Annotated in this window: 98 protein-coding genes and 3 pseudogenes (1 of these 101 only partly in view); 58 read left to right on the forward strand and 43 right to left on the reverse strand. The window is 72.8% G+C overall.

Features of this window, described 5'->3' with window-relative positions; genetic code table 11:
- The 10 genes from ABEA87_RS29575 to galE form a co-directional block, all read left to right on the forward strand.
- On the forward strand, positions 1-393 hold a 393-nt coding region (locus ABEA87_RS29575; RefSeq protein ID WP_345635160.1), incomplete at its 5' end, for a methyltransferase domain-containing protein.
- On the forward strand, positions 390-1265 hold the full coding sequence (locus ABEA87_RS29580; protein ID WP_345635162.1) for a class I SAM-dependent methyltransferase: 876 nt from the start codon (positions 390-392) through the stop codon (positions 1263-1265). The genes ABEA87_RS29575 and ABEA87_RS29580, both read left to right, overlap by 4 nt.
- Positions 1262-2572: a glycosyltransferase family 2 protein gene (locus ABEA87_RS29585; protein ID WP_345635164.1), complete on the forward strand. Its 1311-nt coding sequence runs from the start codon at positions 1262-1264 to the stop codon at positions 2570-2572. Before ABEA87_RS29580 ends, ABEA87_RS29585 begins: the two co-directional genes overlap by 4 nt.
- Positions 2573-2681: 109 nt before the next feature.
- On the forward strand, positions 2682-4037 hold the full coding sequence (locus ABEA87_RS29590; RefSeq protein WP_345635166.1) for a glycosyltransferase: 1356 nt from the start codon (positions 2682-2684) through the stop codon (positions 4035-4037).
- The gene (locus ABEA87_RS29595; RefSeq protein WP_345635167.1) at positions 4034-5410 is read left to right on the forward strand and encodes an O-antigen ligase family protein; all 1377 of its coding nucleotides are present in this window, start codon (positions 4034-4036) and stop codon (positions 5408-5410) included. The genes ABEA87_RS29590 and ABEA87_RS29595 overlap by 4 nt, the downstream gene beginning before the upstream one ends.
- Positions 5407-6366 carry a glycosyltransferase family 2 protein gene (locus tag ABEA87_RS29600; protein ID WP_345635169.1) on the forward strand — a complete coding sequence of 320 codons (960 nt, stop codon included), beginning with the start codon at positions 5407-5409 and terminating at the stop codon, positions 6364-6366. Before ABEA87_RS29595 ends, ABEA87_RS29600 begins: the two co-directional genes overlap by 4 nt.
- Positions 6357-7670, forward strand: coding sequence for a glycosyltransferase family 4 protein (locus tag ABEA87_RS29605; protein WP_345635170.1), 1314 nt, complete (start codon positions 6357-6359; stop codon positions 7668-7670). The genes ABEA87_RS29600 and ABEA87_RS29605 overlap by 10 nt, the downstream gene beginning before the upstream one ends.
- Positions 7671-7674: 4 nt before the next feature.
- Positions 7675-9687, forward strand: coding sequence for a hypothetical protein (locus ABEA87_RS29610; RefSeq protein ID WP_345635172.1), 2013 nt, complete (start codon positions 7675-7677; stop codon positions 9685-9687).
- On the forward strand, positions 9684-10547 hold the full coding sequence (locus ABEA87_RS29615; RefSeq protein ID WP_345635174.1) for a TylF/MycF family methyltransferase: 864 nt from the start codon (positions 9684-9686) through the stop codon (positions 10545-10547). Before ABEA87_RS29610 ends, ABEA87_RS29615 begins: the two co-directional genes overlap by 4 nt.
- Before the next feature lie 10 nt (positions 10548-10557).
- On the forward strand, positions 10558-11712 hold the full coding sequence (gene galE / locus ABEA87_RS29620) for a UDP-glucose 4-epimerase GalE (RefSeq protein ID WP_345635175.1): 1155 nt from the start codon (positions 10558-10560) through the stop codon (positions 11710-11712).
- 6 nt (positions 11713-11718) lie between these two features.
- On the opposite strand, the gene ABEA87_RS29625 is transcribed toward galE, so the two are convergent.
- Positions 11719-12807, reverse strand: a complete 1089-nt coding sequence (locus ABEA87_RS29625) for an LCP family protein (RefSeq protein ID WP_345635177.1) — start codon at positions 12805-12807, stop codon at positions 11719-11721.
- 688 nt (positions 12808-13495) lie between these two features.
- Between ABEA87_RS29625 and ABEA87_RS29630 the strand changes: the two genes are divergently transcribed.
- Positions 13496-13939 carry a phage holin family protein gene (locus tag ABEA87_RS29630; protein ID WP_345635179.1) on the forward strand — a complete coding sequence of 148 codons (444 nt, stop codon included), beginning with the start codon at positions 13496-13498 and terminating at the stop codon, positions 13937-13939.
- A complete protein-coding gene (locus ABEA87_RS29635) occupies positions 13936-14235 on the forward strand; it encodes a DUF3618 domain-containing protein (RefSeq protein WP_345635181.1) in 300 nt (99 codons plus the stop codon). The genes ABEA87_RS29630 and ABEA87_RS29635 overlap by 4 nt, the downstream gene beginning before the upstream one ends.
- 18 nt (positions 14236-14253) lie before the next feature.
- Here the strand turns inward: ABEA87_RS29635 and ABEA87_RS29640 are convergent, their stop codons facing one another.
- Entirely contained in the window at positions 14254-14619 is a 366-nt protein-coding gene (locus ABEA87_RS29640; protein WP_345635358.1) for an ATP-binding protein, read from the reverse strand.
- 228 nt (positions 14620-14847) lie between these two features.
- Between ABEA87_RS29640 and ABEA87_RS29645 the strand changes: the two genes are divergently transcribed.
- Both ABEA87_RS29645 and ABEA87_RS29650 read left to right on the forward strand, forming a co-directional pair.
- Positions 14848-15162, forward strand: coding sequence for an STAS domain-containing protein (locus tag ABEA87_RS29645; RefSeq protein WP_345635182.1), 315 nt, complete (start codon positions 14848-14850; stop codon positions 15160-15162).
- A 67-nt stretch (positions 15163-15229) separates the two neighbouring features.
- Positions 15230-16444, forward strand: coding sequence for a PP2C family protein-serine/threonine phosphatase (locus ABEA87_RS29650; protein WP_345635184.1), 1215 nt, complete (start codon positions 15230-15232; stop codon positions 16442-16444).
- Between the two features lie 24 nt (positions 16445-16468).
- On the opposite strand, the gene ABEA87_RS29655 is transcribed toward ABEA87_RS29650, so the two are convergent.
- The 7 genes from ABEA87_RS29655 to ABEA87_RS29685 form a co-directional block, all read right to left on the reverse strand.
- Positions 16469-17224, reverse strand: coding sequence for an ABC transporter ATP-binding protein (locus tag ABEA87_RS29655; protein ID WP_345635186.1), 756 nt, complete (start codon positions 17222-17224; stop codon positions 16469-16471).
- Positions 17221-17745, reverse strand: coding sequence for a PadR family transcriptional regulator (locus ABEA87_RS29660; RefSeq protein ID WP_345635188.1), 525 nt, complete (start codon positions 17743-17745; stop codon positions 17221-17223). The genes ABEA87_RS29655 and ABEA87_RS29660 overlap by 4 nt, the downstream gene beginning before the upstream one ends.
- Before the next feature lie 130 nt (positions 17746-17875).
- Entirely contained in the window at positions 17876-19393 is a 1518-nt protein-coding gene (gene araA / locus ABEA87_RS29665) for an L-arabinose isomerase (protein ID WP_345635190.1), read from the reverse strand.
- 13 nt (positions 19394-19406) lie between these two features.
- The gene (locus ABEA87_RS29670; protein WP_345635192.1) at positions 19407-20093 is read right to left on the reverse strand and encodes an L-ribulose-5-phosphate 4-epimerase; all 687 of its coding nucleotides are present in this window, start codon (positions 20091-20093) and stop codon (positions 19407-19409) included.
- Positions 20090-21751, reverse strand: coding sequence for a ribulokinase (gene araB / locus ABEA87_RS29675; RefSeq protein ID WP_345635194.1), 1662 nt, complete (start codon positions 21749-21751; stop codon positions 20090-20092). Before araB ends, ABEA87_RS29670 begins: the two co-directional genes overlap by 4 nt.
- A gap of 349 nt (positions 21752-22100) precedes the next feature.
- On the reverse strand, positions 22101-23087 hold the full coding sequence (locus tag ABEA87_RS29680) for a LacI family DNA-binding transcriptional regulator (RefSeq protein ID WP_345635359.1): 987 nt from the start codon (positions 23085-23087) through the stop codon (positions 22101-22103).
- Between the two features lie 158 nt (positions 23088-23245).
- Complete coding sequence (locus ABEA87_RS29685; protein WP_345635195.1) at positions 23246-24097, reverse strand: class I SAM-dependent methyltransferase; 852 nt, start codon at positions 24095-24097, stop codon at positions 23246-23248.
- Between the two features lie 37 nt (positions 24098-24134).
- On the opposite strand from ABEA87_RS29685, the gene ABEA87_RS29690 reads away from it, so the two are divergent.
- Both ABEA87_RS29690 and gndA read left to right on the forward strand, forming a co-directional pair.
- Positions 24135-24752: a hypothetical protein gene (locus ABEA87_RS29690; RefSeq protein ID WP_345635196.1), complete on the forward strand. Its 618-nt coding sequence runs from the start codon at positions 24135-24137 to the stop codon at positions 24750-24752.
- A 517-nt stretch (positions 24753-25269) separates the two neighbouring features.
- Complete coding sequence (gndA, locus tag ABEA87_RS29695) at positions 25270-26751, forward strand: NADP-dependent phosphogluconate dehydrogenase (RefSeq protein WP_345635198.1); 1482 nt, start codon at positions 25270-25272, stop codon at positions 26749-26751.
- Positions 26752-26890: 139 nt separating this feature from the next.
- Here gndA and ABEA87_RS29700 read toward each other — a convergent pair whose 3' ends face one another.
- A complete protein-coding gene (locus tag ABEA87_RS29700; protein ID WP_345635200.1) occupies positions 26891-27334 on the reverse strand; it encodes a helix-turn-helix domain-containing protein in 444 nt (147 codons plus the stop codon).
- A gap of 39 nt (positions 27335-27373) precedes the next feature.
- On the opposite strand from ABEA87_RS29700, the gene ABEA87_RS29705 reads away from it, so the two are divergent.
- On the forward strand, positions 27374-28021 hold the full coding sequence (locus ABEA87_RS29705; protein WP_345635202.1) for a class I SAM-dependent methyltransferase: 648 nt from the start codon (positions 27374-27376) through the stop codon (positions 28019-28021).
- A gap of 24 nt (positions 28022-28045) precedes the next feature.
- Here ABEA87_RS29705 and ABEA87_RS29710 read toward each other — a convergent pair whose 3' ends face one another.
- Positions 28046-28846: a DUF2470 domain-containing protein gene (locus tag ABEA87_RS29710; RefSeq protein ID WP_345635203.1), complete on the reverse strand. Its 801-nt coding sequence runs from the start codon at positions 28844-28846 to the stop codon at positions 28046-28048.
- A gap of 9 nt (positions 28847-28855) precedes the next feature.
- Positions 28856-29671 (reverse strand): flagellar biosynthesis protein FlhF, encoded by an 816-nt coding sequence (locus ABEA87_RS29715; protein ID WP_345635205.1) that lies wholly within the window; start codon positions 29669-29671, stop codon positions 28856-28858.
- Positions 29672-29940: 269 nt separating this feature from the next.
- On the opposite strand from ABEA87_RS29715, the gene ABEA87_RS29720 reads away from it, so the two are divergent.
- The gene (locus ABEA87_RS29720; protein ID WP_345635207.1) at positions 29941-30663 is read left to right on the forward strand and encodes a TIGR03089 family protein; all 723 of its coding nucleotides are present in this window, start codon (positions 29941-29943) and stop codon (positions 30661-30663) included.
- Between the two features lie 81 nt (positions 30664-30744).
- Here the strand turns inward: ABEA87_RS29720 and ABEA87_RS29725 are convergent, their stop codons facing one another.
- The 4 genes from ABEA87_RS29725 to ABEA87_RS29740 all read right to left on the reverse strand — a co-directional run bounded on the left by ABEA87_RS29725 (position 30745) and on the right by ABEA87_RS29740 (position 35622).
- A complete protein-coding gene (locus tag ABEA87_RS29725; RefSeq protein WP_345635208.1) occupies positions 30745-32163 on the reverse strand; it encodes a family 43 glycosylhydrolase in 1419 nt (472 codons plus the stop codon).
- 195 nt (positions 32164-32358) lie between these two features.
- A complete protein-coding gene (locus ABEA87_RS29730) occupies positions 32359-34479 on the reverse strand; it encodes an amylo-alpha-1,6-glucosidase (RefSeq protein ID WP_345635210.1) in 2121 nt (706 codons plus the stop codon).
- Complete coding sequence (locus ABEA87_RS29735) at positions 34476-34862, reverse strand: SCP2 sterol-binding domain-containing protein (RefSeq protein ID WP_345635212.1); 387 nt, start codon at positions 34860-34862, stop codon at positions 34476-34478. Before ABEA87_RS29735 ends, ABEA87_RS29730 begins: the two co-directional genes overlap by 4 nt.
- Positions 34863-35022: 160 nt before the next feature.
- Complete coding sequence (locus ABEA87_RS29740) at positions 35023-35622, reverse strand: hypothetical protein (RefSeq protein ID WP_345635213.1); 600 nt, start codon at positions 35620-35622, stop codon at positions 35023-35025.
- A 177-nt stretch (positions 35623-35799) separates the two neighbouring features.
- Between ABEA87_RS29740 and ABEA87_RS29745 the strand changes: the two genes are divergently transcribed.
- Positions 35800-36372 (forward strand): GNAT family N-acetyltransferase, encoded by a 573-nt coding sequence (locus ABEA87_RS29745; protein ID WP_345635215.1) that lies wholly within the window; start codon positions 35800-35802, stop codon positions 36370-36372.
- Positions 36373-36388: 16 nt separating this feature from the next.
- Here ABEA87_RS29745 and ABEA87_RS29750 read toward each other — a convergent pair whose 3' ends face one another.
- Together ABEA87_RS29750 and ABEA87_RS29755 are read right to left on the reverse strand one after the other, a co-directional pair.
- Positions 36389-37594, reverse strand: coding sequence for a 4-hydroxybenzoate 3-monooxygenase (locus tag ABEA87_RS29750; protein WP_345635217.1), 1206 nt, complete (start codon positions 37592-37594; stop codon positions 36389-36391).
- Between the two features lie 52 nt (positions 37595-37646).
- Positions 37647-39107 (reverse strand): benzaldehyde dehydrogenase, encoded by a 1461-nt coding sequence (locus tag ABEA87_RS29755; protein WP_345635219.1) that lies wholly within the window; start codon positions 39105-39107, stop codon positions 37647-37649.
- Positions 39108-39388: 281 nt separating this feature from the next.
- On the opposite strand from ABEA87_RS29755, the gene ABEA87_RS29760 reads away from it, so the two are divergent.
- On the forward strand, positions 39389-40180 hold the full coding sequence (locus ABEA87_RS29760) for an IclR family transcriptional regulator domain-containing protein (RefSeq protein ID WP_345635221.1): 792 nt from the start codon (positions 39389-39391) through the stop codon (positions 40178-40180).
- A 20-nt stretch (positions 40181-40200) separates the two neighbouring features.
- On the opposite strand, the gene ABEA87_RS29765 is transcribed toward ABEA87_RS29760, so the two are convergent.
- A complete protein-coding gene (locus tag ABEA87_RS29765; RefSeq protein ID WP_345635223.1) occupies positions 40201-41055 on the reverse strand; it encodes an alpha/beta fold hydrolase in 855 nt (284 codons plus the stop codon).
- A gap of 381 nt (positions 41056-41436) precedes the next feature.
- On the opposite strand from ABEA87_RS29765, the gene ABEA87_RS29770 reads away from it, so the two are divergent.
- The 3 genes from ABEA87_RS29770 (at position 41437) to ABEA87_RS29780 (ending at position 45180) form a co-directional block, all read left to right on the forward strand.
- Complete coding sequence (locus ABEA87_RS29770) at positions 41437-41934, forward strand: SigE family RNA polymerase sigma factor (RefSeq protein ID WP_345635225.1); 498 nt, start codon at positions 41437-41439, stop codon at positions 41932-41934.
- On the forward strand, positions 41918-43270 hold the full coding sequence (locus ABEA87_RS29775) for a WD40/YVTN/BNR-like repeat-containing protein (protein ID WP_345635226.1): 1353 nt from the start codon (positions 41918-41920) through the stop codon (positions 43268-43270). Before ABEA87_RS29770 ends, ABEA87_RS29775 begins: the two co-directional genes overlap by 17 nt.
- A gap of 440 nt (positions 43271-43710) precedes the next feature.
- Entirely contained in the window at positions 43711-45180 is a 1470-nt protein-coding gene (locus ABEA87_RS29780; RefSeq protein ID WP_345635228.1) for a glycoside hydrolase domain-containing protein, read from the forward strand.
- A 40-nt stretch (positions 45181-45220) separates the two neighbouring features.
- On the opposite strand, the gene ABEA87_RS29785 is transcribed toward ABEA87_RS29780, so the two are convergent.
- From ABEA87_RS29785 to ABEA87_RS29795, 3 genes are all read right to left on the reverse strand, one after another.
- Positions 45221-45601: a GntR family transcriptional regulator gene (locus ABEA87_RS29785; protein WP_345635230.1), complete on the reverse strand. Its 381-nt coding sequence runs from the start codon at positions 45599-45601 to the stop codon at positions 45221-45223.
- Complete coding sequence (locus tag ABEA87_RS29790; protein WP_345635231.1) at positions 45598-46437, reverse strand: alpha/beta fold hydrolase; 840 nt, start codon at positions 46435-46437, stop codon at positions 45598-45600. Before ABEA87_RS29790 ends, ABEA87_RS29785 begins: the two co-directional genes overlap by 4 nt.
- Positions 46438-46665: 228 nt before the next feature.
- Positions 46666-48783 carry a hypothetical protein gene (locus ABEA87_RS29795; RefSeq protein WP_345635233.1) on the reverse strand — a complete coding sequence of 706 codons (2118 nt, stop codon included), beginning with the start codon at positions 48781-48783 and terminating at the stop codon, positions 46666-46668.
- 402 nt (positions 48784-49185) lie between these two features.
- On the opposite strand from ABEA87_RS29795, the gene ABEA87_RS29800 reads away from it, so the two are divergent.
- From ABEA87_RS29800 to ABEA87_RS29820, 5 genes are all read left to right on the forward strand, one after another.
- The gene (locus ABEA87_RS29800) at positions 49186-50073 is read left to right on the forward strand and encodes a metallophosphoesterase family protein (protein WP_345635235.1); all 888 of its coding nucleotides are present in this window, start codon (positions 49186-49188) and stop codon (positions 50071-50073) included.
- Positions 50070-50729, forward strand: coding sequence for a 4'-phosphopantetheinyl transferase family protein (locus ABEA87_RS29805; protein ID WP_345635236.1), 660 nt, complete (start codon positions 50070-50072; stop codon positions 50727-50729). The genes ABEA87_RS29800 and ABEA87_RS29805 overlap by 4 nt, the downstream gene beginning before the upstream one ends.
- 200 nt (positions 50730-50929) lie before the next feature.
- On the forward strand, positions 50930-51439 hold the full coding sequence (locus tag ABEA87_RS29810) for an RNA polymerase sigma factor (protein WP_345635238.1): 510 nt from the start codon (positions 50930-50932) through the stop codon (positions 51437-51439).
- The gene (locus tag ABEA87_RS29815) at positions 51432-52703 is read left to right on the forward strand and encodes a sialidase family protein (protein ID WP_345635240.1); all 1272 of its coding nucleotides are present in this window, start codon (positions 51432-51434) and stop codon (positions 52701-52703) included. Before ABEA87_RS29810 ends, ABEA87_RS29815 begins: the two co-directional genes overlap by 8 nt.
- Positions 52704-52929: 226 nt before the next feature.
- Positions 52930-54750, forward strand: coding sequence for a glycoside hydrolase family 6 protein (locus ABEA87_RS29820; protein ID WP_345635242.1), 1821 nt, complete (start codon positions 52930-52932; stop codon positions 54748-54750).
- A 68-nt stretch (positions 54751-54818) separates the two neighbouring features.
- Here ABEA87_RS29820 and ABEA87_RS29825 read toward each other — a convergent pair whose 3' ends face one another.
- A complete protein-coding gene (locus ABEA87_RS29825) occupies positions 54819-56222 on the reverse strand; it encodes an acyl-CoA synthetase (RefSeq protein WP_345635243.1) in 1404 nt (467 codons plus the stop codon).
- 65 nt (positions 56223-56287) lie between these two features.
- Between ABEA87_RS29825 and ABEA87_RS29830 the strand changes: the two genes are divergently transcribed.
- From ABEA87_RS29830 to ABEA87_RS29845, 4 genes are all read left to right on the forward strand, one after another.
- Entirely contained in the window at positions 56288-57310 is a 1023-nt protein-coding gene (locus tag ABEA87_RS29830; protein ID WP_345635245.1) for an ROK family protein, read from the forward strand.
- A 149-nt stretch (positions 57311-57459) separates the two neighbouring features.
- The gene (locus ABEA87_RS29835) at positions 57460-58362 is read left to right on the forward strand and encodes an LLM class F420-dependent oxidoreductase (RefSeq protein WP_345635247.1); all 903 of its coding nucleotides are present in this window, start codon (positions 57460-57462) and stop codon (positions 58360-58362) included.
- Positions 58363-58594: 232 nt separating this feature from the next.
- Positions 58595-61267: an ATP-dependent Clp protease ATP-binding subunit gene (locus tag ABEA87_RS29840; RefSeq protein ID WP_345635249.1), complete on the forward strand. Its 2673-nt coding sequence runs from the start codon at positions 58595-58597 to the stop codon at positions 61265-61267.
- A 146-nt stretch (positions 61268-61413) separates the two neighbouring features.
- On the forward strand, positions 61414-61614 hold the full coding sequence (locus tag ABEA87_RS29845; protein ID WP_345635251.1) for a hypothetical protein: 201 nt from the start codon (positions 61414-61416) through the stop codon (positions 61612-61614).
- Between the two features lie 158 nt (positions 61615-61772).
- Here ABEA87_RS29845 and ABEA87_RS29850 read toward each other — a convergent pair whose 3' ends face one another.
- The gene (locus tag ABEA87_RS29850; protein WP_345635252.1) at positions 61773-62462 is read right to left on the reverse strand and encodes a GNAT family N-acetyltransferase; all 690 of its coding nucleotides are present in this window, start codon (positions 62460-62462) and stop codon (positions 61773-61775) included.
- Positions 62463-62513: 51 nt separating this feature from the next.
- Positions 62514-63467, reverse strand: coding sequence for a PrsW family intramembrane metalloprotease (locus ABEA87_RS29855; RefSeq protein WP_345635253.1), 954 nt, complete (start codon positions 63465-63467; stop codon positions 62514-62516).
- 183 nt (positions 63468-63650) lie between these two features.
- Between ABEA87_RS29855 and ABEA87_RS29860 the strand changes: the two genes are divergently transcribed.
- The 4 genes from ABEA87_RS29860 (at position 63651) to ABEA87_RS29875 (ending at position 68523) form a co-directional block, all read left to right on the forward strand.
- Positions 63651-64412: an SDR family NAD(P)-dependent oxidoreductase gene (locus ABEA87_RS29860; protein WP_345635255.1), complete on the forward strand. Its 762-nt coding sequence runs from the start codon at positions 63651-63653 to the stop codon at positions 64410-64412.
- A gap of 258 nt (positions 64413-64670) precedes the next feature.
- Positions 64671-65621 carry a DMT family transporter gene (locus ABEA87_RS29865; protein ID WP_345635257.1) on the forward strand — a complete coding sequence of 317 codons (951 nt, stop codon included), beginning with the start codon at positions 64671-64673 and terminating at the stop codon, positions 65619-65621.
- A 31-nt stretch (positions 65622-65652) separates the two neighbouring features.
- Positions 65653-66348: a DUF3159 domain-containing protein gene (locus tag ABEA87_RS29870; RefSeq protein WP_345635259.1), complete on the forward strand. Its 696-nt coding sequence runs from the start codon at positions 65653-65655 to the stop codon at positions 66346-66348.
- A gap of 75 nt (positions 66349-66423) precedes the next feature.
- Positions 66424-68523 (forward strand): bifunctional phosphatase PAP2/O-acyltransferase family protein, encoded by a 2100-nt coding sequence (locus ABEA87_RS29875; RefSeq protein ID WP_345635261.1) that lies wholly within the window; start codon positions 66424-66426, stop codon positions 68521-68523.
- On the opposite strand, the gene ABEA87_RS29880 is transcribed toward ABEA87_RS29875, so the two are convergent.
- Positions 68476-69822, reverse strand: a complete 1347-nt coding sequence (locus ABEA87_RS29880) for a PucR family transcriptional regulator (RefSeq protein WP_345635263.1) — start codon at positions 69820-69822, stop codon at positions 68476-68478. The genes ABEA87_RS29875 and ABEA87_RS29880 overlap by 48 nt on opposite strands.
- A gap of 158 nt (positions 69823-69980) precedes the next feature.
- Here ABEA87_RS29880 and hpnC point away from each other — a divergent pair, with 158 nt between their 5' ends.
- From hpnC to ABEA87_RS29920, 9 genes and pseudogenes are all read left to right on the forward strand, one after another.
- Complete coding sequence (hpnC, locus tag ABEA87_RS29885) at positions 69981-70883, forward strand: squalene synthase HpnC (protein ID WP_345635265.1); 903 nt, start codon at positions 69981-69983, stop codon at positions 70881-70883.
- Positions 70880-71740 carry a presqualene diphosphate synthase HpnD gene (gene hpnD / locus ABEA87_RS29890; RefSeq protein WP_345635267.1) on the forward strand — a complete coding sequence of 287 codons (861 nt, stop codon included), beginning with the start codon at positions 70880-70882 and terminating at the stop codon, positions 71738-71740. Before hpnC ends, hpnD begins: the two co-directional genes overlap by 4 nt.
- 160 nt (positions 71741-71900) lie before the next feature.
- Positions 71901-73256, forward strand: coding sequence for a hydroxysqualene dehydroxylase HpnE (gene hpnE, locus ABEA87_RS29895; protein ID WP_345635360.1), 1356 nt, complete (start codon positions 71901-71903; stop codon positions 73254-73256).
- 5 nt (positions 73257-73261) lie between these two features.
- Positions 73262-74254 (forward strand): polyprenyl synthetase family protein, encoded by a 993-nt coding sequence (locus ABEA87_RS29900; RefSeq protein WP_345635361.1) that lies wholly within the window; start codon positions 73262-73264, stop codon positions 74252-74254.
- A 10-nt stretch (positions 74255-74264) separates the two neighbouring features.
- Positions 74265-76253, forward strand: a complete 1989-nt coding sequence (gene shc, locus ABEA87_RS29905) for a squalene--hopene cyclase (RefSeq protein WP_345635269.1) — start codon at positions 74265-74267, stop codon at positions 76251-76253.
- Positions 76254-76327: 74 nt separating this feature from the next.
- Positions 76328-76735: pseudogene (locus ABEA87_RS42750) on the forward strand (phosphorylase family protein); the annotation flags it as partial.
- 90 nt (positions 76736-76825) lie between these two features.
- Positions 76826-77776 (forward strand): 4-hydroxy-3-methylbut-2-enyl diphosphate reductase, encoded by a 951-nt coding sequence (gene ispH, locus ABEA87_RS42755; RefSeq protein WP_425570977.1) that lies wholly within the window; start codon positions 76826-76828, stop codon positions 77774-77776.
- A gap of 48 nt (positions 77777-77824) precedes the next feature.
- Entirely contained in the window at positions 77825-78784 is a 960-nt protein-coding gene (gene hpnH, locus ABEA87_RS29915) for an adenosyl-hopene transferase HpnH (RefSeq protein ID WP_425570976.1), read from the forward strand.
- 4 nt (positions 78785-78788) lie between these two features.
- The gene (locus ABEA87_RS29920; RefSeq protein WP_345635272.1) at positions 78789-80600 is read left to right on the forward strand and encodes a 1-deoxy-D-xylulose-5-phosphate synthase; all 1812 of its coding nucleotides are present in this window, start codon (positions 78789-78791) and stop codon (positions 80598-80600) included.
- A gap of 114 nt (positions 80601-80714) precedes the next feature.
- Here ABEA87_RS29920 and ABEA87_RS29925 read toward each other — a convergent pair whose 3' ends face one another.
- Positions 80715-81377 carry a GNAT family N-acetyltransferase gene (locus tag ABEA87_RS29925; RefSeq protein WP_345635274.1) on the reverse strand — a complete coding sequence of 221 codons (663 nt, stop codon included), beginning with the start codon at positions 81375-81377 and terminating at the stop codon, positions 80715-80717.
- A gap of 59 nt (positions 81378-81436) precedes the next feature.
- Complete coding sequence (locus tag ABEA87_RS29930; protein ID WP_345635275.1) at positions 81437-81901, reverse strand: DUF6232 family protein; 465 nt, start codon at positions 81899-81901, stop codon at positions 81437-81439.
- A gap of 437 nt (positions 81902-82338) precedes the next feature.
- Here ABEA87_RS29930 and ABEA87_RS29935 point away from each other — a divergent pair, with 437 nt between their 5' ends.
- The 3 genes from ABEA87_RS29935 to ABEA87_RS29945 all read left to right on the forward strand — a co-directional run bounded on the left by ABEA87_RS29935 (position 82339) and on the right by ABEA87_RS29945 (position 86678).
- Positions 82339-83196: a helix-turn-helix domain-containing protein gene (locus ABEA87_RS29935; RefSeq protein WP_345635277.1), complete on the forward strand. Its 858-nt coding sequence runs from the start codon at positions 82339-82341 to the stop codon at positions 83194-83196.
- A 30-nt stretch (positions 83197-83226) separates the two neighbouring features.
- Positions 83227-83442 carry a DUF397 domain-containing protein gene (locus ABEA87_RS29940; protein ID WP_345635279.1) on the forward strand — a complete coding sequence of 72 codons (216 nt, stop codon included), beginning with the start codon at positions 83227-83229 and terminating at the stop codon, positions 83440-83442.
- 134 nt (positions 83443-83576) lie between these two features.
- The gene (locus tag ABEA87_RS29945; RefSeq protein ID WP_345635280.1) at positions 83577-86678 is read left to right on the forward strand and encodes a BTAD domain-containing putative transcriptional regulator; all 3102 of its coding nucleotides are present in this window, start codon (positions 83577-83579) and stop codon (positions 86676-86678) included.
- A 14-nt stretch (positions 86679-86692) separates the two neighbouring features.
- On the opposite strand, the gene ABEA87_RS29950 is transcribed toward ABEA87_RS29945, so the two are convergent.
- Positions 86693-87985: a cupin domain-containing protein gene (locus tag ABEA87_RS29950; protein ID WP_425570978.1), complete on the reverse strand. Its 1293-nt coding sequence runs from the start codon at positions 87983-87985 to the stop codon at positions 86693-86695.
- A gap of 30 nt (positions 87986-88015) precedes the next feature.
- Positions 88016-88294: pseudogene (locus ABEA87_RS29955) on the reverse strand (hypothetical protein); the annotation flags it as partial.
- 212 nt (positions 88295-88506) lie between these two features.
- On the opposite strand from ABEA87_RS29955, the gene ABEA87_RS29960 reads away from it, so the two are divergent.
- The gene (locus ABEA87_RS29960; RefSeq protein ID WP_345635282.1) at positions 88507-88914 is read left to right on the forward strand and encodes a Fur family transcriptional regulator; all 408 of its coding nucleotides are present in this window, start codon (positions 88507-88509) and stop codon (positions 88912-88914) included.
- Between the two features lie 90 nt (positions 88915-89004).
- Here ABEA87_RS29960 and ABEA87_RS29965 read toward each other — a convergent pair whose 3' ends face one another.
- Positions 89005-89322 (reverse strand): hypothetical protein, encoded by a 318-nt coding sequence (locus ABEA87_RS29965; protein ID WP_345635283.1) that lies wholly within the window; start codon positions 89320-89322, stop codon positions 89005-89007.
- Positions 89323-89542: 220 nt separating this feature from the next.
- Here ABEA87_RS29965 and ABEA87_RS29970 point away from each other — a divergent pair, with 220 nt between their 5' ends.
- Positions 89543-90511 (forward strand): NADP-dependent oxidoreductase, encoded by a 969-nt coding sequence (locus tag ABEA87_RS29970; RefSeq protein ID WP_345635284.1) that lies wholly within the window; start codon positions 89543-89545, stop codon positions 90509-90511.
- 443 nt (positions 90512-90954) lie between these two features.
- Positions 90955-93831 carry a cellulose binding domain-containing protein gene (locus ABEA87_RS29975; RefSeq protein ID WP_345635286.1) on the forward strand — a complete coding sequence of 959 codons (2877 nt, stop codon included), beginning with the start codon at positions 90955-90957 and terminating at the stop codon, positions 93829-93831.
- 100 nt (positions 93832-93931) lie between these two features.
- Here ABEA87_RS29975 and ABEA87_RS29980 read toward each other — a convergent pair whose 3' ends face one another.
- Positions 93932-94765 (reverse strand): alpha/beta fold hydrolase, encoded by an 834-nt coding sequence (locus tag ABEA87_RS29980; protein WP_345635287.1) that lies wholly within the window; start codon positions 94763-94765, stop codon positions 93932-93934.
- A 277-nt stretch (positions 94766-95042) separates the two neighbouring features.
- Between ABEA87_RS29980 and ABEA87_RS29985 the strand changes: the two genes are divergently transcribed.
- Genes ABEA87_RS29985 through ABEA87_RS29995 form a run of 3 tightly spaced genes read left to right on the forward strand, consistent with a single transcriptional unit; the run spans position 95043 to position 97722 of the window.
- A complete protein-coding gene (locus ABEA87_RS29985) occupies positions 95043-95969 on the forward strand; it encodes a metal ABC transporter ATP-binding protein (protein WP_345635288.1) in 927 nt (308 codons plus the stop codon).
- Positions 95969-96871, forward strand: coding sequence for a metal ABC transporter permease (locus ABEA87_RS29990; protein WP_345635289.1), 903 nt, complete (start codon positions 95969-95971; stop codon positions 96869-96871). The genes ABEA87_RS29985 and ABEA87_RS29990 overlap by 1 nt, the downstream gene beginning before the upstream one ends.
- A gap of 5 nt (positions 96872-96876) precedes the next feature.
- On the forward strand, positions 96877-97722 hold the full coding sequence (locus tag ABEA87_RS29995; RefSeq protein WP_345635364.1) for a metal ABC transporter permease: 846 nt from the start codon (positions 96877-96879) through the stop codon (positions 97720-97722).
- Positions 97723-97936: 214 nt separating this feature from the next.
- Here ABEA87_RS29995 and ABEA87_RS30000 read toward each other — a convergent pair.
- From ABEA87_RS30000 to ABEA87_RS30025, 6 genes and pseudogenes are all read right to left on the reverse strand, one after another.
- A pseudogene (locus ABEA87_RS30000) lies at positions 97937-98845 on the reverse strand (proteasome assembly chaperone family protein); the annotation flags it as partial.
- A 63-nt stretch (positions 98846-98908) separates the two neighbouring features.
- Positions 98909-99523: a Clp protease N-terminal domain-containing protein gene (locus ABEA87_RS30005; protein ID WP_345635291.1), complete on the reverse strand. Its 615-nt coding sequence runs from the start codon at positions 99521-99523 to the stop codon at positions 98909-98911.
- The gene (locus ABEA87_RS30010; RefSeq protein WP_345635293.1) at positions 99523-99759 is read right to left on the reverse strand and encodes a helix-turn-helix domain-containing protein; all 237 of its coding nucleotides are present in this window, start codon (positions 99757-99759) and stop codon (positions 99523-99525) included. Before ABEA87_RS30010 ends, ABEA87_RS30005 begins: the two co-directional genes overlap by 1 nt.
- 201 nt (positions 99760-99960) lie before the next feature.
- On the reverse strand, positions 99961-100404 hold the full coding sequence (locus tag ABEA87_RS30015; protein ID WP_345635295.1) for an ATP-binding protein: 444 nt from the start codon (positions 100402-100404) through the stop codon (positions 99961-99963).
- Entirely contained in the window at positions 100394-101212 is an 819-nt protein-coding gene (locus ABEA87_RS30020; RefSeq protein ID WP_345635297.1) for an MEDS domain-containing protein, read from the reverse strand. Before ABEA87_RS30020 ends, ABEA87_RS30015 begins: the two co-directional genes overlap by 11 nt.
- Positions 101213-101440: 228 nt before the next feature.
- Positions 101441-102295 carry an NAD(+)/NADH kinase gene (locus tag ABEA87_RS30025; RefSeq protein WP_345635366.1) on the reverse strand — a complete coding sequence of 285 codons (855 nt, stop codon included), beginning with the start codon at positions 102293-102295 and terminating at the stop codon, positions 101441-101443.
- Positions 102296-102470: 175 nt separating this feature from the next.
- Between ABEA87_RS30025 and ABEA87_RS30030 the strand changes: the two genes are divergently transcribed.
- The 3 genes from ABEA87_RS30030 to ABEA87_RS30040 all read left to right on the forward strand — a co-directional run bounded on the left by ABEA87_RS30030 (position 102471) and on the right by ABEA87_RS30040 (position 105850).
- On the forward strand, positions 102471-103523 hold the full coding sequence (locus ABEA87_RS30030; RefSeq protein WP_345635299.1) for a glucose 1-dehydrogenase: 1053 nt from the start codon (positions 102471-102473) through the stop codon (positions 103521-103523).
- The gene (locus tag ABEA87_RS30035; protein ID WP_345635301.1) at positions 103520-105319 is read left to right on the forward strand and encodes a glycoside hydrolase family 15 protein; all 1800 of its coding nucleotides are present in this window, start codon (positions 103520-103522) and stop codon (positions 105317-105319) included. The genes ABEA87_RS30030 and ABEA87_RS30035 overlap by 4 nt, the downstream gene beginning before the upstream one ends.
- Before the next feature lie 150 nt (positions 105320-105469).
- A complete protein-coding gene (locus tag ABEA87_RS30040; protein WP_345635303.1) occupies positions 105470-105850 on the forward strand; it encodes a hypothetical protein in 381 nt (126 codons plus the stop codon).
- A gap of 121 nt (positions 105851-105971) precedes the next feature.
- On the opposite strand, the gene ABEA87_RS30045 is transcribed toward ABEA87_RS30040, so the two are convergent.
- From ABEA87_RS30045 to ABEA87_RS30065, 5 genes are all read right to left on the reverse strand, one after another.
- On the reverse strand, positions 105972-109790 hold the full coding sequence (locus ABEA87_RS30045) for an ABC transporter ATP-binding protein (RefSeq protein WP_345635305.1): 3819 nt from the start codon (positions 109788-109790) through the stop codon (positions 105972-105974).
- Positions 109787-110242 carry a MarR family winged helix-turn-helix transcriptional regulator gene (locus ABEA87_RS30050; RefSeq protein WP_345635306.1) on the reverse strand — a complete coding sequence of 152 codons (456 nt, stop codon included), beginning with the start codon at positions 110240-110242 and terminating at the stop codon, positions 109787-109789. Before ABEA87_RS30050 ends, ABEA87_RS30045 begins: the two co-directional genes overlap by 4 nt.
- Before the next feature lie 213 nt (positions 110243-110455).
- Positions 110456-112147 carry a serine/threonine-protein kinase gene (locus ABEA87_RS30055; protein ID WP_345635308.1) on the reverse strand — a complete coding sequence of 564 codons (1692 nt, stop codon included), beginning with the start codon at positions 112145-112147 and terminating at the stop codon, positions 110456-110458.
- Positions 112148-112167: 20 nt separating this feature from the next.
- The gene (locus tag ABEA87_RS30060) at positions 112168-112938 is read right to left on the reverse strand and encodes a class F sortase (protein WP_345635310.1); all 771 of its coding nucleotides are present in this window, start codon (positions 112936-112938) and stop codon (positions 112168-112170) included.
- 5 nt (positions 112939-112943) lie between these two features.
- Positions 112944-113795: a DUF4397 domain-containing protein gene (locus ABEA87_RS30065; protein WP_345635311.1), complete on the reverse strand. Its 852-nt coding sequence runs from the start codon at positions 113793-113795 to the stop codon at positions 112944-112946.
- A gap of 229 nt (positions 113796-114024) precedes the next feature.
- Between ABEA87_RS30065 and ABEA87_RS30070 the strand changes: the two genes are divergently transcribed.
- Positions 114025-114588, forward strand: partial view of a TrmH family RNA methyltransferase gene (locus ABEA87_RS30070; protein ID WP_345635313.1) — the 5' portion only. 264 nt of this gene lie beyond the right edge of the window; 564 of the gene's 828 nt are visible here — the first part of the coding sequence; it begins with the start codon at positions 114025-114027; the stop codon falls past the right edge of the window.

The following is a 114588-nucleotide window of genomic DNA, read 5'->3' on the forward strand; positions in this document are numbered from 1 at the left end:
GAGCATGTGGAGGATCCGCGGGCGTTTCTGGGTGCGGCGCGGGAGGCGTTGGTTCCGGGTGGGTGGTTGGCGCTGGAGGTGCCGAACATCGCCTCGGCCGGCGCCCGGCGGCTGGGCACGGCGTGGCAGGGGCTGCAGCCGGAGCACCACCGTTGGCACTTCACTCCGGAGTCGCTGATCCGGCTGGCGATGCAGTGCGGCTTCCACATCGTGCGGCACGACACCACGTTCTTCCGTTACTACATGCCGGCCCGGTACCGGCTGCGCCATGTGCACCGGCTGCTGCCCGCCGACTGGACGGGCACCGGCTGCCTCCGGCTGACCCACCCGAGCCTCGGCGACCTCTTGCGGGTCGTGGCGCGGCTGCCTCGAACCGATCGGCGGATGCGATGACGATTGACCAGGAGACGATCCGCCAGGGCGAGATCGTGCGCTGTGTGGTGTGCGGGGCGGACAAGGAGCCCGAGCCCGCGCTGGACGGCCTGCTGTCCGGCTGTGTGTCGTGCGGGTTCCTGTGGACGGCCGACCGCCTGCCGCCGCCCGAGCAACTGTATGACGAGGCGTACTACCAGACCGACGGGTACCGCGCCTACTTCGACGAGGCCCGGCAGCGGCGCTTCGAGTCGGCGCGACGGCTGCGCTGGCTGATGTCCCGGGTGCGGCCGGCCTCGCTGGTCGAGGCGGGTTCGGCGGGTGGGTTCTTTGTGGAGGCTGCGCGTCGGGCGGGTGTCGACGCGTCGGGGGTTGAGGTGTCGGAGGTGGCGTCGCGGTTCGCGCGTGAGCGGTTGGGTGTGCCGGTGGTGCGGGGGTGTTTCGAGTCGTTCGTGGCTGCGCGGCCGGTGGATGTGGTGTGTGCGTTTCATGTGTTGGAGCATGTGGAGGATCCGCGGGCGTTTCTGGGTGCGGCGCGGGAGGCGTTGGTTCCGGGTGGGTGGTTGGCGCTGGAGGTGCCGAACATCGCCTCGGCCGGCGCCCGGCGGCTGGGCACGGCGTGGCCGGCCATCGCGCCCGCGTACCACCGTTGGCACTTCTCGCCGGTGACGCTGCGCCAGATCCTGGAGGACTGCGGCTTCCGGATGTGCGGCCACGACACCGTGTTCTCCCGGTTCTACTGGCGCGCGCTGCCCCGATGGGCACACGCGCGCGAACTGTTCATCGCGGACACCGCGGCCAGCCGGTCGCCCAGCGTGCGCCACCCCTGGCTCGGCGACCTGCTGCGGGTGTTCGCCCGGCGGGACGACGACGCGAAGGGCGGGGCGCGATGAGCCGGGCGGACGTGTCGGTGCTGCTGATCAGCTGGAACACCCGCGAGGAGACTCGGCGCTGCCTGGACTCGCTCGCCGAAGGCGTGACCGACGGGCTGCGCTGCGAGGTCATCGCCGTGGACAACGGATCGCGGGACGGCTCGGCGGACATGCTCGCCGGGTACCCGGGGGTGCGGCTGGTGCGCAACGAGCGCAACGTGGGCTTCGCCGAGGCGGTCAACCAGGCGTACCGGCGGGCGACCGGCCGACTCATCCTGCTGCTCAACAGCGACGTCAGGTTCCACAAGGGCGCGCTGACCACGATGGTGGCCTTCCTGCGCGACCGGCCCGGCGCGGCCGGCGTCAGCCCGCTGTACCTGAACCCCGACGGCACGTTCCAGCAGCACTACGTCGCGCTGCCCAGCTTCGCCGCGTCGCTGGCGCTGCTGACCGTGCTGCGGCACGTACCCGGGTTCCGCCGGGCACTGCACACGTTCCAGATGCGTGGCCAGGACTTCTCCCGGCCCCGGTTGCTGGCCTCGGGCAGCTGCATGCTGCTGCGCCGCAACGCGCTCGCCGCGGATCACGTCTTCGACGAGCGGTTCCCGGTGTACTGGAACGACGCGATCCTGGCCCGGCAGCTCGCCGCCGCCGGGCGCAAGTTGTGGATGATCCCGGACGCGGTGGTCACCCACGAGCGGGGCGCCTCCTGCCGCCTGCTCGGCCCGACCATCCGGTCCCGGCAGCTGCTCGGCGGCCTGGTCCGCTACCTGGAGGCGACCGAGCCCCGGTACCGGCTGACCGTGTTCCGGCTGGTGCTGCTCGCCGACTACGTGGTCAAGCGGGTGGCCGGCCGCCCGGTGCAGCTCGGCCTCGGCGACCTGCGCGCGGCCCTGCGCGGCGACGTCGGGCCGTTGCCCGACGGGGACGTGCGGGACTGGCTCGTGCTGTTCGCCGACGCCAGCCCCCGCGACGTGCGCCGGCACCCGGCGGTGGCGGCCGCGACCGCCGAGAACCACCGGGTGCTGTTCGTCGACCCGGCCGGTCCGCGCACCCGCTGGCGGACCGAGATCCGGCCCGCGGGCCCGTCGGTGTGGCACGCCGCGCCGCCGGTCGCGCTGCCGCTCGGCCACCTGCTCCCGCCGGTGAACCGGCTCAACCAGCGGATCGCCGCCGCCGCGCTGCGCCGCTTCCTCGACCGTCACGCCGGGGCCCGGACCCTGCGCGTCGACGACCGCCGGGCCATCGCGGTCATCGACCGCCTCGGCGAGGACGTCGTACTGGCCGCCGGCGCACCCGACTCCGCACCGGGACGATCCGATGACTAACGACCTCGACCGCGCCGCCACCGCGGCATCCGCGCCAACGGCACCCGCGTCAGCGATGCCGGCCGCGCCGACGATGCCTGTCACGCCGGCGATGCTGCCCGCACCGACGATGCCTGTCACGCCGGCGATGCCGCCCGCGCCCGCAATGCAGCCCGCGCCGGCGATGCCGCCCGCGCATACCGCCCAGCCGGCGCCCCGGTTCGCGCCCGGCCGGGCAGCGGTACTCGGGCGGGCAGCGCTGCCCGGGGCTCCCGTACTCGGGCGGGCACCCGTACTCGGGCGGGCACCCGTACTCGGGCGGGCACCGGTGCCCGCGACCCGGCCGGTGCCCGCGACCCGCCCCGCGCCCGTGGAACCGGCCGGCGGCTGGGTGGTCATCTTCAGCGGGACCCCGTGGCGGGTCGGCGCGCACCGCCAGCACGCGCTGGCCCGGCAGCTGGCCGGCGACCGCCGGGTGCTGTTCGTGGACCCACCGGGGCTCGGCGCGAATTGGCGCACCACTGTGCGGCAGGCCGCCGACCGCATCTGGTACGTCACCCCGCCCGCGGTGCTGCCCGCCGGCCGGTGGCTGCCGCCGGTCAACCGGCTCAACCGGTGGGTCGCCGCGGCCGTGCTGCGCCGGTGGCTCGACCGGCGGCCCGGAACCCGGCTGCTGTGGATCGACGAGGACCTCGCCGCACCGGCGATCGGGCATCTCGACGAGGCCGCGGTCGTGTACGACGCCACCGACCTGGACTGGACGTTCTCGCGCCGGTGCAACCGGTGGCACCTGCGGGCCGGGCTGCGCGCCGCGGTAAGGGCCGCCGACCTGGTACTCGCCTCGTCCTCCGCGCTACCCGAGCGGCTGCCCACCGCGAGCCGGCCGGCGGTGGTGCTGGCCAACGGCTGCGATCCGACCCGGTTCACGCTCCAGGGCCCGACGACGCCGTGGCTGCGTCACCTTCCCCGTCCCGTGCTGGGCTACCTCGGCGCCGTGGACACCCGGGCGTTCGACGCCGACCTGGTCGCGGCGGTGGCCCGGCTGCGTCCGGAGTGGACGTTTCTGCTCGTCGGCCCGTCGACCCGGGCCGGCCGGGCACCGCTTGCCGGCCTGCCCAACGTGCGGCTGTACGACCCCGTACCGTTCGACGACGCGCCCGCGATCCTGCGCGGCTGCGACGTCGGGGTGATCCCGTACCGGGTGGGCGGGCTCGTGGACTACGTCCACCCGAAGAAGTGCTACGAGTACCTCGCGATGGGCAAGCCCGTCGTCGCCACCCCGATCCCGGCGCTGGCGGCCCTGGACGCCCCGATCCTGCTCGCCGCCACGGCACCGGAATTCGTCGCCGCCGTCGAGCGGGCGCTGGTTTCGGCCGGCCGCCCGGAGGAGGTGGCGCGCCGGCGCGCGGTGGCCGAGCGCAACAGCTGGTCGGTGCGTGGCGAGCAGCTGCGCGGCCTGCTGGATGGGCTGGGGGCGGCACGGTGAGGGCGCGCGGACTGGTCATGGTGGCGGTCGCCGCCGTACTGCTCGAACTGGCCATGGCCGCCCTGCGGCTGTCGATCCCAGGGACCATCGGGGCGCTGGGCGCGGGCATCGTCCTGTGCTGGGTGGGCTTCACGCTGTGGCCGGCGGCCATCCTGCCGGCCGGCATCATCGGCGGGACCGTGGCCGGCTACAGCCTCGGCGGTCTCTCGGTGCGCTGGAACGTGGCGATGCACCTGGTGATCGTCGGTGCCGGTGGCGCCGCCGTGCTCGCCCGCCGGCTGCTGTACCCGCAGGAACAGCGTCCCCAGCGCACCAGCGCGGACGCCGCCATGGTGACGCTGGGCCTGCTCACCGCGCTCGGCGCGGTCTACGGGCTGTCCGTCGGGAACAGCCCGTGGCACGTGGCCGTGGCCACCTACCAGATCGGCATCATCCCGTTCTACTTCTTCCTCGCCACCTACACCCTGACCACGCCCGCCCGGCTGCGCGCGGCGGCGATCCTGTACGCCTCGGCGGCCGGGGTCATCACCGTGCTCAGCTTCACCAGCCCCGGGCGGCACGGCGGGTTGGTGTCCCTGATCGCGGTGCCCCCGCTGATCGTGGTGGCCGGCCAGACCCGCGGCTGGCGTCGCGCCGCCGCCCTGGGGGTTGCGGCCCTGTTCCTGTCCGACGTGGTGCTGGCCTCGTTCCGGGGCATGTGGCTGGCGGGCGGGCTGACTCTGCTGGTGATGCTGCTGAGGTGGGGCCCGGTGATCCGGCGCGGGCTGGTGAGCGTGGCGGTGACCTCCATGGTGCTGCTGCTGGGTGCGCTGGCGGTGTCGTCCGCGCTGCGCGGCCGGTCGGCGGCCATCGCTCCGGAACTGCACGCCTCCTCCGGGTACCGGTTGCCGGAGTCGTCCGTCGGGCTCGGGGTGTTCGCCGGCCGGCCGTTCTTCGGTGCCGGGCTGGGACAGTCCACACCGGACACCTACCTCGACGGGTTCAGCATCGTGCACGTCGGGCCGGTCTATCACGCGTACTACGTGACCATCCTGGCCAACGCCGGGCTGGTGGGGCTGGTCGCCGTGGTGTGGCCGGTGCTGCGCACGATACCGGCCGGGCTGGCCCGGCGGGACGGCATGGCGCTCGCCTTCGCGGCGTTGACCTGCGGGTTCCTCGCGGCGGCGCTGTTCTCCGCGCCGACCGACGGGCACTGGGAGCTCGGCCTGCTGCCCGCCCTGACGCTGCTGACGGCTGGATCACGCGTCCCGCAGGGGCAGCCGGTGCGACCCGAGCGGGCGGGGCCTCACCGCGAGCCGCGGCACGCCTGGACGCCGCCGGGGTCGCCCGGGGCGGGATCGCTTCCCGCACCCGGAGCGGGGGTGATCATGTGAACCGGCCGGACGCCGCCGCGATAGTGGTCACCCACAACTCCGAGGCGCACCTGTTCACCTCGCTGACCGCGCTGTGCCAGGCGGAGTTGGACGTGCGGGTCGTCGACAACGCGTCGACCGACGGGACGCTGGGGCTGCTGGACCGCGAGTTCCCCGACGTCAAGGTGATCGCCAATCCGGTCAACACCGGCTTCGCGGTCGCGGTCAACCAGGCACTGTCCACCGTGGACTCCGACGTGGTCCTGCTGGTCAATCCCGACTGCGTACTGCCGCCGGCCACGGCCCGCGAACTGGTCGGGGCCGTGGCCGCCGACCCCGGGGTGGGCATCGCCGGGCCCCGGCTGATCGGGCCGGACGGACGGGTGGCGATCAGCGCGCACCCGTTCGAGTCGCTGGCCAGCGTGCTGGCGTCCCGCTTCGGCGGCAGCCTGATGCCGGTGGCGCTGCGGCGGATGCTCTGCGGCGTGAACCGCCGCCGCGCCTACGACGCCTGCCGACGCGACGGCGGCCCGGTCCGGGTCGACTGGCTGTCGGGCGCCTGCCTCGCCGTGCGCACCGAACTGCTGAGGGCGATCGGCGGCCTCGACGAGCGTTACTTCCTGTACTACGAGGACGAGGAGCTGTGCCTGCGGGCCGGACAGCGCGGTGCCGACGTGGTCTACCTGCCCGCGGTGTCCGCCTTCCACGTGGGCGGCGCCAGCAGCCCCGATCCCACCCGCACCTGGCCGCACCTGTACCGCAGCATGCTGTTGTACTTCGCCCGCCACCGCGGCCGGGAATTCCGGGCCGTCCGGGCCGCCGTCATCGTCCGGGCGCTGATCGGCATGGCGATCGGTGGAGCCCGCCTGCCGCTGGCGCCCCGCAGCGCCACGGCACGGGTACGGGCCTGGAGCCAGATCACCCGGCTGGCCGTCGCCGCCACGCCCGAGCCGCAGGAGGTGCCGCCATGCACGTAGTCATCACCGCCGCGGGCAAGCGCACCGAGCACTGGACCTCGCTGTTCGCCGCGCTGTGCCGGCGCCCCGACATCACGCTGACCGTGCTCGCCGCCGACATCTCGGAGCTGACCGACCGCGACCTGAGCCGGCACGCGGGGCGCTGCGAACGGCTGCGCTACCACCGGGTACGCCACCTGCTGGGCGAGGAGCGCACCGGGCACATGGCCTCGGTGCTGCTGGGCCCGGGCTCCGGGCGGCTGCTCGCGTCCCGGCGCCCCGACGTGGTGCACGTCATCGGTGAGGCCGCGTATCTGAGCACCTGGCAGGTCATCCGGCTGCTGCGCCGGCACTGGCCGGGTACGCCCGTCACGCTGTACGCCGCGCAGAACATCGTGATGCGGTTCCCCGTCCCGTTCTCGTTGCTCGAACAGCGCGCGTACGGCGCCGTCGACCACACCTTCCCGGTGACCCCGTCCGCGCTGAAAGTGTTGCGGGCCAAGGGTTACCGGGGTGCCGCCACGATCGTTCCGCTTGGCGTGGACACCGACGTCTTCAGCCCGTGCCGCCCGGCGCCCCGCCCCGCGCGGTCGCGGCGTTTCACCGCCGGATTCGTCGGGCGGCTGGAGCCGCACAAGGGGATCCGGGACCTGCTGGACGCGACCGAGCTGCTCGACTGCGACCTGCTGGTGATCGGTGACGGCAGCCTGGCCGGCGACGTCGGCCGCGCCGCGGCCCGGCGTGGCCGGGGCCGTGTCACGCTGCGGTCCTGGGTGGACCACGCCGAGCTGCCCGGCCTGCTGGCCCGGATGGACGCGCTGGCCCTGCCCTCCGTCGAGGTGGTGCAGCGCAACGTCGTGCCGTGGATAGGCATCCCGTTGCGTGAGCAGTTCGGCCGCGTGCTGGTCGAGGCGATGGCCTGCGGGGTGCCGGTGGTGGGCAGCGATGTCGGCGAGATCCCGTACGTGATGGGGGACGCCGGGCTGTCCTTCCCCGCCGGCGACCCGGCCGCGCTGGCCGACCGGCTGGCCCGGTTGCGCGACGATCGCGACCTGGCCCAACGGCTGTCGTCCCGCGGCGTCGCCCGAGCGGCCGGGTACAGCTGGGATCGCATAGCGGACCGGCTGTGCCACGTCTGGCGGGGCCTGGCGTTTCCGGCGCACCTGCCCGAGAAAGGCCCGGGACCCGAAACGAGACCGGGACCCGAAGTGCAACCGAGACCCGAAGCCGACCTGGCGCACCGCGTCGACCCGGCACACCAAGAACCGAAAACACAGCAACAGCCGGCACCGCGTCCGCGGGGTCGGCGGACCGAACGGTTATGACCTCATGAGCAGATCTTTCAATGTCAAGGCGACCCTGCGCGCGGCCCGGCGCCGCGCCGTGGTGCCGGCACTCGGCCTGATCATCGGGCTGGCCGCCGCGCAACTGGTAACCAACTACATGCCGGCGACGTACGAGGCGAGCGCCTCGATGGTCATCACCGCCAGCGGTTTCGATCCGACCACCAAGGCCAAGATTCCCGACCTGGCCCTCGCCCAGAACCTCGCGCCCACGGTCGCGCAGCTCGCCCAGTCGCGCGAGGTGGCCCTGGACACCGCCCGCGCCCTGAGGCTGGCACCCGGCGCCGTCGTGGGGCACCTCACCGGCACGTACCAGCAGGGCATGCAGATCATCACGGTGAAGGCCACCGCCGTCGACGGCGGGACCGCCGCGGCCATCGCGAACGCCGCGACCGAGGCCGCCGGGGAGCGCTTCAGCGTGCTGCAGATCGGCGATGGGGGCAACGTCACCACGAAGTTCATCGACCGGGCGAGCCCGCCGCAGCGGCCGACGTCGCCGAACCCCCAGCTCAATGACGCGCTGGGCGCGTTCGCCGGGCTGCTGGCCGGGCTCGGCCTGGCCAGGCTCAGCGGCCGGGTCGACGACCGGATGCGCAGACCGGCGCGGATCGGGGCGGAACTGGGGCTGCCGTTGCTGGGCGTGCTGCCGCGCCTGCCCCGCCGGTACGCCCGGCACAACGCCAGCGTGCTGTACACCCGCAGCAGCGTGGCCGACGCGGTCAGCGCGACGGTGGCGGCGATCAGCGTGCTCACCTCGCCCCTGCCACGCCGGCGGCTGCTGGTGACCAGCGTGCACGACGACGACGGCAAGGGGCTGGTGTCCGCGCTGCTGGCGCTGTCCCTGGCACAGGACCACGACCGGGTCACCCTGATCGAGGGCCAGCCGCGCCGGCCCGGCATCGGCGGGCACTTCCCCGAGGCGGCCCCGTGCACGCTGCAGGGCGTGCTGGCCGGCGAGACCGCGCCGCGGCTGCTGCCCGGCTCGAGCGCGCTGTCCGTCATCGTCGCCGGCCCGAAGCAGAAGCGCCCGGAGGAGGAGCCGGTCACCGGCCGGCAGGTAGGCGTGCTCATGGACGCGGTCGCCCAGGACGAGGCAGTCACCATCGTGCATGCCCCGCCGGTGCTGGCCGGGGCCGAACTGGCCACGCTGGCCCGGCACGCCGACGGGGTGCTGCTGGTCGTGCAGACCGGCGTGACCCGCCGCGCCGACGCGCTGCGCGCCGCCATGCTCGTGCGGCGGCTGAACGTGCCGGTCGCCGGGGTGGTGGTTGTCGACCTGGCCAGTGACGGGATCGGCGAGCAGTACTCCGAGGACGGCCTGGCCACGCCGGTACCGGCGCAACTGGTGCCCGTACCGCCGCAGTCCGTGCCCCCGCAGTTCCTGCCCGTGCCGGCGCAGCACACCGCCGCGCCCGCTCCTGTGGCGGCGCCCTCGGGCGGGCGCCGGCGCGCGTCGGCCGGGCACCGGGCGACGAACGCCGAGCCGGCAGCGCCGACCGATCCTTCGGTGGCCGCCCAACCGACTCCGGTCGCGCCGCCGGCCCCGACCGCCCGTCCGCGGCGACGCGCCCCCGCGGCGCCCGCGCCGGCTCCGGTCGCCGCACCGCCAGCGATGGCACTGCCGCCCGTGGCGCCGATGGCACCGTCAGCCGGCGGCCCGATGGCCGTGCCGCCACCCGCCGCGTGGCCGACGGCCGTGCCGCCGATTTCGGTGCCGCCGGTCGGCGCGGGTACCGGCGACTGGGATGACCCGGCGCGGGCCGCCAAGCACCGGCGCAGGGACCGGGTGGACGCCCTGTCCGCCCCGTTCGAGGCGTTGCTGAGCGAGACCGTGGAGTTCACCTCCCCGGCCGGGCCCGCGCCCGCGGCAGCGTCCGGCGATGACCAGTCGTACGCCGGCGGCTGGACGGCCGCCGATCAGCCGTGGCAGTACACCGCGAACCGATCGGTGCCGGACGCGCGCCGCTCGGAGCCGTATCAGCCGAAGGAGTTCGCATGAGCGAGGCACTGTCCCAGGTACGCGTGACCGGGATCGAGCGCGACGATCCGCGCGAGCTGTACTGCGACCTGTTGAAGAAGACGCTCACCCGGTACCTGTTCGGGGAGACGTGGATGCCGTACCACCCGCGCAGCGGGACCGTGCACGCGGCGATCTACCGGCGCGGCAAGCGCCTGCTGCACCAGCGTGGCTTCGAGCTCGTGTTGCGGTACCCGTTCGAGCCCGAGGCGCGCGCCCAGGGCCGGGACTGGCCGCCCCAGGCGGAGACGATGGTTGGGCTGCGCCGGCTGGACAACCTGCAGCAGTGCGTCGTGGACGTGCTCGAGCGCGGCGTGCCCGGCGACGTCATCGAGACGGGCGTGTGGCGCGGCGGTTCGGTCATCTTCATGCGCGCCGTGCTGAGGGCCTACGGGGCGGCCGACCGGACCGTGTGGGTCGCCGACTCCTTCCGGGGCCTGCCCGAGCCGGACCCGTCGAGGACCGCCGACGTCGAGGACGCGCTGTGGAGGGAGCGGTTCCTCGCGGTGTCGCTGGACGAGGTCAAGCGCAACTTCCGGCGGTACGGGATGCTCGACGACGGGGTGCGGTTCCTGCAGGGCTGGTTCGCCGACACGCTGCCGGCGGCGCCCGTCGAGAAGCTCGCGGTGATCCGGCTGGACGGGGACCTCTACGACTCCACCATGGTCGCGCTGCGCTCGCTGTACCCGAAGCTGTCCGTCGGCGGGTACGTCATCGTGGACGACTACCACGCGGTGCGCGGATGCAAGGAGGCCGTGGACGACTTCCGGGCCGAGCACGGCATCACCGACGAACTGCACCAGGTGGACTGGACCTGCCGCTACTGGCAGCGCACCGGCTGACCGGGCCATCATGACAGCAGAACTGGCGCCCGCGGTCCCGGCCCGCGCCGGGCGGCGCATGACGGTCCTGGTGACCGGCGGGGCCGGCTTCGTCGGCAGCCACGTGTGCGTGGCGCTGCTGGAGCGTGGCCACGAGGTCGTGGTCGTCGACAACTACACCAACAGCTCGCCGCTGGCGCTGACCCGGGTGGAGAAGCTCGCCGGGCGCCCGCTCGTCGCGGCGCACGGGGTCGACCTGCGCGACCGGCCCGCGCTGTCCGCGGTGTTCCGGCGGTACCCGATCGACGCCGTCATGCACCTGGCCGCGCGCAAGGCCGTCGCGGAGTCCTGGGAGATGCCGACGGAGTACCTCGACAACAACATCGGCGGGATCACCGGCCTGCTGCGGGCGATGAGCGAGCGCGGCGTGCCGCGCCTGGTCTTCTCCTCGTCCTGCTCGATCTACGGCGACGTCGACGCGGTACCCGTGGCGGAGGACTGCGCGGCCCGCCCGGCCAACCCGTACGCCGTCTCGAAGTGGATGTGTGAGCAGATCCTCGTGGAGGCGTGCCGCAGCAGTGCCGGGCTGACGGTCAGCGCGTTGCGGTACTTCAACCCCATCGGCGCGCACGAGAGCGGGCTGCTGGGTGAGGCGCCGCGCGGCGTGGCCGGCAACGTCATGCCCAACCTGATGCGGGTGGCGGTCGGTCGGGCCGACCGGGTCAGCGTGTACGGCGCGGACTACCCGACGGTGGACGGCACCCCGGTGCGGGACTACATCCACGTCATGGACGTGGCCGAAGCGCACTGCGTGGCGCTGGAGCACCTCGACCGGACGGGCGGGGGAGTGCGGGTGGTCAATCTGGGCACGGGGGTGGGCACCTCGGTACTGGAGCTGATCGACGCCTTCGGCGTCGCGTGCGGCCGACCCATCCCGTACACCATCGGGTCGCGGCGCAACGGCGACGTGACGGCGCTGGTGGCCGACCCGCGCCGGGCGGCCCGGGAGTGGAACTGGCGCACCACCCGCGACCTGGCGGCCATGTGCCGCGACGCGTGGCGGTTTCAGCGGCTGCACCCCACCGGCTACGGCGCCGGCACCGTCCCGGCCGCCTCGGCAGTTCCCGCGGCCCCGGCAGTCCCCGCCGCGTCGTCCGTCCCCGCCGGTCCGGCCGAACCGCGCTGATCGGCGCTACGGGTTGGTCGACAGCATCCCCGTCACGGTGTCATCACGGACGGCGGCGAACAGCGCCTTGGACTTCGCCTCGTCCAACTCGACCGCCGAGCCCTGCGGGGTCTGCAGGTCCAGGTTCGAATAGGGCACGGTCGCGTACCGCACGTTCGCCGGCTTGATCTTGCGAAGCGCGAGGGCGAGCTTCGTCAGGTCGAGGTCCTTGTCGACCACCAGCGCGCCGGCCGCCGTGGAGACCAGCTTGCTCAGCTGCAACGGGTTGGTCAGCAGCTTGCCGGTGGTGACCTTTCTGGCGATCGCCTGGATGATCAGCTGCTGGTCGTGGATCCGGGACAGGTCCGCGTCCGGCAGGTCGTGGCGCTGGCGGGCGAGGTCGTCCGCCTCGTCGCCGTTGAGGTGGTGGCAGCCCTCGGGCCACACCCGTTTGGTGTCGGTGGACGTGACCGTGTACGGCAGGCACACGTCCACGCCGCCGACGGCGTCGACCATCTCCCGGGTCGCGGAGAAGGTGGCGATGAGCGCGCCATTGAGCTGCACCCCGGTGAGCCTCGTGACCGTCTGCGCGGCGAGCGGCGCGCCGCCCAGCGCGAGCGCGGCGTTGAGCTTGTTCATCCCGCCCGACCAGTCGCTGCCCGACGCCGGCACGTAGACGTAGCTGTCGCGGGGGATGGAGATCACCGCCGCCTCGTCGCGGTCCCGGTTGACGTGGATGAGCATGACCGCGTCGGATCGCTGGCCGGGGTACTCGTCCTGGTCCGGCTCGCCGGCCCGTGAGTCCGAGCCGAGCAGGAGCAGGTTGAGCGGCCCGGAGTCGGGCTGACCGTCGGTGCCGGGGCGCCGCGCGGGGCCCAGCAGATCCTCGCGGGACACGCGTCCCTCGTAGTGGTGCATCAGCAGGTACCCCGTGGTCGCCAGCCCGCCGCAGAACAACAGGAGCAGGGATAGGAGGACGACGAGCGCCCGTTTCCAGTGTCCGACCGGTTCCGGAAGGTTCGCGCGGGTCTCGCGGGTCACGCGATGCCGGCCCTGGTGATGCCGGCCCTGGTGATGCCGGCCCCGGTCCTGCCATGCGGGGGAGGTGTCATCCACGGCCGTGTCTCTCATCCCGCCCCTTCGGAATCACTTCGCCATCTCGGCAATGGTACGAAGAAATACCGCCAAAACGGGCCATAATCGACATATGGCCAGACTGGCCGTCGATACGTGGGGCCTTCTCGGGTACGGGGTCGGAAGGGTCGCGGCATCGCCCGCCACGCGTGGAAACCGCCGCGAGAACTGTCGAATGTGGACCCGGTGGGCCGCGCCCCGCGCCGGTCCCGGCCGGCCCCCGCCCCGGTCCCGGCCCCGACTTCGGAGCCGGCCCTGGCCGAGCCCGCCCTGGCGGAGCCCGCCTCGGCCCTGGCGGAGCCCGCCTCGGGCCTGGAGCGTGCGGGGGTCGGCGCGGGCGCCCAGCGGACCGGAACGGCGCCGGTTTACCCGGGTCGACACGCGGGCAGTCAGAGGCATGGACAGGGCTCCTGACTCGCTGGGATCGAACGATTCTCACGAGGCGCCAGATGCCGGTGGGGCCAATGGTTCCGCCGGCGCCGGCGATTCCCGAGGGAACGCCGGGTCACCGACCGGCGGCCCCCGAGAAACCGGCGGCCCCCGAGAAACCGGCGGCCCCCGAGAAACCGGCGGCCCCCGAGAAACCGGCGGCCCCCGAGAAACCGGCGGGTCGCGGGAGGCCGGCGGGTCGCGGGGGGCGGGGATCCGGCGCCTCGAGGTCATCACCACCATGACGCCGCTGTCGCACAGCGGGTCGCCCCGCGAGCAACGGACCGAGTCGCTGTCAACGGCGGAGCTGGTCCGGCGGGCGTCCGGGCAGCTGTCCAGCCTGGTGCGTGACGAGATGGCGCTGGCGCGCGCCGAGCTGACCGTGAAGGCCAAGCACGCCGGCATCGGCGCCGGGCTGTTCGGCACCGCCGGCGTGATCGGGCTCTACGGCCTGTTCGGGGTGCTGGCCGGGGTCGTCCTGCTGATCGCGCGGGTGATTCCGGACTGGGGTGCGGCGCTGGCGTTCGGTGGGCTGCTGGTGCTGTTGGCCGGGATGCTCGGGCTCGCGGGCCGGCGCCAGCTGCGGCGGGTACCCCCACCGGTACCGGAGGCCGCCACCTCGTCGCTGCGCGCCGACGCCGAAGCGTTACGGTCGGCCGCCGCTCATCAGGGGGAGCCGCGGTGAGCGACCTCGTACGCACCGGGAAGCTCGTCGGCGGGGCGGCGGACAACGAGGCGCTGCGCAGGAGGATCGAGCAGACCCGGCAGGAACTCGCCGAGACGGTCGGCGCGCTGGCCGCGAAGGCGGACATCAAGGCCCGGCTCACGACCCGGATGCACCGCGCCGGCGTGCGGATCGACCGCCGGTCGCGCCGCCTGGCGCTGGTCCTGGCCGGCGGGGCGGTGCTGCTGATCGGGATCAGCGTCGCCGTCAGCCGCGGCCGGGCGCCCGCGGCGCCGGCCCGCCGACGGCGCCGGTGAGCGTCCCGGGGGCGGGCCTCAGCGGATCCTCATGACGAGGCAGATGCGGGTGCCGGTCGGGCCGGTGCGCACCTGCATCTCGTCGCACAGCTGATCGGCCAGCCACAGGCCCCGGCCGCCGGTGGCCTCCGGCTCCGGCCGGGTGGCCGTCACACCGGGCGGGATGCCCGGCCCGCTGTCCTCGATCTCGACCTCGATTCGGCCGTCCGTCGCGCGGATGACGATGCCGGCCGAGCCGCCGCCGTGCCGGATGGCGTTGGTGGCGATCTCATTGACCGCCAGGGTCAGCCGGGTCGCCCGGTCGCCGTCCAGTCCGGCGTGGCGCGTGGCGCTGGTTACCGCCTGACGTACCCGATCGAGATCGGTTGCGGTCAGGAGGCGCATCGCCACGGGCGGCTGTCGTCTGCTCGCATTTTCCGTTGCCACGCTGACCCCGACCCCCCTTCCGCTCTACCCTCAACCCCCCGCCCGTGATGGCGCAACTCGAGACGCGGGTTCGCGGTGGGGGTTGCGGCCGCCGGATGCGCCGCGGGGGTATCTAAAATGACCCCGACCGCGACTCGCGCCAGTGGCCCACCCGGGGCCCGGGCCGCCGTGACCACAGGAGGGGCGATGGATCTGTCCGTTTCCGCAAGCCGGTCTGGCGATACGACACGCCTGTCGCTGACCGGCGAGGTCGACCTGAGCACGGTCGACGCGCTGCAGGAGGAGATTGCCGCCTCGGTCGAGGCGGAGGACGTGGCGTCCTTGATCATCGATCTCTCCGGGGTGACCTTTTTGGACTCCAGCGGGATCAGCGCACTGCTCAAGGGCCGAAGGCTGGCCGATGACCGCCAGAAGACCTTCCGGGTGGAGGCTGCTCGTGACATGGTACGCGAGGTGCTGAACATCACCGGCGTGTGGGAGCACCTGGCCGGCCGACCCTGACCGTGCGCCCGACCGCCGGCTCGGCGCGGCAGCGCCCTGCGCGTTCCGGCCGGTTAACATTCGGGTCGTGACGGTGGGCCTGGAGACCTCGGACCGCGACGAGAGACTTCGTCGCCTGGAGTCCGTCACCGACGCCGGCCTGTCCCACCTGGACGTCGAGCATCTGCTCGTCGAGTTGCTGGAGCGGGTCCGCGAGATCCTGGAGGTGGACACCGCCGCCGTCCTGCTGCTGGACGACTCCGGCCAGTACCTGGTCGCTACGGCGGCCCGGGGCATCGAGGCGGAGGTCCGCCAGGGCGTACGCCTGCCGGTGGGCCAGGGTTTCGCCGGGCAGATCGCCTCACTGGGCCGGCCCGTGCGCATCGAGCGCGTCGACCAGACCAAGGTCGTCAATCCGCTGCTGCTGGAGAAGGGGATCACCTCGCTCCTCGGCGTCCCGATGATCACCTCCGGGCGGGTGGTCGGCGTCCTGCACGTCGGCACGCTGACTCCCCGGGCGTTCACCGACGACGACGTCGACCTGCTGCAGCGGGTCGCGGACCGGGCCAGCCTGGCCACCCAGGCCCGGGTCGCCAGCATCGACCGTGCCGCCACGGTCGCCCTGCAACGCAGCCTGGTTCCGGCCGCGCTGCCGGTCCTCGCCGGTCTGGAGGTCGCGGCCCGGTACGTTCCGGGCGCCCAGGTCGGAGTGGGCGGTGACTGGTACGACCTGTTCGCCCTGCCCTCCGGCCACGTCGGCGTCGTGATCGGCGACGTCGCCGGGCACGGGCTGCGCGCCGCCGTCGTGATGGGGCGCATCCGCAGCGCGCTGCGCGCGTACGCCCTGGAGTCCGACGACCCGGCCGACGTGCTGACCCGCCTCGACCGCAAGATCCAGCTCTTCGAGCCCGACGCCGTGGCTACCGTGGCCTACGCCGTGATCGACCCGTCGTTGCGGCGGCTGACCCTGTCGGTCGCCGGGCACCCGCCACCCGTGCTCGCCGAGCCCGACCGGCCCGCGCGGTCGATCGAGGTGCGGGCCGACCCGCCGCTGGGCGCCTACCCCGACGCGTGCCGGCACAACGTCACGGTGCCGCTGAGTCCGGGCGAGGTCATCTTCCTCTACACCGACGGGCTCGTGGAACGCCGCACCCGCCCGTTCCACGAGGGCGTCGCCGCCCTGCTGCCCGCGGTGACGCCGGAGCCCGTCGATCAGGTGTGCGGCCGCGTGATGAACGCTCTCATCGGCGACGAGTCCCCGGCGGACGACGTCGCTGTGCTCGCCATCCGCCTCGACGGATAGGCCGCCCGGGGCTCTCGGCACGGATCAGGGGCCGACCTGACCCGGCACCAGCGAGGTCACCCTCCCGTCCCGGACGACGACCTCACGGTCGGCGCACGCGGCGACCCGGGGCTCGTGGGTGACCAGGACGACCGTGGTGCCCTCCTGCCGGGCGGTGCCGACCAGCAGGTCCATGACCTGCTCGCCGGTCAGCGAGTCGAGCGAGCCGGTCGGCTCGTCGGCGAACAGCACCTCGGGCCGGGCGACCAGGGCGCGGGCCAGCGCGACCCGCTGGGCCTGCCCGCCGGACAGTTCCCCGGACCTGCGCCGCTCCAACCCCGACAGGTCCAGCCGCTCGAACCAGGTACGGGCCCGGGCCACCGCCTCGGCCCGGCGGACCCCGCCCAGCAGCAGCGGGAGGGCGACGTTCTCCTCCACGGTCAGCTCGGGGACCAACTGGCCGAACTGGAACACGAACCCGAAGCGTTCCCGGCGCAGGGTGCTGCGCTGCGTCTCGCCCATCGTGTCGACGCGGGCGCCGTCGAACCAGACCTCGCCGGAGCCGGGCACCAGGATCCCGGCCAGGCAGTGCAGCAGAGTCGACTTGCCCGACCCGCTCGGGCCCATGATGGCGAGGATCTCTCCGGCCGCCACCGACACGTTCGCCCCGCGCAGCGCCGGGGTCTGGCCGAAGGACAGCACGACGTCGCGCGCCTCGACGATGGGGCGCGGGCCGGACCGGCCGGTGCCGTTGCTCGCGCCGCCGTCGCGGCCCGTGCGGGGATTGCCGGTGCCCGTCATCGGCGCACCACCCGCGCCAGGGCGTCGAGCCGCGCCGCGGTCATGTCGATCCACCGCAGGTCGGCCTCCAGGTGGAACAGCCCGTGGTCGGCCAGCATCGAGTCGACCAGGTCGTCGCCGCGCCTGACCTCGGTCAGCTCACGCATCCGCCGCAGGTGGGCGCCGCGCTGGGCGTCGAGGTACTTCCCCGCGGGCCGGCCCAGCATCAGCGCCAGGGTCACCTTGGCGAACAGCACGGTCTGCAGGTGCGGCTCCGGCTCCACCGGCTCGGCCAGCCAGGTCTGCACCTCGGTCGCGCCGAGTTCGGTGATGACGTAGCGCTTGCGGTCGGGGCCCTCGCCGGGCTGGACCTCGCCCACCACGACCTTGCCGTCCCGGCTCAGGCGACCCAGGGTGGCGTAGACCTGGCCGAAGGGCAGCGGCTTGCCCCGGCCGAAGAAGGTGTCGTAGTCGCGCTTGAGGTCGTATCCGTGGCTCGGTTCGCGTTCGAGCAGCCCAAGCAGGGTCAGTGGAACACTCATGGCGAAAGCATACGCTGAGGGTATACCTCGCGTACATAGCTCGGGGAACGGGTGAGCCCGGCGCGTGCCGGCGGTACGGGACCGGGCCGTGGCCACCGCGCGACGGCGGCCACGGCCCGGGCGAGCAGCCCTAGCCGCGGCCGGGCAGGCCCTGGGCGAGGCGGTAGTAGGCCTGGTTCCACCGGATCCGGTCGGCGAAGTCGGCCGTGGTGGTGTTCGCGTCGATCAGCAGCATCTCGGTGTGCACCATGTCGGCGAAGTCCCGCAGGGTCTCGGCCCCCACCGACTGGGTGAGCACCGTGTGGTGCGGGCCGCCGGCGGTCAGCCAGGACTCGGTCGAGGTGGACAGCGACGGCGCCGGCTTCCACACCGCGCGGGCGACCGGCAGGTTGGGCAGGTCCTCGTCCGGCGGTACCACCTCGATCTGGTTGGCCACCATCCGGAACCGGTCGCCGAGGTCGGCCAGGCCGATGACGACGGCGGGGCCGGACGCTGCGTTGAACACCAGCCGTACCGGGTCCTCCCGGCCGCCGATGCCCAGCGGGTGGATCTCGCAGCTCGGCCGGCTCTCGGCGATGCTCGGGCACACCTCCAGCATGTGCGCGCCGAGGATCTTCGGCTCGCCCGGGCCGAAGTGGTACGTGTAGTCCTCCATGAACGAGGTCCCGCCCGGCAGCCCGGCGCCCATCGCCTTGATCGTGGCCAGCAGCGCCGAGGTCTTCCAGTCGCCCTCGCCGCCGAAGCCGTACCCGTCGGCCATCAGCCGCTGCACGGCGATGCCCGGCAGCTGGCGCAGGCCGCCCAGGTCCTCGAAGTTGGTGGTGAAGGCGCCGAACCCGCCGGCGTCCAGGAACTGGCGCAGCCCGGCCTCGATCCGGGCGGCGTAGCGCAGCGACTCGTGCCGGGCGCCCTCGCGGGCCAACTCCGGGGCGAGCACGTAGGAGTCGGCGTACTCCGCCGCGACCGCGTCCACCGCGGCGTCTTCCACGGAGTCCACCACGGCCACCAGGTCGTTGACGCCGTACGTGTTGACCGACAGGCCGAACCGCAGCTCCGCCTCGACCTTGTCGCCCTCGGTCACCGCTACGTCGCGCATGTTGTCGCCGAAGCGTGCCATCCGCAGGCCGTCGAGGTGTGCCCGGCCGATAGCGGCCCGCGCCCACCCGTCGATGCGCGCCGCCACGGTCGGGTCCGACACGTGCCCGGCCACGGTCTTGCGCACCGCACCGACCCGGGTCTGCACGTAGCCGAACTCGCGGTCGCCGTGCGCGGCCTGGTTGAGGTTCATGAAGTCCATGTCGATGGTCGACCACGGCAGCGCCGAGTTGACCTGGGTGTGCAGGTGCAGCAGCGGCTTGCGTAGCGCGTCCAGGCCGGTGATCCACATCTTCGCCGGCGAGAACGTGTGCATCCACGCGATCACGCCCACGCAGGTGGGGTCGTTGTTGGCCTCCTGCATGACGCCGCGCACGCCCGCCGAGTCGGTGAGTACCGGCTTCCAGACCAGTTCCACGCTCAGCGCCGAGGACTCCTGCAGCGCGCGCTGGATCTGCTGTGACTGCTCGGCGACCTGGCGCAGCGTGTCGGGACCGTAGAGGTGCTGGCTGCCGGTCAGAAACCAGAGTTGGGGCTTGTCGCCGGGTGCCATCGCGGTTCTCCTGTTAGGCGGGTTGGGATTGGCCGTACACGTTCTGGTAACGCGCGTACAACGCATCGATGTGATGCTCTTCGATCGGCAACGGGGTGCCGAGCTGTCGGGCGATGTGCACGGTGCGGGCGACGTCCTCGCACATCACGGCCGCCTTGACCGCGTCCCGGGCGGAGCGGCCGATGGTGAACACGCCATGGCTGCGCATGAGCACCGCGGGGGAGCGGTGCCCGCTCAGCGTCTCGACGATGCCCCGCCCGATCGAGTCGTCGCCGATGAGCGCGAACGGCCCGACCGGGATCTCGCCGCCGAACTCGTCCGCCATCGCGGTCAGCACGCACGGGATCGCCTCGCCGCGGGCCGACCAGGCGGTCGCGTACGTCGAGTGGGTGTGCACCACCCCGCCGATGTGCGGCATGTGGCGGTAGACGTAGGCGTGCGCGGCCGTGTCGGACGAGGGCTTGTAGGCGCCGTCGACCAGGTTGCCGTCCAGGTCGGCGACCACCATGTTGTCGGCCGACAGCTCGTCGTAGCCGACCCCGCTGGGCTTGATGACCAGCAGGTCGGCGTCGGGCACCCGGGCGGACACGTTGCCCGCGGTCCACACGACGAGGGCGTTGCGGGGAAGTTCCCGGTGCAGGTCCGCGACGTGCTGGCGGAGCCGGGTGATCTGTGAGGTGACATCCTGAGCGATGGTCATCGCTGGGCTCCCGTCCGGGCGATGTGGCGTAGGCGGTGCATGACGTCGTTCGCGCCGCGACCGAAGTAGTCATGCAGGGTGGTGTACTCGGCGAACAGCGCGTCGTAGACCTCGGCGGCCGCCTCGTCCGGTACGTAGACGGCAGGCTTCCTGCGGCCCATCAGGGTGGCGGCGGACGGCACGTCGGGGTAGACCCCGGCGGCGACCGCGGCGTGGATCGCCGAGCCGAGCGCCGGTCCCTGGTCGGATTCGATGACCGACAGCGGCATCCGGGTGACGTCGCTGTAGATCTGCATGATCATGCTGTTCTTCAACAGCCCGCCGGCGACGACCAGCTCGGTGATCGGGACGCCGGCGTTGCGGAAGGTCTCGATGATGGTACGGGTGCCGAACGCGGTCGCCTCGATCAGCGCCCGGTAGACATCCTCGGGCCGGGTGGCCAGCGTCTCGCCCACCATGACCGCGGACAGCTCGTGGTCGACCAGCACCGACCGGTTGCCCGAGTGCCAGTCCAGGGCGATGAGTCCGTGCTGGCCGGGGTGCTGGACCGAGGCCAGCTCGGTCAGGTACTCGTGCGCGGACACGCCCCGGGCGGCGGCGGCCTCGGTGTAGTCGGCCGGCACGAACCGCTCGACGAAGTGCCCGAAGATGTCACCGACCCCGCTCTGCCCGGCCTCGTACCCCCAGCGCCCCGCCACGATGCCGCCGTCCACGACGCCGCACATCCCGGGTACCTGCAGCGGTTCGTCCCCGTTGACCACATGGCACGTCGAGGTGCCGGTGATGGCCACCATCTGGCCCGCACGCAGGGCGTCACAGGCCGCGGCGGTCACGTGCGCGTCGACGTTGCCGACCGCCACCACGATGCCGGCCGGCAGGCCGGTCCACGCCGCGGCGGCCTCCGACAGCCGCCCGGCGGCCGTGCCGAGCGTTCCGATCGGCTGCTCGAGCCGGGTCGTCACGAAGTCGGCGAACCCCGGGTGCAGCGTCCCGAGGAACTCCGGGCTCGGGTACGCGCCGTCCTGCAGGATGCCCTTGTACCCGGCGGAGCAGGCGTTGCGCACGTACTCGCCGGTCAGCTGCCAGACGATCCAGTCGGCGGCCTCGACCCAGCGCTCGACGCGCGTGTAGGTGTCCGGGTCCTCCTCAAGGATCTGCAGCGCCTTGGCGAACTCCCACTCCGAGGAGATCAGCCCGCCGTACCGCGCGATCCACGGCTCGCCGCGCTCGTGCGCCAGCCGGTTGATCCGGTCGGCCTGGCCCTGCGCGGCGTGGTGCTTCCACAACTTCACGTACGCGTGCGGGCGCCCGGCCAGCCCGTCGAGTTCGCACAGCGGGGTGCCGTCACGCAGCGTGGGAACCATGGTGCACGCTGTGAAGTCGGTGCCGACGCCCACCACGTCGGCCGGGTCTACGCCCGCCGCCTCGAGGGCCCGGGGCACCGCGTGCCGCAGCACGTCGACGTAGTCCGAGGGCACCTGTAGGGCCCAGTCCGGGGGTAGCGGCGTGCCGTCGGGCAGCGCCGTGGTGAGCACGGCGTGCCGGTACTCGTGCACCGCCTGGCCCAACTCGGCACCGTCGGTCGTACGTACCACCACCGCGCGTCCGGACAGTGTGCCGAAGTCGATACCGACGACGACAGGGACAGCATCAGCCACCGCATCTCCTTGCGAAATCTCGCGGGACGGTCGGCCCGCCCGCGCCCGGCCGAACGCGATCCCGTGGCGCGCTCCAATGTCCCGTCAGATTGTGATCGCTAACATCAGGGGTGTCAATGGTGGGATTCGAGCCCGTTCGCGGTCGCGGCACACCGGTGCGATTCCGGCGCGGGATTACCGGGCCCCGGAGCTGCCCGACCGTCCCCACCTGCGTACCCGGCCGTTCGCCGGACAGCGCTGGTCGCCGCGGGGCCGACCCGCGGTCGCCACCGTCCCCACTGACTCGGGTTTGTAGTGCGCTAACAACTACCTCCATGAATTCCCAGGGTCCGGTCGGTTTGCGCCGGTTTCACCCGGGTGGTGGGCCGACGCTGCGGCGGGTGACCAGCCGGGGTGGGATCACCCGGCGCTGTCCCTTGCGCATGCCCGAGTAGATCTGCGCCAGCAGCAGGTCGAGGCTTGCCGCGGCGGCGGCGTCGAAGTCCGGGCGCACCGTGGTCAGCGGCGGAATGTAGAACGCCGACTCGGGCACGTCGTCGAACCCGACCACGCTGATGTCGTCGGGCACCCGCCGGCCCCGCTCGTGCAGCGCGAGCATGATGCCCAGGGCCAGGTGGTCGTTGGCGGCGAAGACGGCGGTGACCTCGTTCATCCGGGCGAGCACCTGGCCCGCGCGGTAGCCCGACGCGGCCGACCAGTCGGCCTGCATGACCGGCGGCGCCTCCACGCCGGCCTCGGCCAGGGCGCGCCGCCAGCCGGCGACGCGGTGGCGGCTGTCGAACCAGTCGGGCGGGCCGGACACGTGCCACACGCTGCCGTGGCCGGCGTCCAGCAGGTGCCGGGTGGCGGCGTGGCTGCCCGCCTCCTGGTCGACGATGACCAGCTCGGTGGCGCGCTGGGGATCCCCGTCGATGGCGACCAGGGGAATACCCTCGGGCACCCCGTCCAGCGCCGCCTCGGCCGACTCGACCGGGGCTATCATCACCAGCCCGGCCACCCGCTGATCGAGGTGGCGGTCGATGGCGTCGGTGACCGGCTTCTCGTCGAGGGTACGCACGCTCTCCACGCTGACCGTGTACCCGTGCGCCACGGCGGCCTGCGCGAACGCGGTGAGCGTGGCGGTCGGGCCGTACAGCGTGGAGCTCTGCGCCACCACGCCGATCACCTGTGACCGGCCGGTGGCCAGCGCCCGTGCGGCCCGGTTCGGCCGGTACCCCAGCTCGGTGATGGCCGCGTGCACCCGCAACCTGGTCTGGGTGGTGACGTTGGGGTGGTCGTTGAGCACCCGGGACACCGTCTGGTGGGACACGCCCGCGAGCTTCGCCACGTCGGTCATCGCCGGCTCGCGGGAACCTCTGGCCATGTGCGCCCTCGCTCTGTGCGGAACTGCGCGCGCCGCGCGGCATCGCCGGGCCGGTTGGCCGCCGGCCGCGACGCGGCTTGCCTGTGAAACGCACCTTACCCGCGGATGGCCGTGCGTGGTCGATCAGACGATCAGTCGGTTCGGTGCAGCACCAGGAGCAGCGGCGGACGCTCGCGATGGGGGGACGTCCGCGACCCGGCCGCCTCGCGCAGGAAGTTGTCCGTCGCCGCGTCGCCGACCTCGGCGCGCAGCCCCGCCTCGTGCTCCTCCCACAGCGCGTACAGTCGCGTCCAGAAGTCGTCGTGTCCCACGTGGACGGTCGACGACTCAAGCTCCAGTCCCGCCTCGGCCGCCAGCACCGCCCAGCCGTCCTCGCCGGCGGGGCGCTCGCGCACGGTCGCGACCAGCCGGCCGCCGGGCACCAGGATCCGCCGGACCTCCCTCAGCACGGCCCGGCGGTCCGGCGCGAACGGCAGCACGTCGATGCTCACCGCGCCGTCCGCGTACCGGTCGGGCAGCCCGGTGTCGGCCAACGTCGCCCGGCGGAACTCGGCCCGTCCGGGTGCGACGAACCCGGGCGCCCGCGACGCGGCCAACTCCACCGCGGCGGCGCTGAAGTCGATGCCGACCAGCCGCGCCGACAGCGCGCGGGCCAGCCACAGCCCCGGGCCGCCCCGGCCGCAGCCGAGGTCGACGAGCACCCCGTCCGGCCGCAGCCGCAGGCCGGCCACCGCCCGACCGAGCACCCACCACGAACACGAACTGAACGGCTCCACCTGGCTCGGGTACTCGTCGCCCATGGCCCGCGCCCACAGCTCGCGCATCAGCGGGCTGTGGTGCAGTCCGCTGTGCGCGCGGTCGTAATCCTCCGGCTCGATGCCCACTGCCACCCGCCCGGTGGCCACCGCCTCGGTCATCACGCCATTATGCGGATCCGCGTGCATCGCATCGACGAGCCCGGCCACGTGGTCGCCCGCGCCCATCAACCCGATGGTCGCGGCGATGGTGGATGATGATCAAATGAGCAAGCGTTCCCGCCCCGGACCCTGGATCCGCACCCGACCCGCGCCGGGTCGGCCGGCGGCGTCGCGCGCCACGCCCAAGGGCCCGGCGTACCCGCGCCGCGGGGGGAAGCGGCTGGGGATCGGACTGTTGTGGTTGCTCATCGAGCTCGTGGTGTTCAGCGGCATCTGGTTCGCCGGCATGCTCGCCGGCGGCTACCTGGGTTACGAACTCCTGCCGCGGCTGGACGGCGGCCACAACGTCGGAATCGTGCTCGCCGTCTTCGGGATCTCCGGCGTCCTCGGCGGGATAGTCGTGTGCCATAAGGCCCGCGGCTGGATGATGCGGCTGCGGCTGCGCGGCTGCACCGAAAGCGCCACGGCCACGGTCCGATGGACAAGATCCTTCTACGGACCGAGAGGGGGCAGCTCCCACAACATCGTGGTGGAGTGGGAGGACGCCGCCGGCGAGCACGCCGGCGAGCGGCAGTACAGGTTCGTCGTCACACCGTCCGCTCATTTCACCAAGAGGGTGGAACTGTTCGCACGCGTGCCGGTCCGGTATCCCGCCGGACGGCCACAGCGTTTCATCATCGATATCCCGTACGCGTCCACCATGGCCGACCTGTTCATCTGACGGCGGCCGGCGGGCGCCGCGGTCAGGATTCCGGTAGCCACCCGGATACGTTCGGTAGCACGGATGATCGCCATCACGGCGGCCAGCGAGTCTCCCCGGCCGCCGGGCGCCCAGAGCGCGCCGTACCCCAGCCGGTCCGCCTCACCCCAGTCGCGCCGGCGTGCCCCAGTCGCACCGCCTCACCCCGGTCGCTCCGCCTCGGCCGCCGAGGCGACGGCGGTGTCCGGGTCGCCGCCGGCCGGAGGCGGGCTCAGGCCGATCGTTCCCACCGGCTCATGGCCGCGCGAACAGCCGATCATCCGGCTTTGTTCCCGAAAAACCCGGCGTGCCACCTCGGTCTCACCGTGCCGGTGATCACCGGCCGCCCGGCCGGCGGGCGGTCGCGAACTCCATTAGGCTCGATCTGGCTGACGGCAGGGGCGCCCACAGCGGCGGTCACGAGGCGCAGCAACGGTGGGAGACACCGCAACGGTGAGAGACACCGCAACGGTGAGAACAGCGACAGGCGGGCGACACGATGAGTGAGCAGTCGACTCCGGTTTCGGGCAAGGCGCAGATCGGTGTGACCGGGCTGGCGGTCATGGGCCGCAACCTGGCGCGCAATCTGGCCAGGCACGGCTTCACCGTCGCCGTGCACAACCGGTCGGCCGAGCGCACCCGCAGCCTGGTCGCCGAGCACGGCGACGAGGGCACCTTCGTGGCCAGCGAGTCGATGGCCGACTTCGTGGCCTCGCTGGAGCGGCCGCGCGCCGTCATCGTGATGGTCAAGGCCGGCGGGCCCACCGACGCGGTGATCGACGAACTGGTGCCCCTGCTGGAGCCCGGCGACATCGTCGTCGACTGCGGCAACGCGCACTACGCGGACACCCGGCGTCGCGAGGAGAGCCTCCGCGAGCACGACCTGCACTTCGTCGGCACCGGGGTGTCCGGCGGCGAGGAGGGCGCGCTGCACGGCCCGAGCATCATGCCGGGCGGTTCGGCCGAGTCTTACGCCAAGCTCGGCCCCATCTTCGAGTCGATCGCGGCGCAGGTGGACGGGGTGCCGTGCTGCATCCACATCGGCCCGGACGGCGCCGGGCACTTCGTCAAGATGGTGCACAACGGCATCGAGTACGCCGACATGCAGCTCATCGCCGAGGCATACGACCTGCTGCGCGCCGGGCTGTCGGCCAGGCCGGCCGAGATCGCCCAGATCTTCCGCGACTGGAACTCGGGCGAGCTGGAGTCGTTCCTCATCGAGATCACCGCCGACGTGCTGGCGCACACCGACGCGGCCACGGGTCGGCCGTTCGTGGACATCGTGCTGGACCAGGCCGAGCAGAAGGGCACCGGCCGCTGGACCGTGCAGAGCGCGCTCGACCTGGGCATACCGATCACCGGCATCGCCGAGGCCACCTTCGCCCGGTCGCTGTCCGGCCACGCCGACCAGCGCGAGGTCGCCGCCCGCACGTTCGCCGAGACCGGCGACGGGTCCTGGGCCGTCGCCGACCGTGACACCTTCATCGAGGACGTACGCAGGGCGCTGCTGGCCTCGAAGATCGTCGCCTACGCGCAGGGGTTCGACCACATCCGGGCGGGCAGCGAGGAGTACGGCTGGGACATCGACCTCGGCGGGGTGTCCACCATCTGGCGGGGCGGCTGCATCATCCGGGCCCGATTCCTCAACCGGATCCGTGAGGCGTACGACGACGAGCCCAACCTGGCCACGCTGATGGCCGCGCCGTACTTCGCGAAGGCCATCCTCGACGGGGTGCCGAGCTGGCGGCGGGTGGTCGCGGACGCCGCCAAGGCGGGCATCCCCACCCCGGCCTTCTCCTCGTCGCTGGCCTACTTCGACGGGCTGCGCCGCGACCGGCTGCCCGCCGCGTTGATCCAGGGGCTGCGGGACAACTTCGGGGCGCACACCTACCGGCGGGTCGACCGGGAGGGCTCGTTCCACACCCTCTGGGCAGGCGACCACTCGGAGCTCGGGGGCGACGCGGCCACCCCGGCCTCGTAACGGCAACGGGTCACGGCGGCGCGGGTCACCGAGGCAGCGGGGCACACGGCCACAACAGGTTACGGCGGCAGCGGTCGGGACGGTCCCGCTGGCGACGGCGCGGCGGCGGACCGCTCCGGGGAGAGCGGCGTCGCCGTGGTCAGTGGGAGTGGGCCTGATCGAGGGGCGCGCCGGCGAGACGCGCGGCGAGGACGCTGGCGAAGTTGGGGCAGTGGAAGACGCCCTCCTCATGCCGGCACGCCAGTCCGTGCGCGATGGCCGTGCGCGCGGTCTGGGCCTGGGCGATCCGCCGGTCGAGCTCGGCAAGCTTGCGTTGGTAAAGCTCCCGCCAGGACTCGGCGCCATCGGAACGAGCAACGAGCAGGGCCGCGATTTCGCCGAGTGTGAAACCGGCGTCGCGCAGCAGGAGGATCAGCCCGACCTGCTCCACCGCCGAGGCTGGGTAACGCCGTTGTCCCGAACTGCGAGCCGGGGCGGGTAGCAGCCCCAACTCTTCCCAGTAACGCAACGCCGAGGTAGCGACGCCGGTGGCCCCGGCCAGCTCGCCGATCGCCATCCGCTCGGTTGACTGCTGATCCGACATGTTGACTTCAAGGATACTTGAGGCCGTTGACTTCCGGTCATGACGTCGAAGTCGTTCAAGCAATGCGTAATCACCGCGATCGTTGCCCAGTTCGGTCGACCGCGGGGCGCGGCCGGGCGGGTGGTCGGCTGGGTGCTGGCTCACCGTGGCTCCAACCGGGAGCGCAACCTGTGGGTGGCGTCCCTGCTCGACGTGCGACCCACCGACCGGGTACTGGAGATCGGCTTCGGTCCCGGCGTCGCCATCGCCGAGTTGGCCCGCCGCGCCACCCACGGACGGATCTACGGCATCGATCATTCGGCGGTCATGGTCCGGCAGGCCAGCAGGCGCAACGCGGTGGCCGTTCGCGCCCATCGGGTCGAACTGCGGCACGCGTCCGTGGACCGTCTGCCGCGCTTTGACGAGCCGCTCGATGCCATCGTCGCGGTGAACTCGCTCGGGTTCTGGGTCGATCCGGCCCAGCGGCTGCGCGAACTGCGCGGTCTGCTCCGCCCGGGCGGACGCATCGCGCTGGCCAGCCAGCCCCGCTGCCCGGGCGCCACCGCCGGCGACACAGCGCGGGCCGGCGCGGAACTGCGCGACCTGCTGCACCGGGCGGGCTTCACGCCGGTACGCGTGGAGACCCTTCCGCTCGACCCGCCGGTGGCCTGCGTGATCGCCACCAACCCGGCGGGCGGGCGGCCCTGACGCGAGGCCCGTGGGCGGCTGCGCCTACGTCTGTTGGCGGCGGGCCGGCCGGGGTGCCACCGGTCGCCGCCCCGGCCGCAGCAGCGCGACGAACTGGCGCGGGTCGCTCAGCGGCGCCGGGAAGTCGACCCGGATCCGGCGCGCGGGTACCCCGTCCGGTGCGGCCGGGTCGGCGAGATCCACGAGCATGCCGTAGCGGTCGATCCGTACCGGCGTCACGATCCTGCCGCAGGTGCCGGCGCCGGGCGCCAACCGGTGCACCATCGCGGCCAACTCGCCACGGTGGTGACCGGCCAGGCCGGCCACCAGCGCGCGCTCGACGGGGTGGACCGGATCGGGCTCGGCGCCGGCATACTCGGCCGGGTCGGGCTCGACCGCGCTGCCGGCCGGTGGTTCCCAGCGGACCGCGGCAACCTCGACCCGGTACAGCACGAAGCCCCGGCCCAGCGCCAGCAGGTCGCCGCTCGGCCGGGTGGTCGCGAACTCCACCGCGGCGTCCCGGGCGTCGTCGCCGATCAGCGGCCGTCCCCAGCCAGAGGCCCAGGCGCGGCCGAGGCCCGGCGCGTCGGGGCAGGGCGGCACGTCGGCGACGGCGAGGGCGATCGGGGTGCCGGTCGGGTCCCCGGCCCGCCACAGCGCGTCGGCCGCCGCCGACAGGTACCGGACGAGGATGAGCGGCCGGCCGGCGGAGTCCGTGACGTGCCGGACCGGCAGCGGTACCGGGCAGTGCGGCACGTGGGCCAGCCCCGGGAGGTGGCCGGAGACCAGGGTGCGCACGATCTCGGCGGGGCCGGCCGGGCTCGTGGTGGGATGAGGGCTCCTCATGAGGTTAGGCTAACCTAACCCGGAGTGCCGTGGGTAGTCGGGCCGGGATCTGCCGGGCGGGGCCGCCTCGCGGTCGGCCGGTACCGCCGCCGGGATCGCCACCCGGCCGGCGGCGTGATGGCGCATCGCGCCGAGTACCTGTGCCGGATTCGCGTCCATGTCGACGAACCGGACGGCCAGCGGCCGGGCGGGCGGCTGGCGGGGTATCGCCCCGGCCCGGGCGGCGGTCGTTCCGGGCGGTGCGGTCGAAGCCGGCGGGCGCGCCGGCGGTGTGCTCGAAGCCGGCGGGCGCGCCGGCGGTGTGCTCGAAGCCGGCGGGCGCGCCGGCGGTGTGGTCCAAATCGGCGGGCGCGCCGGCGGTGTGGTCGGGGCCGGCGGGCGCGCCCGCGGTGTGCCGGTGGCCGGCGGTCCGGGCGGGGCCACCGGCGGTGCGCTCGGGGCGAACCGCAGCACCAGCGCCGCGTCCCGGCCCCGGCCGGCGATTTCGACGGCCGCTATGCGGTCCCAGCCGACCAACGCGGGGCCGTCCGGTTCTCGGCCGACGGCCACCCCGTCCCGGCCGATCTCAATCAGATAGGAGTGCGCCGGCCGCAGGTCGCGCAGCAGCGTGACGGCCACGTACAGCGCTCCGGCGAGGAACACCAGGAACGGGACGGTCACGACGAGCGCGGCGACCCAGGACACCAGGAACAGCCACACGACCGCGACGAGACCCGCCACCGCGATGGCCAGCGGAGCGGTCCCGAGCACCCGGATCCGGTTGCGCGCCCGGCGCAGGGAGGCGTCGTCGACCGTGATCCGCATGGCATCCGGGTCGGGATTCATGCCTCTCGACCGTACGCAGCGGGTATGGGCCGGACAAGGCGGCCCGCGGGCGGCCCCGCGCTGGCGGTCGGATGTCCGACGATGTGCGCGCCCGGCCTGGTAGGGGGCCCGGCGCGCGAACCTCGCGGGCCGGGGGCCGCTGGGCGGGGCCCGAATTCGCCTCGCGGTCGCGTGCCGGTGGCGTCGCGTGGCGGTGAGGTCGGTCCCATGGTGGTGGAGTCCCGTGGCGGTGGACGCGGCGGTCCGGCCCGTCACTAGGGTTGTCGGCTATGACGCAGAGCCTCGCTCCCTCCGCCGTGGACACGTTGATCACCTACTACGACGACGCGACCGGCGAACGGGTCGCGCTGACGGCAGGCGAACTGGGCGGCTGGACGGCGGCGACGGCGGCGCTGCTCACCGACGGGTGCGGGCTCGGCCCGGGAGGGCAGGCCGGTGTGCTGCTGCCGCCGCACTGGCAAACCGCCACCGTCCTGCTGGGCGCCTGGGCCGCCGGAGTGGAGGTCTCGTTCCGTCGCTGGGCCACGGCGGGACTGGCCCCCGCTGGCGATCCGCTCGACGTGACCTTCGTGGAGTTACGTCGGGTCGGCAGCTGGCTGGACGAGGTGCCGTCGGGGCGGCACCAGTTCGTGCTCGGGCTGGCGCCCGGTGGTGCCCCGCTTTCGCGGGCGCCGGAGGGCTACCAGGACTACGCCCGCGCCGTCCGCTCGTACCTCGGCACAGCGCCCCCGGCCACCTCGATCGATCTGTCGGGCCGGGCGACGGTCGACGGCACCACCTACGCGCAGTACGGCGCCTTGGCGGCCGAGGTCGCGCAGTTGCGGGGCATCGGTCCCGGCGACCGGGTGCTGATCGACGCGGCGGCCAGCGAGGAGCCGCGGATCTGGCTGGCGCCCCTGTTCGCCGGCGCCTCCCTCGTGCTGTGCGCCAACCTGGACCGGTCGAGGCTCGACGAGCGGATCGCCGCCGAGCGGGTCACGCGGGTGCTGTGACCGCCGCGGGGCGGGTCGAACGGCGTACCCGCTCGCGTCGTCTGGCCGGGCGACGCGAGCGGGTACGCGCGGATCTCGCGGTCAGTACACGAAGGGCCAGCCGGCCGAGTCGTAGCCCAGCAGGTTGATGCCGAGGTACGAGGCGCCGCTGTCGGCGTAGTAGTGGTAGACGAGGACGTTCGCGTCGACGTCGGAAAGCACCGCCTCGTGGCCGGGCCCGTGGATGCTGCCGTGCCCGGCGAGCACCTGCGTGCCGCCGCCGGCGGTCATCGCCGTGCCGTTGCGGTCGGTGTACGGCCCGCTGACGCTGGTCGAGCGCCCCACCATGATCCGGTACGTGCTGGAGGCGCCCTGGCAGCACAGGTCGAACGAGACCCAGAGATAGTAGTAGCTGCCGTGCTTGAAGATGTAGGGCGCCTCGATGGCGGTGGTGCCGCCGGTGCGCTGGGCGATGCCGGTGATCGAGGTGCCCGAGCGCTTGCCGGTGGCCGGATCGAGCGGGATCAGCTTGATGCCGGTCCAGAACGAGCCGAAGTCCAGCCACCACCGGCCCTGGTCGTCGACGATGAGGTTGGGATCGATGGCGTTGTAGTTGTTGCTGCTGCTGGTCGAGATGATCAGTCCCTGGTTGGTCCAGCTGCCGGACGCGCCGGTGGTGCTGGTCGCGAGGAAGATGGCCGAGTTCTGGGAGCCGAACGAGGAAGCGGCGTAGTACAGGTAGTACTTGCCGTTGTGGTAGGAGATGTCGGGCGCCCACAGCTGGTTGCTTCCGCCGGTGTAGGGCAGCGTCCACGAGGCGCCGTTGGGGAAGGCGCTACCGGCGTTGTGCCAGGCGGTGCGGTCGGTTGAGGTCTTGATGCTGATGTTCGCGCCGGTGTGCACGAGGAGGTAGGTGCCGCCGGGCGTCTTGACCACGGACGGGTCGTGCACCCCGGTGTCGCCGGTGACCCGGCCCGGGTTCGGGTACGCGGCCGGCGGGGTGGTCGGCGTGGCCGGCGGCACCGGCGTCGGGCTGGAGGGGCGGGTGGGCGACGGGCTCGGGCCGAAGGTGTGGATGGTCGGCGTGGGCGAGCCCGACACCGCGCCGGTACAGGGGGTGCCGTTGAGCGTGAACGTGGCCGGCACCGGGTTGGTGGCGTTGTTCCACGAGCCGTTGAACCCGAACGACGCGCCCGCGCCGGTGGCGATCGCCGCGTTGTACCCGGCGTCCCTGGCGGTCACGGCCGAGCCGGACTGGGTTACCGTGGCGTTCCACGCCTGCGTCACCGCCTGACCCGCCGAGTACGACCAGGTCAGCGTCCAGCCGTTGATCGCGTCGCCGAGGTTGGTGATGGTGACGCTGGCGCCGAACCCGCCCTGCCACTGGTTGGTCACCGCGTAGTCGACCCGGCAGCCGGTGCCGGCCGCCTGGGCGGTCGCGACGGTGGCCACCGTGCCGGCGCCGGCGGCGACCGCTGCCGCCAGTGCGATGAAAAGGAATCGTCTCCTGGTGCTCGCCATGCGAGCCTCCTTACCGGGGTGGGCCGGCGGCGCCCGGATCCCAGCCGGCGAACGTGCGCAGTCAGGTGAGGATGGGCCGTGGGAGGCCGCGCGCGCCGGCCCCATCGCGCGGGCGGAGACCTCCCCGGTTGCCGGCGATTGTTATCGGTAACATCGAGACTGTCAAGTATCGACATTCACCGATCAGTTTGGGCGTCAGGGCATGTTGTCCGTCGGGCGGCGGTCCGTCCGGCTCATCTCGCGGCTCATCTCGCCGAGGGGCGGGTGCAGCGCCTCGTTGCTGTCCACGACGCGTTCGCGTCCGAACGCGTCCACCCGGCCCCATCGTCCGGGGATGTCCAGCAGCCCGATGCGGGCCATGCCGCTGGGCAGCGCCGGGTTGACGATGAGATTGTCGCCGATGGGCTCCAGGCCAAGCATTGTGCGCAAGAACAACAACGGCGCGCCGGACGACCACGCCTGTGGGCTGCAGGCCGTCGGGTATCGAACGGGCAGGCTTGTCACTTTCCGTTCGTAGCCGCCGAACGCCTCGGGTAGCCGGCCATCGAAGAACTGCGCGGCATCGAGAATCCCGGCGGCGACCTGTGCCGCCTCCTGGTGGTACCCGTACCGTCGCATCCCCCACGCGATGAAGGAGTTGTCGAACGGCCACACCGTGCCGGTGTGGTAGCCGATCGGGTTGTAGCGCGCCTCATCCTCGCCCAGCGTCCGGATGCCCCACCCCGAATACAGCTTGGGCCCCATGAGGTGCGCCACCACCGCCTCGGCCTTCGACTCGTCCGCGATCCCGCTCCACAACAAGTGGCCCATATTCGAGGAGATGGCGTCGACCTGAGCCCCGTCGCCATCGAGGGCGAGCGCGAAGAACTGGCGATCGGCAATCCAGAAGTCGCTGTTGAATTTCTCCTTCAGCTCGCCGGCCTCGCGTTCGAGCCGGTCGCCGTAGGCGGGGTCGTTCCAGAACTGACGAGCGAGTCGGGCACCGCGCATCTTCGCGTCGTACGCGTAACCCTGGCATTCGCAGGTGGCTCTGGGGAACCCGGGGAGCCGGCCGTCATGGTAGGAGAGCGAGTCCCAGGAATCCTTCCAGCACTGGTTCTCCAGCCCCTGCTCGGTGCGGCGCTGGTACGAGATGTACCCGTTTCCGGTCAGGTCCGCGTACTCGTCGATCCAGTTCAGTGCCGCTCGCGCCTCGAACTCCAGTTCGCGGACCAGATCGGCGTCACCGGTCCACCGTTCGTATTCATCCATCAGGACCACGAACAGCGGGGTCGCGTCCGCGGTGCCGTAGTACGGTTGGTGTGGCTGTTCGGAGAACGCCATTGATTCGCCCACACGGATCTCGTGGGGCATGCGCCCAGGATCCTCGTCCCGTCGGTCGTTCGAGCGGGCCCCTTGCCAGTCGGCGAGGACGCGCAGCGTCGTCGCGGCCAACTCCGGGATGAAGGGCAGCGCCTGCAGGCCGGTGAGGATGCTGTCCCGGCCGAAAATCGACATGAACCACGGGAGGCCGGCCGCCGGCATGGCGCCGTGGCCGCTCTCCGATGAGTAGCGCAGCGCGGCGAGGTCGACGATGCTGCGGTGGTAGATGTGTTTGAGCGGATCCCATCCGGATGTCAGTCGGGGGGCAACGCTCAGCATCTCGTCCAAGTCGCGCGGCATTCCGCGGTATCCCTGACGCCATTTGTGTATGACGTTCTCGCCATCCGGCATGATAATCGCCGGCGCGACCTTGATCTGCGTGGTCCACTGCGAATGCGGCTCGATGTCGATCGTGAAGGTGAGGCCCTGCTCATCGAACCGGGCTGGCTCGCTCGCTGTGATCAGCGTTTCGCGCCGGAACGTCTCCCTGGTGTATCCGAGGACCAGGCTGTCGTCGTTGACATTGCTGTACAGGGAGCCCTTCTTGCCATTCGTCTGGGCATTCTTGATGTCGAAGATGTCGGCGAAGTCGCAGCCGGCCCGCAGTCGCACGGTGAGACTCGCCGGCTCATGACCGTAATTGAAGACGGTGAGCTCCTCCTCGATCCCGCCATGCACCGTCCGCTGCCGTACCACCGACAGCGCGGCCTCCACATAGACGGTTGCCTCACCAGGAACGACGAAGAAGCGCACCAGGTTATAGTGCACCTGGTCGTTGGACAGGTTATGCAGTCGCTGATCGTTGATCGTCAGAATCCAGGTGGACAGGAACCGGGTGTCGTAAATGAAGAACCCGGTCGGAACGGCGGGCGAGACCTCGACATCGCCGGACGCATCGCTGACAACGAACGCGTTACCCTTGACGATCGAAACCGGTTCCGAGGTCTGACTCATTCAGCCACATCCCGCTGCCGTGCACGTGATCGCGTCCCTGGCTTCGACGGCGCCGAGAAGAGCTTCGTCAATAAGCCGAAGGATTGCGAACCACCGTTGAGGTAGACCCGCAACACGCCGCGGACCCTGGCCGCCAGTGCGCTGTCGTCACCGCTGACGATGCCCGCGAAGTCGCCGCGATCCGCCTCCATCACCCAGTCGGGCTCGCCTTCCTTGCCGCGGGACACCTCGATGTTGCCTTCCTTGATCGAGATGAACCATCGTTCGACCTCGCCGTCGCGCACGATGTCGAAGCGCCCGGTGCTCTCGCCCCGCCGCAGCGCCGGATCGTGGCCACGCCGGGCCAAATCCCCGAAGAACGTCTCCACAACATCGGGACCCATCGCGCCGCAACCCCCTCCTTGATGGATCTGTCGGAGCGTGACGGACCGGCGCGGCAACGGACCTGCGGCGACGGACCGAGCGTGTGGCCAATGCCCGAGCCCGGCTCGCTCAAACCCGGCTCGCTCAAATCCGGCTGTGCCCGGGACGGGCCGCCGCCGGTCACTTCGCCGCGGCGGTGGTCATTCGCGGCTCGTCGTCGGAGACTTCGATACGTAGACCGATCCCGCAGGTGTCGGCGTTGTCGGCGAACAGCGCTATCTGGAGGAGGTGCACCTGATCGACCGCCAGCCGGATATCGAACCCGGGATCGAAATCCTCGCTTCCGAACGTGTCGAGGACCCAGTCCCCTGGGGAATCGGCGCGCCGGAACACCACGTCGAGGAACTCCCGTTGTCCGCGCCGCAGGTCGATCGGATCGAATCCGCGAGACCGCGGGAACCCGGCCCACCGCAGCTGAACCGGGTCGACGTCCGGACGTGACGAGCCATCCGTGGCCACGCCGATGAGCCGACCTATGCAGCCACGTGCCGGATCCAACCCGTGGTTCTCCACCGCGACGCGTACCCACAGCACGGCGGAGTCCTTCTCCGTTTCGACCCATCGGCACCAGGGCTGCGCCTGCTCGAAGGTGACTCTCAGATGCGGCTGGCTGCGTCTGGCGAACCAACCGAACCCGCCCAACAGGGCGACGGTCACCGTCGCCAGCGATGCGAACGCGGCGACCCATAGCCCGACCGGACCGAATAACTGGGATGTCATCCCATCACCCCCAGCGGACGCCCCGGTTATTTCAGGATGCCTCAGAGCGCGCGCCGAAGAGGCCCAATGCGCCGGGTAGGGCCGCTCACGCTGGTGACGGGCGCCGCGGGGCGGAGGGAATGGCTTGGATAGTCTTTGAGAGTCAGCGGTTTCGCGAGGCGGATGGGGTGGCGCGTGGTGTTCGACAGCAGGCGGGCCGGCATCGAAGATGTTCCGAAACTCGCCGCCGTCATGAACGCCGCGATCGGCGAGCTACAGCGCGGGTTCCTGACCGAGGCCCAGATCGCGTCCAGCCGCGCCATCATGGGGCTGGACACGCAGCTCATCCACGACGGGACCTACTTCGTCGTGGAGTCCGACGGGCAGGTCGCCGGCTGCGGTGGCTGGAGCCGCCGGGCCACCATGTACGGCGGTGACGCGACCTCGGGCCGCGACGCGCGGCTGCTCGATCCGGCGGTCGACGCGGCCCGGGTCCGGGCGATGTACACCAACCCCGCCTTCACCCGCAGGGGAGTAGGGCGTCTGATCCTGTCCCTGTGCGAGTCCGCCGCCGCTTCCGAGGGGTTCACCCGACTCGAGCTGATGGCGACGCTCGCGGGCCTGCCGCTGTACGAGGCGTACGGGTTCGAGCCCGTCGAGCAGGTACGGGACACCCGGGGTGGGGCCCCGGTGCCGCTGGTCAAGATGGTCAAGGCGATCGACTCCGGCGTGCCCCGCCAACGGGTGGCGCACGAGGGCGGGCCGGCGTAGCCCCACGGACGGTGGGCTACGCGCCGGGCAGGTCCAGGCCGTCGAGGCGCAGCGGCGGGTAGCCGACGTAGTTCTCGGCGAGGGAGGTGGCCGCGGCCCGCGACGCGGTGGTGTAGCGCAGCTGCGAGAGCCGCAGTTGCTCCCGCATGGCGTCGGCGCCCGGCGCGCGGTGCAGCATGGAGGTCATCCACCGGGAGAAGTGGGTGGCCCGCCAGACCCGCCGCAGGCACTCATCCGAGTACGCGTCGGCCAGTTCCGGGCGCCCGTCGCGCAGCAGCGCCACCAACGCCTCGGCCAGTACCGTCACGTCGGCGATGGCGAGGTTGAGCCCCTTGGCCCCGGTCGGCGGCACGATGTGCGCCGCGTCGCCGGCCAGGAACAGCCGGCCGTAGCGCATCGGCTCGGCGACGAAGCTGCGCATCGGCGTGATGGACCGGTCGAAGATGAGACCGTCGGCCAGCTCCCACCCGTCCAGCGCGAACCGGCGGCGCAGCCCCTCCCAGATCCGCTCGTCCGGCCACGCGGACAGCTGCTCGTCCGGGTCGACCTGCAGGTAGAGCCGGCTGACCTGCGGGCTGCGCAGGCTGTGCAGGGCGAACCCGTCCGGGTGGTACGCGTAGATGAGCTCGTCCGTCGACGGCGGCACCTGAGCCAGGATGCCCAGCCAGGCGTACGGGTAGTCGCGGTCGAAGACCCGCAGCACCCCGTCCGGGATGCTCGGGCGGCAGACGCCGTGGAAGCCGTCGCACCCGGCGATCACGTCGCACACCACCTCGTGGCGTACCCCGTCCGCGGCGGTGTACCGCAGCACCGGGTGCCGCGAGTCCAGCTCGTCGACCCGCGTGTCGGCGACCTCGAACTCCAACCGGGCGCCGGCCGCCTGGCGGGCCTCGACCAGGTCCTTGACCACCTCGGTCTGCGCGTACACCATCACCGTGCGCCCACCGGTCAGGTCGCGGAAGTCGAGGTGCTCGCGCACCCCGTCGTACTGCAGGTAGATGCCGCCGTGCTCGATGCCCTCGCGGTCCATCCGGGCGCCCAGGCCGGCCGCGCGCAGTAGCCGCGCGCTGCCGTGCTCCAGCACCCCGGCCCGGGCCCGGGCCACGATGTGCTCCCGGCTGCGGTGGTCCACCACCACCGAGTCGATCCCGTGCAGGGCGAGCAGGTGCGACAGCAGCAACCCTGCCGGTCCCGCCCCGACGATGCCTACCTGAGTGCGCATGCCCTACCTCTCCACTGGGGCAGCCACCCCGTGCCGTTCACGCGGCCGCTGGTCAGAAGGGATACGGAGCAATCTCTCCGCGCACCGTCACCCAGCGCGTATCGGTGAAGGCGTCGACATTGGCCGCGGCGCCGCCGAACCGGGACCCGGTGCCGGAGGCACCCACACCCCCGAACGGGACGTTGGCCTCGTCGCTGACGGTCTGGTCGTTGATGTGCACCACGCCGGTCGGTATCCGCTGGGCCAGCGCGAGCCCGCGCATCACGTCGCGGGTCAGGATGCCCAACGACAGGCCGTACTCGCTGTCCGCGGCCAGCCGCGCGGCATCGTCCATTGTGGAGAATGGAATCACCGGTGCCACCGGACCGAAGACCTCCTCGGCGTACGCCGGCATGTCGGGCGTCACGTCGGCCAGCACGGTGGGCCGGTAGAACAGCCCCTCGTACTCGCCGCCGGCCGCCAGCTTCGCGCCGGACTCCACGGTGCGCGTGACGAGCTGGTGCACCTTGTCGCGCTGGCGGGCGTCGATCAGCGGGCCGAGGGCCACCTGATCGGTGGCCGGGTTGCCGACCGGCAGGTGCGTCGCCTTGTCGGCCAGCCGGGCGACGTACTCGTCGTAGAGCGGCTCGGCCACCAGGTGCCGCCCGGTCGTCATGCAGATCTGCCCCTGGTGCAGGTACGAGCCCCAGGCCGCGGCGGACACCGCCCGGTCGAGGTCGGCGTCGTCGAGCACCACCAGCGCGGAGTTGCCACCCAGTTCGAGATGTACCCGCTTGAGCGAGGCCGCCGCCAGCTGGCCGACCCGCCGGCCGGCGGCGGTGGAGCCGGTGAACGAGATGACCCGGACCGGCGGCTCGTTGATCAGCGCCTCGCCCGCGTCCACGCCGCCGGGCAGCACCTGCAGCACCCCGGGCGGCAGCCCGGCCTCCTCGAAGATGCGCGCCACGGTCACCCCGCCGCTGACCGCGGTGCGCGGGTCCGGCTTGAGGATCACCGCGTTGCCCAGCGCCAGCGCCGGGGCGACCGACCGGACCGCCAGAATGATCGGGAAGTTGAACGGCGAGATCACGCCCACCACGCCGACCGGCGCGCGCTGCGTCCAGCTCATCCGGGGCTCGGCGCTGGGCAGCAGCTCCCCGTAGGCGCGGGACGGCAGCGCCGCCGCCTCGTAGCACTCCTGCGTGACCAGCCCGACCTCGAACTGTGCCTTGCCGGGGACCGACCCGGCCTCGCGCACCAGCCAGCCCGCGACCTCGTCGGCGTGCTCGACCCAGAGGTCGCCGGCCCGGCGCAGCACCGCCGCGCGCTCGGTGTGCGGCCGGGCCGCCCAGCCGGCCTGCGCCTCGCGGGCGATCTGGGCCGCCCGCGCCACATCGTCCGGCCCCGCCTTGCCGATGCGGGACAGCTCCTGCCCCGTAGCCGGTTCGACCACCGCCGCGTCACCCTCCGACGCGGCCCGCCACTTATCCAAAAAGATCTTGCTGCGCCAGATCGACTCGTCGAACACCGTCACGACGGCTCCTCGAACGGGAGAGAGAGGGTGTGTGCGCCTTACGAACGAGTGTTTCTTTCGGCGAACATAGGTGACGCAACGGTGAGCGTCAACGGCCCGCGGGTACCGATGCTGATCCGGTACCAACTCCGACCCGGCGCAGACCACCGGCGCTGGTACGGCACCGGTGTCGGCTCGCCGACCCCGTCCGACCCGCCGTCCCGGCGACGGTAGTGTTCGCCTAGCGAACGCATCCGGTAGGGTGTGGCCGGCGGGGCCGGTGGGCGTGAGAGGAGACGGGGATGGTCGACGAGCCACGCGAGGGAGAGTTCGTCCGGTCGCTGGACCGGGGCCTCGCGGTGATCCGAGCCTTCGACGCCGATCATCCCGAGCTGACGCTCAGCGACGTCGCGCGCAGCACCGGCCTGACCCGAGCCGCCGCCCGGCGATTCCTGCACACTCTGGTGAGCCTGGGCTACGTGCGCAGCGACGGCCGCCTCTTCGCGCTGCGCCCCAAGATTCTGGAGCTGGGGTACGCGTACCTGTCCAGCCAGTCGCTGCCCGAGGTGGCCATGCCGCACCTGGAGCAGCTGGTGGAGCGGGTGCACGAGTCCTCGTCGGTCTCCGTGCTCGACGGCGACGAGGTCGTCTACATCGCGCGGGTGGCGACCAAGCGCATCATGACGGTGGCGATCAGCGTCGGCACCCGGTTCCCCGCGTTCGCCACCTCCATGGGGCGGGTGCTGCTGGCCGGGCAGTCGGCGGACTGGCTCGACGGGTACCTGCTCTCGGCGGAGCTGCGTCCATTGACGCCGCACACCATCGCCGAGCCGGCCCGGCTGCGCGCCGAGCTGATGCGCATCAGCCGGCAGGGCTGGGCGCTGGTCGACCAGGAACTGGAGGAGGGGCTGTGCTCGGTGGCGGCGCCGATCCGCGACGGGCACGGCCGGGTGGTCGCGGCCATCAACGTCTCCGCGCACGCCAGCCGGCGCACGGTTGAGGAGATCCGCCGCGACCTGTTGCCCCCGCTGCTGGAGACCGCCAAGGCGATCGGGGAGGACGTGGGCGGCACCATCCCGCCGACCGGCATCTAACGGCCCCCGCCGGCCGGCATCTAGCGGCGCCCTCCGCCGGACGGCAGGAAGGACCCGATCCGGTCGGCGACCACGGCCGGAGCGTTCAGGTCCGGTGCGTTGTGGTCCAGCCCCTCCAGGATCACGCATCGGGCGGTCGGGATGATCCGGGCCAGTTCGGGGAGGACCGACGTGAGGTACACGGGGGTCCGGTCGCCGCCCAGCAGCAGGGTGGGCGACGTGATCCGCGCGTAGCGGCCGCCGTCGGAGTCGAGGCGAACGACCTCGCCCACCTCGGCCGGTGTCGTCGCCATCAGGGCGCGGGTCTCGGCACCGTCAGATCCGTGCAGCAGCAGGTGGGCCAGCGCGCGGAACACCGGCATCGGCACGTCGCCGATCGGGGCCAGCCGGGTGCGCTTGAGGAAGGTGGCCATCGCCGCGTTGTGCCGACCCGCGCCGAGCAGCCGCGTGTACTCCGGCAGCCACCGGCCGTCGAACGACCCGCCGATACTCACCCCGGGCTCGTACACCACCAGGGCCGCCAACTCGTGCCGCAGCGCCAGGTGCAGGCCGACCAGGCCGCCGTAGCTGTGCCCGAAGACCGCCTCCGACCGGGTGTGCGCGAGGACGGCGAGTGCGTCGTCGACGTCGTCGTCGATCCGGTACTCCGGCCCCTGCGGGCCGCTGCCACCGCGACCCCGGCGGTCGATCACGTGCACGCGGTGAGTCCCGGACAGTTCGCGGGCCAGCGCCTCGTAATGGTGAGCGCGGCGGCCGTTCCCGGGGATCACCACCAGTCCCGGTCCGTCTCCGGCGCTGAGAAAGCTGATCCGGGTCCCGTCCCGGGACGTCACCAGACCGCTCTCCCAGGCGACCGGCGTGGCCTTCCTGCCCATCGTCACCCCTTCCCGTTCCGCTCGACGCTTCGCCGCAAGCCTGGTCGCCGGCGCTGTCATCGCGCTGGTACGCCGCTGATAAGAGCCGGTCGGCCGAGGTGACCGTCGCCGTAGCGGCCGTCGCCGGGCGGCCGTTTGCCGACAGTTCGCGGTGGGCGTTTGTCGATATGATGTGCGTGCCGCGGCCGGTCCTACCACTGGTTGGGTCGGCGGCCCGGCACCGGCCCGGCACCGGTCCGGTGAGCGTGGCGTCGGAGGGTTCGTCCGCGCGTGGCCGTGCCCCGCCCACGTCGATCGCTTTCGTGAAAAATACTCTAGAGCGGTGCAACGCGAGGGCGCGCGCACGCGTGTCTGAAGCGACTGGCTTGCGGGGGAGGACGTTTGTCAGGGAGCTTCGATGAGTTCTACGCGGCGCATTTCGGTCCGCTCGTCGTGCAGTTGCAGGCCGGCACCGGAGACTTCGCCGAGGCGCAGGACGTGGTGCAGGAGGCGTTCTGCCGGGCGTGGGGGCGGTGGGATCGGTTGATCGGCTACGACGACCCGGTGGCCTGGGTGCGACGGGTGGCCTGGAACCTGGCGATCAGCCGGTGGCGGCGGACCCGCACCGCGTTGCGGTTCGTCGCCCGCCAGCGGGTCGAGTCCGTCGCCGGGCCCGACCCGGACCGGGTGGCCCTGACCGCGGCGCTGGCCCGCCTGCCGGTCAAGCAACGGCGCGCGGTGGCGCTGTTCTACCTGGCCGATCTCAGCACGAACGAGATCGCTCAGGAGTGCGGCGTGCCGGAGAGCACGGTGCGCTCCTGGCTGCACCGGGCCCGCGCCGCCCTGCTGAAGGACCTGAGCGATCCGGTTGAGGAGATACAGCGTGGATCCGTGGGATGACGGCGATGACAGCCTGCTGCGCGAGCACTTCCAGGCGCTGCGCGCGGACACGCTGTCGCGGGTACGGCCGGCCGGTGCACTCGCCGCGCGGCGCGAGTACGCGGCCCGGTACCGGCGGCGGCTGGTGGTCGGCGTGGCCACCGTGGCCCTGGTGGTCGCCGGCACGGTCGGCGGCTACGCGCTGTCCGGGCGGCCCGACACCAGCCACGACGTGACGGCCTCCCAGACCCGCGCGGCTTCGCCGCCGCCCCCGAGCGCCCCCGCGGTCGGCCGGGGGATCGGCGGCGCCCCGGCCACCTTCGCCCCGACCAGGGCGGCGCCGTCGCCCAGCGTCTCGAACTCCCCGTCCGATGCCGCCGGCCCGGTCCCGCCCGGCTTCGAGGCCGAGTCCATCACCTTCATCAGCACGTCCTCGGCCTGGGCGCTGGGCTACGCGCCGTGCATGTCGGCCCAGCCGTGGAGCGAGTGCCCGGCGGTGGTGCGCAGCCGGGACGGCGGTCGCACCTGGGTCGGAGTGCCCGCCCCGGGCAACGCGGCCTACGTCGGGGACATCCGGTTCGCCAATGCCCGCGACGGTTGGGTGGTGGCCCGGGCGCCGCTGGTGGCCAAGGATCCCGGCGGAGTGTCCGGCGTGCTGTACGCGACGCACGACGGCGGGGCGACCTGGCACCGGGTGACGTCGGTGCCCACGGCGGTGGCCGTGGAGGCCGCGGCCGGCCGGGTCTGGGTGACCACCGGGGCGGGTGTCGGCGATGCCCACGCCGTGTATTCCGCGACCACCGGCAGCGACTCGTTCGCCAAGGTGGCCGACTCCGGCGGTGCCGGGCTGGTCGTACAGGGGCACGACGCCTACGCGTACGGCGGCGGGAACGAACTGCTGTCCATGACCGCCGGCACTGCCGAGCGGCGCACCCTGCCGTGCCCCGAGGACCACGAGGCCGCCCAGGTGCTGGCCGCCTCGGACGAGCGGCGCCTGGTCGTGGTGTGCGCCGGCCCGCCCGCCGACGGTGCCTCCGACAAGCAGGCGTTCACGTCGTCCGACGGCGGTCAGACCTGGACGGCGACGACCGGGGCGCTGGACCCGGCCGGGTACGTGGCCTCGCTGGCCGCGTCGGGATCCAACGTGTTCCTCGCCGGGCAGCGGATGCCGGTGCGGGTGACCCGCGACGGCGGCGCGACCTGGTCGACGGCGCTGGACACACCGGGCCCGGACGGCTTCTCCTACGTCGGCTTCACTGACGCCGATCACGGGGTGGCCCTCGTCTTCGGGGCGTCGCCGACCATGTATCTGACCGCCGACGCCGGCCGGACCTGGACGGCGCGCCGGTTCGGTTGACGCGCCAGGTCGCCTCGGCGCGCCGGTGCGATCGGCGAGCCCAGTGCGTGGGCGATCCGCGTCGGGTGCGATTACCGAGCCGATTTCACGAATTGCGTTCCGCGGCGTGTTGGCGCCGCTGTGGTCGAACACGATAATGACAAATCTTTACCCGTATGGCAGCCGTCGTACCGGCGTCACGCGTCGGCGATCAGGCGTCCACAGTGGATGCCATGGTACTCGTCCCGAGCGGCTCTGACCAGCGGAGATGTGTTGGCTCGGCGACCGTCCGCAGCCATTGACACCCGCCGTCGAATGGGATGACGATGAGGGCGACCGAACCGAACTATTGCCGCGGAGGTCGACTTGGCTTCCCTTACTGCGGCGGTGTTCGATACTGCTGGATCGGCGCGATTCGGTCAGTGTTCGATGCCGTCAGAATCGTGCGTGTCATGAGTCGCATGGGAATTGACTACGCCTGGGAACACCCCAGTCCGGCCGCGATCCGGTCGGCCGGATACACCTTTGTGTGCCGGTACCTCAGCCGCACCGCCGCCAAGAACCTCACCCGCTCCGAGGCCGATTCGCTCATCGCCGCCGGCCTCGACATCGTCTGCAACTGGGAGGCCACGTCCAACGCGGCGCTCAACGGATACTCACAGGGCGTCACCGACGCGCAGCAGGCGAGCACCCAGGCCGACCAATGCGGGATGCCCGCCGGCCGGCCGATCTACTTCAGCGTTGACTTCGACGCGTCAAGCTCCCAGCAGCCGGCCATCAACTCCTACTTCGACGGCGTCGCCTCCGTGCTCGGCCTGGGCCGCACCGGCGGCTACGGCGGGTACAACGTGATCCAGCGGCTGTTCGGCGCCGGCAAGATTGTCTGGGGTTGGCAGACGTACGCGTGGTCCAGTGGGCACTGGGACAGCCGGGCACAGCTGCGCCAGGTGCAGAACGGGATCACCGTTGGCGGTGCGGAGTGCGACGCCAACCAGGCGATGGCCGCCGACTTCGGCCAGTGGGGCTCGCTGACCGAGAACCTGGGGACGGCGTACAACCGCTGGTTGGTGCGCGCCGACGACGGCCACGTGCAGGCGTACGCGCGCAACACCAACAACACGATGTCCAATGTGGACCCATGCGGCAACGGCTGGTCACCCATGGGTGGCAACATCGGCGGCAACCCGGCCGCGGTGCTGGACTCCGTCGGCCACGTCCAGCTGTACGTGCGGGCCAGCGACAACTCGCTGCAGCACGTGGACCCCTCCGGCGCCGGTTGGTCGTCGATGGGCGGCAACGTCGCCGGTGATCCGTGCGCGGTGCTGGACCCGGCCGGAGGCGTCCAGGTCTACGTGCGTGGCGCCGACAGCTCGCTGCAGCACGTGGACCCGTCCGGCGCCGGTTGGTCGTCGATGGGCGGTGCCATCACCGGCAACCCCACCGCCGTGGTGGACTCGGCCGGCCACACGCAGATCTACGTGCGGTCGGGCAACACGCTGTGGCACGTGGACCCGTCGGGTGGTGGCTGGTCGTCAATGGGCGGCGACATCGCCGGTGACCCGTGCGCGCTGCTGGACCCGGCCGGGAACATCCAGATCTACGTGCGCGGCCGCGACAACTCGCTGCAGCACGTCGACGTGGCGGGGAAGGGCTGGGCGTCGATGGGCGGCTGGGTCGCCGGCAACCCCATCGCGGTCCTGGATCCGGCCGGCCACATTCAGATCTACATCCGCGCGGGAAATGTGCTGTGGCACGTGGACCCGTCGGGTGGTGGTTGGTCGTCGATGGGCGGCACCATCGCCGGCGATCCGGTGGCCCTGCTCGACTCCGTCGGCAGCGTGCAGGTCTACGCGCGCGGCACGGACAGCTCGCTGCAGCGCGAGCTGCCCAACGCCAGCTGGTCCAGCCTCGGCGGGAGCATCGCGAACTGAGATCCGCCGGCCCTGCCGGGCCCGCCGGGGGCCGCCGCGGTCAGCCGCCGGTCGGCGGCTGGTTGGGCCGGGCCAGCAGCGCGGCGCGCACGATGTCCAGCGCCTCCTCGCCGTCGATGCCGAGGCGCTGGACCAGGGCGGCGTACTCCTGCGCCGCCTGAAGCGCCCGCTGCCGGCCATGGCTGCCGGCCGCGGCCACGAAGGTGCCGGCCCGGCCGCGCGTGACGACCAGGCCGGCCTCCTCCAGCTCCCGGTAGGCCCGTGCCACCGTGTTCACCGCCAGCCCCAGGTCGGTGGCGAGCCCCCGTACCGTCGGCAGCCGGGTCCCGACGGCCAGGCTCCGGTCGCCGATGTTCCGGGCGAACTGCGCGCGCACCTGCTCGTACGGCGGCACCGGTGAGTCCGTGTCGATAGTGATCACACGGTGCCTCCGGCCCAGAACGCCACCAGGCTCGTCACGGTCGCCTCGGGCCGCTCGATCGCGGGGGAGTGGGCGGCGCCGGGAATCGCCACCACCGTGGCGTCGAGCCGGGTGGCCATGTCGCGCTGCAGCGCGGGCCGCCACGCGTCGTCGTCCTGGCCGAAGCAGACGAGTACCGGCACCCCGGTGGCGCGCAGCTCGTCCACCCGGTCGGGCTCCTGCAGCAGCGCATCCGACATGCCGAACAGGCCGTCCAGGCTGGAGGCCAGGAAGCGATCGCGCAGGAACGCGGTGAGCCTCTCGGGGGCGGTCGGATCGGGAGGGTAGACCTCCAGGCGGGCCGCGTACACGGCCGGCATGCCCCGCTGGGCGAACGGTTCCAGCCGCGCCATGGTCTCCCGCCGGGCGCCCTGGATCGCCGACGGTCCGGAGCAGAGCAGCACCAGCGACTGGTACCGCTTCGGGGCGGCCATCACCGCGGCCCGGGCGACCAGCCCGCCGAACGAGTGACCGAGCAGGAACACCCGCTCGTCGTCCAGGCTCTTGGCCAGCTCGTTGACCACCGAGCCCAACCAGTCGGGGGTGTACGCCGTGCGGTCGCGCGGCCCGGGGCTCTCGTACTGGCCGGGCAGGTCCGCCGCCACGACCCGGAAGCCCGCGTCCGACAGCGGGTCGAGGATCGGCGCGAAGTCCTCCTTGCCGCCCGTGAAGCCGGGCACCAGCAGGGCGGTGCCCCGAGCGGGGCCGGCCGGCGCGAGGTCCAGGAACGCCACGCGGGCGGAGGGCAGCGCGACGGATCTGGTTACTCCGCGATGAGCGGTGATCTGGCTGTACACGGCTCCAGTGTGCCCCGGATCGGTGCCCCGGCGCGGGCCGGGCCCGCACCTCGCCCAAGCCGCCTCGCCCAAGCCGCCTCGCCCAAGCCGCCTCGCGGCCCGACCGCCGACGCGCCGGGAGTTGTCGCGCCCGATGCCGGGCCCGCGCCGTGGAACTGCGGCGCGAGCCCGGACGGTGTGGCCGGGTGCCTGGTTGCCCGGGTGCCCAGGTGGCCGGGTGCCCAGGCGTCAGAGTTCGGCGAACCGGTACCGGCGGCGCCGGTTGATCAGCCCACGGATCAGAATGCCGATGATCAGCACGCCGCCGCCGGAGAGCAGCACCATCCCGGCGAGCTTGATCGGCGGCATCGACCCGCCGGTGGAGTCCGCCCCGCCGGTGCCGGCCGCCGCTTTCGCCTTGAGCGGCATGGGCCCGAGCGTCAGCGTCGGTACCGGCGCGGCAGAGCCGGCGGGGCCCGCTCCGGCCGGGCCCGCGCCCGCCGGCATCGCACTGGCCGGGGCGGACGCCGTGGCCGTGTTGCCGGCCGGCCTGGCGACCGGCGCCTGGCCGGCCCCGTTGCCGCCGCCCGAGGAGCCGCCGCCCGAGGAGCCGCCGTTCGTGCCGCCGCCCGATGACCCGCCGCCCGTCGAGCCGCCCCCGTTCGTGCCGCCGCCCGAGCCGCCGTTGGCGCGGCCGCCGACGCCGCCGCTGGTGCCGGCGGCCAGCGGCGCGGCGAGGGCGGGCGGTGGGGTCGGGGTAGTCGGCGCGTGGGCGGGCGCCATGGTCGGGGCGTGTGTCGCCCCGTGGGTGGGTGCCGTGGTCGCGCCACGCGTGGGCGAGGTGCTGGGTGCCGCGCCGCCCGGAGCGCTGGCGCTGGGGGCCGGGTGGCTCGGCGCCGGGTGGCTGGGGGCCGGGTGACTGGGCGGGGCGCTGGCCGGCGGCCGGGTGCCGCCGCCGGGCGCCGTGGACGGTGACATGGACGGTGACGTCGCGGACGGTGACGCCGAGGGCGGCACGGTCGGGGTGAGGCGCGCGTCGACCACCACGCCGTCCGCGTTGGTGACCACGGTGACCGGATCGCGCGTGCCGAGCAGGTCACCGCAGTTCAGCTCGCCGAAGCTCTCGCTCAGGCGGGAGGCGAGGAACGTGAACAGGTTGTTGGCCGCGCCCGCGTCCGGCGAGTCCACCCGCAGGGTCAGCTGCCGGTCGAGGTTGATCCGGTCGACCCCGATGGCGACCATGTTGCGGCAGTACGCCTCGGGCGTCTCGACCCTGGTGTCGATCGGGCCCATGTTGACCCCGGCCCGGTACAGGTTGGTCTTGCGCACGCTGGTCTTCCCGTCGACCAGCACCATCGGGTCGTTGGTCGGCACCAGCGCGACGGGCGCCCCCTGGAACGCGGCGGCCTGCAGTTCGTTGAGCGGCAGCGCGGGCACCGTCCTGCCCGGGTCGGCCAGGTCCGGCGCCTGGAAGGGCGCGCAGCCCAGCGTGGGCGCCACGAAGCTGTCCAGCAGCCCGTTGTCGCTGGCGTTGACCTCCACCTTGGCGCCCTTGGGGGCCAGTGCGGCCTGGTTCGCCGCGGTGTTCTGGGCGATGCCGCCGTCGGGCAGGAACAGGTACGAGGTGGTGACGTTGTCGCTCTGGTCCTGGTCCACGATGCCGAAGTCGCGGGTCGTGGGGCAGGGCTCGCCGTCCTTCGCGGTGCCCAGCGGCGGCACCGTGAGCTTGCCGGCGGCGATGGCGGCGTTGGCGGCGGTGTAGAACGCGGGTGCGTCGCAGTAGGCGTACTGCCCGAATATCGAGTCGTCGAGGCCGTTGACGCACGAGCCCGCGCTCAGGCTGCCGTCCGTGCCGGCCAGGGTCAGGTTGTCACCGTTGAACCCGAACCAGATGCCCACCACCGCGCCGGCGGGCAGTCGCGGCACCACCGGCGGCGCGGCGGGCGCGCTGTCCTGGTCCACGACCACCGGGTTGTACACGGAGACGGCGCCGGTGGCCGGGTCGAGGACGGCGGCCTGAACGAACGCGGACGTGCCGTCGTCCGACTCGTGGCAGGACGGGGTCACCAGCCGGTACGGGGTGGCCAGGCCCTGTGCGGAGAGCGGGTTGGCGGGCACCTGCAGGGTGCAGTCCACCTCGGTCGGGTCGTCCGTACTCGATGCGGCGAGCGCGATGCCGCCACCCGTGGCGAACAGCACGCCGGCGATGGCGATCAGCGGGATGGTCCAGCGTCGCGGCGCGGGCCCGGGGTCGGGGCGCCGCGGCCGGCGTCCCGGCGATCGGCGTCGGGATTCGCGTTCCCGCCGCGGATTCAGGCTCCGCACAAAGTCGACGATGTCCTCGTCGTTGCGCTTGTGGGCAGACAACTCTCGGCCCTTTCAGGGAGACTCCGGATCACGAAAAGGCGTTACGGGTAATGGCTCGGCCACTGTATGTATAAATTCCGGTCGATGCCGTCAGTTGTTCCACATGGCCAGTGACAATACTCGGCAGCACGCGCGTGTCACGCCTTTGTAACTATCTTGCTTGACGTGTTTGATCGCTCACCGGTAGCGAGCTGGTGGGCGCGCTTCGCTTGTGTGGCTTGGGATTCAGGGCACCGGACGCCGGCTTGCCTGGCGCAAGTGTCGTGGTCACACGGGTTTCCTACCGGGTAAGCGGTGCGTGAAGGCGTGGATTCCGTTGGCGGGTAAGGGCTGCCGGGTTGTCTGCCCAGCGTGCGCGGGCGCGGGACCCCGGGCGGCGCCCGCTGTCCGTAGCATTGGCGCATGACCGTCGACCGCGCTGGCAAGGTGCTGGCAATCAGCGACTTGCACGTTTCGTATGCGGACAATCGACGGATCGTCGAGCGGCTCGCTCCGGAATCGCCCGATGACTGGCTTCTCGTGGCCGGGGATGTCGGCGAGAAATTCGCCGACATTGAATGGGCGCTGGGCGTGCTGCGCACCCGTTTCGCGCGGGTGGTGTGGGTACCGGGCAATCACGACCTGTGGACGACCCCCACCGACCCGGTGAAGCTGCGCGGGCAGGCCCGGTATCAGGAACTGGTCCGGATGTGCCGGGGGCTGGGGGTGGTCACGCCCGAGGACCCGTTCCCGGTGTGGCGTGGCGAGGGCGGCCCGGTGACCATCGCGCCGCTGTTCCTGCTGTACGACTACACGTTCCGGCCGGAGGGGTACCCGACCCGCCAGGCTGCGCTGGACCGGGCGTACGAGGTCGGCGTGGTGTGCAACGACGAGTTCCTGCTGCACCCCGACCCGTACCCGAGCCGGCAGGCGTGGTGCGCGCAGCGCCTGGCGTTCACCGAGCGCAGGCTCGCCGAGCGGGACACCGCCCTACCCACCGTGCTGGTCAACCACTTCCCGCTCATCCGGGAGCCGACCAGAGTCCTGCGCTACCCCGAGTTCGCGCAGTGGTGCGGCACCGAGCGCACCGACGACTGGCACCTGCGGTTCCGGTGCGCCGCCGTGGTCTACGGCCACCTGCACATCCCGCGCACCATCTGGCGCGACGGGGTGCCCTTCATCGAGGTCTCGCTCGGGTACCCGCGGGAGTGGCGCCCGCGCGGCGGCGAGCCCGGCCGCCCGCGCCAGATCCTGCCGCCACCCATGGACTCGGCCGCGCGAACGGCGGGGACGCCGGGGACGCCGGCATGATCGAGGAGATCCTGCCGGCCGGGGTGTCGGCGGTCGAGGCGTTCCAGGACGAGCCGCGGCCGGTTCTGTTTTCCGACGAGGAGGCGGTGATCAGCCGCTCGGTGGACAAGCGCCGCCGGGAATTCGCCACCGCCCGGGTCTGCGCGCGCACCGCCCTGGCCGCGCTGGGCTTCGCGCCGGTGCCGATCCTGCCCGGCCCGCGCGGCGCACCGGGCTGGCCGTCCGGCGTGGTCGGCAGCATCACGCACTGCGCCGGATACCGGGCGGCGGCGGTGGCGCACGCGGACCGGATCGTCGCCATCGGCATCGACGCCGAACAGAACGCGCCAATGCCGCGCGGCGTGCTCGATTCCGTGACGATCGAAGCGGAGCGCCCCAGGCTCGAGCGGCTGGCCGTCGACGTGCCCGGCGTGTGCTGGGACCGGCTGCTGTTCAGCATCAAGGAGTCGGTGTACAAGGCGTGGTTCCCGCTGACCGTGCGCTGGCTGGACTTCGCCGAGGCGGACGTCACGCCGCGGCCGGACGGCACGTTCGACGCCCGGCTGCTGGTGCCGGGGCCGGTGGTGGGCGGGCGGCGGCTGGGCGGGTTCGTCGGCCGCTGGATGGCCCGCGACGGGCTGCTGATCACGGCTATCGCGTTGCCGTCGACGCCGTGACGGCGGGCCGCGGACCGGGGTGGCCGCCGCGGGCGGCAGGTCCGCGGCGGGGCACCGGGTTGGGGCCCGGTGCCGGCCCGCCGGTGCCGGACTGAGAAATCCGAATCGCGGCGGACGCCGCGCAACCTTTCGCCGGGCCGGAACGTCGTCTGTCCGTCACGGCCCCCGCGCCGCGGGGCGCATCGACGGAGGGATGGCGAGTGGACACCGGGTGGGAGGAGCTGTACGCCGGCCAGTACCGGCGATTGGTCGCGCTGCTCACCGCGATAGCCGGCTCTCGTACCGAGGCCGAGGAGGCCGTGCAGGAGGCGTTCGTGCGGGCCTTGGGCCTGTCCGGCCGGCGGGCGGTGGTCGACGATCCCGAGGCGTGGTTGTACCGGGTGTCGGTGAACATCGTGCGGTCGCGGTGGCGGCGGGTGCTGGCCGCGCGCAGGGCCGTCGCCCGGCTGCACGCGTCCGACGGGCCGCCGACCGACGGGCCGGACCGGGTCGACTCACGGATGGCGCTGCTCGGCGCGCTGCGGCGGCTGCCGTTCGAGCAGCGTGAGGCGCTGGTCCTGCACTACCTGGCCGACCTGCCGATCGACGCGGTGGCCGCACGCGTGGGATCGCCGGTCGGCACGGTCAAGGCGCGGCTGTCCCGCGGTCGCGCCGCACTGGCTCGGATGCTCGGCGAGGAATCGATGAAGGGAGGCGAGCGCAGTGCCTGAGCCGGACTTCGCCGGACTGCGTGACCGGCTGGAGGAGGAAGTTCGCCAGCCATCGTTCGTGACTATCCGGGCACGGCGCCGCCGGCGCACCGCGTGGACCGTCGGGGCCGCGCTGACCGCGTTGGTGGTGGTCCTCGGCGGTACGGTGTCCGCCGCGGCGCTGCTGTCCCCGGCCCGTACCCCGGTGACCGGCCCGCAGGGCACCCCGTCGCCGGCCGTGTCGCCGACGCCGTCCGCCCCAGCCACGCCGCCGACTGCCGCGTCGGCGCCGGCCGGGTCGCCGCCGGCCGTGGTGCCGCCAGGGTCGCCGGCCGCCGTCACCGCGATGACCGCCGCCCCGTCCGGCGTCCTGTTCGCGGCCACGAACGGCTGCCTGTCCGGCTGCTCCGCGGCCGGCGCGCACACCGGCGCCGCGGTGCTGCGCAGCCGCGACCTCGGGCGCAACTGGACCACCGTCGGGTACCCGGACGGACCCGCCGGCACCATCCTGCTGGCGGCCAGCGACGCCCAGCTCTGGCTGATCGGCGACGCGGCCGTGAACAGCTCCACCGACGGCGGCCGCACCTGGCGGAGCGCGATGCTCGGCGGAGGCGACGCCGGCGACGGCGATTACGCGGAAATGGCCGGCGGCACCGCCTGGATCGCCCGGGGCAGCTCGGTCGCGGTGGCCACCGGCGGTGGACAGCCCGTGGCGACGGGGGCCCAGCCGCCCGGCGGCACCATCGACGCGCTCGCGGCCCTGGGGGCGGACAATGCCGCGGTACTCACCGGCGACTCGCCGGCCACCTGGTACCTCACCGGCGATCGCGGGGGGCACTGGAGCGCGATGGACGACCCGTGCGCGGGCACCGCGTACCCGCACTCGCCGTTCGAAACCCTGAGCGCGGCGCCCGGCGGAAGCGTCTGGGGGACCTGCGCCGCCCCACCGGCGAGTGGTCGGCAGCTCAAGCAGCTGGTCGTCTCCGCCGACGGCGGGCGCACCTGGAAATCGCGCGGCGCCCTGGAGCCGGACGGGTACGGCACCCACCTCATGCCGGTCTCCTCGACCGTCGCCTGGCGCACCGGCCCCCGGGCCGACCTGTACCGCACGACGGACGCGGCGCACTGGACCAGGGTGGCGGTCACCGGCGACGCCGCGGGTGGCGCCGACCCGATGTTCGTCGCGATCGACGGGCGCACCGGCGTCTACGTCGAGCAGGGCACCCTGTACGCCACCGAGGACGGCGGCCAGTCCTGGCGGCAGCGCCCGCTGCCACTCGGTTGAGAGGCTGGCGCATGGACGTGGTTCTTGCTATGGGAGCGTTCCCATGCCATGATGACGGACACATTCGCGCTTGGGATCCGAGCGAAATCCTGGTCGCCTTGGGCAGTCCGGCAACGGACAGGTGACCAGCCAGCCGACCGCGCCAGCACCGGCGCGACCGGCACGTGCCGCATCGTCCCGGCCCGTTTCGCCGGCCGGAGGCAGACACCTCCCAAGGAGTAAGCGCATGAGATTCGTTTCGGTACGCGGGGCCGGCCGCCCGCGCCTGCGCCGGGCGGCGATACTCGCCGCCACGCTGGTGCTGGGCTCCGGGCTCGCCGTCGCCGCGGCCACCCAGGCCAGCGCGGCGACCGGCTGTTCGGTCAATTACCAGGTCACCAACTCGTGGCCCGGTGGCTTCGGCGCCAGCTTCTCCATCACCAACCTCGGTGACCCGATCAGCAGCTGGACGTTGAAGTGGACCTGGCCGAGCGGCCAGAGCGTCCAGCAAGGCTGGAACGGCACCTTCAGCCAGTCCGGCACCACGGAGACGGTCACCAGCCTGTCCTACAACGGCAGCATCGCCACCGGCGCCACGGCGTCCGGGATGGGCTTCAACGGCTCGTGGACGGGCAGCAACACCAACCCGACCAGCTTCACGCTCAACGGCGTGACCTGCAACGGCAGCGTCGGCTCCTCGCCGAGCCCGTCCCGCACCAGCGCGTCGCCGCAGCCGTCGCGTACGAGCGCGTCGCCGCAGCCGTCGCGGACCACCACCTCGCCGTCGCCGACCACCGGCCCGTGCACCACCAACTGCCCGGCGCACGTGGACAACCCGTACGTGGGCGCGAAGGGGTACGTCAACCCGGAGTGGTCCGCCGAGGCCAACTCCGAGCCGGGCGGCAGCAGGGTATCCAACAGCTCGACCGCGGTGTGGCTGGACCGGATCGCCGCGATCGCCGGTGCCGACGGCGCCATGGGCCTGCGGGCCCATCTGGACGCCGCCCTGGCGCAGCAGACCGGCAACCAGCCGGTGGTCATCGAGTTCGTCGTCTACGACTTGCCCGACCGCGACTGCGCCGCCCTGGCCTCCAACGGCGAGCTGACGGTGGCCAATGACGGCATCAACAAGTACAAGACGCAGTTCATCGACCCGATCGCCGCGATCATGAAGGACCCGAAGTACGCCAGCCTCCGGATCGTCAACGTGGTCGAGGACGACTCGCTACCCAACCTCGTCACGAACCTGAGCATCGCCACCTGTGCCGAGGCGAACTCCAGCGGCGCCTACGTGCAGGGCATCCAGTACGCGCTGAACCAGCTGCACGCGAACAACATCTACAACTACCTGGACATCGGGCACCACGCCTGGCTGGGTTGGGACTCCAACTTCGCCCCGGCGGCCACCCTGATGACCAGCGTCGTGCGCGGCACCACCAACGGCTTCGCCAGTGTTGACGGCTTCATCGACAACACCGCTAACTACGGTGCCCTGCAAGAGCCGTACTTCAACATCAACACCTCCGTGAACGGCACCTCGGTCCGCCAGTCCACCTGGGTGGACTGGAACTTCTACGTGGACGAGCTGGGCTACAGTCAGGCATTCCGTAACCAGCTCATCTCGGATGGGTTCCCGTCCAGCCTCGGCATGCTCATCGACACTTCCCGCGACGGGTGGGGTGGGTCGGCCCGGCCGACCGCAGCCAGCACCTCGACGGACGTGAACACCTTCGTCAACAACTCCCGCATCGACAGGCGCATCCACGCCGGCAACTGGTGCAACCAGAGCGGTGCCGGCCTGGGTGAGCGGCCGAAGGCCGCGCCCGGCCCGGCCGGGATCGACGCGTACGTCTGGATCAAGCCGCCGGGCGAGTCCGACGGGGCCAGCTCGCAGATCCCGAACGACGAGGGCAAGGGCTTCGACCGGATGTGCGACCCGACGTACGGCGGCAACGTCCTCAACCAGAACAACCCGACGGGCGCGCTGGCCAACGCGCCGCTGTCCGGGCACTGGTTCTCCGCCCAGTTCCAGCAGCTCATGGCCAACGCGTACCCGCCGTTGTCGTAACTGATCGATCATCGCCTGACGGGTCCCTGGTGCGGTCGTGGCGACCGCACCAGGGACCGCCATTTCCGCTAGCGGGCCAGCTGCTTCTTCTGCACCTTGCCCATCGCGTTGCGCGGCAACGATTCCACCAGATGTACGGTGCGCGGGCGCTTGTGCACCGCCAGTTGGCTGGCCACGAAGTCGATCAGCTCGCCGGGGGAGACGTCCCCCGCGCCGGCCACCACGTAGGCCACTATTTCCTGGCCCAGGTCGGCGTGCGGCACCCCGATCACCGCCGCCTCCCGCACGCCCGGGTGGGCCAGCAGCGCGTTCTCCACCTCGCCCGCGCCGACCCGGTACCCGCCGCTCTTGATCAGGTCGGTCGACGAGCGGCCGACGATCCGGTGCACTCCGTCGGCGTCGACGGTCGCCACGTCCCCGGTGCGGAACCACCCGTCGGCGGTGTGCGACGCGGCGGTCGCCTCGGGCAGGTTGAGGTACCCGGCGAACAGCGTCGCGCCGCGCACCTGCAGCTCGCCGATGGACTGGCCGTCGGCCGGCACCGGCTCGCCCCGCTCGTCCGCCAGCCGGGTGGACACCCCGGCCACCGGGGTGCCGACCGCCCCGGGCCAGGTCGGCCCGCCGGCCCGGGCGCTGACCGTGATCAGCGTTTCGGTCATCCCGTACCGCTCGACCGGGCGGTGACCGGTCAGTTCGAGCAGCCGCTCGAACACCGGTGCCGGCAACGGCGCGCTGCCCGACACCAGCAGCCGGGCGCCGGCCAGTTCGCGGGCCGCGGCCGGATCCTGGCAGATCCGGGACCACACGGTCGGCACCCCGAAGTACAGGCTGGCGCCCGCGGCCGCGTACGCCGCCGGGGTCGGCTTGCCCGTGTGCACCAGCCGGGATCCCGTGCGCAACGCGCCGAGCACGCCGAGCACCAGGCCGTGCACGTGGTAGAGCGGCAGACCGTGCGCCAGGGTGTCCTCGGCCGTCCAGTCCCACGCGTCGGCCAGCGCGTCGAGGTCGGCGGCGATCGCGTCGCGGGACAGCAGCGCGCCCTTGGGCGCCCCGGTGGTGCCGCTGGTGTAGAGGATCATCGCGGTGGCGGCGCCGTCCGGGGTGGGGTACCGGGTCGCCGACCGGGCGTCCAGGTCCACCGGCAGCACCGGCACCGGTAGCGGGCCGGGCGGCGGATCGGCGGCCAGCAGCAGCGAGGCGGCCGAGTCGGACAGCAGATGGTCGCGCTCCATCGGCCCGGCGTCGGGCGGCACCGGCACCACGGGCACCCCGGCCAGCAGCCCGGCCACGACCGCCACCACGGTCCGCAGCGACGGCTGGGCGTGTACGGCGACCGACGGCGCGCCGGCGATCCGGTTGGCAACCGCGGTGGCGGCCCCGAGCAGGCCTTCCCACGACGTCTGATCCGGGCCCACCCGTACCGCGTCTGGACGGTCGGGGTAGCGGCCCGCCAAGGCTGGTAATAGATCCATGGCAGCCATCATGACGGTCGCCGGCCCCTGGCCCTAGTATGGGTCGGCGCGAGTGAGGGGATGCCATGGTGACATCGGGGCCGGTGGTGATCGGTCTGGACAACGGCGGGACCATGAACAACGCGACGGTGCTGGACGCGTCCGGGGCGTTCGTGGTCGACCGGCTGGTCGAGACGCCCAGTCTGGTGCGGGAGGGCCCGGCGGTCGCGGTGGACGCGCTGGTCCGGGCGACGGACAACATTCTGGAGCTGACCGGCATAGCCCGGGACCAGGTGCTCGCCGTCGGGTTGGACACGCCGGGGCCGGCGAGCGCGGACGGGGTCATCTCGTCGAAAGGGTCGACCAACTTCGCCAACGCGCAGTGGCGCGGGTACGACTTCCGCGGTGCGCTGCAGGAGCGGTTGGGCATCCCGGTGGTGTACAACAACGACGGCAACGCGGCCGCCCTGTACGCGCACTTCGTCTACTTCGGCGCCGACGCGGCGAGAAACTCGTCGATCTCGGCGATCATCGGTACCGGGCTGGGCGGCGGGGTGATCGAGTCGGGTCAGGTGGTCCGCGGCGCGGCCGGCATGGCGGGCGAGCTGGGCCACGTCACCATCCCGATGGACGGGCTGCTGGAGGACGGCCAGCCCATGCCCGACTGCAACTGCGGCCTGTCCGGCGACGCGGAGAGCGTCGCGTCGCTGACCGGCATCGAAAAGAACCTGCTGCCGTACTGGTTGACCCGCTTCCCGGGGCACACCCTGGCGGAGGTGCCCGGCGGCAAGGCGGCCAAGCTGGTCCGGGGCCACGGCGAGGACGGCGACGACCTGGCCATGAAGATCTTCGAGCAGCAGGCGATGGCGCTGGGCCGGCTGTTCAACATCGCCGCGAACTTCACCGACCCGGGCGCGTACTTCGTCGGCGGCGGGGTGGTGGAGGCCAAGCCGCACTTCCGGCAGTGGTTCCTGGACACCGTGCGCGCCAACACGGCGCTGCGCGACGAGCAGCGCGAGGTGGCGGCGTTCGCGCTGGTACCGGACCTGGACATGGCCGGCGCGCGGGGCGCGGCGCTGGCCGCACTGGAGACCATGTCGGTGGCGTGAGCCGCCCGGGGCGCGCGGCCGGAGCCGGGGCGCGGCGGAGGGGAGCTCTCCCACCGGGCTTTCCGCGCCGGCCGGCGGCGCCTCGGTGATCCGTTAGGTTGGTTGGTGACGCGGAAGCATCATCATCCGGCGCGCGGTGAGGAGCCACGGTGGATATCGACCTCGGCCCGGTGGGCATCTGGAGTCCCTCGTTCGTCTGGTCCGGCGACGGCCCCGGGCGCGAGCAGCAGCGCCGGGAGGCCGCCGTCGAGCTGGACGAGCTCGGGTACGGCGCGCTGTGGCTGGGTAACGCCGCCGGCGACCTGGGGCTGGTCGAGGAGCTGCTGGCGGCCACCCGGCGCATCGTGCTGGCCACCGGGATCATCAACATCTGGGCGTACCCGGCCGCCGACGTGGCGGCCAGCCTGCACCGGGTGGCGCAGCGCTACCCGGGCCGGGTCCTGCTGGGCCTGGGCGCCAGCCACGCGCCGGCCGTGGAGCGGCTGGGCCGGGATTACCAGCGCCCGCTGTCCGAACTGGCGCACTACCTGGATGGGCTGGACGCCGCGTCCGACCCGGTGCCGGCCGACGGGCGGGTGCTCGCCGCGCTCGGGCCGAGGGCGCTCGAGCTGGCCGCCCGGCGCAGCGCCGGCGCCCACCCGTACCTGACCGGCCCGGCGCACACCGAGCTGGCCCGGCGGGTGCTGGGCTCGGGTCCGCTGCTGGCCCCGGAGCAGAAGGTGGTGCTGGAGCCCGACCGGGCCGCGGCCCGTGCGATCGCCCGCAACCACCTGTCCTACTACCTGGTACTGCCGAACTACGCGCAGAACTTCAAGCGGTTCGGCTTCACCGACGAGGACCTGTCCGGCGGCGGCAGCGACCGGCTGGTCGACGCGCTCTACGCGTACGGCATCGACGGCCCGGACGGAGTGCTCGCCCGGGTTGGCGAGCATCGGGAGGCCGGGGCCGACCACGTGTGCGTCCAGGTGGTGACCCCGGACGTGGACTCGGCGGCCCGCACCGGCGGGCTCGCCCGGAACCAGTGGCGGGAGCTGGCCGCCGCGCTCGTCTGATCCGCCGCCCGCCTCCGCGCGCCGACCGCCGGCGGCATCCGGTGTCGCAGGACGGCCCCCTCGGCGGGGTTTGACCTCGAATGCCGGGGTAACCCCGAGCGCAGGGGCATCTCGGCGGACGCCGGCCCGCCGGTCGGGCGCGGCGCGAGGAGGAAGCGGACGTGGGCGAGCGAATCACGCGGGCGGGCACGCCGGCCGGGCACCCCGGCCCCTCGGCGGGCGGAGCGGTCGCATGAGTAGTGGACCATGGGACCCGGGCAGCGCGGACCCGAGCTCCTGGGACGAGTTCTTCAGCAGGTTCTTCGGCTCCGGCCCGAACCGCCGGCCCGTCCACCGGGTGGACATCAACCGGCTGATGAGTGGCCCGGCCCGGCAACTGGTGATCGACGCGGCCCGCCGCGCGGTGGAGAGCGGCAGCCCGGACCTGGACACCGACCACCTGCTGTGGGCGGCCCTGAGCCGGGACCAGCTGTGCGACCTGCTGCGTAAGGCGGGGGCCGACCCGGAGGCGCTGCGCAGCGAGCTGGACCGGCGCATCCAGGCCAGGGACGGGCGCGGCGACCGGGGCCGGGAGGACCGCGCCGGGCGGGACGAGCCGCCCGAGGTGACCCAGACGCCGAGCGAGATCCCCGCCGAGCACCCCTCCGGCAAGCCCGCCGGGCAGCTGGCGCTCACCCCGGCGACCAAGCGGGCGTTCCTCGAGGCCCATCAGATCTCCCGGGCCACCGGCTCGTCGTACATCGGGCCGGAGCACCTGCTCACGGCGCTGGCGCTCAACCCCGAGTCGACCGCGGGCGGGCTGCTGTCGGGCGCCCGGGTGGCGCCGCAGTCCCTGCTGTCCGCCTCCGAACGAGGCACTCCCGCGCCCACTCCGGCCACGCCGTCCACGCCGCCGCCGAGCCGTACCCCCACCGTGGACCAGTTCGGCCAGGATCTGACCGAACTCGCCAGGGAGGGCCGGATCGACCCGGTGGTCGGTCGGGGCGACGAGATCGAGCAGACCATCGAGATCCTGTCCCGGCGGACCAAGAACAATCCCGTGCTGATCGGGGAGGCCGGGGTCGGCAAGACGGCGATCGTCGAGGGCATCGCCCAGCGGGTGGCCGACGGGGACGTGCCGCGCACCCTGGAGGGCAAGCGGGTCATCCAGCTCGACCTGGTCGGCATGGTCGCCGGCACCCGGTACCGGGGTGACTTCGAGGAGCGGATCAAGCGGGTGATCGACGAGATCCGGGACAGCGGCGATGGACTGATCGTCTTCCTGGACGAGCTGCACACGGTGGTGGGCGCCGGCGGGGGTGGCGAGGGCGGCATGGACGCCAGCAACATCCTGAAGCCGGCCCTGGCCCGGGGCGAGCTGCACGTGATCGGGGCGACCACGCTGGACGAGTACCGGCGCAACATCGAGAAGGACGCGGCACTGGCCCGGCGCTTCCAGCCGATCATGGTGCCCGAGCCCACCGTGCCGGACACCATCGCCATCCTGCAGGGCCTGCGCGACCGGTACGAGGCGCACCACCAGGTGCGCTTCGCCGACGAGGCGCTGGTGGCCGCGGCCGAGCTGGCCGACCGGTACGTCACCGACCGGTTCATGCCGGACAAGGCGATCGACCTGATCGACCAGTCCGGTGCCCGGGTGCGGCTGCGGGTCAAGACGCCGGCCGCCGACGTGCGCGAGCTGGAGCGCCGGCTCGAGCAGCTGAACCGGGACAAGGACCAGGCGGTCTCCGACGAGCAGTACGAGCGGGCGTCGGCGCTGCGCGACGAGATCGCCCAGGCGCAGCAGGCCATCTCGGAGGCCACCGGCGGCGGGCCGGCGGTACCGGAGGTGTCCGCCGCGGACGTCGCCGAGGTGGTGTCCCGGCAGACCGGCATTCCGGTCCGGCAGCTCACCGAGGAGGAGCGGGAGCGGCTGCTGCGCCTGGAGAGCCAGCTGCACGAGCGGGTGGTCGGCCAGAACGAGGCGGTCCAGGTGGTGTCCGAGGCGGTGCGGCGCTCCCGGGCCGGCATCGGCGACCCGGACCGCCCGATCGGCAGCTTCCTGTTCCTCGGGCCGACCGGGGTGGGCAAGACCGAGCTGGCCCGGGCGCTGGCCGAGACGCTCTTCGGCGACCAGGACCGGATGGTGCGCTTGGACATGAGCGAGTTCCAGGAGCGGCACACGGTCAGCCGGCTGGTGGGCGCCCCGCCCGGCTACGTGGGGTACGAGGAGGCCGGCCAGCTCACCGAGCTGGTGCGGCGCCGCCCGTACTCCGTGGTGCTGCTGGACGAGATCGAGAAGGCGCACCCGGACGTGTTCAACATCCTGCTGCAGGTGCTCGACGACGGCCGGCTGACCGACAGCCAGGGCCGCACGGTGAGCTTCCGGAACACGGTCCTGATCATGACCAGCAACCTCGGCTCGGAGTTGATCGTCGGGCGGCGCCAGCCGCTGGGCTTCGACGGCGGCGCTACCGGCGAGGGCGGCGCGGACGACCCCGGGGTGCGCGACCAGCTCATGCGTCGGCTGCAGGAGGAGTTCCGGCCGGAGTTCCTCAACCGGATCGACGAAGTGATCATCTTCCAGCGCCTGGAGATGGAGCAGCTGCGCGAGATCACCCACCTGTTGCTCGGCCACACCCAGCGACGGCTGCACGCGCAGGGCATCACCGTGGAGGTCACCGACGGGGCCATCGACTGGCTGGCCGAGCACGGATACCAGCCCGAGTTCGGTGCCCGGCCGATGCGCCGGCTGATCCAGCGCGAGATCGACAACCACCTGTCCAGCATGATGCTCGACGGCCGGCTGGGCGCCGGGCAGCGGGTCACCGTGGACGTCTCCGAGAGCACGCTGCGCTTCGACATCGACCAGGCGCCCGGGCAGGCCGACGCCGCCAAACGGGAGCCGGCCGGCGCCAACCGGTGACCGGGTGCCGAGGATCGGGGACGCCGGAGATCGGGGACGCAGGGATCGCGAACGCCGGGATCGGGGACGCCGGGAGATCGGGGACGCCGATCAGGGATGCCGGGGACCGGGCCGGGGAGGACAGCCGGAAACGGAGGGAGAGCAGGATGAGGGAGCACGGCAGGGACGCCGAACGGGAGCCCGCCGGACGCCCCGCGCAGGTGGCGGGGGACCAGGACGAGACGTACGACGAGGACAAGAGCGGCTGGGCCGACGAGGCGTCGACCGCCCGCAGCGCCAGCGATCCACGCCGCAAGGCGCCGCACGACAAGTCCGGGACGCCGACCACCGAGAGCCTGCGTGAGTGAGCCGGGCCTCCGGGAGTGAGCCGGAGCCCGCGGAAGTGAGCCAGGGCCTGCGGAAGTGTGCGGGGCCCCGGAAGTGAGCCGGAGCCCGGAAGTGAGCTGGTGCCCCGGAGGCCGGGCCCGCGGGAGCGACCTCCCGTCGGCCCGGACCGCGATCGGGGTCAGCCGTCGGCCAGGCGGCCGAGGATGACCTCGTCCTCGAAGCGGCCGTCGACCCAGGCCGCCCCGTGCAGGACGCCCTCGCGTTCGAAGCCGTTGCGCAGCGCCGCCGCGATCATCGCCGTGTTGTCGGCGAGGGTCTCGATCTGCAGGCGGTGCAGCCCCCGGATCCGGAAGCCGTACGCGCACAGCACCCGTACCACGTCCGCGCTCAGGCCCTGGCCGCGGAACCTGGGCCGCAGCGAGATGCCCAGGTGCGCGCTGCGGTTGTGGGTGTCGATGCCCCACAACACCGCCTCGCCGACCAGTTCGCCGCCGCCCTCGGGTTCTCCGCCGCCCTCGGGTTCGCCGCCGCCCTCGGGCGCGGTGTCGGTCTCCGTTCCGGTGTCGGTCTCCGTTCCGGCGTCGGTCTCGCTCGCCGGGCCGCCCTCGCTCGCGGCGCCGCCCCCGCTCGCCGGGCCGGCCTCGGCGCCGGCCGGTTCGCGGGGCAGGAGCACCACGGAGAACGGCGCGGCGCCGGAGGACGCCTCGGCGATCGCGTACGGCGCTCCGGGCGCGGTGGGCGGGATCGGCTGCCACGGCCTCCCGTCCGACCTCGCGTGGGTGAGCACGTCTTCATAGAGTTCGGCGTACAGGATCGGAATGTCGGCCTCGCGCCGGGCGCGCAGTGCCACCTTTTCGCCACGCAGCATGGGTAGCGTTCCTACCGGATCAGGCCCGGCCGGATCAACCGAGATTCCCGGTTATGCGGTTGGGGGCCAGGTCGGACCCACCGGGCCGTAATGGGCGTAAGGGAAGCCGTCCGGATGGTCCACATCGTCGGTACCGCTGCGCCACACTCTCGAGAGCGTGGCCAGGCCGATCAGGGAGACGCCGACCAGCGCGGCGATCGACAGCGTGGTGAACAGGATCGTCTGCGATGCGGTCGACGACGGCAGGTACCCGACGCGCAGCAGCCGCACCTGCCGATCGCTGCCGGTGAGCAGGAACGTCACCAGCACCGCCAGGTCGTGTGAGCCGTCCCAGAACGCGTGCAGCAGCGACACCCACAGGTAGGCCAGCACCAGCCGGGCGGTCAGCCAGCGCCCCCGGGCCGCCCCGTGGAACAGCACGCCGCCGAGGATCGCCGTCCACAGCCCGTGCCCGACCGGCGCGACGACACTGCGCAGCAGCTCGGTCTGTACCAGGGCGGACAGCGACAGCCCGCGCACGGTCAGCGTGGCGTTGAACGCGTACCCGGCGGTCTCGAGCGCGGCGAAGCCGAAGCCGACGGCGGCGCCCAGTACCACTCCGTCGCGCGTGTGCCGCCGGGTCATGTGCCGGGTGATCAGGAGCAGGGCGACGAGCTTGACCCCCTCCTCGATCAGCCCGACGCCCCCGAACAGCCACGGCGAGGGGTGCAGCAGGTAGGTCTCCAGCAGCGAGGCGGCCAGGATGCCGAGCACCCCGCCGACCACGAACGCCCGGACCACCAGTTCCGTGGTCACGTGCTCGTCGCGCCATCGTTGCAGCGCCCAGGTGACGAAGGAGACCGGCACCAGGAAGCTGCCCAGCAGCACCAGCGTGGGTACCAGCACGGGGTTCCTGGTCAGCAGCGTCACCACGACCGTGGCCAGCCACAGCAGCAGGCCGACGACGAAGACCCGCTTCCAGTTCCAGGTCGGCCGGGGCTGGATGGGCAGGGCGGGCTGCTGCACGCGGTTGGTCCCCTTCGTGACGCGAGCGGGCACTACCCGGCCCGGTTACCCGGCCAGGCGGGCCTCATGCCCCCGGGCCCGCGGGCTTCACCAGGGGCGCCGGTGTCGGTGGTGCGCCCGCCCGGCTTTCCGTAGGGGGGTGCCCGGCCGGAGGGGCGGTGGGCCGCGGGTTACTGTGCCCGCATGCGGATCAACGACCGCGTTGCCCTGGTCACCGGCGCGTCCTCGGGAATCGGCCGGGCCACCGCGATCCGGCTGGCCCAACTCGGCGCGCGGGTCATCCTGCACGGCCGGGACGAGCAGGCGCTGGCCAGCCTCGCCGAGAGCGTGGACGGGGTGGTGCTGCGGGGGGAGCTGGCGGCGGCGCCGGAGCAGGTCGAGCGGATCGCGCGGGAGGCCGTCCAGGCGTACGGCCGGGTCGACATTCTGATCAACAATGCGGGCGCCGGCTGGGCCGGCCCGTTCGGCGAAATGACCGGCGAGGACCTGGAGCGGCTGGTATCGGTGAACCTCTCCGCGCCGCTGCGGCTGACCCGCGCCCTGCTGCCCGGCATGCTGGAGCGCGGCGCCGGTTACCTCATGTTCGTCACGTCGATCGCCGGCCGTACCGGGGTGGCCGGCGAAGCGGTGTACTCGGCGACAAAGTCCGGCCTGGACGCCTTCGCCGAGAGCCTGCGCTTCGAGCTGCGGGGCAGCGGCGTCGGGGTCGGGGTGCTGGTGCCGGGCGTGGTGGACACCCGGTTCTTCGATCGCCGCGGCCAGCCGTACCAGCGCCAGCGGCCCCGTCCGCTGCCGCCCGGGCCGGTCGCCGAGGCGATGGTGCGGGCGATCGTCGCCGGCCGGGCCGAGGCGTACGCGCCCCGCTGGCTGCGGCTGCCGGTGGCGGTGCGCGGCGCGCTGCCCGGCGTGTACCGGGGACTCGCCGGCCGGTTCGGCGGTAGCTGAGCCGGCCTCCGGCGGTAGTCGAGCCGGCCTCCGGCGGCAGCCGAGCCGGCCTCCGGCGGTAGTCGAGCCGGCCTCCGGCGGCAGCCGAGCCGGCCTCCGGCGGTAGTCGAGCCGGCCTTCGGAGGGAGCCCGGGGCGGCCGCCGGCGCGGATCTCCGCCGCTCGGGTGAGCGGAGGCGGGCTCGGCCTGACGGCGGCGAGCTCGATCGCCGTGTGAGACGATCGATGCGTCCGGTCATCTAGCCTCCCGGGAACCGTCGTGCCTCTCGCTGTCGGCCTCGGCCTCCTGGCGGCGTTCCTCTTCGCCGCGTCGGCATCGCTGCAGCAGCATGCCGCGCACGGGGCCGAGTACGCGCCGCAGTCGCAGCGCGGTCGGCGCGGCCGGCCGGCGGTGATCCTCTCCCTGCTGCGCCTCGTCCGGTCGCTGGTCCGCAACCGGCTGTGGCTGTTCGGTTGGACGACCAACCTGGTCGGCTTCCTGATCCAGGCCGCCGCGCTGCATTTCGGCTCGGTGGCGCTGGTCCAGCCGCTGCTGGTGACCCAGTTGTTCTTCGCGCTGCCGATGGCCTCGGCCTGGTGCCGGCGCTGGCCGCAGCGGCGGGACTGGCTCGCGGCCCTGGCCATCTGTGGCGGCCTGGTGGTGTTTCTGGCCGTCCGGGGGGTGGCGCCATCGCAAGGTGCGCCCGACCGCCGGCTGGTCCTGGTGTCCGGCTTCACCCTCTTGATCATCATTGGCCTGCTGATGCTGGCCTCGACCGGACGCCGCCCGCCGGTGCACGCGACCGTGATCGCGGTGGCGGCCGGGCTGTGCTTCGCGTTCAGTGCCGTGTTGATGAAGTTGACCACCGACGATCTCATTCACCGGGGCGTCGGCGCGACTGCCCGGGACTGGCCTGGGTATGGGTTAGCCGTGTCCACCTTGACCGGGTTGGTCCTTGAACAGGGTGCCTTCGCCGCGGGCTCGCTGCCGGCGGCGGTGGCCGCGATGACGATTACCAACCCTCTGGCCAGCTATGTGCTGGGGGTGCTAGCGTTCCACGTCACGCTGCCGACCAGTCCCGGCGCAGTGGCCGGGCTGGCCGGAGCGGGAGTCCTGCTCTTCGTCGGTGCGGTGGGGTTGGCACACTCGCCGATTGTCCGTCCCGGCGGGTCCAGGGATCCTGGTCATACCTCGGGGGTAGCCAACCCCTCGCCGCAGTCCTCTTGCTGAAATCGCCCGACGACCTCATCCAGGACGAGTTATGGCATCCGCTCTACCCGCACGTCGCAGGCTGGCCGCCGAGGAGCCTGAGGTCGTCATCGAGCTTGGCGCCCTGCGGCCGGCGCTCCTGCGGGCCGGCCGGATGTTCCTGGAGACCGCGGCCATTCCGACGTTCCTGCTGTTCATCCTGCTGCACGCGGTCGGGCTCGTGGCCGGCCTGGTCGCCGTGCTGGGCTGGTGCGTGCTGACCGTCAGCGTCCGGTGGTTCCTCGGGCACCGGCTGCCCGGCACGCTGGTGCTGTGCGCCGGCCTGCTGTGTGCCCGCGCCGGCGTGGCCTTGGTCCTGTCCAGTGCCCTGATATATCTGCTGCAGCCGGTGGCCGGCTCGATCGTGATGGCCACCCTGTTCCTCGGCAGCGCCGCGTTCGGCCGGCCGATCACCATCAGGCTGGCCCGCGACTTCGTCGCGCTTCCGGCACAGATGTTCCACCACCCCGGGGTGCGCCGGATGTTCACCCAGGTGGCCCTGTTGTGGGGAATCGGCCGGCTGGTCGACGCCGGCATGAGCCTGGGCTTCCTGCACTGGAGCCTGGACGCCGGGCTGCTGTCCCGGGGCGTGTTCAGCGGCCTGCTGACCGCCACCATGATTGTCATCTGTGCCGGCTGGGGCTGGCGCTGCCTGCGCCGCATGCCTGGAATTACGTTACGCCTGCGCGCACCGTTGTCCACCGCCTAAGCTGAGGATCACATACTGGCCAATAATGGCGTGCCGGTCGGGTCCGGGCGCCTATTCGCGTGCTACAAGAACTAAATGACCTCTGCCGCAGTCGATTCCGGCCGCCAGGCCAGCCCCGAGGGAGTCGACCAGGGAGATCCGTCCGCCCACCGCCCGCCGATCTGGCGAGAGCTGATCGTCTTCCTGGCCATCTTCGCGGTGTACAGCGTGGTGGCCAGCCTGGACTGGGACAGCCGGCGGGCCGCGGCCGACCGGCACGGGCGCCAGATCTACAGCCTGGAACGGCTCCTGCACCTGGACATCGAGCCGGCGCTCAACAACTGGCTGACGCCGCATCACCTGTTGCGGATCGCGTTCAACTACGAGTACGCGGCGACCTACATCCTCAGCGCCCTGGCCCTGCTCGTCTGGCTGTACGTGCGGCGCCCGGCGACGTACCGGTGGGCCCGCAACTCGTTCGTGGTGCTCAACGCGCTGGCCCTGATCTGCTTCGGGCTCTACCCGGCCGCGCCGCCCCGGCTGCTGTCCAACCTGGGCTTCGTCGACACGGTGCGCAGCGGGCACACCTGGGGCTCCTGGGGATCCTCGCTGGTCGGGCACGCCAACCAACTGGCCGCCATGCCGTCCCTGCACATCGCCTGGGCGGTCTGGGTGACCGTGGTGCTGGCCGCCATCATCGGGGCCCACTGGGTGCAGGTGCTCAGCACCTTCCACGTGCTGCTCACCGCCCTGGTGATCCTGGCCACCGCCAACCACTACCTGCTCGACGCGATCGGCGGGTGCCTCCTGGTCTGGCTGGCGATGGTCCTGGTCGGCGTGTTCCAGGACCGGCCCGGCCGCTCCGACGGGGTACGGGTGCCGGCGGCCGACTCGTTCTTCCTGCACGTCGAGTCGCCCATCGCCGCCCAGCACGTTGGCGGCCTGGTGATGCTCGCCGGGGTCGGGCCGGCCGGCACCAGCCCGGCGGAGTACCGCGACGGGCTGCGCGCGGTGATCCAGGCCAACCTGTGGCGGCTGCCCCGGTTCCGCCAGCGGCTGTCCTCGCTGTCGCGCTGGCGGCGCCCGCGCTGGCAGCCCCAGCCGGAGCTGGACTGGGACTGGCACGTCCCGCTGTTCGACGTCTCCGGCCCGGACGGGCAGCCGGGCGGCATCGAGGCACTGCACCGGTTCGTCGCCGAGGCCGAGTCCACCGCGCTGCCCAGGGACCGGCCGATGTGGCGGTTCATGGTGGTCGGCGGGGTCGAGGCGGAGCAGTCCGCGGCCGTCCTGGTGATGCACCACGTGGTCGCCGACGGCATCGGCACCGTGGCCCAGGCGATGAACCTGCTGGAGCCGCAGCTGCCGGACGGCCCGCTCGGTCTCACCCGGCGACCTGGCCCGCTGCGCGCCGCGCTGGGCGTCACGGTCGGCTTGGCGCAGCTGGCCACCGACGGCGGGTCGCGGGACCGGCTGCCCACCGGCGGCACCTCCGCCCGCCGGTTCGGCACGGTCGCGCTGCCGCTGTCCACGGTGCGGGCGGTCGCCCGCAAGCACGGCACCCGGGTCAGCGACGTGCTGCTGTCCGGCGTCGCCGGGGCGCTGCGTCGGGTGTGGTCGGCGCCCGGCGACTCCTCGCCCCGGCTGCGGGTGGCGGTGCCGCTGATGGTGCGGGAGCCGGGCAACTCCAGCGAGGGCAACGTCACCGCCGCAGTGATGATGGACGTGCCGCTCGGGCCCATGGCCGAACCGGAGCGGCTGGCCGACGTCGCGCGGCGCAGCCGGCGGCTGCACACCGGTACCCGGGCGCTGGCCTCCCGGTTTGTCATGCGGACCCTGGGCCAGCTGCTCCCGCAGCCGCTGCACGCCTGGTTCGCCCGTACGGTCTACGGCGCCCGGTTCTTCCAGGCGATCGTGTCGAACATGCCCGGCCCGAACCAGCCGTTCCGGATGGCGGGCGCGCCCATGGCCGCCGTGTACCCGATCCTGCCGCTGGCGCCCAGGGCTCCGCTCGCGATCGGCGCCCTGGGCTGGGACGGCATGCTGTACCTCGGGATCAGCGCCGACCCGGCGCTGGTGGACGACGCCGACCTGCTCGGGGAGGCGGTCCGGGCGGTCGTCGAGGACCTGAGCGAGGCGACGGTGCAGCGGTCAGCGCCGCCAGGTGCCCACCTGACCTCCTCCGGCCACACCGGCTGAGCCGGCGGCCTGGGTCGGCGGCTGGTGGCGCGCCGGCGTCTCGGGCGCGGCCCCGCTCGGGATGACCGGGCACCAGGCCAGGGCCAGGGTCAATTTGGCCCTGGCGGACGGGTCGTCCAGCGCGGCCCCGAACAGGTCGTGGAGCTGGCCCATCCGGTAACGCACCGTCTGGGGGTGGATGTGAAGATCGGCGGCGATGGCCTGACGGTCGCCCAGATGCCGCAGCCAGGAGGCCAGCGTGTCGGTCAGCCGCTGGTTGACCGTCGCGGACAGCCCGGCCAGCGGAGCCAGCGCCTGCTCGCGCAGCGCGGTCAGCAGCCGGGGATCCCGGTGCACGATGATCGCGTCCAGGTGCTCGGCGACGAACACCGGGTCCTCCTCCAGCACCCCGGAGCGCTGCAGCGTCGCGGCCACCTCGGCGATGCGCACGCTGGAGGGCAGATGCTCCAGCGGAACGGGGTGACCGATCACCGCGCCCGCCCCGCGCAGCGCGGTGGCCAGCCGCTGGCGCCGGCCCGGCCGGACCGGGTCGGGGACGATGGCGCCGATCAGCGCGCGCCTGCGGATCAGCAGGCAGGAGCTGTCCAGCCGGGACAGCACGGACTGGCCCACCAGGTTCTCCGGGTCGATCAGGATCACCGCCACGTCACGGGGCAGCGGCCAGCCCACCCGGCCGGCGGCGGCCCGCACGGCGGCGCTGTCGGAGCGGTCGGACAGCAGCAGGTCGACCAGCTCGTCGCGCAGCCGCTCGCGGGTGACCGCCGCCTCGGACTGCTCCAGCACGAAGCCCCGGGCCGAGGCGGAGGAGAGCTGGTCGATGAAGACGAACACCGCCTCCGCGAGCGCGGCCAGGGCCTCCGGCGCGACCGCGATCTCCAGCGCGGTGCTGGACACGTGGTGCCAGGCGACCCGGGCGCCGACCTGGTAGGCCGACAGCAGAGTGGTCAGGTCGCGACCCTCCCGCCACTGGATGCGCCCGATCTCCTCGAACAGGGCCACCTGGGCGCCCGCCTCCGGTCCGGCGTCCTCCGCCGGCTGGGTGAGGCCCTGCTCGGCGATCTCCACCAGCCAGTGCATGAACGCCTCGGCGGCGACCGCGACCTCGTCCTGCTCGTCGGCGAGGAAGCGCGCGTAGTCGGGCCACTCCTCGGTGAGTAGCTCGCGGACCTCGCCCAGCAGGCGGGGCAGCCGCTCCACCAGGGCCGGGACCAGCTTGCTCAGGCCGACGTCGGTGGCCGGATCCGCCACGCCCGCAGCGACGCCACCGCCCGCCGCCGGGTCGTCGCTGTCTGTGCTCACCACGTCATGTTCCTGTGCCTCCACGCCTACTGGTTTACCGCACCCGTGTGACAGGGTTGAACTCACGCGACAGTTTTATACGCGCGTGACAACAATGGCGCAGCAGAATTACTCATTTTGGCGCAGATCTTGAGGCCCGGACGTAGCAGCATCGAATCATGGGGGTAAGGCGGGCCGAGCTGGCCGCCGAATCGGGCGCGTCGGGGGACGTGGCCCGTTCGGGGGGACCGGCCGATGAATATTTGCGTGGCCGGGAGCAGTCGGAAAACTTCCCGGTCGCGCTGCGCGTGCTGCCCAAGCGGCTGCGCGTGCACCTGGCCGCGGTCTACGACGTGGCCAGGGTGATCGACGATCTGGGTGACCAGGCCGAGGGCGACCGGGTCGCGCTGCTGGAGGAGTTCGGCGCGGACCTGGCCGCGGTCTGGCGCGGCGACACGCCGAGAGCCCCGGTGCTGCGCCGGCTGGCGCCCACCGTGCGGGCCTGCGGGCTGTCCCAGCAGCCGTTCGACAACCTGGTCCTGGCCAACCTGCAGGACCAGCGGGTCAGCGAGTACCAGACCTACCAGGACCTGCTGGGCTACTGCACGCTGTCGGCCGAGCCGATCGGGCGGATGGTGCTGGAGCTGTTCGGGGTCAGCACGCCGCGGCGCGTCGAGCTGTCCGACCGGATCTGCACCGCGCTGCAGTTGATCGAGCACTGGCAGGACGTGGCCGAGGATCGCCGGGCCGGGCGGGTCTACCTGCCCCAGGAAGATCTGGACCGCTACCATGTCTCCCCGGCCGACCTTGACCGGCCGGAGGCGTCCGAGGAGGTGCGGGCGTTGCTCGCGTTCGAGGCGGGGCGGGCCGCCGCGCTGATGAACGAGGGCTTGCCACTGCTCGGTGAGCTGCGGGGGTGGGCGAGGCTGGCGGTCACCGGCTTCGCGGCCGGCGGCCTGGCCGCGAACGATGGGCTGCGGCGCGCCAAATGGGATGTTATGTCGGGTTCTCCGTCGGTGCGACGTTCGGACGTCCTCCGGCACCTCATCGGGTTGTTGATGCGTAGAAGGGTGGCATCGTGACGAGCACGCTCGACGATGCGTACGGGCTGTGCGAGTCGATCACCAAGGAGCAGGCTCGCAACTTCTACTACGGCATCAGGCTGCTCCCAGCCGAGAAGCGCGGCGTGCTGTGCGCCGTGTACGCGCTCGCCCGCAGGGTGGACGACATCGGCGACGGGGACCTGCCGCAGGAGCAGAAGGTGACCGCGCTGGCCGAGCTGCGCGCGTCGCTGTCCGACATCGACAGCGCCTCCGATCCGGTACTGGTCGCCGTCGCCGACTCCGCCCGCCGGTTTCCGATCCCGCTCGGGGCGTTCGGAGAACTGATCGACGGCGTTGAAATGGATGTGACGGGCCGCACCTACGACACCTTCGACGAGCTGGTGACCTACTGCCGGTGCGTGGCCGGCGCGGTGGGTCGGCTGTGCCTGGGGGTGTTCGGCAGCAAGCCGCACCCGGAGGCGTCGAAGTACGCGGACGACCTGGGCATCGCGCTGCAGCAGACCAACATCCTGCGCGACATCCGGGAGGATCTCGGCAACGGGCGGATCTACCTGCCGCAGGCCGACCTGGACACCTTCGGGGTGGAGCTGGCCCTCGACGAGCAGGGCGCGCTGGTGGACAAGGACGGCGGGCTGACCGCCTTGATCGAGTTCAGCGCGGCGCGCAACCGCGAGTGGTACGCCGACGGGCTGCGCCTGGTGCCGCTGCTCGATCGGCGTAGTGCGGCGTCCTGTACCGCTATGTCCGGTATTTACCGCAGGCTCCTTGATCGGATCGCGGCCACGCCGTCGGCGGTGTACGACCGGCGGCTGTCGCTGTCCGGCTGGCAGAAGGCCGGCGTCGCCGTCCGCGCGCTCGCGGGGATGGCGGCGTGACCGGCTGTAGATCCGGCGCCCCCGTCGGGTGGTGGCGCCGCGGCGCGGTCCGGCCGAGATTCCGCGGCCGGTTGAGCTTCGGGGGCGTCCCGCTCGGCGCCTCCGGGCGAGGAGTGGTGGGGTGAGCGGAAGTAGTAGGTCACTCGGCTCGGTAGCCGTGGTGGGTGGCGGTCTGGCCGGGATCACGGCGGCGCTGCGTTGTGCCGATAGCGGGTATGACGTCGCGTTATTCGAATCTCGTCCCTGGTTGGGCGGTTTGACGCATTCGTTCCGTAGGGGCGAGCTGGATGTGGACAACGGGCAGCACGTCTTCCTGCGCTGCTGCACCTCGTACCGGGCGCTGCTGGACCGGCTCGGAGTGGCCGACAAGGTACGGCTGCAGCCCAGGCTGGACATCCCGGTCCGCTCGCCGCTGCACCCGCGGCCGGCGCGCCTGCGTCGCAACAACCTGCCGGCTCCGCTGCACCTGGGCGGCGCGTTGGCGAAATATTCGCTGCTCAGCCCGGCCCAGCGGATCAGGTTCATCCGGGCGGCGCTGGCGCTACGCAAGATCGACCGAACGTCGCGTGCGGTCGACGAGCGGAGTTTCGGTAGCTGGCTTCGGGAAAAAGGACAGGATGCGCTCACCGTGAGCGCGCTGTGGGACCTGGTCGGGGTGGCAACGCTCAACGCCACCGCCGACGAGGCGTCGCTTGCCCTGGCGGCGATGGTGTTCCAGGTCGGGTTGTTGACCGACGCTGGCGCGGCGGATATCGGCTGGTCGCTGGTGCCGCTGCGGCAGCTGCATGGTGAGCCGGCCCACCACCGGCTGACCGAGGCCGGTGTCGAGCTGCGCACCGGTACGAAGATCGACTCGGTCGAGCCTCGGGGGGACCGCTGGCTCGTCGGTTCAGGAGGGGAGGAGCACATGGCCGATCAGGTCGTGCTCGCGGTACCGCCGCGGGTGGCCGAGCGGCTGCTGCCACCGGGCAGTGTCGCGCTGCCGGCCGGCTGGTCAGCGCGGCTGGGCAGTTCGCCGATCATCAACGCGCACGTCGTACTGGACCGCCGCGTGATGGACGGTCCGTTCGTGGCCGGCGTGTCCACCCCTATCCAGTGGGTGTTCGACCGGACCGAACATTCCGGCCTGGCCGGGCGGCAGCGCTCGGCCGGCGGCACGGAACCGGACGGCCAGTACCTGGCCGTCTCGCTGTCCGCTGCGGACGACATGATCAACAAGACGGTCGCCGAGCTGCGTGAGTGGCTCATGCCGGAGCTGACCGCGCTGCTGCCGGGGGTACGGACCGCGACGGTCCTGGACTTCTTCGTCAGCCGGGAGCCGCACGCCACCTTCCGGCCGGGTCCGGGCAGCGCGGCGCTGCGCCCCGGTGCCGCCACCGCCGCACCCGGCCTGTTCCTGGCCGGCGCCTGGACCGACACCGGCTGGCCGGCGACCATGGAGAGCGCGGTGCGCAGCGGCGAGTCCGCCGCCGCCGAGGTCCTGGCCCGCCGCGGCGTACAGGGTGTGGCAGCGTGACCGCCATGCTGACCAGCCTGCACCGCAGCCGGGACGCGGTGGCACCCGCCATGCGCGAGGCGGTGCAGCGACTGGATCCCGCCAGCCGGGCGCAGGTCTCCTACCACCTCGGCTGGTGCGACGTGGACGGCGCGCCGGCGGAGGGCGGCGGCGGCAAGGCCGTGCGCCCGGCGCTGGCGCTGCTGTCGGCCCAGGCCGCCGGCGCCCCGGCCGAGGTCGGGCTGCCCGGCGCGGTGGCGGTCGAGATGGTGCACAACTTCTCGCTGCTGCACGACGATCTGATGGACGGCGACGAGGAGCGCCGGCATCGCCGCACCGTGTGGGCGATCTGGGGCGCGCCGGCGGCGATCCTCGCCGGGGACGCGCTGCTGGCGTTGGCCCAGGAGGTGCTGCTGGAGTCGCCGTCGCCGCACGCGGCCACCGCCGCGCGGCTGCTGGCCACGACCACCCGCGAGCTGATCCGCGGCCAGGTCCAGGACCTCGCCTTCGAGCACCGCCGCGACGTGACCCTGGCGGAGTGCCTGGACATGGCCGGCGGCAAGACCGGCAGCCTGCTGTCGGCCAGCGCGGCGATCGGCGCTGTCCTGGCCGGTGCGCCGGAGGCCACCGTGGGCGCGCTCAGTGTGTTCGGGGCGCAGGTCGGCCTGGCCTTCCAGCTGGTCGACGACGTGCTGGGCATCTGGGGCGACCCGGCGGTGACCGGCAAGTCCATCTTCTCCGACCTGCGGTCGCGCAAGAAGTCGCTGCCGGTCACCTACTCCGTGGCGAACTGCCCGGAGCTGGCCGAGTGGCTGGCCGCGCCGGGCGAGCCGGACGACGCGCAGCTACGCCGCGGCGCCGAGCTGGTCGAGGCGGGCGGCGGCCGGGAGTGGGCGCTGGCCGAGGCGAGGCGGCGCATGGCGCTGGCCGAGGACGCGTTGTCCGCTGTGGACATTCCCAGCCAGCCCCGGGAAGAACTCATCGCCCTGGGCAACTTCGTCGTCGATCGGGACTCGTGAGGGGGGCGGCATGACACACACCATGGCCGCGACCGCGGGGCATGAGGACGAAACCGCGATACCAGAGATCGACGCCGTGGAGCAGGTCATCACGGCCGCGCGGGTCGCCGCCGGCCCGGAGGGGCCGGCGCCGGCCCGCACCGCCGCGGACGCCCTGGGCGCCGCGGTGGCATACCTGCGTTCGGTGCAGGACCCCGCCGGCTGGTGGAAGGGCGAGCTGGCGACCAACGTGACGATGGACGCCGAGGACCTGCTGATGCGCGAGTTCCTCGGCATCCGGCAGGAGCGGGAGACCGAGGAGGCGGCCCGCTGGATCCGCTCGCAGCAGCGCGAGGACGGCACCTGGGCCACCTTCGAGGGCGGGCCGGCCGAGCTGTCCGCCACGGTCGAGGCGTGGGTCGCGCTGCGGCTGGCCGGCGACCCGACCGACGCGCCGCACATGCTGCGGGCCAACGAGTACATCCTGGCCAACGGCGGACTGGAGAACACCCGGGTGTTCACCCGGATCTGGCTGGCGCTGTTCGGCCTGTGGTCCTGGGACGACCTGCCCGACCTGCCGCCGGAGCTCATCTTCCTGCCGTCCTGGTTCCCGCTGAACGTGTACAACTTCGGGTGCTGGGCGCGGCAGACAGTGGTGCCGCTGACCATCGTCGGCAGCCTGCGTCCGGTGCGGTCGCTGCCGATCGGCGTCGACGAACTGCGCACCGGCGCCCAGCCGTCCCGCAGGGCTCCACTGTGGAGCTGGAACGGGGTGTTCCAGCGGTTGGACAAGGTGCTGCACTTCTACGCCAAGCACCCGGTGCGGCCGCTGCGCCGGCTCGCCCAGCGCCGCGCCGCGGAGTGGGTGCTGGCCCGGCAGGAGGCCGATGGTGGCTGGGGCGGCATCCAGCCGCCGTGGGTGTACTCGCTGCTGGCCCTGCACCTGCTCGGGTACGCGATGGACCACCCGGCGGTCAAGGCGGGCATCGAGGGGCTGGAGGGCTTCCTGATCCGGGAGGACACGCCCCGGGGCCGGGTACGGCGGCTCGAGGCGTGCCAGTCGCCGGTGTGGGACACCGGGCTCGCGCTGACCGCCATGCTCGACGGCGGGGTGCCCGGTGACGACGAGGCGGTGCTGCGCGCCACCGACTGGCTGATGGACGAGGAGATCCGGGTCAAGGGGGACTGGTCGGTACGGCGGCCGAACCTGGCGCCGGGCGGCTGGGCGTTCGAGTTCGCCAACGACGGCTACCCGGACACCGACGACACCGCCGAGATCGTGCTGGCGCTGCGCCGGGTGAAGCACCCGCGGCCCGAGGCGCTGCGCGCGTCGATCGACCGCGGTGTCGCCTGGACGGTCGGGATGCAGTCCCAGGACGGCGGCTGGGGCGCGTTCGACGCCGACAACGTTCACACGCTGGCCAACAAGCTGCCGTTCTGCGACTTCGGCGAGGTGATCGACCCGCCGTCGGCCGACGTCACCGCGCACATCGTGGAGATGCTGGCCGCCGAGGGGCTGACCGAGGAGCCGTCCACCCAGCGTGGGGTCCGCTGGCTGCTGGACAACCAGGAGCCGGACGGCTCGTGGTTTGGACGGTGGGGCGCCAACTACGTGTACGGCACCGGCGCGGTGGTACCGGCGCTGGTGTTCGCCGGCACCGATCCGGCCTCGCCGCCGATCCGGCGCGCGGTCGCCTGGCTGGTGGAGCACCAGAACCCGGACGGCGGCTGGGGCGAGGACCTGCGCTCGTACGTGGACCGGTCGTGGGCCGGCCGGGGCAAGTCGACCGCGTCGCAGACGGCGTGGGCGCTGCTGGCCCTGCTGGCCGCGGGGGAGCGCACCGAGGCGGTCGAGCGGGGCGTGGCGTTCCTGGTGGACACCCAGCGGCCCGACGGCAACTGGGACGAGCCGGAGTTCACCGGCACGGGGTTCCCCGGCGACTTCTACATCAACTACCACCTCTACCGGGTGGTGTTCCCGGTCTCCGCGCTCGGCCGGTACGTGCGGATGGCTTCGTGAATACCGACGCGACGGTCGATACCGACGATCTGCCGGCCGGCGTTGGCCGGCCGGCGGCGGTGGTCTGTGCCCCGATGCGGGTGGAGCGGGCCGCGCTGCGCGGCGCCGGCGTTTCCGTGCTGCGCAGCGGCATGGGCCCCCGGCGCTCGGCGCGCAGCGCGGCCGGGCTGGCCGGCGCGCCGGTGCTGGTGGCCGGGCTGGGCGGCGGGCTGGACCCGGCGGTACGGCCCGGCGACGTGGTGGTGGCCAGCGAGGTGCGCGGGCCGGCCGGGCAGCGGGTACCCAGCCCGTCGGCCCCGCTGCTGGCCGGGGCGTTGCGCCGGCAGGGCCTGAACGTCCACATCGGACCCATCCTGTCCAGCGAGCGGGTGGTCGACGGCGCGGCGCGGCGGGAGCTGTCGGGCAGCGGAGCGCTCGCGGTGGACACCGAGTCGGTGTGGCTCGCCCCGGACGGTCTGCCGTTCGCCGCAGTCCGGTCCATCGTGGACACCGATGCGAGTCCACTGTGGAGTATGGGGGCGGCACCGCGGGGCATCCGGGCGCTGCGCGCGCTGCGCCGGACGGTGCCGGCGATCCAGGAGTGGATCGCCGCGCTGGGCCCCCGCGAGGTGCTGCTGGCCAGCCCGCGCTCGTTCTGTGCCGGGGTGCAGCGGGCCATCGACGTGGTGGATCGCGCCATCGACCGGTACGGTGCACCCGTCTACGTACGCCGCCAGATCGTGCACAACGCACACGTGGTACGGCAGCTGGAGCGGCGCGGCGCGGTGTTCGTGACCGAGGCGGACGAGGTGCCGCCCGGCCGGGTGCTCGTCTTCGCGGCGCACGGCGTGACCCCGGCCGTGCGGGCGGAGGCCGACGCGCGCGGGCTGACCGTCATCGACGCCACCTGCCCGCTGGTCAGCAAGGTACACAGCGAGGTGCGCCGGTACTCCGGCCGGGGCGACACGGTCTTCCTGATCGGCCACGCCGACCACGAGGAGGTCGAGGGCACAGTCGGGGAGGCACCGAGTAACGTCATCGTGGTCGAGGACGCCGCGGCTGCGGCCCGGGTCGCGGTGCGCGATCCGGCCAGGGTGGCGTACGCGATGCAGACCACACTGGCCGTGGACGAGGCCGAAGAGATCGCGGACGTGCTGCGCCGGCGTTTTCCGGCGCTGCAGGGCCCGCGCCGGGACGACATCTGCTATGCGACGACCAACCGGCAGGAGGCGGTCCGCGCCATTGCCGGCCAGGCCGACCTGGTGCTGGTCGTCGGTTCGGCGAACTCCTCCAACTCGGTGAGGTTGGTGGAGGTCGCGCAACGGGAGGGGGTACGGGCGCTGCTGGTCGATGACGCTGGCCAGGTAGACCTGCGCGCGCTGGTGGGGGTACGCAGCGTCGGCATCACGGCCGGGGCCTCCGCCCCGCCGCATCTCGTGGATGAACTCGTGCACTGCCTGTCCGGCCTCGGTCCGGTCGAGGTGCGCGAGACACAAGCTCAACCAGAGAATATTCATTTCACATTGCCCAGGGAGGTGGGCTGACCGATGGCTATGCCGTTGCGTCAGAGCATTCGACTTGGCAGTTATCTGATGAAGCAGAAGCTGCTGCGCCGAGACAAGTTCCCATTGTTGGTCGAGCTGGAGCCGCTGTTCGCGTGTAACCTGAAATGCTCGGGCTGCGGCAAGATCGCGCAGCCGGCGTCGCTACTCAAGCAGCGCATGCCGGTGGAGCAGGCGGTAAACGCGATCGAGGAGAGCGGCGCGCCGATGGTGTCCATCGCGGGCGGTGAGCCGCTGATGCACCCGCAGATCGATGAGATCGTCCGCCAGCTGCTGGCTCGCAACAAGATTGTCTTCTTGTGCACCAACGCGCTGCTGCTGTCCAAGCACATCCACAAGTTCAAGCCGCACCGCAACTTCTCCTGGATGGTGCACATCGACGGCCTCAAGGAGCGCCACGACGAGTCGGTGAACAAGGAGGGCGGCTTCGACGGCGCGGTGGAGGCCATCAAGCTGGCCAAGGAGTCCGGCTTCCGGGTGATGACCAACACCACCTTCTTCAACACCGACAGCCCGCAGGACGTCATCGGGGTGCTCGACTACCTCAACGACGAGGTACACGTGGACAACATGCAGCTGTCACCGGGGTACGCGTACGAGAAGGCGCCCGACCAGGAGCACTGGCTGGGCGTGGAGGAGACCCGGGAGCTGTTCCGCAAGTCGTTCGGTGACGGCCGGCGCAAGAAGTGGCGGCTGAACCACTCGCCGGTCTTCCTGGACTTCCTGGAGGGCAAGAAGGACCTGGAGTGCACCCCGTGGGGCATTCCGTCCTACTCCCTGCTGGGCTGGCAGCGCCCGTGCTACCTGCTCGATGACGGGTACGCCAAGACGTACCGGGAGCTCATCGACGAGACCGACTGGGACAAGTTCGGCCGGGGCAAGGACCCGCGGTGCGACAACTGCATGGCGCACTGCGGGTACGAGCCGACCGCGGTCATCGCGACCTTGGGCTCGCTCAAGGAGACACTGCGCGCCGCCGTCGGTGCGTGACCCCATGTCCATCGTGGAGGGTATTTCCGGACCCGGGCAGCTGCGCGAGCTGCCCGAGTCCGACCTTCCCGCGCTGGCCGCCGAGATCCGGCAGCGGCTGATCGATTCGGTCAGCCGCACCGGCGGCCACCTCGGGCCGAACCTGGGTGTGGTCGAGCTGACCATCGCCCTGCACCGGGTGTTCTGCTCCCCCCACGACGCCATCGTGTGGGACACCGGGCACCAGTCGTACGTGCACAAGATGCTCACCGGCCGGCATGACGGGCTGCCCGGACTGCGCCAGACCGGCGGGATGTCCGGGTACCCGAGCCGAGCCGAGAGCCCGCACGATCTGGTGGAGAATTCGCACGCCTCCACGGCTCTGTCCTATGCGGACGGACTGGCGAAGGCGTTCGCGCTGGGCGGTGGCGACGACCGCGCGGTGGTGGCCGTCGTCGGCGACGGGTCGCTGACCGGCGGGATGTGCTGGGAGGCGCTGAACAACATCTCCGCCGCCCCGGACCGCCCGGTCATCATCGTGCTCAACGACAACGGCCGCTCGTACGCCCCGACGGTGGGCGCGTTGGGCACCCACCTGGCGGCGCTGCGCGGCGGGCTCTCCGGGTCGCTGTTCGAGCAGTTGGGACTCGCGTACCTCGGCCCGGTCGACGGCCACGACACCGGTGCCCTGGAGGCGGCGCTGCGCAAGGCCCGCGCCCTGCGTGCCCCGGTGGTCGTGCACTGCCTGACCCGCAAGGGGTACGGGTACCCGGCGGCCGAGGCCGACGAGGCGGACCGGATGCACACCATCTCCCCGGCGAAGCCGGCCGGCACGCCGTCGCGTCCCACGTGGACGGACGCGCTGGGCGACGAGCTGGTGGAGATCGGGCAGCGCCGTCCCGACGTGGTGGCGATCACCGCCGCCATGCTGATCCCGACCGGCCTGCAGGCGTTCGCCCGGCGCTTCCCGGACCGGGTCTACGACGTGGGCATCGCCGAGCAGCACGCGGTCACCTCGGCGGCGGGGCTGGCCATGGGCGGTCGGCACCCGGTCGTGTGTGTCTACGCGACCTTCCTCAACCGCGCGTTCGACCAGGTGCTGATGGACGTGGCGCTGCACCGGATGCCGGTCACCTTCGTGCTGGACCGGGCCGGCGTCACCGGCAGCGACGGCCCGTCGCACAACGGCATGTGGGACCTGTCGCTGCTGGGCATGGTGCCGGGCATGCGGGTCGCCACGCCGCGTGACCGCCGGCGCCTGGGCGAGCTGCTGTGCGAGGCGGTCGATCACGCCGACGGGCCGACCGCGCTGCGCTTCCCCAAGGCCGAGGTGGCCGGCGAGCTGCCGACGGTCGGCCGGCTGGGCAGCGCCGACCTGCTGCGGGCGCACTCCGATCCGGACGTGCTGATCGTGTCGGTCGGCCCGATGGCCGGGGCGGCGCTGGCCGCCGCGGACGAGCTGGCCCGCCAGGGCGTGTACGCCACCGTCGCCGACCCCCGCTGGATCCTGCCGGTGGACCCGGCCCTGGTCCGGGCGGCGGGCGGGTACCGGTTGGTGGTCACGGTCGAGGACAGCGGCGAGCACGGCGGGTTCGGCGACGCCTTCGCGCGGGCGGCCCGCACCGCGGGAATCGACCTGAGGCTGCGCACCCTGGCGCTGGACCAGCGGTTCCTGGCGCACGGCGAGCGCAAGGCGATGCTGGCCGAGCAGGGCCTGGACGGGCCGGGCATCGCCCGGACGGTGCTGGGGGCGCTGGGTACGGCCGGCACCACGCTGACCCTGCGGGAGACCCCCGCGCTCCGGGTCGGCTCGGTCGCCCCGGTCGCCACCCCCTGAAAACGACCGGTCCGGCTCGGCGCGTCCCGCGCCGCGCCGCGACCCGGACGCACCAGTCGCCCAACCGGCGCTGGGCCGGCGTGGGGTCCGGTGTGGGGCCGGGGCGCCGGGGCCTCAGCCGATGCCCAGGGAGGTCCAGCCGCGGTCGGGGAACCCGGCGGCGTCGGCCACCCGCGCCGAGGCGAAGTTGTCCGACGCGTGCTGGTACGTGGGCACCGCGCCCTCGTCGAGTACCCGGCGGGCGGCCTGCGCCACCAGCCGGCGGGCCAGCCCCCGACCCCGGGCCGGGGGCTCGGTGCCCACCGCCAGCTCGTACCCGTACTGGTTGTGCCGCTTGAGCCCCACGCCGGCCAGGTACCCGCCGGTGTCCGGGTCGGCGGCGATCAGCACCTGATGGCCGAAGACGCGCAGCCACTCCGGAACCACCGGATCGGAGCAGTCCACCCAGTTCCCGGCGTCCTCCAGCGGTGCCGGACGGGTGCTCCACCGGAACACGCCGGTGTAGACGGTCCGCCCCGGCTGCCCCACGGCGTCCGGCAGCTCGGCGAGCAGATCCTTCCGGCCGGGCGCGGCGTCGGCCAGCCGCCGGACCGCGTCGAGCCGGTCCGGCGGCACCGACAGCACCGTGCCCTGCACCGCCCGCACGCCGATCAGCGGGTGTATCGCGCCGTCCCAACCGGGTTGCTGCCGGCGGGCGGAGCCGATCACGGACAGGTCGGCGGTGGCCGGCCACTGCCCGAGCCAGTGCGCGAGGTGCCGTCGAATGCGCGGGTCCATGTAGGTCATCATCTCTGCTGACCGTGGTGGCGGTTGGCCCGCATCCCGAATGGTCAGGCTCACGGTCGCGTGTCGCCGCCCGGCGTGGCCTCGACCGCCCGGCGGACCGCGCGGGCGACCTGCCCGAACTCGAGCTGGTCGCGGGTGGCGAACAGGATGACCTCCCCGCCCCGGTACCGGGCCAGCAGCTCGTACGGGGCCGGCCACCGGCGCAGGCAGACCAGCCCGACCAGGCAGGGGATCAGCAGCGCGGGCGGCGCGAACAGCCAGGCCGCCGGCGCGTTGACCAGGCCGATCAGCAGTGCCACCAGCGGCACCTCGGCAGCGGCGATGACCAGGCCGACCAGCGCCCCGGGGTGCGTGGAGCCGCGCGCCCTCATCAGGTCGGCCAACTGGCAGACCTGGTACCGGTACGGCCCGACGAGGATCTGCCGGCTGGTGACCAGGATCCCGGGCCGGCGCAGGTAGACGATCGGCTCGGGCGGCGTGGCGGTGCGGGCGGGTGGGACGCGGTCGGCACTCATGGCACCCTCCTGAAGGTGGCGTGGTTCCCGGGGGTTGCCCGAGGACGGAGGCCGGTGCCGGGGTGGGTGGGCCGTGCGGCACCGGTGACGGCAGGTGATCCCTCGGCGGGGTGATCGGGGCGCTCGCCCGTGGAGGCGGTGCCGCGCCCGACCGGTGGTGCGGGGTCGGCGGTGGCCGACGGTGGTGCGGGGTCGGCGGTGGCCGACCGGTGGTGCGGGTCGGCGGTGGCCGACGGTGGTGCGAGGGTCCGCCGAGGCCGGGGGTGGTGCGAGGCCGCTTGGTACGGGAGCCGTGACGGCGACCTCGCCGAGCCGGAGATGCATCGACGCCGTTGTCGCCTTAACGTCCATTAAGCATCCCGCGACTCTTGGATGCAAGTGCAGATTCGGTCTCCGTCTTGCGCCATGCGGGAAGACTTGCGCTACGGTATCCATCGATGCCCGCGAAGCCGAGCCCGACGATGCTTCGCCGCCAGCTCGGTGCGGAGCTGCGGCGGATCAGGGACCGTGCGCAGCGCACGGTGGCCGATGTCGCGGGCCAGCTGGACTGGTCGGAGTCGAAGCTGTCCCGCATCGAGACCGCCAACACCGGCATCCGCGCCGCCGACCTGGACCGGCTGCTGCGGCTGTACGGCGTCGACGACGCGGAGCATTCGCGACTGCGCGCCATGGCCGCACAGTCCCGGCAGCGGGCCTGGTGGGAGGCGTACGGCGGCGCGCTGGCCGACGCCTACGAGACGTTCATCGGCTTCGAGACGGAGGCCACCTCCATCCGGGCGTACGAGGCGCAGGTGGTCCCGGGCCTGCTGCAGACCGCGGAGTACGCCAGCGCCGTGACGCGGGCGTCGTTCCCACCCGACCAGCTCGACGTGGTCGAGCAGCGGGTCGCCGTGCGGATGGCCCGCCAGGCGGTGCTGACCCGCCAGCCACCGCCGCGGCTGTGGACGATCCTCGACGAGGCGGTGCTGCGCCGCCAGGTCGGCGGCCCGGACGTGCTGCGCCGCCAGCTGTTGCGGCTGAACGAGGCGAGCGAGCGCAAGGTGGTCACCATCCAGGTTCTGCCGTTCGCCGCCGGGGCGCATCCGGCCCTGGCAGGATCGTTCATGGTGCTGGAGTTCTCCGGAGCCGCGGAACGCCCGCTGGTCTACAGCGAGGGTGCGACCGGCGGCGTGTTCCGGAACCGACCCGAGGATCTTCGAAGCTACGAGAGCAGCTTCGAGGCGCTGGGCGCCGCGGCGTTGACGCCGATGGAGTCGATCGAGTTCATCGGGGCCGTGGCGCGCGGCGAGCGCTGATCACCAATCAACAGAAGGGAAGTGGCAGGGATGTTCCCTGCGTTGGAGCGGGACGGCCTGGCCTGGCGTAAGAGCAGCCGCAGCGCCGCTAACGGCGCGTGTGTCGAGGTCGCCCCCCTTCGCGACGGGGTCGCCGTGCGCGACTCCAAGGACCCCGACGGGCCGATGCTCCGGTTCGGCGAGCGGTCCTGGCGCGAGTTCATCGGCGCCGTGAGTGCGGGCGGTTTCGACCACCCGCACGAGTAGATCCAAGGCCCGGGCCTCCGCGTGGCGCGAAGGCCCGGACCGACCGGCCCTGTGCTTCGCGTGAAGGCCCGGACCGACCCGGCCCTGCGCGCCGGCCCCGCGTTCCGCCATGATGGTCGCGGGGAGGGAAAACCGTGCGACTGTCGATCCTTGGGCGGCTGGAGGTGTACCGCGCCGACGGCACCGCCGTACCCGTCAACGGCCAGCGGGTGCGCGCGCTGCTCGTCGCGCTCGCCGGCGAGCCCGGCCGGGTGATCGGCACCGAGCGGCTGATCGACACGCTGTGGGGCTCGGCGGCCCCGGCGAACGCGACCAATGCCCTGCAGGCCCTGGTGTACCGGCTGCGCGGCGCGCTCGGACGCGACGCGATCGGGGCCGATCCCACCGGGTACCGGCTGGTGGTCGAGCCCGACGCGGTCGACGCCGCGCGCTTCACCCGGCTGGTCGACGAGGCCCGGACGGCCGCACCGCCGGTGGCCCGGGTGCTGCTCAAGGACGCGCTGGCGCTGTGGCGCGGACCGGCCCTGGCCGACCTGGATGATCCGGCCGGGGTGGCCCGGCTCGAGGAGTCCCGGCTCGCGGCCGTCGAGGACTACGCGGCGGCGTGCCTGACCGACTGGGACCCGGCCGAGGCCCTGGCGCTGACCGCCCGCGAGATCGACACCAACCCGACGCGGGAGCGGTTGCAGGCCCTCCACATCGGGGCGCTGCACGCGCTGGGCCGGCCGGCCGACGCGCTGCGCCACTTCGACCGGGTCCGTCGCACGCTCGCCGACGAACTCGGCGTGGACCCGTCCGCCGAACTGGCCGCGCTGCATCTGGAACTGCTGCGTGGTGGGCCGGAGCGGCGCAGCAACCTGCCGGCCCAGCTGACCAGCTTCGTCGGCCGGGACGCGGACGTGTCGGCGGTGACCGGGCTGCTGGCCGCGCACCGACTGGTCACGCTGACCGGTCCCGGTGGCGCGGGTAAGACCCGGTTGGCCATCGAGACCGCGGCCCGCGGCGCCCAGCCGGACGTCTGGCTGGTCGAGCTGGCTCCGGTCGGGGACCCGGGGGAGATCGCGGGCGCGGTACTGGCCGTGCTCGGCGTCCGCGACCGGATGCTGACCTCCAGCCCGACGATGGAGCCGGCCGACCCGACCCAGCGGCTGGTGCGGGCGCTCGCCGACCGGCGGCTGGTGCTGGTGCTCGACAACTGCGAGCACCTGATCGCCGCCGCCGCCGGGCTCGTCGCCGCCGTCCTGGCCGGGGCGCCGGAGGTACGGGTGCTGGCCACCAGCCGCGAACCGCTCGGGGTACCGGGGGAGACGCTGTACCCGGTGCCGCCGCTGCAACTGCCGGGTCAGCGGGACGCTCCGCACGACGCCCGGCAGACCGCTGCGGTGCGGCTGTTCACCGACCGGGCCGGGGCCGTGGCACCGGGGTTCCGGCTGCCCGACGAGGACGTGCCGGTGGTGGCGCAGATCTGCCGGCGGCTGGACGGCATCCCGCTGGCCATCGAGCTGGCCGCGGCCCGGCTCCGGCTGCTCGGCCCCGGGCAGATCGCCGATCGCATCGACGACCGGTTCCGGCTGCTGACCGCCGGTCCCCGTACCGTGCTGCCCCGGCACCAGACGCTGCGCGCGGTGGTGGACTGGAGCTGGGACCTGCTCGACGAGCCCGAACGAGCGCTGGCCGCCCGGCTGTCGGTGTTCGCCGGCGGCGCCACCCTGGAGTCGATCGAGGCGGTGGGCGGGCTGGGCTCCCTCGACCCGATCGCCGCCCTGGTGGACAAGTCACTGGTCGAGGTGGCCGGCGGGCGGTACCGGATGCTGGAGACCATCCGGGCGTACGCCGCGCAGCGGCTGGCCGAGCGGGGCGAGGTCGACGCGGTGCGCCGGGTCCACGCGGCGCACTTCCTCGCGCTGGCCCGGGAGGCGGAGCCGCGGTTGCGCACGGCGGCGCAGGCGGAGTGGGCCGGGCGGCTGCGCGCGGAGCACGACAATCTGGCCGCCGCGTTGCGCTGGCTGATCGACAGCCGGGACGTGACCGGAGCGCTGCGGCTGTGTGCCGCGCTGTGCGGGTACTGGCTGCCGTTCGGGTTCCGGTCGGAGGGGATGAGCTGGGCCCGCCAGGTCGTCGCGCTGGTGCCCGACGGGCCCCCGGAAGGGCTGCGCCGGGAGTACACACTGTGCTGGTTGAACGCCCGCCTCGGCGACCTGGGCGAACCGGGGCCCGGGCCCGACACCCTGGCGTGCTTCGCGGCCGAGGCCATTCCCAGGCTCGATGAGGCCGCAGCCGAGGGGCCGCTGCACCCGCTGCTGCGCGTCGTGCGGTGCGTGGCGGCCATGATGGCCGGGCGGCCTCGCGAGGCGTTCACCCTGCTGGCCGCGTGCCTGCGCGATGAGGACCCCTGGCTGCGCTGCGCGACGACGCTGATGCGGGGGATGCTGCGCTTCGGCACCGGGCGGGCCGGGCCGGCAACGGCGGACCTGGAGCGGGCCGCCGCGGGCTTCCGGGAGCTCGGCGACCGGAGCGGCCTCGGGCAGGCGCTGCTCATGCTCGCCGAGATGGCCAACCGCTCCGGCGACTCCGCCCGCGCGCTGGCCCTCATCGAGGAGGCCAGCGCCCAGCTGAGCCCCTCGCCGAACAATGGCGGGGAGGACGTCTACCTGATGTACGCGCGGCTGGCCGGAGCCCGGGCCAACAGCGGCGACCTGGAGGGCGCCCGGTCGGAGCTGGCCCGGGCGCGCGCGGCGCTGCCGGCCGGCGCCGCCATGTCCGCCGAGTCGCACCTGCTGATGGTCGAGGCCGACCTGGCTCGCCGGTCCGGCGACCCGGCCGCCGCGATGGCGGTGTACGAGTCGCTGCGCGCCGCGCCGGCCGAGGTGGGCCGGCAGCAGCTCGCCATGGTCACCTGCCTGCAGGCCAGGCTGATAGCCGAGGGTGGCGACCGGGAACGGGCCGTCGACCTGCTGCGGGAGGCGCTCGCCACCCTGGCCGAGATCCCCGACCTGGGCATCCTGCTGCAGATCATCGGGGGCTTCGCGTCGATCGAGGAGGATCCGGAGCGGCTGGCGACGTTGGCCGGGGCGACGCGGACCCTGACCAGCTCCTGGCTGCCCGACGTGCCCTCGGCGGAGGTCGCCGCCGTCCTGGACCGGGCCCGTACCTCGCTGGGCGAGGCCCGGTACGAGGCGGCCTACGCGGCCGGCCGGGCGATGGACCGGGTGGCGTTGACGGCGTACCTCGGCTGACCGGTGCCGGCCGGCTACCCGACCGGTACCGCGACCGCCTCGCGCAGCAGCCGCCGCACCAGTACCAGCTGATCCTCGCCGTCCACGCCGGGCAGGTCACCCACCCGTACCGCGCCGGCGGCCAGCAGGGCGCGCAGGGCCGGCTCGCAGAACCCGGGGAAGCGGATGGTCCGGTCGGCCAGTTCCAGGAGTACCGCTCCCGCCTCGGTACGCAGGTGCCAGCGCAGGCCGGCCCGGGGTGCCACGACGGTCTCCCGACCGACGCCGGCGATCGCCGCGGCCTGGGCCACCGGCCGGATCGGCGCGGGCCGGGTGGCGGGGAAGCACCGGGCGCGCATCCGCCCGGCCAGCGCCGCAGCGCCCGGCCGGCCCAGCGCCTCGCGCAGGGCATCGAGCACGCCGGTCAACTGCCCGGCGAGCTGCCGCTCGTCGGCCGGATCGAAGCCGAGCGGGAAGCCGGCCCGCAGCGCCGGCTCCTCGGCCGCCAGCGCGATCAGCTCCTCGACCAGCGCGTACCGGTTCAGCGCGCGCAGCCCGAGGGTCAGGTGCAGGCTGTGCCCGTCCCGGGCGGTCGCCGAATGCACCCAGCCCCGCGGCAGGTACAGGGCGTCCCCGGCGGCCAGCTCGACGTCCAGCACCGGGGCGCCCCGCGCGGCCGCGGCGACCTCGCCGCCCCGCCCGTCCCAGCGCTGGCCCTCCAGCGGGTCGACCAGCACCGGCTCGTGGATGAGCCACCGCTTGCGCCCCTCCACCTGGAGGACGAACACGTCGTGGGTGTCGTAGTGGCTGGCGAAGCCCTGCCCGTCGGGTGGCGTGAGGTACGCGTTGACGCCCACCGGCGCGGCGAGCTCCCCGGCCAGCGCGCCGGCGAAGTCGATCAGCGGCGGCCACAGCCGGTGCAACCCCTGGAACACCAGGGTCGCGCCCCCGGCGAACAGGTCCAGGATCGCCTCGTCGCGCACCTGGTCGGGGATCTCGGCACCGGCCCCGCCGCCGCCCACGTACCGGCGCGCGGGCAGCACCTCGCCGTCCCGGGCCACCCGCAGGAACGGGGTGCGCAGGCCGCGGCGACTGAGCAGCTCGTCGGCGGCGTCGCCACCGAACAGGTCGGCGTACCCGGGCCGGGTTCCGGCCGAGGCGAAGTCGGCGGCCCGGCACAGCAGCGGAGCCCGGCCCCAGTACGCGCCGGCGAACTGCGCCGGCTCGATCGCGACGCAGCGGCGCAGCGCGACCGCACCCCGCACGGGGGAGGACCCGGCCTCCGCGTTCGGGGCACCGGCCGCACCGGCGGGCGGCCGGTGGCGCACCGCGGTCGTCCGGTCGCGGGTCACCGCTCAGGCGCCGTCGTCCGCGCCGCCGTCGTGCCTGCCGGGCAGGCCGGGCTTGCCGGCGGCGCTGTCCGCCGGGCCCTCGGCGCCGCCGTCCGCGCCGCCGTCGTGCTCGCTCGAGTTGGCGCCGCCGTCGGCCGGCCCCTCGTGTGCCGGGTCCATCGCGCCGCTGTCGGCGCCGCCGTCGTTGACTCCGGGAACGCCGAACTCGCCCGGGCCGCTGTCGGCCGGGCCCTCCAACCCGTTGCCGGCGCCCTCGGTCGTCATGTCGTCGTCGTTGAGTCGCATGCAGCTTCCCCGCCTAGATCTATCCGTCTGGATCTGTCCGGCTACGGACCGGACATTATGTGTCATAACCGAAGAAAGTTATCTTCAGGCGAGAATAGCCCTCGGAATCCTGGCGGGGAGGCGGACCGGGCGGATGTGGCCCTGACCGGGTATACCCGCCGCGCCGTACACTCGGGACGTCCCCACTCCACCGCCGGCTCCCGGAGTACATATTGACCAACGTGACGCCAGGCATCACTCGTAACACCAGGCAGCGCGGCGAGGTGCTGGCGTTGCTGGAGGGCACCGACGAGTTCCGCAGCGCCCAGCAGCTGCACGCTCAGCTGCGCGCCAAGGGCTCCGGGGTCGGGCTGACCACGGTGTACCGCACGCTGCAGCTGCTGGCCGAGGCCGGCGAGGTCGACCAGATGCGGCTCGGCGACGGCGAACAGCTGTACCGGCGGTGCAGCCGCAGCCAGCACCACCACCACCTGGTGTGCCGATCCTGCGGTCACACGGTCGAGGTGGAGGGCCCGGCGGTCGAGCGGTGGGCGCAGAAGCTGGCCTGCGAGCACGGCTTCACCGACGTCAGCCACACCCTGGAGATCTTCGGTACCTGCGCCGACTGCAGCTCCCACTGACCCCTCGGCCCGATCGCGTCGGCCCGATCAACCCGGGGTGGCCGGGCCAGGGTCGGATCACCGTTCCGCGCGTCATCGGTCCCCGGCGCGTCATTCCGGGTCGGCGCGAGGAATGGACGTCCGAACGTTGATGCTGATGCCGGGGGCGCCCGGAACCCGTTGCGCGGGCGGGGTGGTGTGGTAGTCCTCGCCAAACGATCCGCTGCTGGTCTCGCCCGTCAGGCCGAACAGTGCCAATCCGATCATGTCGATGGCGGCAACTCGTTCGGCCGGTTCTCCCCCGACGAGGAACAGCGAGAAGTCGGCGTTGACGTTCGGTAGCTCGGTCGTGTCCATCATCGCGAACCTGTCCGCGAGTACGCGCAGATCCCTCGCGATATCCGCCGGGGTCTTGAGGTAGCGCGCCATTCTTCCCCCATCACGAGGTGCACTTCGGCCCGGCGCTGCCGGCGAAGACGATCATACAACCGTGGGCCGCGGCCACCAGCCCACGCGGCGACCCGCTACGCCAGCTCGCACGGCACGGTGGTTGCGGCGCCCGGCCCGGCGCGACGCGTGACACGGCAGATCAAAGTGGGCAACTATGTCATGATTAGGGGCAATCTCAGGAGACCTTGTAGGGGGCCTGATGACGGAGCCACGGTCGGAACCCGCCGATGACCGGATGGCGGCGTGCGGGGTCGCGGAGCCGTCCGGTGCGGTCCAATCCCTCCGGCTGCCCAGGCCCGCCCCGCCCGGGCCGGGCGAGATCCTGATCGACGTCCTGGCCGCCGGCGTCGGGCCCTGGGACAGGCTGCTGTTCACGGGGGGCTGGGACGTGGGGCTCCGTTTCCCGGGCGCACTGGGGGTGGAGGGCGCGGGACGCGTCGTCGCCGTCGGGCCGGATGTCACGTACCCCGCCGTCGGCGACCCGGTGTTCGCGCACGGCGCCCCGCTGTCCGGGCACAGCGGCTTCTGGGCCGAGCAGGTGTCGCTGCTGGCCGCGCACGCGGCGGTGGTGCCCGAGGGCCTCGACCCGCGGCGCGCGGCGGCCCTGCCCGTCAACGGGCTGACCGCCAAACAGGCACTGGATGAGCTGCACCTGTCCCGCGGCGAGAGCCTGCTGGTGACCAACGGGGCCGGGGCGACCGGGGCCATCGCCGTGCAACTCGCGGTGGCCGCGGGCGTGCACGTGACGGCGACGGCGTCCCCCCGCTCCTTCGACCAGGTACGCGGGCACGGGGCCGCCGAGGTCGTCGACTACCACTCTCCCGACTGGCCCCGCCGCTTCGGCCGCACCTTCGACGCGGCGCTCACGACGGCGCCGGGCACGGCGGCCACCGCCGCGCAACTCGTCCGTCCCGGCGGTCGACTGTGCTCGATCACCTCGGACGCCCCGACCTCGACCGCCGAGCTCGCCGCGACCGATCTCTACGTCCGCCCCGACGCGCAGGCCCTGGCGCTACTCGCCGCCCGCCTCCTGGACGGCACTCTCGACCTGCTGCCCATCCAGCCGCTGTCGCTCGATGAAGGCCCCGCGGCGTTCGAGCGGGCCACGCACGGCCAGACCGGCGGATCCAAGCTGGTCCTGCTACCGACCGGCCCGACCTCCGCCTGACGTCGGTGCCGGACGCCCGTAGCCGGACGCCCGTAGCCGGACGCCCGTAGCCGGACGCCCGTAGCCGGCGCGAGGGCGGCCCGACTCGCGCGTCGGACTCGAAACGCTTCGCCTGGCGATCGGCATGCTTCGTCAGCGACGGTGGGGTGTCGGGGGAGGCGCCCCGCTGTCTCGCGCGCCCTCCGGTGCGGGCCGGCCCGTACCGCACGGCACAGGCCGCGCTGCCTGCGGTGGCGCCGCCCACCCGGCTCATTGACATCAGGGGTCCGTTGTGTGAATCTCCAAGCGGAGCCGGCGTGGGAGCCCCAGGCCCGTCATCACACCTGACGCCCACGCGCGCGGTCACGGCGGTCGAGAAGTCCGGATCCCGCCCCCTTTTTCCCAAGTGTGCCGCCGTCAGGGTTCGCCCAGAGGTTAAGCGCTTCGACGGAGGGGAAACCCGCATGCACGCCCTCACCCACATCCGTACCCACGTGCCGAACCTGCGCAGGCTCGCCGACCGTCACCGCCCGCCGGGGCCGGTCCGTTCCCGGTCACGCCGCAGAGGCATGGTCAGCCTGCTCGTCGCGGTCACCGTCGCCGCCACCGCGGTGCTCACCGGCCAGGTGCTCGTCGGGCCGGCGCCGGCCGGTGCCGCCGCGGCCGCCCCGTACAACTGGAAGAACGTCGCGATCGGCGGCGGCGGCTTCGTACCCGGAATCATCTTCAACCAGTCCCAGCGCAACCTGGTCTACGCCCGCACCGACATCGGCGGCGCGTACCGGTGGAACCAGACCACCGGCCGCTGGGTACCGCTGCTGGACTGGGTCGGCTCCACGAACTGGGGGTACAACGGGGTGGTCAGCCTGGCCACCGACGCGGTCGACCCGAACCGGGTGTACGTCGCGGCCGGCATGTACACCAACAGCTGGGACCCGAACAACGGTGCCATCCTGCGCTCCACCGACCAGGGCAACACCTGGCAGGCCACACCGCTGCCGTTCAAGCTCGGCGGCAACATGCCCGGCCGGGGCATGGGGGAGCGACTGGCCATCGACCCGCACAGGAACAGCGTGCTGTACTTCGGCGCGCCCAGCGGCAACGGCCTGTGGAAGAGCACCGACTCCGGGGTGACCTGGTCCAAGGTGGCCAACTTCCCCAACCCCGGCAACTACGTCGCCGACCCGAGCGACACCTCCGGATACCAGAGTGACAACCAGGGCATCGTCTGGGTCACCTTCGACCCGTCGACGGCCACCGGCAGCAACCTCACCCAGGGCATCTACGTCGGCGTGGCGGACAAGGACCACACCGTGTACCGCAGCACCGACGGCGGGACGACCTGGTCGGCGGTGGCCGGTACCCCGACCGGGTACATCGCGCACAAGGGCGTGCTGGACTCCGTCAACCACTACCTGTACATCGCGACCAGCGACACGGGCGGCCCGTACGACGGCGCCAAGGGCGACGTCTGGCGCTACAGCACGACCACCGGCACCTGGACGCAGATCAGCCCCATCCCGTCCAGCAGCGCCGACGACTACTTCGGCTACAGCGGCCTGACCATCGACCGGCAGCACCCGGGCACCATCATGGTGGCCACCCAGGTCTCCTGGTGGCCGGACGCCATCTTCTTCCGCAGCACCGACTCCGGCGCCACCTGGACCCGGATCTGGGACTTCACCAGCTACCCCGACCGCAGCCTGCGCTACACGATGGACGTCACGTCCGAACCCTGGCTGACCTTCGGCGCCCAGCCGGCACCTCCCGTACCGAGCCCGAAGCTGGGCTGGATGAACGAGTCGGTGGAGATCGACCCGTTCGACTCCAACCACCTGATGTACGGCACCGGTGCGACCATCTACGGCACCAACAACCTCACCAACTGGGATACCGGTGGCCAGATCACCCTCAAGCCGGTGGTGGCCGGGCTGGAGGAGACCTCGGTGCTCGACCTGATCAGCCCGCCGACCGGGGCACCGCTGGTCAGCGCCCTGGGTGACATCGGCGGCTTCCGGCACACCAACCTCGACGCCGTACCGTCGATGATGTTCACCGCGCCGGTGTTCGACTCGACGACCAGCCTGGACTACGCGGAGACCAACCCGAGCGTCATGGTCAGGGCCGGCAACTTCACCGACTCCGACCGGCCCAACGACTCGCACGCCGCGTTCTCCACCGACGGCGGGGCGAACTGGTTCCAGGGCACCGAGCCGGGCGGCGTGAACAGCGGCGGCACCATCGCGGCGGCGGCCGACGGCAGCCGGTTCGTCTGGGCACCCGGCGACCCGGGCATCCAGGTGGTCTACTCGGTCGGGTTCGGCAACTCGTGGAGCGCGTCCACCGGCATCCCGGCCAACGCCACGGTGGAGTCCGACCGGGTCAACCCGATGAAGTTCTACGGGTTCTCCGGCGGCAGGTTCTACGTGAGCACCAACGGCGGGGCGAGCTTCACCGCGTCCGCGGCCACCGGGCTGCCGTCCACGGGCAGCGTCTACTTCAAGGCGGTGGCCGGGCACGAGGGCGACGTCTGGCTGGCCGGTACGGGCGGCCTGTGGCACTCGACCAACTCCGGCACCTCGTTCAGCAAGGTCACCACCGTGGACAGCGCGGACAACATCGGCTTCGGCAGGGCGGCCCCCGGCCAGACCTACCCGGCGCTGTACGCGATCGCGTCGGTCGGCGGGGTCCACGGGGTGTACCGGTCCGACGACGCCGGGGCCAGCTGGCTCCGGATCAACGACGACCAGCACCAGTACGGCAACATCGGCGCGACGATCACCGGCGACCCGAGGATCTACGGACGGGTGTACCTCGGCACCAACGGCAGGGGCATCCTGTACGCCGACCCGATCGGCGGCCCGACCACCGGCCCGTCGACCAGCCCGAGCGCCAGCCGCCCGGCGAGCCCGTCGCCGAGCCCGAGCCGCACCTCGCCGAGCCCGAGCCGGAGCCCCAGTCCGAGTCCGAGCCCGTCGCGGACCCCGACCCCGCCGCCGACCTCGCCGCCGCCGGCGGGTGGGTGTGCGGTGGCGTACTCGGTGACCGGCCAGTGGGGCGGCGGCTTCCAGGGCGACGTCCAGGTGACCAACAACGGCAGCGCCGCGATCAACGGTTGGACGCTGCGCTGGACGTTCGCCAACGGCCAGGTGATCAGCCAGCTGTGGAACGGCATCGTCTCGCAGAGCGGCGCGGCGGTCACCGTCACCAACGTCAGCTACAACCCGACGATCGGTCCGCACGCGACGGTCGACCTCGGGTTCCTGGCCAGCTGGAACAACTCCACGAACGCGAAGCCGACCAGCTTCACACTCAACGGCACCACCTGCGCCTCGAGCTGAGCGCGCCCCCAGTTGAGCCGCGTCTCCAATCTGAGTCGCGGCTCCAGTTGAGCCGTGGCGGGGCGGCCGATCGGCCGCCCCGCCACGCTCCACCCGCCGGTCAAGACTTCAGGAAGTCCAGCAGTTCGGTGTTGACGATGTCGGCGTGGGTCCAGATCATGCCGTGCGGGCCGTCCTCCACGGTCACCATCCGGCTGCCCTGCAGCATCTCGTGCAGCGCCGCCCCGGTCGCGCCGATCGGCATGATCCGGTCCGCGTCGCCGTGGATGATCAGCGCCGGCACGTCGATGTTCGGGATGTCCGCGCGGAAGTCGGTCAGCCACGCCGGTACGCAGTCGAGGGTCGCCTTGGGCGAGGCCTCGGCCGCGACGTTCCAGGCGTACCGCACGACCTCGTCGCTGACCCGGGACCCGCCCAGCGCGTCGGCGTTGTAGAAGTCGTTCATGAACATCGTCAGGTACGCCAGCCGGTCCCGGACGACGCTCATCATGATCTGATCGATCACCCCGTGGTCGATCCCGTTGGGGTTGTCGTCGGTCTTGAGTAGGAACGGCGTCACCGAGGACAGGAACACCGCCTTGCGGACCCGGGCCGACCCGTACCGGCCGAGGTAGCGGGCCACCTCGCCGGTGCCCATGGAGAAGCCGACCAGGGTCGCGTCGCGCAGGTCGAGCGCCGACATCATCATGTCGAGGTCCCGGGCCAGGGTGTCGTACTCGTAGCCCCACATGGGTCGGCTGGAGCGGCCGAACCCGCGCCGGTCGTAGCTGATGACCCGGTAGCCGGCGTCCATCAGCGCCTGCGACTGCTTCTCCCAGGAGGCCCCGCTCAGCGGCCAGCCGTGAATCAGCACGACGGGGGCGCCGGAGCCGTGGTCCTCGTAGTAGAGGTCGATGGGCGCAGAGTTCTCCTCACCGACGGTGATGTACGGCACGGGCCGTCTCCTCTCCTCATGCTGCTGCCTCAACGGCCAGCCTGCGGCGCGACGGGGCGAGTTCGGCTCACCCCGGCCGGGTGAGTCCACACCGCACCGGTTCGCGCGACGTGCGACGACGACAGTGCCGGATCGGGGGTTGCCCGCGCGGGCGGTTGACAGGGGGAGTAGAACTGGGTATGAAAACGATTTGCATGTGGATTGCAGGAACGGCGGTTCGGTGGGACAGTGCCGGGCCAGTGCCGGCCCGGCCGGCGGATAGCAGAAAGTAACTGGAATGTCCCTGGTGAATCTCCGGTCGCCCGTCCGGCCCGCTCCGTCCAAACCCTCACTGGCCGGCGCCGCGCGCCCCGCGTCCGCCCCCCGCCGCGCGAAAGACCCCCATGCCGCCGACGGCCCCCTGGTCGAGGTGGCCGACGCGTCGGTCGTGATGGGCGGCCGCACCGTGTGGTCCACGGTCAGCGCGTCGGTGGCCCCGGGGGAGTTCGTGGCCATCCTCGGCCCGAACGGCGTCGGGAAGTCCACCCTGCTCAAGGCGTGTCTGGGCCTGATCCCGCTGGCCAGCGGCCGGGTGCGGCTGCTGGGCCGGGCGCCGGGCGGGGCGAACGCCGAGGTGGGCTACCTGCCACAGCGGCGCAGCTTCGACGCGTCCCTGCGGGTACGCGGCCTCGACGTGGTGCGGCTAGGGCTCGACGGCGACCGGTGGGGACTCCCGCTGCCGGGCCGGCGCTCCCGGGAGGCCGCCGCGACCGTGGCCCGCCTGGTGGAGCTGGTGGGCGCCGGGGCGTACGCGCACCGCCCGGTCGGGCAGCTCTCCGGCGGCGAGCAGCAGCGACTGCTGATCGCCCAGGCGCTGGCCCGGGGCCCCCGCCTGCTGATGCTGGACGAGCCGCTGGACAGCCTCGACCTGCCCAACCAGGCGGCGGTGGCCGGGCTGATCAGCCGGATCTGCCGCGACGAGGGCGTGGCGGTGATGATGGTGGCGCACGACGTGAACCCGATCCTCGGGTACCTCGACCGGGTGATCTACCTGGGCCAGGGCGGCGCGGTCAGCGGTACGCCCGACGAGGTGATCACCTCGGACACGCTGAGCCGGCTGTACGGCACGCCGATCGAGGTACTGACCGCCTCGGACGGGCGCCTCGTGGTGGTCGGGCAGCCGGAGGCGCCGGCCCAGCACACCGACCGCCACGGCGACCGGTGATGGACGTCAGCTTTTCCTGGAATCTGATCGACGACATCCGGGAGATGTGGTCGCTGCCGTCCATGGTCAGCGCGTTCCGGGCCGGCACCATCGTCGCCGTGCTGGCCGGCCTGGTCGGCTGGTTCATGGTGCTGCGCAAGCAGAGCTTCGCCGGGCACACCCTCGCGGTGGTCGGTTTCCCGGGCGCGGCCGCGGCCGTCTGGCTGGGCCTTTCCGCGGGCTCCGGGTACCTGGCGTTCTGCCTGCTCGCCGCGCTGGTGATCGCCGCGCTGCCGACCCAGGGCCAGGCGGGCTACAGCGAGGAGTCGGCAGTGGTGGGCACCACCCAGGCGTTCGCGCTCGGCGCCGGGTCGCTGTTCATCGCGCTCTACAAGGGCTTCCTCAACGGCACCAACGCGCTGCTGTTCGGCACGTTCCTGGGCATCACCTCGGACCAGGTGCTGCTGCTGGCGATCATCGCGGCGGTGGTGCTGATCGTGCTCGCGGTGGCCGGGCGGCCCCTGCTCTTCGCGTCGATCGACCGCGACGTGGCGCGCGCCAACGGCGTACCGACCCGGCTGCTGGGCGTGGTGTTCCTCCTGCTGCTCGGTGCCACCGCCGCCGCGGTCAGCCAGATCACCGGCTCCCTGCTGGTCTTCGCGCTGCTGGTGCTGCCGCCCGCGACCGCGCAGCTGATCACCGCGCGACCGGCCCGGGGGCTGGTGCTGTCCGTGGTGCTGGCGCTGGTCAGCGTCTGGGTCGCGTTGTTCGTGTCGTACTACTCGCCGTACCCGGTCGGGTTCTGGCTCACCACCGTCGCGTTCGGCCTGTACCTGGTCACCGCGGCGGTGTCCGTGGCGCTGCGGCGGCTGGGGCGCCGGGCGGTACCGGCGGCCGTCGCCGTGAGTGAGGCGGCGGCGTGAGCGGCATGTTCGCGCAACCGTTCATCCAGCACGCCTACCTGGCCGGTACCGGCATCGGGCTGGCCGCCGGGCTGGTGGGGTACTTCCTGGTGCTGCGCGCCCAGGTGTTCACCGCGGACGCCCTGTCGCACGTGGCGTTCACGGGTGCCCTGGCCGCCCTCGCGGCCGGCCTGGACGCGCGGCTCGGGCTGTTCGTGGTGACCATAGCGGTGGCCGTCGGCATGGGTGCGCTGGGCCGGCGGGGGCGCCCGGACGACGTGGTCATCGGCGGCGTCTTCGCCTGGCTGCTCGGCCTGGGAGTGTTCTTCCTGACCCTGTACACCAGCACGCGTAGCGGCGGCGACGGGTCGGCGAGCGCCAGCGTCCTGTTCGGCTCGGTCTTCGGGCTCTCCGCCGGCCGCGCGCTGGTGACGGCGCTGATCGCCGTCGCGGTCAGCCTGATCGTGCTGGCGATCGCCCGGCCGCTGCTGTTCGCCAGCCTGGACGAGACGGTGGCGGCGGCCCGGGGAGTGCCGGTGCGGCTGCTCGGCCTGGGCTTCCTGGTGCTGGTCGGCGTGACGGCGGCGGAGGCCACCCAGGTGGTCGGCGCGCTGCTGATCCTGGGCCTGCTGGCCGCCCCGGCCGGGGCGGCGGCCCGGCTGACCACCCGGCCGCTGTGGGCGATGGGGCTGTCCGCCGGGATCGCGCTGGCGAGCGTCTGGCTGGGCCTGTGGGCCAGCTACGCGCTGTCGCCGGCGCCGCCCAGCTTCACCATCCTGGCGGTGGCGACGCTGGCCTACGCGGGCGCCGCGGCCTACGACCGGCTGCGCCGACGGCGCGGGCTGCCGGCGGTCGCCGAACCCGCGAGCTAGTCGCCGCCGAGCCCGCGAGCTAGTCGACCGGTCCGGCCCCGCCCCGCTCGGGACCACCCTGGCCGGGCCTGCCCTGCTCGGGACCGCGCTGCTCGGGACCGCTCGGTTCGGGGCCGCCCTGGCCGGGCTCGACCGGTCCGGGGCCGCTCGGGCCGGGACCGCTCAGCTCGGGGCCGCGCTGCTCAGGACCATCCTGCTCGGGCCCGCCCTGCTCCGAGCCGGGCTGGCCGGGGCCGCCCTGCTCGGCCAGGAACCGCTCCAGCTCGGCGCCCAGCTCCTCCGCGGTGGGCAGCGGGCCGACCGAGGCCAGCAGGTTGCTGCTCTCCCGGCCGCGCACGAACGCGTCGTACTGCTGCTCCAGCGCGCGGACCAGGGCGCCGGCCTCCTCCGACTGGGCGATCTGCTCATCGACGGCGGTGCGCACCCGGACCGCCTCCGCGCGCAGGTCGTCCGTGGGCAGCAGCAGGCCGGTCGACTTGGAGAGCGAGGTCAGCAGCAGTTCGGCGGCGGTGGGGTAGTCGGTCTGGGCGAGGTAGTGCGGCACGTGCACCGCGAAGCCGATCGCGTCCAAGCCGCGCTCACCCAGCCGGTACTCCAGCAGGTGGCCGGCGCTCGCGGGCACCTGTACCCGCTGTAGCCAGGGCTCATGCCCGGAGATCAGGTCCTTGCGGGTGGCGTGCGCGGTCAGGCTCGCCGGCCGGGTGTGCGGCACCGCCATCGGGATCGCGTTGAGCCCCGCGGTGAGTCGCACCCCGAGCCGCGCCACGAGCGTGGTCAGCGCCGCGACGAACCGCTCCCACTGCAGGTCCGGCTCGGGCCCCTCGAGCAGGAGGAACGGGGTGCCCTGGCCGTCGCGCAGGAGGTGCAGCTCCAGGCGGGGCTGCTCGTAGTGCTCCCAGTGGTCCTCGACGAACTGCATCAGCGGCCGGCGGGAACGGTAGTCCAGCAGCTGGTCGACGTCGAACGTGGCCAGCGTGCTGGACTCGAGCGTGGTGAGCAGGTGCTCTCGGGCGAGCCGGACCGCCGATCCGGCGTCGACGAACCCGGTCAGCGCCTGGATCAGGACCGGGCGTCCCAGATCGGGAACGTCGGTCAGCTGGTACAGCTGGTCCGGGTCGAGCACGATGCGTCCCTCCGTCGTTCGTTGACGGCCGCAACGATACGCGACGTGCCGGGCCGGCTGCCGCTACGCCGCCTCGCCCATCGCCGACTCCACCCGCGCGCGCAGCCCGTCCACGGTCACCCCGGCCTCGGTCAGGACCCGCACGGCCAGGCCTTCGCCCCCGCGCAGCAGGCCCAGGAGCAGGTGCTCGGTGCCAATGTGCCGATCGCGCAGTCGCAGCGCCTCGCGCAGGGAAAGCTCGAGGGCCTTCTTCGCGTGGGGCGTCAGCGGGATGTGACGTGAATCGCTGGGGGCCGGGGCGACCGCCGCGTTCCCGCCGCGGCGCGGCCAGCGCCGCGGGCGGACCGGCGCGGGCTCCTCCAGCGCACCCGGCCCGAAGGTCTCTTCGATCTTCATGCGTACCGCGTCCAGATCGATCCCGATGGACTGCAGGGCGGCGGCGTCGCCCGCGCCGAGCGGGTCGAGCTCGCTGCCGGCCAGCCGGTCGATCTCGGCACGTACCCGGTCCGGCCCGATGCCGGCCTCCCGCAGCACCCGCACCGCGAGGTCGTCGTCCGGCCCCCGCAGCACGCCGAGCAGGAGGTGCTCGGTGCCGAGGTGCCGGTGCCCGAGCGCGCGGGCCTCCCGTTGCGCCCCGGTGACCACGTCGCGCGCAGACTCAGTGAACCGCTCGAACATCACGCATCCTCCCCGCTGGGCACCGCCGGTCGGCCGGCGTGCTTCTTGTGTACGGCCTGCCTGCTCACCCCGAGAGCGTCGGCGATCTCCTGCCACGACCAGCCCTGGCGCCGGGCGTTGTCGACCTGGACGATCTCCAGGCGCTCCAGTAGCCGCCGCAGGGCGAGCACGGCTCGCAGTCCGATCCGGGGGTCGGTGCTGCCGGCCGCCGCGGCGAGTTCGGTCGCTTTGGTCATGGTGTCAATCTAGGTTGACGAACGGCGCACTGTCAACCAGGGTTGACGGATGCCGGGAAATGGCGCCGGGGAAATGCCGCCGAAGAAGGGTCAGTGTCGGGAATCGCCGGCGCGGAGGCCCTCAGCGCGGGGCACCCTCAGCCGGGGAATCGTCAGCGCTGGGAATCGTCAGCGCTGGGGATCGTCAGCGCGGGGGGATCGTCAGCTCAGCGGGAACTCGGCTATGGCGGTGAGGCCGCCCTCGCCGGTGCGCAGGTCCAGCCGGGACGCCACGCAGCGCACCAGCCAGAGGCCCCGGCCGCCGCTCGCGGTCGGCTCCGGCCGGACCCGGCCGGCCTGGGTCGGGTCGATCAGGCCGGGGCCGTCGTCACGGACCACGCAGCGCAGCACGCCGTCGTCGGCGGACAGCCACAGCCGCCCCCGCCCGCCGCCGTGGCGCACCGCGTTGCTGGCGAGTTCGTAGGCGGCCAGGACGAGGTGCTCGACCGTCTCCCGGGGCAGGCCCAGCGTGGCCCCGTGAGCGGCCACCGCGTTGCGCAGCGACACCAGGCCGGCGCGGTCGAACGTCTGCTCCAGCAGCAGCCCCCTGGCGGTCTCCGGGGCGGAGTCGGCCGCGGTCGAGGCACGCTCGCGTTCAGTGCTCACCGGGCGCCACCCGCAGACGCAGCTGTTCGACGTTTCCGGCGCCGACGTGGCCCAGCACCGTACGCACCAGGCCCCGGCACAGCACGGTCATGCCCCGCCCCGGCCCCAGCGTCGCGGCCGCCTGCACCAGCGCGCCGGCCGTGGCCGCGTCGATGAACCGCAACCGCGCGAGGTTGACGTGCACGTGCGCGTCGAGCCGGACGGCCTCGGCCAGCGCTTCCCGGAAGTCGTCGAGGGCGGTGTAGTCCAGCTCGCCGGCCACCCGGATGCCGGCGGGGGAGTGTTGCCGGCAGATGCGCAACACGGCGTCGTCGTGGTACACGGTGGCCGCGACCGCGCACGAGTGCGCCGCGGTCGTACTGGCCAGGGTCACGGCGTCGAACTGCTGGCGGTCGTACTGGCAGATAGCGGTCACCTGGGACGCGGCGAACAGCTTGCTCGCACCCTCTTCGAAGGTCACCAGATGTTCCACGCCGGCCACTGGCTGAGCCGCCCAGCCCATGTCGGCGCTGATCCGCAGGCCGGTGAAGCCGTCCCGGCGGGCCCGGTCGATCTCGCCGGTCAGCTCGTCGAGGACCCGGCCCGGCAGGAACCCGCCGCCGGCCAGCCACACCCGGGTCGGCTGCAGGTTGAGCTGGCCCTTTGCCGCGTACGGCTGGGTGACGACCCCACGCTCGGCCAGCCGCCCGCTCAGCGCGGCCGGGGCGTACGAGTCGGTGTAGCACAGCACCCGGTGCCCGGCCGACAGGCCGTCCCGGACGAAGGCGGCCACGATGTCCAGCCGCTCGTCTTCGTCGGAGAAGGTCAAGCAGGCGTGGTCTCCGGGACCCAGCCGATCGACCGATGTCGCTGCGCCCAAACCCGGTCTCCCTCCCCCGACGCGGCGTGGATCAGGGCAAGGTTAGCCGCATCGGCTCGACCGCGCAGTGCGGCCGGGCAACCCCGGCCGCCAGCCCCACCACCAGCGGCGGCGCGCGACGATCCCAGCGCGTTCAGGCGGTCGGACAATTCCGGCCAAGCGCCCGGACGATCCCCGTCAGTCCGCGTCGACGGAGCCGGTGAGCCGCAGCCGGCGCTGGGCGCGCTGGTAGAACGTGGTGCGCCCCAGCCGCACCACCTGTGCCGCGCTGTCCACCACCGTGAGGTCCAGCACGTCACCGGGGCGCAGGTAGCCGGTCAGCTGGCCGTCCGCCTCCATGCCCACCTCGCCGCTGCCCGGCAGGATCTCCAGGGTCAGCTTCTCGCCGGTGGACAGGAACAGCGCGCGGTTGAACGCCGAGTGCGGGGCGACGGGGGTGACCAGCAGCCCGGACGCGTTGGGCGACACGATCGGCCCGCCGGCCGAGAAGCTGTACGCGGTGGAGCCGGTCGGCGTGGCCACGATGACCGCGTCCGCCCCGTACCGCACGAATGGGTGCCCCTCGACGTGTACCTGCACGACACACACCGGATGTCCGGGTATCCGCATCATGGCCACGTCGTTGAAGGCCAAGGTCTGGCGACCGCCCCCGGACGCGGACAGCCCCGACCGCGGCTCGGTGGTGAACTCGTGCGCGTCGATCGCGACCAGCGCGTCGGCCAGGTCCGGCGGGTCCACCTCGGCCAGGAACCCGAGCTTGCCGAGGTTGACGCCGAGCACCGGGACCTGCTTGGTGCTGGACAGCCGCATCGCGCGCAGCATGGTGCCGTCGCCGCCCAGGCTCACGATCAGGTCGGTGCGCTCGGCCAGCTCCTCCTGCGAGACCTCGGGGATGGGCCGTCCGGTCCGGCCGCCCTCGCCAGGCAGGCCGAGCACGGTGGCACCCTTGCGGTTCGCCCACGAGCAGATCAGGTCGATGGCCGGAGTGCAGTCCCGGGCCGGGTGCAGAACGAGGCCGACGGCGTTAATCATCCCCACGGCTCGATTCTGCGGCATCGCCGGTCCGGGCGTGGCGGGTGGCCCGTCTCCGATCCGGTTCCCAGCCGGCTTGGACGGTGTTTTGAGCCGATTCAAGCCTTCCGGGTGAAGCGGTTCTTCCTTTGCGTGGCTGGGTAGGGTGGTTTCGCTGCCGACATGAGGGGGTTCCATGCGCGCATTGACCGTACGGCCGGGGGTTGCCGATTCGCTTGCGCTCAGTGACGTCGATGAGCCGCCACCATCCGAGGGTTCGGTGCTGGTCGACGGGCTGTGCGTGGGGCTGTGTGGCACCGATACGGAGATCGTCTCCGCCGAGTACGGCGAGGCGCCACCAGGCTCCGAGCTGCTCGTCCTTGGCCACGAGAACCTGGGTCGGGTGGCGCAGGCGTCCCCGGATTCCGGATTGTCCGCCGGCGACCTGGTCGTCGGGATCGTCCGGCGACCCGACCCGGAGCCGTGCGCCGCCTGCGCGGCCGGCGAGTGGGACATGTGCCGCAACGGCAAGTACGTCGAGCACGGCATCAAGGGCCTGCACGGCTTCGCTCGCGAGCGGTGGCGCGCCGACCCGGATGCGCTGGTGCGGCTGGACCCGGGCCTGACCGACGTGGGCGTGCTGCTCGAGCCGACCACGATCCTGGCCAAGGCGTGGGAGCAGATCGACCGGATCGGCAGGCGGGCGTACTGGTCGCCCAGGGTCGCGGTGGTCACCGGGGCCGGGCCGGTGGGCCTGATGGCGGCGTTGCTGGGGGTGCAGCGGGGCCTGGAGGTGCACGTGTTCGACCGGGTCACCGACGGACCCAAGCCGCAGCTGGTGGCCGACCTCGGCGCCACGTACCACGCCGAGCACCTGCCGGACAGCAAGCTGGAGGCGGATGTGCTCATCGAGTGCACCGGCGTGCCGTCGGTCATCGTCGACCTGCTCAGCCTCGGCGCGAACGACAGCGTGACCTGCCTGACCGGGGTCTCCTCGGTCGGCGCCACCATCCCGCTGGACATCGGCGGCCTCAACCGCAACGCGGTGCTGCGCAACGATGTGATCTTCGGGACGGTCAACGCCAACCGGCGCCACTACGAGGCCGGGGTCGCCGCGCTGGCCGCCGCCGACCGGGCCTGGCTGAACCGTCTGATCAGCCGCCGGGTGCCGCTGGCGGACTTCCGGGAGGCGTTCGCGCGCAAACCGGAGGATGTCAAGGTGGTGCTGGAGCTGGGAGCCGCCGGGTGAGCCGGATCGAGGACTACGCGCTCATCGGCGACCTGCACACCGCCGCGCTGGTCGGCCGGGACGGCTCGATCGACTGGCTGTGCCTGCCCAACTTCGATTCTCCGGCCTGCTTCGCGGCCCTGCTCGACGAGCCCAAGGCCGGCCGCTGGCTGCTCGCGCCCAAGGGCGGGGGCACCTGCCGGCGCCGCCGGTACCGGGGCGACACCCTGGTGCTGGAGACGGAGTGGCACACGCCCACCGGGCACGTCCGGGTGATCGACTACATGCCGCCCCGAGGTACCGCCTCGGACGTGATGCGCATCGTCGAGGGCGTCAGCGGCACGGTGCAGATGCACACCGAGCTGACCCTGCGCTTCGACTACGGCCGGGTGGTGCCCTGGGTGCGCCGGGTGCCGACCGGGATCGAGGCGATCGCCGGGCCGGACGCGGTGTGGCTGCGCACCCCGGTGCCGCTGCGGGGCGAGGAGAAGTCCACGGTCGCCGACTTCACGGTGAGCGCGGGGCAGCGGGTTCCGTTCGTGATGACCTGGTCGCCCAGCTACAAGCGCGCGCCGGACCGGCTGGACGCCGAGCGGTGCCTGGCCGAGACCATCGCGTTCTGGGAGGGCTGGTCGTCACGGTCGCGGGTGACCGGCCGCTGGCGCTCGGTCATCCAGCGTTCGCTGATCGTGCTCAAGGCGCTGACCTTCGCGCCCACCGGTGGCATCGTGGCCGCGGCCACCACCTCGCTGCCCGAGCAACTCGGCGGCCCGCGCAACTGGGACTACCGGTACTGCTGGCTGCGCGACTCGACGTACACGCTGCAGGCCCTGCTGGCGGCCGGGTACGTGGACGAGGCGAAGGCGTGGCGGGACTGGCTGCTGCGTACGGTCGCCGGTGACCCGTCCGAGCTGCAGATCATGTACAGCATCGACGGCACCCGCCGGCTGCCCGAGTACGAGCTGCCCTGGCTGTCCGGGTACGAGGGCTCGGCGCCGGTACGGGTCGGCAACGCGGCGGCCGGCCAGCTGCAACTGGACGTGTGGGGCGAGGTGCTCGACGGGCTCTACCTGGCCCGCCAGGGCGGCCTGCACTCCGACAGCAACGCCTGGGATCTGCAGGTCGCGTTGCTGGACTACCTCGAGGGGGCGTGGCGCGAGCCGGACAACGGGCTGTGGGAGATGCGCGGCCCGCGCCGGCACTTCACCCACTCCAAGGTGATGGCCTGGGTGGCCTTCGACCGGATGGTCCGCAACCACCGGGAGTTCGGCCTGCCGGGCGACGTGAACCTGTGGGAGGCGCGGCGCGACGAGATTCACGCCGAGGTCTGCGAGCAGGGCTTCGACGCCAAGCGCAACACCTTCGTGCAGTCGTACGGCAGCGCCGAACTGGACGCCAGCCTGCTGCTGATCCCCAGGGTCGGGTTCCTGCCGGGCAACGACCCGCGGGTGGTCGGCACGGTCGACGCGGTCGGCCGCGAGCTGACCGAGGACGGCTTCGTGCTGCGGTACCGGACCGGCGCCTCCGACGACGGGCTGCCCGGCTCCGAGGGGGTCTTCCTGGCCTGCTCGTTCTGGCTGGTCGACGCGTTGCACGCGATCGGTCGGGAGGAGGACGCGGTCGACCTGTTCGAGCGGCTGCTCACCCTGCGTAACGACGTCGGCCTGTTCAGCGAGGAGTGGGATCCCAAGGCGCAGCGGCAGCTGGGCAACACGCCCCAGGCGTTCAGTCACTTCCCGGTGATCGTCAGCGGGCTGCAGCTGCACGCCCGCCGGCACCGCCGCAGTGACCAGCCAGTACCGGCTCCGGCAGACTAGCGCGCATGATAAGCCGGGTGGGTGGGTCTTCGCGCATAATTGCGCTATCCGCTCATCTGGTTATGTCGCACTATCTGAAGATGTCATGCGTCGCGGCCCTGTACACGCTTGCGTTAGACCAGCGACGGCACAAGCGGAGGGGGAGCGAGAGTGCGAGAGCCAGCATTACTGGTAGTTGATGGTGCGAACGTGGTGGGCTCGGTTCCGGATGGATGGTGGCGGGACCGGCCGGCCGCGGCGGCCCGGCTGCGTGACGCCCTGGTGCCCGTGGCCAGCGGGGGGCTGGCCAGGGTGAAGACGCCGGTCGAGATCGTCCTGGTGGTCGAGGGCGTGGCGTCCCGGCTGCCGGAGGTACCCGGTGTGCAGGTGGTCCGGGCCGACGGCTCGGGCGACGACGCGATCGTGGAGCTGGTCAAGGACCGGGGGCCCGAGCGCAAATGCGTGGTGGTGACCGCCGACCGGGAGCTGCGCAGCCGGGTCGGGGAGCTGGGCGCCTCCGTGCTCGGCCCGCGGTCGCTGCCGTATCCGTAGGCCGGAACATCCGCTGCTCGCCTGCGCCGGCGACCGCCCGCCGGCGCGGGCGACCGAACGATGAAGGGCCGGCCCACTCCGCGGGGAAGTGGGGCCGGCCCTTTCTGACTGCGGCCCGGGCTCAGGTCGAGACGGGCTCGGCCTGCCCGATGAACGTCCGCCACTGCGCGGCGTACAGACCGTCCGCCTCCAGCAGCTCGTCGTGGGTACCGATCTCCGCCACCTTGCCCTGGTCGAGCACCACTATCCGGTCCGCCCGCGCGGCCGTGGTCAGCCGGTGCGCCACCACCAGGGTGGTGCGCCGGTTGGCCAGCCGGTCGGAGGCTTGCGTGACGATAGCCTCGGTGGCCAGGTCCAGCGCGGCGGTCGCCTCGTCCATCAGCAGCACGTCCGGTTCGACCAGCTCCGCCCTGGCCAGCGCGAGCAGTTGCCGCTGCCCGGCGGACAGGTTGCGCCCACGCTCCGAGATCGGGTGCAGGTACCCGCCCGGTAGCCGGGCGATCATGTGGTGCGCGCCCACCCTCGTCGCGGCCGCCTCGATCTCGGCGTCGGTGGCGTCCGGCCGGCCGTACGCGATGGTGTCCCGCACCGTGCCCGGGAACAGGTACGCCTCCTGCGGCACGACGCCGAGCCGGTGACGGTACTCGGCCAGGTCGTACCGGCGCACGTCCACGCCGTCCACCTCGACCGAGCCGCCGGTCACGTCGTAGAACCGGGACACCAGCTTGACCAGCGTGGACTTGCCGGCGCCGGTCTGCCCGACCAGCGCCACGGTCTCGCCGGGCTCGATCGCCAGGGTGACCCCGCGCATCGCCTCGGCGGTGTCCGGGCCGTACCGGAACCGCACGTCGCGCAGGTCGATCCGCCCGGTCAACCGGCCCGGTACCGGCACCGGGTCGGTCGCCGCCGGCGTGGAGGTCGGCGTGCGCAGCAGGTCGCTGACGCGGCGCAGGCCGACGGCCGCCTGCTGGTACCCGTCGAAGACCTGCGACAACTGCTGCACCGGTGAGAAGAACATGTCGATGTAGAGCAGGTAGGCGATCAGCGCCCCGGCCGTCAGCGACCCGGCGTGCACCAGGTGCGCGCCCACGACCAGGGCCAGCGCGCCCGCGGAGCTCGACAGGAACTGCACGAACGGGAAGTAGATCGCGATGTAGCGCTGGGCCCGGGTACGGCTGACCCGGTAGTCGTTGCTGCGCCCCGAGAACCGCTGCCGATTGGTCTGCTCCCGGCGGTACGCCTGGGTGGTGCGCATGCCGGCCACATTTTCCTGCAGGTCGGCGTTGACGATGCTGACCTTCTCCCGGGCCTCGGTGTACGCCTTCGACGACTTGGCCCGGAACAGCAGCGTGGCGACGAGCATCACGGGCAGGGTCGACAGCACGACCAGGCCCAGCTCCAAGTTGATCAGCAGCAGTGCGATCAGGATGCCCGCGAAGGTCAGCACGCTGACCGCCGCGGTGGCCAGGCCGGTCTGCAGGAACGTGGAGAACGCGTCGATGTCGCTGGTCATCCTGGTCATGATCCGGCCGGACAACTCGTGCTCGTAGTAGTCCAGGCCGAGCCGCTGCAGGTGGGAGAAGGTCTTGACGCGCAGCGTGTACAGCAGCCGTTCGCCGTTGCGCCCGGCCACCCGGATCTGCCCGATGTTGATCACGACGTCGATCAGCACCACCACCAGGCCGATCACCGAGACGGTCAGGATGATCGGGAAATGCCCGTGCTCGACGCCCCGGTCCACCCCGTCGCGGGTCAGCACCGGCAGCACCAGGCTGGCGATCGCGTCGAGCGCGACCAGCACCAGGGCGAACAGCAGCGGGCGCAGCACCGGCCGCAGCAGCCGGCCCAGGCCGAACGCCGGGTCGGGCGCGCGCACCGAGGTCTCGTCCACGTGCGGCTCGTCGGTGGCCGGTGGCAGCGTCGCGACCTGGGCGAGCAACTCCGGCGTCGGGGGGATGCTGGCCATGAACCCGGACATCGGGCCGCCGGCACCACCACCGCCACGGGCCATGCCGGCCCGGCCCATGCCGCCGCCCCGGGGCAGGCCGGCCGCCGCCGCTGAACTGCCGGCGGTCTCGCGGTAGGCCGGCTGGCCATTGTCGTCGCCGTCGATCTCGCGGACCCACAGCTGCGGGGTGATCCCGTCGACTCGCTCGCCGGTGTCCTCCCCGGCCGGCCGCTCGACCGGCAGTTCGCCGGCGTCGACGCCCTCGGCGTCGGTACCCGGGCCGGACAACAGCAGCCGGTACAGCGGGCAGCGCTCCTCCAGCTCGTCGTGGGTGCCGACGTCGACCACCCGGCCGGCGTCGAGCACCGCTATCCGGTCGGCCAGCGCCAGCGTGGAGCGGCGGTGCGCGATGAGCAGCGTGGTGCGCCCCTCCATCACCCGGTGCAGGGTGGCGTGGATTTCGGCCTCGACCCGGGCGTCCACCGCCGAGGTGGCGTCGTCCAGCACCAGTACCCGCGGATCGGTGATCAGGGCACGGGCCAGCGACACCCGCTGCCGCTGGCCGCCGGACAGGGTCAGGCCCTGCTCGCCGACCACCGTGTCGTACCCGTGCGGCAGCGCCATGATGAACTCGTGCGCCTCGGCCGCCCTGGCGGCGCCGATGATCTGCTCATCGGTGGCGTCCGGCCGGCCGTACCCGATGTTGGCCCGCACGCTCTCGGAGAACAGGAAGCTGTCCTCCATGACCAGCCCGACCGCCGAGCGCAGCGAGTCCAGGCGCAGCTCGCGCACGTCGCGGTCGCCGATGCGCACCGAGCCGCCGCGTACGTCGTAGAAGCGCTGCATCAGCAGCGAGATGGTCGACTTGCCGGAGCCGGCGGTGCCGATCAGCGCCACCGTCTCACCGGGGCGCACCGACAGCGAGAAGCCGTCGAGCACCGGCTGCGAGGCGACGTACCCGAAGCTCGCGTCGTCGAAGGTGACCCCGGGCGCCTCGGTGGGCGACAGTTCGACCGCGTCCGGGGCCTCGGTGACCACCGGGCGGGAGTCGATGATCTCGAAGACCCGGATCACGCTGGCCCGGGCCTGCTGGCCGATGGTCAGCAGGCCGGACAGCATCCGAACCGGGGCCACCAGCTGGGCCAGGTAGGTGGAGAAGGCCAGGAACGTGCCGAGGGTGATCTGGCCGTGCACCGCCAGGTAACCACCCAGCGCCAGCACGCCGACCTGGCCCAGGGCCGGGATGGCCTGCAGCGCGGGGGTGTAGTGGCTGTTGAACCGGTTGGCCCGCAGCCGCAGGGCGAACAGCCGGCGCGCCGTGCCGGCCAGCTTGCCCAGTTCCTGCTCCTCCTGGCCGAAGCCCTTGACCACCCGTACCCCGGTGATCGCGTCATCGACCACGGCGGCGACCTCGGCGGCCTGCTGCTGGGCCTCCCACGTCGCGGGGAACAGCTTGCGCCGGGACAGCATCGCCACCCACCACAGCCCGGGGCCGACCGCCAGCGCGACGACCGTCAGCAGCGGGGACAGCACCAGCATCACGACCAGCGAGATGACGAACAGCAGCAGGTTGCCCAGCATGATCGGCAGCATTCCGAGCAGCGCCTGCACCATGGTGATGTCCGAGGTGGCGCGGCCGATGAGCTGTCCGGTCTGCAACTCGTCCTGGCGCGCGCCGTCCAGCCGGGACAGCGCGGCGAACATGTCGTTGCGCAGGTCGTGCTGGACGTCCAGGGACAGCCGGCCGCCCTCGTACCGGCGGATGTACGACGCGCCGTAGTTCACCAGTGCGGCGAGGATCAGAGCCGCGGCCAGGGGCGCCAGGGCGTCGCGCCGGCTCAGGATCGAGTTGTCCACGATCGACCGCTGTAGCAGCGGTACCAGCGCGGTCAGCGCCATGCCCACCACCGACGAGCCGAAGGCGAGCACCACCCGCAGCCTGAACCGCCAGCAGTACGCCAGCAGCCGGCGCAACCAGCCGTCCCCGTTCACCGCACCTCCTTCTCCGCCGCGGCGGATACCCGGCCGCGGAGCCACTCGTCCAGCACGTCACCGGCGTCGGCCAGGCCGTCGATCAGCTGGTCGGCGTCGGCCATCCGGCCCAGCAGCGGCGCGAGCGCGTCCTGGTACGCCTCGTCGGCGCGGGCCAGTGCCGTCCGGCCGGCGTCGGTCAGCTGCAGCCGCACGATCCGCCGGTCGCCCGGCTCGCCGCACCGCTCGGCGTACCCGGCGGCGATCAGCCCGTCGGCCAGCGCGGTCAGCGTCGGCTTGCGTACCGCCAGCCGCTGGGCCAGCCGCGCCGAGCGCTCACCGCCCTCGCTGAGCACGGCGAGCATCCGGTACTGCGGGATGGTTACCCCGGCATTGGCGAATTCCAGCATCCGCTGGAGGCGGGCGAGCACCCGGACCGCCCGCAGCCGGCGGGGCGGCGTCGGTGACGTCATGTTAGAAATCCTAATGGTTCGACCACCTAACCTTCGACGCGTGAGATAGAGATCACCGGCGCCCGTGCGGGGACGACGGCCGCGCGCGGGGCGGGACGGGACGCTGGGGGGCGTTCGGGGCGCCCCGCCCGCCGAGCGGGCTCAGCCGCCGGGGCTCAGCCGCCGGGGCTCAGCCGCCGGGGCTCAGCCGAGCAAGGCTCAGCCGAGCGGGGCTCAGCCGAGCGGGCGGAAGCTGGCCATGATGGCCCGGTACTGGTCCTCGCTGGTCTGCCAGTCGAACTGCCGGGTGCGCCAGGCCACCGCGTAGGCGTGCTGGGGGGACGCGATGACGCAGCGGTCCAGGCCGTGCTGGGTCGTCTGGCTGGAGTCCGAGAACGTGTACTCCCACTGGGCGGCGCCGTCAAAGTAGTACGGCACCTTGGTGATCCCCAGGTCGGTGTAGCCAGTGGGCGCGCCGGCGGCCAGCAGGTTGGTCTCCGCCCGGCGCCAGTGCGAGATCGGGTCGCCGTCGGGCGTGAACGGCTCGATGGCCAGCACCCGCAAATTGCCCGGCTCCCGGAAGCACACCCCGTGCGGACCCGACGTCATGAGCCACCCGGCCGGTACGGAGATCCGGAATCCGGAGGGGTCCAGGTACCAGACGAACCCGGGCAGCAGCGCGTCCCACCCGGGCCGGGGCGGCATCGAGGCGACCGGTACCGGGTGGCCCGCCGCCGCGCACGCGTCGGTACCCAGTACCGGGACGGGGGAGGGTCGCGCCGTGGCCGGCGAAGGGGGGGCGGCGCTCGGCGTCACGCCCTGCCGGGCCGAATGCACCTGACGGCTCGAGTGCACCTGATGAGGCGAGTGCATCAGCATCGTGCCGACGCCGGCGAGCAGCACCGCCACCAGCAGGGACGCGGCGAGCCACGTACGGCGGCGGTGCGCCGGCCGCCAGGCCCACCAGGGTGGGCGGGCCGGGGCGCCGTCCGGGTCCTCGGCCGTCCCCGGCGAGGTCGCCGCCTCCCCCCGCCACACCGCCCCGGACTCCACGGGCGCGGCCTCCCGCACCCGGCGCTGGCCCGGAATGCGCCGCCGCCCGGTGCCGGCCTGGTCGATCACGCGCTGCAGGGCGCGCCGCACCTGGTCCGGCGTCATCCGGTCCTTCGGGTGGCGGCGCAGCAGCCCGCTGAGCACCGGCTTGAGCGCCCCGGCCCGCCGGGGCGGGTCGGGCAGCGCGGTGGCCAGCGCGGTGAGCGTCGCCATGGTGCTGGAGCGGGCGTACGGCGAGCGCCCCTCGACCGCGGCGTACACGGTGGCGCCCAGCGACCAGAGGTCGGACTCGGGGGTCGAGGTGCCGTCCCGGGCCCGCTCCGGCGCGACGTACTGCGCCGAGCCGAGGACCAGGCCGGGCATCGTCACCGCGCCGTCCGAGTCGAAGATGGCCAGGCCGAAGTCGGTGAGCACGGTCCGCCCGTCGTCGGCGATCAGCACGTTGCCCGGCTTCACGTCACGGTGCAGCACCCCGGCCTCGTGCGCCGCGCTCAGCGCGGCCAGCACGGACAGCCCGATCCGCGCCGCGCGCGCCGGGCTCACCGGGCCGTCGACGGCGATCACCTCGTGCAGGGAGCGGGACGGGACGTACTCCATGACGATCCACGGCCACTCCTCGGTGTGCACCACATCGTAGATCTTCACGACGTTGGGGTGGTTGAGCCGGGCCGCGGTGCGGGCCTCGCGCAGGGTGCGGAAGCGCAGTTCGGCGCGGTCGGTCTCGGACAGTCCCGCGGGCGGTACCACCTCCTTGATGGCCACGTCGCGGGCGAGTACCTCGTCGCGTGCCAGCCAGACCAGGCCCATGCCGCCGCCACCCAGCTGCTGCTGCAGGCGGTAACGGCCGGCCACCAGGGTCTGCGCAGATGCCATCGCTTCCCCACCCATGCCAGTCACGCCGCGACGGCGAACACCACGGTGTTGTCCAGGTAGGACCCGCGCCCGCGATCGAACCTGCCGCCGCAGGTAATCAACCGTAACTGAGGATCGGGGGTCGGGCCGTAGACCGTGGCGCTTGGGAAGGCCTTTTTCGAATATTCGGCGATCGACACCGCCCGGAAGGACAGCCACTGTCCCGCCCGTTCGACCTCTATCAACGCGCCGGGCCGCAGCCGGTTCAGCCGGAAGAACACCGCCGGCCCCTGGGTGGAGTCGATGTGCCCGGCGATCACCGCCGGGCCGATCTCGCCGGGCCGGGTCCCGTCCGCGTACCAGCCCGCGTCGCCCCAGGACCGCGGCGCCGCCAGCGAACCGTCCGGCAGCAGGTGCAGCGTCTCCAGCGGCGCGTCCACCCCGATGTCGGGGATGCGGACGCGCACGGGAGGGGCGTCGCCGGGCGGCCCGCCCGCCCCGGGTAGCCCGCCCGCGCCGGGTAACCCGCCCGCCCCGGGTAGCCCGTCCGCGCCGGGTAGGCCGGTGCCCGGCGACGCGGTGGCGGCCGGCGGCGTGCCCGGCGGCGCGGTCGAGCCGGCGAGCGGGTTCGTGGTCACGGCCGGGGCGGCGGCCGCCACCCCGGCCGCCAACCCGGTTCGCGCGGCGGGGGCGGGCGGCACGGCCCCGCCCCGGGTGTCGGGGGCCTGCGATCCGGGTGGCAGGGCCACCAGCAGGAGCACCCCGAGGGCGCCGGCGAGGCCCGTGGACAGCGGGCGGTCCCGCCGGGCCATGCGGGTCAACGCCGAGCGGCGCGGCGGCGGACCGCGATGGTGGCGCCGCTGACCAACGCGATCGCCGCGGCGACGAGGCCGATCGCGGGCAGCGGATTCCGGTGCTGGCTGCCCCCCGCGCCGGTGGCCACGCCGCCGCTGGGCACCCGGCCGCTGCGCAGCGCGTCCGACCGCAGTTGCGAGGTCAACCCGCCCGCCTTCGCGTCGAGCACGATCAGCGAGTACACGTTGCCGGCGCCCAGGCTGGCGCGCATCGTGCTGGTCGGGCCGCCCGATGTGCCCTGCGCCTTGACCGTCCACGTGCCGGCGGTCACGTCGAGGTACTGGGTGGTGGTGGCGAACGCGACGCCGTCGGCGATGTGGCTCCCGCCGGCGAGCCAGACGTCGAGCGCGGGCGCGCGCAGGGACGCCTGGATGATGCGCACCTTCGCCTTGCCGGCCGGCGGCAGGCTCAGGTCGTCGTCGATCACCTTGAGGCCCAGCGCCGCGTGCGTGCCGACCCCGGCCACCGTGTACGCCCCGCCGTCGGCCACCGTGACGGTGGTGGTCAGCACGGGGGGATCGCTGGCCGGCGCTCCGGCGGTGCGCATGGCGACCGCGTAGGTGCCGGTGGGCACGGTCAGGTACGTGGACACGGTGCCGTACCCGACGCCCGGGAACACCTGCGGCGAGCCGCCCGCCACGGAGCTGAGGTACACGTCAACGTCCGGGGTGTCGGGGGACAGGTGTGCGAGCCGGACATAGCCGACGGTGCCCGCGGCACCGCTCGGCGGCGCGGCGATGCCGCTCACGCCGAGCGCGAGCAGCGGGATGATGGCAAGGACACCGATCCGTCGACGCCACGCGGATGCTGACACGGATTACCTCCCTCACGTTCGGGCTGCTGGGCGGCACCGGCCGGCCGCGCCGTCGCCGACTTTAGCCATGATCGCGACAGAAGATGGTCCAATGTCCGACTCTGTCAAGCAGTCTTCCTAACATTCAGGTGCTGGTCCGGCGCCTAGGTATCGATGCAGATAGATCAATACCGAGGTCCCACGGGACGCGCCGCGGGCGCCCACCGACCGGCGTGCCATCATGTCGGACATGGTCGGGTCCGTGCTGCGGGTGGGTGCCCGCAACGCCCGCTTCCAGCAGTGGCAGGCGCTGCTGTCCAACCGCGCCAAGCGGCAGCGCGCCGGCGAGTTCCTGGTCCACGGGGTGCGGCCGATCAGTCTCGCGATCAGCCACGGCTGGCCGGTGCGGACGTTGCTGTACGACGACGACCGGGTCACCCAGTCCTCGTGGGCCGCCGAACTCCTCGACCGGGTGGACGCGGACCGGATCGCGGTCCGCGCCGAGCTGCTGGCCGAGCTGGGCGACAAGGCCGAGGGCGCGCCCGAGCTGATAGCGGTCGTCGGCATGCCACCGGACGACCCGGCCCGGATCCCGGTCGGCCCCGACCTGCTGGTGGTGGTCTTCGACCGACCGGGGAGCCCCGGCAACATCGGTAGCCTGATCCGTTCCGCCGACGCGTTCGGCGCGTCGGCCGTGGTCATCACCGGGCATGCCGCCGACCCGTACGACCCGAAATCGGTGCGGGCCAGTACCGGTTCACTGTTCGCGCTGCCGGTGGTGCGCCTGCCCAGCCACCGGCCGGTGCTGGATTGG

Origin of the sequence: Rugosimonospora acidiphila, assembly GCF_039543385.1 — a bacterium.
In the GTDB taxonomy this organism is placed as follows: domain Bacteria; phylum Actinomycetota; class Actinomycetes; order Mycobacteriales; family Micromonosporaceae; genus Rugosimonospora; species Rugosimonospora acidiphila.

Excerpts from the sequence above, each read along its gene's own strand:
- ABEA87_RS29760 (WP_345635221.1), top strand. The coding sequence starts at position 39,389 with ATGGTCGACGAGCCACGCGAGGGAGAGTTCGTCCGGTCGCTGGACCGG.
- ABEA87_RS29710 (WP_345635203.1), bottom strand. The coding sequence starts at position 28,846 with ATGAGGAGCCCTCATCCCACCACGAGCCCGGCCGGCCCCGCCGAGATC.
- ABEA87_RS29610 (WP_345635172.1), top strand. The coding sequence starts at position 7,675 with ATGAGCAGATCTTTCAATGTCAAGGCGACCCTGCGCGCGGCCCGGCGC.
- ABEA87_RS30025 (WP_345635366.1), bottom strand. The coding sequence starts at position 102,295 with ATGATTAACGCCGTCGGCCTCGTTCTGCACCCGGCCCGGGACTGCACT.
- ABEA87_RS29875 (WP_345635261.1), top strand. The coding sequence starts at position 66,424 with ATGACCTCTGCCGCAGTCGATTCCGGCCGCCAGGCCAGCCCCGAGGGA.
- araA (WP_345635190.1), bottom strand. The coding sequence starts at position 19,393 with ATGGCACCCGGCGACAAGCCCCAACTCTGGTTTCTGACCGGCAGCCAG.
- ABEA87_RS29995 (WP_345635364.1), top strand. The coding sequence starts at position 96,877 with ATGTTCGCGCAACCGTTCATCCAGCACGCCTACCTGGCCGGTACCGGC.
- ABEA87_RS29780 (WP_345635228.1), top strand. The coding sequence starts at position 43,711 with ATGGGAATTGACTACGCCTGGGAACACCCCAGTCCGGCCGCGATCCGG.
- hpnH (WP_425570976.1), top strand. The coding sequence starts at position 77,825 with ATGAAGCAGAAGCTGCTGCGCCGAGACAAGTTCCCATTGTTGGTCGAG.
- ABEA87_RS29735 (WP_345635212.1), bottom strand. The coding sequence starts at position 34,862 with ATGGGTCCCGATGTTGTGGAGACGTTCTTCGGGGATTTGGCCCGGCGT.
- ABEA87_RS30030 (WP_345635299.1), top strand. The coding sequence starts at position 102,471 with ATGCGCGCATTGACCGTACGGCCGGGGGTTGCCGATTCGCTTGCGCTC.
- ABEA87_RS29830 (WP_345635245.1), top strand. The coding sequence starts at position 56,288 with ATGGTGACATCGGGGCCGGTGGTGATCGGTCTGGACAACGGCGGGACC.
- ABEA87_RS29605 (WP_345635170.1), top strand. The coding sequence starts at position 6,357 with ATGCACGTAGTCATCACCGCCGCGGGCAAGCGCACCGAGCACTGGACC.
- ABEA87_RS29740 (WP_345635213.1), bottom strand. The coding sequence starts at position 35,622 with ATGACATCCCAGTTATTCGGTCCGGTCGGGCTATGGGTCGCCGCGTTC.
- ABEA87_RS29940 (WP_345635279.1), top strand. The coding sequence starts at position 83,227 with ATGTTCCCTGCGTTGGAGCGGGACGGCCTGGCCTGGCGTAAGAGCAGC.
- ABEA87_RS29655 (WP_345635186.1), bottom strand. The coding sequence starts at position 17,224 with ATGACGGGCACCGGCAATCCCCGCACGGGCCGCGACGGCGGCGCGAGC.
- ABEA87_RS29700 (WP_345635200.1), bottom strand. The coding sequence starts at position 27,334 with ATGTCGGATCAGCAGTCAACCGAGCGGATGGCGATCGGCGAGCTGGCC.
- ABEA87_RS30050 (WP_345635306.1), bottom strand. The coding sequence starts at position 110,242 with ATGACGTCACCGACGCCGCCCCGCCGGCTGCGGGCGGTCCGGGTGCTC.
- ABEA87_RS29765 (WP_345635223.1), bottom strand. The coding sequence starts at position 41,055 with ATGGGCAGGAAGGCCACGCCGGTCGCCTGGGAGAGCGGTCTGGTGACG.
- ABEA87_RS29930 (WP_345635275.1), bottom strand. The coding sequence starts at position 81,901 with ATGAGTGCCGACCGCGTCCCACCCGCCCGCACCGCCACGCCGCCCGAG.
- ABEA87_RS29805 (WP_345635236.1), top strand. The coding sequence starts at position 50,070 with ATGATCGAGGAGATCCTGCCGGCCGGGGTGTCGGCGGTCGAGGCGTTC.
- ABEA87_RS29850 (WP_345635252.1), bottom strand. The coding sequence starts at position 62,462 with ATGCTGCGTGGCGAAAAGGTGGCACTGCGCGCCCGGCGCGAGGCCGAC.
- ABEA87_RS29920 (WP_345635272.1), top strand. The coding sequence starts at position 78,789 with ATGTCCATCGTGGAGGGTATTTCCGGACCCGGGCAGCTGCGCGAGCTG.
- ABEA87_RS29730 (WP_345635210.1), bottom strand. The coding sequence starts at position 34,479 with ATGAGTCAGACCTCGGAACCGGTTTCGATCGTCAAGGGTAACGCGTTC.
- ABEA87_RS30055 (WP_345635308.1), bottom strand. The coding sequence starts at position 112,147 with ATGGCATCTGCGCAGACCCTGGTGGCCGGCCGTTACCGCCTGCAGCAG.
- ABEA87_RS30010 (WP_345635293.1), bottom strand. The coding sequence starts at position 99,759 with ATGACCAAAGCGACCGAACTCGCCGCGGCGGCCGGCAGCACCGACCCC.
- ABEA87_RS29975 (WP_345635286.1), top strand. The coding sequence starts at position 90,955 with ATGCACGCCCTCACCCACATCCGTACCCACGTGCCGAACCTGCGCAGG.
- ABEA87_RS29750 (WP_345635217.1), bottom strand. The coding sequence starts at position 37,594 with ATGCGCACTCAGGTAGGCATCGTCGGGGCGGGACCGGCAGGGTTGCTG.
- ABEA87_RS29685 (WP_345635195.1), bottom strand. The coding sequence starts at position 24,097 with ATGGGCGCGGGCGACCACGTGGCCGGGCTCGTCGATGCGATGCACGCG.
- ABEA87_RS29590 (WP_345635166.1), top strand. The coding sequence starts at position 2,682 with ATGCCTGTCACGCCGGCGATGCCGCCCGCGCCCGCAATGCAGCCCGCG.
- ABEA87_RS29615 (WP_345635174.1), top strand. The coding sequence starts at position 9,684 with ATGAGCGAGGCACTGTCCCAGGTACGCGTGACCGGGATCGAGCGCGAC.
- ABEA87_RS29720 (WP_345635207.1), top strand. The coding sequence starts at position 29,941 with ATGACGCAGAGCCTCGCTCCCTCCGCCGTGGACACGTTGATCACCTAC.
- shc (WP_345635269.1), top strand. The coding sequence starts at position 74,265 with ATGACACACACCATGGCCGCGACCGCGGGGCATGAGGACGAAACCGCG.
- ABEA87_RS29630 (WP_345635179.1), top strand. The coding sequence starts at position 13,496 with ATGACGCCGCTGTCGCACAGCGGGTCGCCCCGCGAGCAACGGACCGAG.
- ABEA87_RS29985 (WP_345635288.1), top strand. The coding sequence starts at position 95,043 with ATGTCCCTGGTGAATCTCCGGTCGCCCGTCCGGCCCGCTCCGTCCAAA.
- ABEA87_RS29640 (WP_345635358.1), bottom strand. The coding sequence starts at position 14,619 with ATGCGCCTCCTGACCGCAACCGATCTCGATCGGGTACGTCAGGCGGTA.
- ABEA87_RS29825 (WP_345635243.1), bottom strand. The coding sequence starts at position 56,222 with ATGGATCTATTACCAGCCTTGGCGGGCCGCTACCCCGACCGTCCAGAC.
- ABEA87_RS29860 (WP_345635255.1), top strand. The coding sequence starts at position 63,651 with ATGCGGATCAACGACCGCGTTGCCCTGGTCACCGGCGCGTCCTCGGGA.
- ABEA87_RS29725 (WP_345635208.1), bottom strand. The coding sequence starts at position 32,163 with ATGGCGAGCACCAGGAGACGATTCCTTTTCATCGCACTGGCGGCAGCG.
- ABEA87_RS29970 (WP_345635284.1), top strand. The coding sequence starts at position 89,543 with ATGACGGAGCCACGGTCGGAACCCGCCGATGACCGGATGGCGGCGTGC.
- ABEA87_RS29660 (WP_345635188.1), bottom strand. The coding sequence starts at position 17,745 with ATGAGTGTTCCACTGACCCTGCTTGGGCTGCTCGAACGCGAACCGAGC.
- ABEA87_RS29715 (WP_345635205.1), bottom strand. The coding sequence starts at position 29,671 with ATGAATCCCGACCCGGATGCCATGCGGATCACGGTCGACGACGCCTCC.
- ABEA87_RS29820 (WP_345635242.1), top strand. The coding sequence starts at position 52,930 with ATGAGATTCGTTTCGGTACGCGGGGCCGGCCGCCCGCGCCTGCGCCGG.
- ABEA87_RS29670 (WP_345635192.1), bottom strand. The coding sequence starts at position 20,093 with ATGACCATCGCTCAGGATGTCACCTCACAGATCACCCGGCTCCGCCAG.
- ABEA87_RS29800 (WP_345635235.1), top strand. The coding sequence starts at position 49,186 with ATGACCGTCGACCGCGCTGGCAAGGTGCTGGCAATCAGCGACTTGCAC.
- ABEA87_RS29705 (WP_345635202.1), top strand. The coding sequence starts at position 27,374 with ATGACGTCGAAGTCGTTCAAGCAATGCGTAATCACCGCGATCGTTGCC.
- gndA (WP_345635198.1), top strand. The coding sequence starts at position 25,270 with ATGAGTGAGCAGTCGACTCCGGTTTCGGGCAAGGCGCAGATCGGTGTG.
- ABEA87_RS29925 (WP_345635274.1), bottom strand. The coding sequence starts at position 81,377 with ATGGACCCGCGCATTCGACGGCACCTCGCGCACTGGCTCGGGCAGTGG.
- ABEA87_RS29585 (WP_345635164.1), top strand. The coding sequence starts at position 1,262 with ATGAGCCGGGCGGACGTGTCGGTGCTGCTGATCAGCTGGAACACCCGC.
- ABEA87_RS29935 (WP_345635277.1), top strand. The coding sequence starts at position 82,339 with ATGCCCGCGAAGCCGAGCCCGACGATGCTTCGCCGCCAGCTCGGTGCG.
- galE (WP_345635175.1), top strand. The coding sequence starts at position 10,558 with ATGACAGCAGAACTGGCGCCCGCGGTCCCGGCCCGCGCCGGGCGGCGC.
- ABEA87_RS29680 (WP_345635359.1), bottom strand. The coding sequence starts at position 23,087 with ATGACCGACGTGGCGAAGCTCGCGGGCGTGTCCCACCAGACGGTGTCC.
- hpnC (WP_345635265.1), top strand. The coding sequence starts at position 69,981 with ATGGGGGTAAGGCGGGCCGAGCTGGCCGCCGAATCGGGCGCGTCGGGG.
- ABEA87_RS29845 (WP_345635251.1), top strand. The coding sequence starts at position 61,414 with ATGAGGGAGCACGGCAGGGACGCCGAACGGGAGCCCGCCGGACGCCCC.
- ABEA87_RS29645 (WP_345635182.1), top strand. The coding sequence starts at position 14,848 with ATGGATCTGTCCGTTTCCGCAAGCCGGTCTGGCGATACGACACGCCTG.
- ABEA87_RS29840 (WP_345635249.1), top strand. The coding sequence starts at position 58,595 with ATGAGTAGTGGACCATGGGACCCGGGCAGCGCGGACCCGAGCTCCTGG.
- ABEA87_RS29900 (WP_345635361.1), top strand. The coding sequence starts at position 73,262 with ATGCTGACCAGCCTGCACCGCAGCCGGGACGCGGTGGCACCCGCCATG.
- ABEA87_RS30060 (WP_345635310.1), bottom strand. The coding sequence starts at position 112,938 with ATGGCCCGGCGGGACCGCCCGCTGTCCACGGGCCTCGCCGGCGCCCTC.
- ABEA87_RS30005 (WP_345635291.1), bottom strand. The coding sequence starts at position 99,523 with ATGTTCGAGCGGTTCACTGAGTCTGCGCGCGACGTGGTCACCGGGGCG.
- ABEA87_RS29690 (WP_345635196.1), top strand. The coding sequence starts at position 24,135 with ATGAGCAAGCGTTCCCGCCCCGGACCCTGGATCCGCACCCGACCCGCG.
- ABEA87_RS29580 (WP_345635162.1), top strand. The coding sequence starts at position 390 with ATGACGATTGACCAGGAGACGATCCGCCAGGGCGAGATCGTGCGCTGT.
- ABEA87_RS29870 (WP_345635259.1), top strand. The coding sequence starts at position 65,653 with ATGGCATCCGCTCTACCCGCACGTCGCAGGCTGGCCGCCGAGGAGCCT.
- ABEA87_RS29990 (WP_345635289.1), top strand. The coding sequence starts at position 95,969 with ATGGACGTCAGCTTTTCCTGGAATCTGATCGACGACATCCGGGAGATG.
- ABEA87_RS29965 (WP_345635283.1), bottom strand. The coding sequence starts at position 89,322 with ATGGCGCGCTACCTCAAGACCCCGGCGGATATCGCGAGGGATCTGCGC.